This window comes from Actinomadura sp. NPDC047616, from assembly GCF_040642915.1.
In the GTDB taxonomy this organism is placed as follows: domain Bacteria; phylum Actinomycetota; class Actinomycetes; order Streptosporangiales; family Streptosporangiaceae; genus Spirillospora; species Spirillospora miaoliensis.
The window spans coordinates 1-113,008 of sequence record NZ_JBEYTB010000009.1; the positions used below are offsets into that span (position 1 = coordinate 1).

At 71.6% G+C, this 113,008-nt stretch carries 100 protein-coding genes and 1 pseudogene (1 of these 101 cut by a window edge); 46 read left to right on the forward strand and 55 right to left on the reverse strand.

Going from position 1 to position 113,008, the window contains the following annotated elements; genetic code table 11:
- Positions 1-93 precede the first annotated feature (93 nt).
- Complete coding sequence (locus ABZ801_RS21710; RefSeq protein WP_360700420.1) at positions 94-612, reverse strand: DUF523 domain-containing protein; 519 nt, start codon at positions 610-612, stop codon at positions 94-96.
- A gap of 95 nt (positions 613-707) precedes the next feature.
- Here ABZ801_RS21710 and ctaD point away from each other — a divergent pair, with 95 nt between their 5' ends.
- Positions 708-2,378, forward strand: coding sequence for a cytochrome c oxidase subunit I (ctaD, locus tag ABZ801_RS21715; RefSeq protein ID WP_360700423.1), 1,671 nt, complete (start codon positions 708-710; stop codon positions 2,376-2,378).
- 71 nt (positions 2,379-2,449) lie between these two features.
- Positions 2,450-3,139 carry a class I SAM-dependent methyltransferase gene (locus tag ABZ801_RS21720; protein ID WP_360700426.1) on the forward strand — a complete coding sequence of 230 codons (690 nt, stop codon included), beginning with the start codon at positions 2,450-2,452 and terminating at the stop codon, positions 3,137-3,139.
- A 441-nt stretch (positions 3,140-3,580) separates the two neighbouring features.
- Here the strand turns inward: ABZ801_RS21720 and ABZ801_RS21725 are convergent, their stop codons facing one another.
- Positions 3,581-4,369, reverse strand: coding sequence for an SDR family oxidoreductase (locus tag ABZ801_RS21725; protein ID WP_360700428.1), 789 nt, complete (start codon positions 4,367-4,369; stop codon positions 3,581-3,583).
- 52 nt (positions 4,370-4,421) lie between these two features.
- Entirely contained in the window at positions 4,422-4,784 is a 363-nt protein-coding gene (locus ABZ801_RS21730) for a nuclear transport factor 2 family protein (protein ID WP_360700430.1), read from the reverse strand.
- Between the two features lie 179 nt (positions 4,785-4,963).
- Between ABZ801_RS21730 and ABZ801_RS21735 the strand changes: the two genes are divergently transcribed.
- On the forward strand, positions 4,964-5,779 hold the full coding sequence (locus tag ABZ801_RS21735; protein ID WP_344958553.1) for a MerR family transcriptional regulator: 816 nt from the start codon (positions 4,964-4,966) through the stop codon (positions 5,777-5,779).
- Between the two features lie 415 nt (positions 5,780-6,194).
- On the opposite strand, the gene ABZ801_RS21740 is transcribed toward ABZ801_RS21735, so the two are convergent.
- The 3 genes from ABZ801_RS21740 to ABZ801_RS21750 form a co-directional block, all read right to left on the reverse strand.
- On the reverse strand, positions 6,195-7,007 hold the full coding sequence (locus ABZ801_RS21740; RefSeq protein ID WP_360700434.1) for an SDR family oxidoreductase: 813 nt from the start codon (positions 7,005-7,007) through the stop codon (positions 6,195-6,197).
- Between the two features lie 252 nt (positions 7,008-7,259).
- Positions 7,260-8,246 carry a diiron oxygenase gene (locus ABZ801_RS21745; protein WP_344958549.1) on the reverse strand — a complete coding sequence of 329 codons (987 nt, stop codon included), beginning with the start codon at positions 8,244-8,246 and terminating at the stop codon, positions 7,260-7,262.
- 34 nt (positions 8,247-8,280) lie between these two features.
- Entirely contained in the window at positions 8,281-8,988 is a 708-nt protein-coding gene (locus tag ABZ801_RS21750; RefSeq protein WP_360700437.1) for a TetR/AcrR family transcriptional regulator, read from the reverse strand.
- Between the two features lie 262 nt (positions 8,989-9,250).
- Between ABZ801_RS21750 and ABZ801_RS21755 the strand changes: the two genes are divergently transcribed.
- From ABZ801_RS21755 to ABZ801_RS21770, 4 genes are all read left to right on the forward strand, one after another.
- On the forward strand, positions 9,251-9,538 hold the full coding sequence (locus ABZ801_RS21755; RefSeq protein ID WP_360700440.1) for a helix-turn-helix domain-containing protein: 288 nt from the start codon (positions 9,251-9,253) through the stop codon (positions 9,536-9,538).
- Positions 9,539-9,668: 130 nt separating this feature from the next.
- The gene (locus ABZ801_RS21760) at positions 9,669-10,451 is read left to right on the forward strand and encodes an ABC transporter ATP-binding protein (RefSeq protein WP_360700443.1); all 783 of its coding nucleotides are present in this window, start codon (positions 9,669-9,671) and stop codon (positions 10,449-10,451) included.
- The gene (locus ABZ801_RS21765; protein WP_360700446.1) at positions 10,448-12,001 is read left to right on the forward strand and encodes an ABC transporter permease; all 1,554 of its coding nucleotides are present in this window, start codon (positions 10,448-10,450) and stop codon (positions 11,999-12,001) included. Before ABZ801_RS21760 ends, ABZ801_RS21765 begins: the two co-directional genes overlap by 4 nt.
- Positions 12,002-12,051: 50 nt before the next feature.
- Positions 12,052-13,278, forward strand: coding sequence for a pyridoxal phosphate-dependent aminotransferase (locus ABZ801_RS21770; protein ID WP_344947455.1), 1,227 nt, complete (start codon positions 12,052-12,054; stop codon positions 13,276-13,278).
- A 45-nt stretch (positions 13,279-13,323) separates the two neighbouring features.
- Here ABZ801_RS21770 and ABZ801_RS21775 read toward each other — a convergent pair whose 3' ends face one another.
- From ABZ801_RS21775 to ABZ801_RS21825, 11 genes are all read right to left on the reverse strand, one after another.
- Positions 13,324-14,469: a pyridoxal phosphate-dependent aminotransferase gene (locus ABZ801_RS21775; RefSeq protein WP_360700449.1), complete on the reverse strand. Its 1,146-nt coding sequence runs from the start codon at positions 14,467-14,469 to the stop codon at positions 13,324-13,326.
- Positions 14,469-15,407, reverse strand: a complete 939-nt coding sequence (locus tag ABZ801_RS21780) for an amidohydrolase family protein (protein ID WP_360700452.1) — start codon at positions 15,405-15,407, stop codon at positions 14,469-14,471. The genes ABZ801_RS21775 and ABZ801_RS21780 overlap by 1 nt, the downstream gene beginning before the upstream one ends.
- Positions 15,404-16,036 carry a bifunctional 4-hydroxy-2-oxoglutarate aldolase/2-dehydro-3-deoxy-phosphogluconate aldolase gene (locus tag ABZ801_RS21785; RefSeq protein ID WP_360700455.1) on the reverse strand — a complete coding sequence of 211 codons (633 nt, stop codon included), beginning with the start codon at positions 16,034-16,036 and terminating at the stop codon, positions 15,404-15,406. Before ABZ801_RS21785 ends, ABZ801_RS21780 begins: the two co-directional genes overlap by 4 nt.
- The gene (locus ABZ801_RS21790) at positions 16,033-17,052 is read right to left on the reverse strand and encodes a sugar kinase (RefSeq protein ID WP_360701195.1); all 1,020 of its coding nucleotides are present in this window, start codon (positions 17,050-17,052) and stop codon (positions 16,033-16,035) included. The genes ABZ801_RS21785 and ABZ801_RS21790 overlap by 4 nt, the downstream gene beginning before the upstream one ends.
- Before the next feature lies 1 nt (position 17,053).
- Positions 17,054-18,031, reverse strand: a complete 978-nt coding sequence (locus tag ABZ801_RS21795) for an ABC transporter permease (protein ID WP_360700458.1) — start codon at positions 18,029-18,031, stop codon at positions 17,054-17,056.
- A complete protein-coding gene (locus ABZ801_RS21800) occupies positions 18,028-19,533 on the reverse strand; it encodes a sugar ABC transporter ATP-binding protein (RefSeq protein WP_360700461.1) in 1,506 nt (501 codons plus the stop codon). The genes ABZ801_RS21795 and ABZ801_RS21800 overlap by 4 nt, the downstream gene beginning before the upstream one ends.
- A gap of 58 nt (positions 19,534-19,591) precedes the next feature.
- Positions 19,592-20,776 carry a substrate-binding domain-containing protein gene (locus tag ABZ801_RS21805; protein ID WP_360700464.1) on the reverse strand — a complete coding sequence of 395 codons (1,185 nt, stop codon included), beginning with the start codon at positions 20,774-20,776 and terminating at the stop codon, positions 19,592-19,594.
- 70 nt (positions 20,777-20,846) lie between these two features.
- Positions 20,847-21,809: an ABC transporter permease gene (locus tag ABZ801_RS21810; protein ID WP_360700466.1), complete on the reverse strand. Its 963-nt coding sequence runs from the start codon at positions 21,807-21,809 to the stop codon at positions 20,847-20,849.
- On the reverse strand, positions 21,806-23,032 hold the full coding sequence (locus ABZ801_RS21815; RefSeq protein WP_360700469.1) for a M20/M25/M40 family metallo-hydrolase: 1,227 nt from the start codon (positions 23,030-23,032) through the stop codon (positions 21,806-21,808). Before ABZ801_RS21815 ends, ABZ801_RS21810 begins: the two co-directional genes overlap by 4 nt.
- A complete protein-coding gene (locus ABZ801_RS21820; RefSeq protein ID WP_344947429.1) occupies positions 23,029-23,511 on the reverse strand; it encodes a pyridoxamine 5'-phosphate oxidase family protein in 483 nt (160 codons plus the stop codon). Before ABZ801_RS21820 ends, ABZ801_RS21815 begins: the two co-directional genes overlap by 4 nt.
- Positions 23,508-24,389 carry an IclR family transcriptional regulator gene (locus ABZ801_RS21825; RefSeq protein WP_360700473.1) on the reverse strand — a complete coding sequence of 294 codons (882 nt, stop codon included), beginning with the start codon at positions 24,387-24,389 and terminating at the stop codon, positions 23,508-23,510. Before ABZ801_RS21825 ends, ABZ801_RS21820 begins: the two co-directional genes overlap by 4 nt.
- 121 nt (positions 24,390-24,510) lie before the next feature.
- Here ABZ801_RS21825 and ABZ801_RS21830 point away from each other — a divergent pair, with 121 nt between their 5' ends.
- A complete protein-coding gene (locus ABZ801_RS21830) occupies positions 24,511-24,903 on the forward strand; it encodes a DoxX family protein (protein WP_360700476.1) in 393 nt (130 codons plus the stop codon).
- 173 nt (positions 24,904-25,076) lie between these two features.
- On the opposite strand, the gene ABZ801_RS21835 is transcribed toward ABZ801_RS21830, so the two are convergent.
- Positions 25,077-27,179 carry an ATP-dependent DNA helicase gene (locus ABZ801_RS21835; protein WP_360700478.1) on the reverse strand — a complete coding sequence of 701 codons (2,103 nt, stop codon included), beginning with the start codon at positions 27,177-27,179 and terminating at the stop codon, positions 25,077-25,079.
- 98 nt (positions 27,180-27,277) lie between these two features.
- Between ABZ801_RS21835 and ABZ801_RS21840 the strand changes: the two genes are divergently transcribed.
- The 3 genes from ABZ801_RS21840 (at position 27,278) to ABZ801_RS21850 (ending at position 29,572) form a co-directional block, all read left to right on the forward strand.
- The gene (locus tag ABZ801_RS21840) at positions 27,278-27,775 is read left to right on the forward strand and encodes a phosphoribosyltransferase (protein WP_360700481.1); all 498 of its coding nucleotides are present in this window, start codon (positions 27,278-27,280) and stop codon (positions 27,773-27,775) included.
- A 69-nt stretch (positions 27,776-27,844) separates the two neighbouring features.
- Positions 27,845-28,867, forward strand: coding sequence for a DUF4192 domain-containing protein (locus ABZ801_RS21845; RefSeq protein WP_360700484.1), 1,023 nt, complete (start codon positions 27,845-27,847; stop codon positions 28,865-28,867).
- A gap of 300 nt (positions 28,868-29,167) precedes the next feature.
- Positions 29,168-29,572, forward strand: coding sequence for a nuclear transport factor 2 family protein (locus tag ABZ801_RS21850; RefSeq protein WP_360700486.1), 405 nt, complete (start codon positions 29,168-29,170; stop codon positions 29,570-29,572).
- A 377-nt stretch (positions 29,573-29,949) separates the two neighbouring features.
- Here ABZ801_RS21850 and ABZ801_RS21855 read toward each other — a convergent pair whose 3' ends face one another.
- Complete coding sequence (locus ABZ801_RS21855; protein ID WP_360700489.1) at positions 29,950-30,780, reverse strand: helix-turn-helix transcriptional regulator; 831 nt, start codon at positions 30,778-30,780, stop codon at positions 29,950-29,952.
- Positions 30,781-30,882: 102 nt separating this feature from the next.
- On the opposite strand from ABZ801_RS21855, the gene ABZ801_RS21860 reads away from it, so the two are divergent.
- The 3 genes from ABZ801_RS21860 to ABZ801_RS21870 all read left to right on the forward strand — a co-directional run bounded on the left by ABZ801_RS21860 (position 30,883) and on the right by ABZ801_RS21870 (position 33,196).
- On the forward strand, positions 30,883-31,653 hold the full coding sequence (locus tag ABZ801_RS21860) for an SDR family oxidoreductase (RefSeq protein WP_360700491.1): 771 nt from the start codon (positions 30,883-30,885) through the stop codon (positions 31,651-31,653).
- A 26-nt stretch (positions 31,654-31,679) separates the two neighbouring features.
- A complete protein-coding gene (locus ABZ801_RS21865) occupies positions 31,680-32,459 on the forward strand; it encodes a glucose 1-dehydrogenase (RefSeq protein WP_360700493.1) in 780 nt (259 codons plus the stop codon).
- A gap of 455 nt (positions 32,460-32,914) precedes the next feature.
- The gene (locus ABZ801_RS21870) at positions 32,915-33,196 is read left to right on the forward strand and encodes a GlsB/YeaQ/YmgE family stress response membrane protein (protein WP_344947403.1); all 282 of its coding nucleotides are present in this window, start codon (positions 32,915-32,917) and stop codon (positions 33,194-33,196) included.
- Positions 33,197-34,039: 843 nt separating this feature from the next.
- Here the strand turns inward: ABZ801_RS21870 and ABZ801_RS21875 are convergent.
- Positions 34,040-34,897: a hypothetical protein gene (locus ABZ801_RS21875; RefSeq protein ID WP_360700496.1), complete on the reverse strand. Its 858-nt coding sequence runs from the start codon at positions 34,895-34,897 to the stop codon at positions 34,040-34,042.
- 130 nt (positions 34,898-35,027) lie between these two features.
- On the opposite strand from ABZ801_RS21875, the gene ABZ801_RS21880 reads away from it, so the two are divergent.
- Positions 35,028-35,321 carry a hypothetical protein gene (locus ABZ801_RS21880; RefSeq protein WP_360700498.1) on the forward strand — a complete coding sequence of 98 codons (294 nt, stop codon included), beginning with the start codon at positions 35,028-35,030 and terminating at the stop codon, positions 35,319-35,321.
- Here the strand turns inward: ABZ801_RS21880 and ABZ801_RS21885 are convergent.
- The 4 genes from ABZ801_RS21885 to ABZ801_RS21900 form a co-directional block, all read right to left on the reverse strand.
- Positions 35,305-35,715: a MerR family transcriptional regulator gene (locus tag ABZ801_RS21885; protein WP_360700501.1), complete on the reverse strand. Its 411-nt coding sequence runs from the start codon at positions 35,713-35,715 to the stop codon at positions 35,305-35,307. The two genes, ABZ801_RS21880 and ABZ801_RS21885, sit on opposite strands and share 17 nt — an antisense overlap.
- A gap of 74 nt (positions 35,716-35,789) precedes the next feature.
- Positions 35,790-36,206 (reverse strand): nitroreductase/quinone reductase family protein, encoded by a 417-nt coding sequence (locus ABZ801_RS21890; RefSeq protein WP_360700504.1) that lies wholly within the window; start codon positions 36,204-36,206, stop codon positions 35,790-35,792.
- Positions 36,203-37,459, reverse strand: coding sequence for an MFS transporter (locus ABZ801_RS21895; protein ID WP_360700507.1), 1,257 nt, complete (start codon positions 37,457-37,459; stop codon positions 36,203-36,205). Before ABZ801_RS21895 ends, ABZ801_RS21890 begins: the two co-directional genes overlap by 4 nt.
- A gap of 375 nt (positions 37,460-37,834) precedes the next feature.
- Positions 37,835-38,203 carry a hypothetical protein gene (locus ABZ801_RS21900; RefSeq protein ID WP_360700510.1) on the reverse strand — a complete coding sequence of 123 codons (369 nt, stop codon included), beginning with the start codon at positions 38,201-38,203 and terminating at the stop codon, positions 37,835-37,837.
- Positions 38,204-38,378: 175 nt separating this feature from the next.
- Between ABZ801_RS21900 and ABZ801_RS21905 the strand changes: the two genes are divergently transcribed.
- Both ABZ801_RS21905 and ABZ801_RS21910 read left to right on the forward strand, forming a co-directional pair.
- Positions 38,379-39,212 carry a polysaccharide deacetylase family protein gene (locus ABZ801_RS21905; protein WP_360700512.1) on the forward strand — a complete coding sequence of 278 codons (834 nt, stop codon included), beginning with the start codon at positions 38,379-38,381 and terminating at the stop codon, positions 39,210-39,212.
- 93 nt (positions 39,213-39,305) lie between these two features.
- Positions 39,306-39,818, forward strand: coding sequence for a DUF1707 and DUF4870 domain-containing protein (locus ABZ801_RS21910; RefSeq protein WP_360700515.1), 513 nt, complete (start codon positions 39,306-39,308; stop codon positions 39,816-39,818).
- On the opposite strand, the gene ABZ801_RS21915 is transcribed toward ABZ801_RS21910, so the two are convergent.
- Positions 39,811-40,371 carry a pyridoxamine 5'-phosphate oxidase family protein gene (locus ABZ801_RS21915; RefSeq protein WP_360700518.1) on the reverse strand — a complete coding sequence of 187 codons (561 nt, stop codon included), beginning with the start codon at positions 40,369-40,371 and terminating at the stop codon, positions 39,811-39,813. The genes ABZ801_RS21910 and ABZ801_RS21915 overlap by 8 nt on opposite strands.
- Positions 40,372-40,462: 91 nt before the next feature.
- Between ABZ801_RS21915 and ABZ801_RS21920 the strand changes: the two genes are divergently transcribed.
- The 5 genes from ABZ801_RS21920 (at position 40,463) to ABZ801_RS21940 (ending at position 47,728) form a co-directional block, all read left to right on the forward strand.
- Positions 40,463-41,830: an FAD-binding oxidoreductase gene (locus ABZ801_RS21920; protein WP_360700521.1), complete on the forward strand. Its 1,368-nt coding sequence runs from the start codon at positions 40,463-40,465 to the stop codon at positions 41,828-41,830.
- 75 nt (positions 41,831-41,905) lie between these two features.
- Positions 41,906-43,171, forward strand: coding sequence for a class I SAM-dependent methyltransferase (locus ABZ801_RS21925; RefSeq protein WP_344947382.1), 1,266 nt, complete (start codon positions 41,906-41,908; stop codon positions 43,169-43,171).
- A 187-nt stretch (positions 43,172-43,358) separates the two neighbouring features.
- Positions 43,359-44,276, forward strand: coding sequence for an alpha/beta hydrolase (locus ABZ801_RS21930; protein ID WP_360700524.1), 918 nt, complete (start codon positions 43,359-43,361; stop codon positions 44,274-44,276).
- 97 nt (positions 44,277-44,373) lie between these two features.
- On the forward strand, positions 44,374-45,621 hold the full coding sequence (locus tag ABZ801_RS21935; protein WP_360700527.1) for a cytochrome P450: 1,248 nt from the start codon (positions 44,374-44,376) through the stop codon (positions 45,619-45,621).
- Positions 45,622-45,736: 115 nt separating this feature from the next.
- Positions 45,737-47,728 carry a glycosyltransferase gene (locus tag ABZ801_RS21940; RefSeq protein WP_360700529.1) on the forward strand — a complete coding sequence of 664 codons (1,992 nt, stop codon included), beginning with the start codon at positions 45,737-45,739 and terminating at the stop codon, positions 47,726-47,728.
- Between the two features lie 151 nt (positions 47,729-47,879).
- Here ABZ801_RS21940 and ABZ801_RS21945 read toward each other — a convergent pair whose 3' ends face one another.
- Together ABZ801_RS21945 and ABZ801_RS21950 are read right to left on the reverse strand one after the other, a co-directional pair.
- Complete coding sequence (locus tag ABZ801_RS21945; protein ID WP_360700532.1) at positions 47,880-49,421, reverse strand: long-chain fatty acid--CoA ligase; 1,542 nt, start codon at positions 49,419-49,421, stop codon at positions 47,880-47,882.
- Positions 49,422-49,647: 226 nt separating this feature from the next.
- Positions 49,648-50,238 (reverse strand): lytic polysaccharide monooxygenase, encoded by a 591-nt coding sequence (locus tag ABZ801_RS21950; RefSeq protein ID WP_344947375.1) that lies wholly within the window; start codon positions 50,236-50,238, stop codon positions 49,648-49,650.
- 467 nt (positions 50,239-50,705) lie between these two features.
- Here ABZ801_RS21950 and leuS point away from each other — a divergent pair, with 467 nt between their 5' ends.
- On the forward strand, positions 50,706-53,168 hold the full coding sequence (gene leuS, locus ABZ801_RS21955) for a leucine--tRNA ligase (protein WP_344947479.1): 2,463 nt from the start codon (positions 50,706-50,708) through the stop codon (positions 53,166-53,168).
- The gene (locus ABZ801_RS21960; protein WP_344947374.1) at positions 53,165-53,506 is read left to right on the forward strand and encodes a YciI family protein; all 342 of its coding nucleotides are present in this window, start codon (positions 53,165-53,167) and stop codon (positions 53,504-53,506) included. Before leuS ends, ABZ801_RS21960 begins: the two co-directional genes overlap by 4 nt.
- Before the next feature lie 309 nt (positions 53,507-53,815).
- On the opposite strand, the gene lexA is transcribed toward ABZ801_RS21960, so the two are convergent.
- Entirely contained in the window at positions 53,816-54,517 is a 702-nt protein-coding gene (gene lexA, locus ABZ801_RS21965) for a transcriptional repressor LexA (RefSeq protein WP_344947372.1), read from the reverse strand.
- 185 nt (positions 54,518-54,702) lie between these two features.
- Here lexA and ABZ801_RS21970 point away from each other — a divergent pair, with 185 nt between their 5' ends.
- The 3 genes from ABZ801_RS21970 (at position 54,703) to ABZ801_RS21980 (ending at position 59,275) form a co-directional block, all read left to right on the forward strand.
- Positions 54,703-55,119, forward strand: a complete 417-nt coding sequence (locus ABZ801_RS21970) for a LysM peptidoglycan-binding domain-containing protein (RefSeq protein ID WP_344947370.1) — start codon at positions 54,703-54,705, stop codon at positions 55,117-55,119.
- A 750-nt stretch (positions 55,120-55,869) separates the two neighbouring features.
- On the forward strand, positions 55,870-56,346 hold the full coding sequence (gene nrdR, locus ABZ801_RS21975; protein ID WP_344947368.1) for a transcriptional regulator NrdR: 477 nt from the start codon (positions 55,870-55,872) through the stop codon (positions 56,344-56,346).
- A gap of 109 nt (positions 56,347-56,455) precedes the next feature.
- Positions 56,456-59,275 (forward strand): vitamin B12-dependent ribonucleotide reductase, encoded by a 2,820-nt coding sequence (locus tag ABZ801_RS21980; protein ID WP_360700539.1) that lies wholly within the window; start codon positions 56,456-56,458, stop codon positions 59,273-59,275.
- A gap of 154 nt (positions 59,276-59,429) precedes the next feature.
- Here the strand turns inward: ABZ801_RS21980 and ABZ801_RS21985 are convergent, their stop codons facing one another.
- Positions 59,430-60,143, reverse strand: a complete 714-nt coding sequence (locus ABZ801_RS21985) for a hypothetical protein (protein ID WP_360700542.1) — start codon at positions 60,141-60,143, stop codon at positions 59,430-59,432.
- A gap of 456 nt (positions 60,144-60,599) precedes the next feature.
- Here ABZ801_RS21985 and ABZ801_RS21990 point away from each other — a divergent pair, with 456 nt between their 5' ends.
- Positions 60,600-61,238 carry a hypothetical protein gene (locus ABZ801_RS21990; protein WP_360700545.1) on the forward strand — a complete coding sequence of 213 codons (639 nt, stop codon included), beginning with the start codon at positions 60,600-60,602 and terminating at the stop codon, positions 61,236-61,238.
- Positions 61,239-61,479: 241 nt separating this feature from the next.
- Here ABZ801_RS21990 and ABZ801_RS21995 read toward each other — a convergent pair whose 3' ends face one another.
- Entirely contained in the window at positions 61,480-61,833 is a 354-nt protein-coding gene (locus ABZ801_RS21995) for a hypothetical protein (RefSeq protein WP_360700548.1), read from the reverse strand.
- Positions 61,834-62,033: 200 nt separating this feature from the next.
- Between ABZ801_RS21995 and ABZ801_RS22000 the strand changes: the two are divergent.
- The 3 genes and pseudogenes from ABZ801_RS22000 to ABZ801_RS22010 all read left to right on the forward strand — a co-directional run.
- Positions 62,034-62,291: pseudogene (locus ABZ801_RS22000) on the forward strand (IS5/IS1182 family transposase); the annotation flags it as partial.
- A gap of 378 nt (positions 62,292-62,669) precedes the next feature.
- Positions 62,670-63,869, forward strand: a complete 1,200-nt coding sequence (locus ABZ801_RS22005; protein WP_360700551.1) for an aminoglycoside phosphotransferase family protein — start codon at positions 62,670-62,672, stop codon at positions 63,867-63,869.
- Positions 63,848-64,240 carry a VOC family protein gene (locus ABZ801_RS22010; RefSeq protein ID WP_360700553.1) on the forward strand — a complete coding sequence of 131 codons (393 nt, stop codon included), beginning with the start codon at positions 63,848-63,850 and terminating at the stop codon, positions 64,238-64,240. The genes ABZ801_RS22005 and ABZ801_RS22010 overlap by 22 nt, the downstream gene beginning before the upstream one ends.
- A gap of 465 nt (positions 64,241-64,705) precedes the next feature.
- On the opposite strand, the gene ABZ801_RS22015 is transcribed toward ABZ801_RS22010, so the two are convergent.
- Together ABZ801_RS22015 and ABZ801_RS22020 are read right to left on the reverse strand one after the other, a co-directional pair.
- Positions 64,706-65,098, reverse strand: coding sequence for a nuclear transport factor 2 family protein (locus tag ABZ801_RS22015; RefSeq protein WP_360700556.1), 393 nt, complete (start codon positions 65,096-65,098; stop codon positions 64,706-64,708).
- Between the two features lie 647 nt (positions 65,099-65,745).
- On the reverse strand, positions 65,746-66,879 hold the full coding sequence (locus tag ABZ801_RS22020) for a Gfo/Idh/MocA family oxidoreductase (RefSeq protein ID WP_360700559.1): 1,134 nt from the start codon (positions 66,877-66,879) through the stop codon (positions 65,746-65,748).
- A gap of 126 nt (positions 66,880-67,005) precedes the next feature.
- Here ABZ801_RS22020 and ABZ801_RS22025 point away from each other — a divergent pair, with 126 nt between their 5' ends.
- The 3 genes from ABZ801_RS22025 to ABZ801_RS22035 all read left to right on the forward strand — a co-directional run bounded on the left by ABZ801_RS22025 (position 67,006) and on the right by ABZ801_RS22035 (position 70,623).
- Entirely contained in the window at positions 67,006-67,623 is a 618-nt protein-coding gene (locus tag ABZ801_RS22025; RefSeq protein ID WP_360700560.1) for a TetR/AcrR family transcriptional regulator, read from the forward strand.
- An 82-nt stretch (positions 67,624-67,705) separates the two neighbouring features.
- Entirely contained in the window at positions 67,706-68,755 is a 1,050-nt protein-coding gene (locus ABZ801_RS22030; protein WP_344947476.1) for a biotin/lipoate A/B protein ligase family protein, read from the forward strand.
- Positions 68,756-69,357: 602 nt separating this feature from the next.
- Entirely contained in the window at positions 69,358-70,623 is a 1,266-nt protein-coding gene (locus tag ABZ801_RS22035; RefSeq protein ID WP_360700563.1) for a TerD family protein, read from the forward strand.
- 179 nt (positions 70,624-70,802) lie between these two features.
- Here ABZ801_RS22035 and ABZ801_RS22040 read toward each other — a convergent pair whose 3' ends face one another.
- Together ABZ801_RS22040 and ABZ801_RS22045 are read right to left on the reverse strand one after the other, a co-directional pair.
- A complete protein-coding gene (locus tag ABZ801_RS22040; RefSeq protein WP_360700566.1) occupies positions 70,803-71,441 on the reverse strand; it encodes an endonuclease in 639 nt (212 codons plus the stop codon).
- 173 nt (positions 71,442-71,614) lie between these two features.
- Positions 71,615-72,331: a ribonuclease HII gene (locus tag ABZ801_RS22045; protein WP_360701199.1), complete on the reverse strand. Its 717-nt coding sequence runs from the start codon at positions 72,329-72,331 to the stop codon at positions 71,615-71,617.
- 358 nt (positions 72,332-72,689) lie between these two features.
- On the opposite strand from ABZ801_RS22045, the gene ABZ801_RS22050 reads away from it, so the two are divergent.
- Both ABZ801_RS22050 and ABZ801_RS22055 read left to right on the forward strand, forming a co-directional pair.
- Positions 72,690-75,344 (forward strand): AAA family ATPase, encoded by a 2,655-nt coding sequence (locus tag ABZ801_RS22050; RefSeq protein WP_360700569.1) that lies wholly within the window; start codon positions 72,690-72,692, stop codon positions 75,342-75,344.
- Between the two features lie 41 nt (positions 75,345-75,385).
- Positions 75,386-76,468: a winged helix DNA-binding domain-containing protein gene (locus ABZ801_RS22055; protein WP_360700572.1), complete on the forward strand. Its 1,083-nt coding sequence runs from the start codon at positions 75,386-75,388 to the stop codon at positions 76,466-76,468.
- A 332-nt stretch (positions 76,469-76,800) separates the two neighbouring features.
- On the opposite strand, the gene ABZ801_RS22060 is transcribed toward ABZ801_RS22055, so the two are convergent.
- Entirely contained in the window at positions 76,801-77,388 is a 588-nt protein-coding gene (locus ABZ801_RS22060) for a TetR/AcrR family transcriptional regulator (protein ID WP_344947335.1), read from the reverse strand.
- An 83-nt stretch (positions 77,389-77,471) separates the two neighbouring features.
- Between ABZ801_RS22060 and ABZ801_RS22065 the strand changes: the two genes are divergently transcribed.
- Positions 77,472-78,212, forward strand: a complete 741-nt coding sequence (locus ABZ801_RS22065) for an SDR family oxidoreductase (protein WP_360700575.1) — start codon at positions 77,472-77,474, stop codon at positions 78,210-78,212.
- On the opposite strand, the gene ABZ801_RS22070 is transcribed toward ABZ801_RS22065, so the two are convergent.
- From ABZ801_RS22070 to ABZ801_RS22115, 10 genes are all read right to left on the reverse strand, one after another.
- Positions 78,200-79,060, reverse strand: a complete 861-nt coding sequence (locus ABZ801_RS22070; RefSeq protein ID WP_344947330.1) for a biotin-dependent carboxyltransferase family protein — start codon at positions 79,058-79,060, stop codon at positions 78,200-78,202. The genes ABZ801_RS22065 and ABZ801_RS22070 overlap by 13 nt on opposite strands.
- On the reverse strand, positions 79,057-79,674 hold the full coding sequence (pxpB, locus tag ABZ801_RS22075; RefSeq protein ID WP_344947327.1) for a 5-oxoprolinase subunit PxpB: 618 nt from the start codon (positions 79,672-79,674) through the stop codon (positions 79,057-79,059). The genes ABZ801_RS22070 and pxpB overlap by 4 nt, the downstream gene beginning before the upstream one ends.
- Positions 79,671-80,423, reverse strand: coding sequence for a 5-oxoprolinase subunit PxpA (locus tag ABZ801_RS22080; protein WP_360700579.1), 753 nt, complete (start codon positions 80,421-80,423; stop codon positions 79,671-79,673). Before ABZ801_RS22080 ends, pxpB begins: the two co-directional genes overlap by 4 nt.
- A 44-nt stretch (positions 80,424-80,467) precedes the next feature.
- Positions 80,468-80,836, reverse strand: coding sequence for a hypothetical protein (locus tag ABZ801_RS22085; RefSeq protein ID WP_360700582.1), 369 nt, complete (start codon positions 80,834-80,836; stop codon positions 80,468-80,470).
- Positions 80,833-82,419 carry an SseB family protein gene (locus tag ABZ801_RS22090; protein WP_360700585.1) on the reverse strand — a complete coding sequence of 529 codons (1,587 nt, stop codon included), beginning with the start codon at positions 82,417-82,419 and terminating at the stop codon, positions 80,833-80,835. Before ABZ801_RS22090 ends, ABZ801_RS22085 begins: the two co-directional genes overlap by 4 nt.
- Before the next feature lie 85 nt (positions 82,420-82,504).
- Positions 82,505-84,085, reverse strand: a complete 1,581-nt coding sequence (locus tag ABZ801_RS22095) for an SseB family protein (RefSeq protein ID WP_360700587.1) — start codon at positions 84,083-84,085, stop codon at positions 82,505-82,507.
- 147 nt (positions 84,086-84,232) lie between these two features.
- A complete protein-coding gene (locus tag ABZ801_RS22100) occupies positions 84,233-85,783 on the reverse strand; it encodes a hypothetical protein (protein ID WP_344947470.1) in 1,551 nt (516 codons plus the stop codon).
- Positions 85,784-86,021: 238 nt separating this feature from the next.
- Complete coding sequence (locus ABZ801_RS22105) at positions 86,022-86,294, reverse strand: hypothetical protein (protein WP_360700590.1); 273 nt, start codon at positions 86,292-86,294, stop codon at positions 86,022-86,024.
- Between the two features lie 175 nt (positions 86,295-86,469).
- Positions 86,470-87,180 (reverse strand): cytochrome b/b6 domain-containing protein, encoded by a 711-nt coding sequence (locus ABZ801_RS22110; RefSeq protein ID WP_360700593.1) that lies wholly within the window; start codon positions 87,178-87,180, stop codon positions 86,470-86,472.
- Complete coding sequence (locus ABZ801_RS22115; RefSeq protein WP_360700596.1) at positions 87,167-87,871, reverse strand: molybdopterin-dependent oxidoreductase; 705 nt, start codon at positions 87,869-87,871, stop codon at positions 87,167-87,169. The genes ABZ801_RS22110 and ABZ801_RS22115 overlap by 14 nt, the downstream gene beginning before the upstream one ends.
- A 118-nt stretch (positions 87,872-87,989) precedes the next feature.
- Here ABZ801_RS22115 and ABZ801_RS22120 point away from each other — a divergent pair, with 118 nt between their 5' ends.
- From ABZ801_RS22120 to ABZ801_RS22130, 3 genes are all read left to right on the forward strand, one after another.
- The gene (locus ABZ801_RS22120; RefSeq protein WP_360700598.1) at positions 87,990-88,565 is read left to right on the forward strand and encodes an HhH-GPD-type base excision DNA repair protein; all 576 of its coding nucleotides are present in this window, start codon (positions 87,990-87,992) and stop codon (positions 88,563-88,565) included.
- 467 nt (positions 88,566-89,032) lie between these two features.
- Positions 89,033-91,291, forward strand: a complete 2,259-nt coding sequence (locus ABZ801_RS22125) for a SpoIIE family protein phosphatase (protein ID WP_360700601.1) — start codon at positions 89,033-89,035, stop codon at positions 91,289-91,291.
- A 259-nt stretch (positions 91,292-91,550) separates the two neighbouring features.
- The gene (locus ABZ801_RS22130; RefSeq protein WP_360700604.1) at positions 91,551-93,233 is read left to right on the forward strand and encodes an RNA polymerase sigma factor; all 1,683 of its coding nucleotides are present in this window, start codon (positions 91,551-91,553) and stop codon (positions 93,231-93,233) included.
- Positions 93,234-93,335: 102 nt separating this feature from the next.
- Here ABZ801_RS22130 and yaaA read toward each other — a convergent pair whose 3' ends face one another.
- Both yaaA and ABZ801_RS22140 read right to left on the reverse strand, forming a co-directional pair.
- Positions 93,336-94,079: a peroxide stress protein YaaA gene (gene yaaA, locus ABZ801_RS22135; protein ID WP_360700607.1), complete on the reverse strand. Its 744-nt coding sequence runs from the start codon at positions 94,077-94,079 to the stop codon at positions 93,336-93,338.
- Between the two features lie 184 nt (positions 94,080-94,263).
- On the reverse strand, positions 94,264-94,494 hold the full coding sequence (locus tag ABZ801_RS22140) for a hypothetical protein (RefSeq protein WP_344947292.1): 231 nt from the start codon (positions 94,492-94,494) through the stop codon (positions 94,264-94,266).
- Positions 94,495-95,080: 586 nt separating this feature from the next.
- Between ABZ801_RS22140 and ABZ801_RS22145 the strand changes: the two genes are divergently transcribed.
- Positions 95,081-97,168, forward strand: a complete 2,088-nt coding sequence (locus ABZ801_RS22145; RefSeq protein WP_360700610.1) for a DNA topoisomerase IV subunit B — start codon at positions 95,081-95,083, stop codon at positions 97,166-97,168.
- A gap of 1,013 nt (positions 97,169-98,181) precedes the next feature.
- Positions 98,182-99,555: an APC family permease gene (locus ABZ801_RS22150; RefSeq protein WP_360700613.1), complete on the forward strand. Its 1,374-nt coding sequence runs from the start codon at positions 98,182-98,184 to the stop codon at positions 99,553-99,555.
- A 13-nt stretch (positions 99,556-99,568) separates the two neighbouring features.
- Here ABZ801_RS22150 and ABZ801_RS22155 read toward each other — a convergent pair whose 3' ends face one another.
- Positions 99,569-101,464: a CocE/NonD family hydrolase gene (locus tag ABZ801_RS22155; RefSeq protein WP_360700616.1), complete on the reverse strand. Its 1,896-nt coding sequence runs from the start codon at positions 101,462-101,464 to the stop codon at positions 99,569-99,571.
- Positions 101,465-101,626: 162 nt separating this feature from the next.
- On the opposite strand from ABZ801_RS22155, the gene ABZ801_RS22160 reads away from it, so the two are divergent.
- Positions 101,627-102,265, forward strand: coding sequence for a TetR/AcrR family transcriptional regulator (locus ABZ801_RS22160; RefSeq protein ID WP_360700619.1), 639 nt, complete (start codon positions 101,627-101,629; stop codon positions 102,263-102,265).
- Here the strand turns inward: ABZ801_RS22160 and ABZ801_RS22165 are convergent.
- From ABZ801_RS22165 to ABZ801_RS22175, 3 genes are all read right to left on the reverse strand, one after another.
- Positions 102,207-103,211 (reverse strand): acyl-CoA dehydrogenase family protein, encoded by a 1,005-nt coding sequence (locus ABZ801_RS22165; RefSeq protein WP_360700623.1) that lies wholly within the window; start codon positions 103,209-103,211, stop codon positions 102,207-102,209. The genes ABZ801_RS22160 and ABZ801_RS22165 overlap by 59 nt on opposite strands.
- Entirely contained in the window at positions 103,208-104,338 is a 1,131-nt protein-coding gene (locus tag ABZ801_RS22170; RefSeq protein ID WP_360700627.1) for an acyl-CoA dehydrogenase family protein, read from the reverse strand. Before ABZ801_RS22170 ends, ABZ801_RS22165 begins: the two co-directional genes overlap by 4 nt.
- Positions 104,339-104,456: 118 nt before the next feature.
- Positions 104,457-105,374 (reverse strand): alpha/beta hydrolase, encoded by a 918-nt coding sequence (locus tag ABZ801_RS22175; protein ID WP_360700630.1) that lies wholly within the window; start codon positions 105,372-105,374, stop codon positions 104,457-104,459.
- Positions 105,375-105,455: 81 nt separating this feature from the next.
- Between ABZ801_RS22175 and ABZ801_RS22180 the strand changes: the two genes are divergently transcribed.
- A complete protein-coding gene (locus ABZ801_RS22180) occupies positions 105,456-106,100 on the forward strand; it encodes a TetR/AcrR family transcriptional regulator (RefSeq protein WP_360700634.1) in 645 nt (214 codons plus the stop codon).
- 425 nt (positions 106,101-106,525) lie between these two features.
- Here ABZ801_RS22180 and ABZ801_RS22185 read toward each other — a convergent pair whose 3' ends face one another.
- The gene (locus tag ABZ801_RS22185; RefSeq protein ID WP_360700637.1) at positions 106,526-107,092 is read right to left on the reverse strand and encodes a thioredoxin family protein; all 567 of its coding nucleotides are present in this window, start codon (positions 107,090-107,092) and stop codon (positions 106,526-106,528) included.
- Positions 107,093-107,500: 408 nt separating this feature from the next.
- On the opposite strand from ABZ801_RS22185, the gene ABZ801_RS22190 reads away from it, so the two are divergent.
- Positions 107,501-109,507 carry a hypothetical protein gene (locus ABZ801_RS22190; protein WP_360700640.1) on the forward strand — a complete coding sequence of 669 codons (2,007 nt, stop codon included), beginning with the start codon at positions 107,501-107,503 and terminating at the stop codon, positions 109,505-109,507.
- Here the strand turns inward: ABZ801_RS22190 and ABZ801_RS22195 are convergent.
- Positions 109,504-109,983 (reverse strand): hypothetical protein, encoded by a 480-nt coding sequence (locus ABZ801_RS22195; protein WP_360700643.1) that lies wholly within the window; start codon positions 109,981-109,983, stop codon positions 109,504-109,506. The genes ABZ801_RS22190 and ABZ801_RS22195 overlap by 4 nt on opposite strands.
- A gap of 95 nt (positions 109,984-110,078) precedes the next feature.
- Between ABZ801_RS22195 and ABZ801_RS22200 the strand changes: the two genes are divergently transcribed.
- A complete protein-coding gene (locus ABZ801_RS22200) occupies positions 110,079-110,378 on the forward strand; it encodes a hypothetical protein (protein ID WP_360700645.1) in 300 nt (99 codons plus the stop codon).
- A 346-nt stretch (positions 110,379-110,724) separates the two neighbouring features.
- On the opposite strand, the gene ABZ801_RS22205 is transcribed toward ABZ801_RS22200, so the two are convergent.
- Both ABZ801_RS22205 and ABZ801_RS22210 read right to left on the reverse strand, forming a co-directional pair.
- Complete coding sequence (locus ABZ801_RS22205; RefSeq protein ID WP_360700648.1) at positions 110,725-111,735, reverse strand: hypothetical protein; 1,011 nt, start codon at positions 111,733-111,735, stop codon at positions 110,725-110,727.
- Positions 111,736-111,758: 23 nt separating this feature from the next.
- Positions 111,759-113,008 carry the 3' portion of a hypothetical protein gene (locus ABZ801_RS22210; protein WP_360700651.1) on the reverse strand. The gene runs 73 nt beyond the window's last position, so 1,250 of the gene's 1,323 nt are visible here — the last part of the coding sequence; its start codon lies off the right edge, out of view; its stop codon occupies positions 111,759-111,761.

Here is a 113,008-nt window from a genome sequence, read left to right on the forward strand (position 1 = left end):
GGTACTGCATGGGAGACTGTGTGGGAGAGTAGGACGCCGCCGGACATTCTCTTCTGGAAGGCCCCCGCCGTGACGGCGGGGGCCTTCCGCATTTCAGGGCTTCTGCCGGCGGCTCTCGAGCTCCTCCAGATAGGCGGCCGCCGACGGTAGTTCGTCTTCGTTGAAGACGCGGACGCCGGCCCGTTCGAGAAGTGCCGTCGTCACACCGACGCCCGGTGTCGTCGTCCCGGAGAACGTGCCGTCATAGATGCGGTGGCCGGCACACGACGGGCTGCCCTCCTTGAGGATCGCCAGACGGGCGCGGGAGCGTCGCGCCGCCTCCAGGGCCAGGCGGGCGCCGCGCACGAACGACTCGGTCACGTCCGTCCCCGCGTCGGTCACGACCTGGGCGGTGCCGTCGAGCACGGCCGTGCCGTCAGCCGACGGGCCGGATCCCACGATCTCGGCGGGCGGGCGCGGCACGGGCAGCCCGCCCGACACCTCCGGGCAGAACGACACCAGGCGGCCCTCGTCCCGCCACCGCTCCAGCAACCGGTCGTCCACCCGCTTGGCACCGCCGTCGTAGCGCACCCGGCTGCCGAGCAGACATGCGCTGACCAGGATTTTTTCCACGTACCTCAGCCTATTCGCGCCCCCGGCGAGGAGTGCCACGGCTCGGATCGGGCACTGACGGATGGTTGGCTGGATCCCGTTCCCAGGAGCTCGGCATGGTCCTCCTCGGCAAGCCGCTCGCGGAGGCGCCTCCCCGGCGGCGCCCACGCGGGTCGCTCGTGGTGTCCTGGCTCACCACCACGGACCACAAGGTGATCGGCTATCTGTACCTCATCACGTCCTTCACCTTCTTCCTGATGGCCGGGCTGATGGCCATGGTGATCAGGGCGGAACTGTTCTCCCCCGGCCTGCAGTTCGTGAGCAACGAGCAGTACAACCAGATGTTCACCATCCACGGCACGGTGATGCTGCTGCTGTTCGCCACGCCGCTGTTCGTGGGCTTCACCAACGTGGTCATGCCGCTGCAGATCGGTTCGCCGGACGTGGCGTTCCCGCGGCTCAACATGTTCAGCTACTGGCTGTTCCTGCTCGGCGGGCTGATGGTGTTCGCCTCGTTCATCTCGCCCGGCGGCGCGGCCAGCTTCGGATGGACGGGGTACACGCCGCTGTCCGACGCGGTCCGCTCGCCCGCCCTCGGCGGCGACATGTGGATCATGGGCCTGGTGGTGTCGGGGTTGGGCACCATCCTGAGCGGCGTCAACTTCATCGCCACGATCGTCGGGATGCGGGCGCCCGGGATGACGATGTTCCGGATGCCGATCTTCACCTGGAACGTGCTGCTGACCAGCCTGATGGTGCTGATCGCCTTCCCCGTCCTGGCCGCGGCGCTGCTGGCGCTGGAGGCCGACCGCAAGTTCGGCGCGCACGTCTACGACCCGGCGAACGGGGGCGCGCTGCTGTGGCAGCACCTGTTCTGGTTCTTCGGCCATCCCGAGGTCTACATCATCGCGATCCCGTTCTTCGGCATCATCACCGAGGTCATCCCGGTGTTCAGCCGTAAACCGCTGTTCGGCTACTTCGGCATGGTCGCCGCCACGATCTCCATCACCGGGTTGTCGATGACGGTGTGGGCGCACCACATGTTCACCACGGGCCGGGTGCTGCTGCCGTTCTTCTCCTTCATGACGTTCCTGATCGCGGTGCCGACCGGGGTGAAGTTCTTCAACTGGATCGGCACGATGTGGCGCGGGAAGCTGAGCTTCGAGAGCCCGATGCTGTTCGCCATCGGCTTCCTGGTGACGTTCCTGTTCGGCGGGCTGACCGGCGTCATCCTGGCCTCCCCGCCGCTGGACTTCCACGTCCAGGACTCCTACTTCGTGGTCGGCCACTTCCACTACGTGGTCTTCGGGACGGTGGCGTTCGCGATGTTCGCGGGCTTCTACTTCTGGTGGCCGAAGATGAGCGGGAAGATGCTGAACGACCGGCTCGGCAAACTTCACTTCTGGGGGCTGTTCATCGGCTTCCACACGACCTTCCTCATCCAGCACTGGCTGGGCGCGGAGGGGATGCCGCGGCGGTACGCCGACTATCCGAGCGAGTTCGTGGCGCTGAACCGCGTGTCCAGCGTCGGGGCGTTCATTCTCGGGGCGTCCACGCTGTTCTTCCTCTACAACGTCTACGTCACCGCGCGGCACGGCAAGCGGGTGGACGCCGACGACCCGTGGGGCTACGGCAACTCGCTGGAATGGGCGACGTCCTGCCCGCCGCCGCGGCACAACTTCACCGCCATTCCGCAGATCCGCTCCGAGCGTCCGGCATTCGACATGCACTATCCGCGGCTGCCGGGGCAGGCGGAGGCCAAGCACGTCGAGGGGCCCCAGGAGTAGCGGACGACCGAGATCGGTCAATCGACCGCCGTTTCAGACATGGGCGGGCGCGCCACCCTAGCGTGGCCCGCATGACGGAAGCGCAAGATCCGCCGGGGCGCGACTGGGCGGAGTGGCACAGGGGGTATGACGATCCCCGGTCGTCCCTGTCCCGGCGGCTGCGCACCGTGCGGCAGCGTGTCCGGCAGGCGCTCGACGTCGCGCCCGCGGGCCGCCTGCGCGCGGTGAGCCTCTGCGCCGGTCAGGGCCGCGACCTGATCGGCGCCCTGGCGGACCATCCACGGCGCGCCGACGTGACGGCGCGGCTGGTGGAATTGGACGAGGAGAACGTCCGGGCCGCTCGCGCCGCGGCGCGGCGGGCGGGGCTGTCCGGCGTGGAGGTGATCGCGGGCGATGCCTCGCACACCGACGCGTACGCCGGAGCGGTGCCCGCCGACCTGGTGCTGGTGTGCGGGGTGTTCGGCAACATCACCGACGCCGACATCGAACGGACCGTTTCGCTGCTGCCGCAGATGTGCGCCCGCGGCGCCCACGTCGTCTGGACCCGCAACCGGCGGCCCCCGGACATCACCGGCGACATCTGCCGCTGGTTCGAGAAGCACGGCTTCGAGAAACGCTGGCTGTCACCGCCGGAGGAGAAGTCGTTCGGCGTCGGCGTGCACCAGTTCCACGGCGACCCCGTCCCCCTGGAACGCGGCGTCCGCCTGTTCACCTTCGTCGGCTACGACGTCCTCCGCAAAGGCGCCCCCTGGCCGACCTAGCGCCGCGTCAACGTCGTCCGCCCCGGTCGGCCATGCACCCCAGCCGCCCTCCACGCTCGGTGCCGGCGCCGGACGCCACGCCGGGATATCGGGGCGTCACTTTCGAGGGCGCTCCTATGGAGCGAATCGATGGACATGACGCCCCGAAGACGGACGGGCGTCAATGCCTTAGGGGCATGGTGTCGACCGTGCGCAGGGCCGGACCTCCGGCGGCCATGGGCTGCGAGCACGTCGGCGTGCGCCCAGGACATTAGAAGGACTGCCACCGGAGACCCGGCTCTGCGTGATCTGCATCGGAATGGTGAACGACGGCAACGCGCGTCAGGCCGCTGACGCTCCTGGCCGTCGGTTGGCGCTCAAGCCCCGAGTGGCCGCCATCCGCTGCTCAGATGCGCGGTCGTGTCGGCACGGACAACGGGCGGTGATCACACGCGGACGGTGTCAGACGGTCGGGATGGTCCCGCCGTCGATGACGTGCTCCGCTCCGGTGATCGACGCGGCACGGTCCGAGACGAGGAACGCGACCAGCTCGGCCACCTCGGCGGGCTCGGCCGGTCGCCCGATGGGGATGCCGCCGAGCGAGTCCATCAGCTGCTGCAGGGCGGTGGCGCGGTCCGTCCCGGCGCCTTGCGCGAGCCGGTCGATGAGGCGGTCGGCGCTCTCGGTCCGGATGAATCCCGGGGCCACGCTGTTGACCCGTACCCCCTTCGGCCCGACCTCGTTGGCCAGCCCCTTGCTGTACGTCGTGAGCGCCGCCTTGGCCGCCGCGTACGCGAGCGTCGCCTCGTACAGGGGCTTGCGGCGCTGGATCGACGACACGTGGACGATCGCGCCGTGCCCGGCCTCGATCATGCCTGGCAGCAGGCCGCGGTCGATGCGCACCGCCGCCAGCAGGTTGCACGCCAGCTCCTTCTGCCACTGCTCGTCACCGAGCGCGGCGAAGCCGCCCGCCCCGGCGTCCGAGCCGCCCACCGTGTGGACGAGGATGTCGACGCCGCCGAGCCTGTCGCGCACGCGGTCGATCACGGCGCGCGTACCGTCGGTGGTCGTCACGTCCGCCGCCACGAACAGCCCGGGATCCGGGTGGTCGACGGGCATCGTCCGGGCGGTGGTCATGACGGTGGCGCCGGCCTCGGCCAGCCGCGCCGCGATCGCCGCACCGGTGCCCCTGGTCCCTCCGGTCACGAGCGCGCGCCGGCCGGCGAGCGACTCGCTGATGGTCACGGACACGGGTGAAGTCCTCCTCTCCGATTCCAGGACTGATCTGTGACCTGCCGGCGCGTCACGACCGCACGAACTCCTTCAGGATGATGATCAACCGCACGATCCGGCCGGCGCGGACGGTGAAGTACTGGGTGAGGATCACCGGGTCGGGCAGTCCCGTCTTGTCGAACTCGCCGTCGACGATCACATCGACGCCGACCTCGCCGTAGTGCTCCCGCACGTCGCCGACCTTCTTGGTCACCTTGGCGGCGATCAGTTCCGCGGCGAGCCGGCGCCTGATGGCGTCGATGCCATGGAACTCCCGGCGCGCGTCGTTGACCAGCGCGTCGGGCGCGAACGTCGCGATCAGGGTGTCGAGGTCGTGCGCGTTGGCGGCGGCGATGTAGTCCTCGACCGGCTTGGGCAGAGCCTGGGTGGTCATTCGCTGCTCCTTTCGTTCTAGCGGTCTCCACCGTCAGGGCTCCCCCAGGGGGAAGGTCAAAGCAACGCCGAGCGGGCACCGCGTCCCGTGTCCGGCGCGCCTGCGCACGCCCTTGGCCCAGGGCTGGGGCCTGCGAGGGCCGGTTTGACTGCGTGGTCGGTCAGAGCCAGAGTGCGGGCATGCGCAAGGGCCTCACGATCGGTGACTTCTCGCGGATCACGCACCTCAGCGTGAAGTCGCTGCGCCGGTACCACGAGGCGGGCCTGCTGGAACCCGAGGAGGTCGATCCGTACACCGGATACCGCTACTACTCCACCGCGCAGGTGCCGACGGCCCAGGTGATCCGCCGCTTCCGTGAGCTGGACATGCCGCTTCGCGAGATCCGCGAGGTGCTCGCGACCGCCGACCCGGACGCCCGCGCCACGCTGATCGGCCGCCATCTGGCCCGCCTGGAGGACGAACTCGACCGGACGCGGGCCGCGGTGACGTCGCTGCGCCGGCTGCTGGAGCCCGCGGTCCCGCCGATCGAGGTGGAGCTGCGCGTGGAACCGGCCACGACGGTCGCCGCCGTCCGGGCGACCATCGACCTCGACGACGCGAACGCCTGGTACGGGGACGCGATGAACGAGATCGACGGTGCCCTGCGCGCCGCGGGCCTGACCCCGGCCGGGCCCCCGGGAGGGCTGTACGACAACGAGCTGTTCACCCAGGAGCGCGGCGATGCGGTCGTGTTCGTGCCCGTCGCCGACCCGCCTGCCTCCGGCCGCGTCCACCCGTTCGTCATCCCGGCGGGGGAGCTGGCGGTGACCGTGCACCGCGGGCCGCACGACGACATCGACGTCTCATACGGGGCCCTGGGCACGTACGCCACCGAGCACGCCCTCGCCGTCGCCGGGCCGGTGCGGGAGAACTACCTGGTCGGCCCCAGGGACACCGATGACCCCAGCGCCTGGCGCACTGAGATCGGTTGGCCCGTCTTCCGCACCACCGCCTGAAAGGCGGCCCACCTCACACGGCCCGGCGTCCGGGAAGCAACGGTTGAAGAGCGCGGAGAACCCACGCCTCCAGTCGCTCAGGAGGGGGCAGCAGGAATCACTGCACAGCCGAGCGCATCATGGCGACGAACTCGGTGTCCAGGTCGCCGAAGGTCTCGTCGACAAAGTCATGGACCAGACGCCGACGGCGTCACGGGCCACGAACCGCGTCATCCGGCGGAGGATGATGTTGTCCGAATGTGAGAGCACGCTCGTGTCGGGCGAAGTGGGGTATGCAGCCCTTCTCTGTCAACGAGGCGTGTCGACGGGCATACGCTGCTTGGTCTGCTGATCGAGTGACATCCGCGGACGCGGTTTCGTCGCCTGCGAGATCACCTTGTGAGGAAGATGCCTGCGGGGCTTCGCCGTGCGGGGGTTACTTGGTGAGGCGGGCTGCGGCCCATTGGGCGACGCGGACGGCGCCGCCGGGGCTGAGGCGCATGCCTCGCCAGGCGGCGCGGCCGTGTGCGGGGGCGACGATGAGCGCGCGGTTGCGGTCGACGCCGCGCATGATGTCGCGGGCGAGCTTCTCGGCGGTGTAGAGGCGGGGGGACGCCTTCTTGATGTCGTCCCTGGCGTTGCCGCTCATCGCCGTCTCGGGAAGGCCCGGGTTGACGTTGGTGAGCAGAGGCGTGTCGACGAAGCTGGGGCAGACCACGCTGACCTTGACGCCGCGGGCGGCGGCCTCGGCGCGCAGGCCCAGGGACATGCCGACGACGGCGTGCTTGGTCGCGGTGTAGGGGATGCCGACCGGCATGGGGACGAGCCCGGCCAGCGAGGCGGTGTTGACGATGTGCCCGGAGCGCTGCTCGAGCATGATCGGGTACGCGGCGTGGACGCCGTGCACGACCCCTTTGAGGTTGATGTCGATGGCGCGGTTCCAGTGGTCGAGGGTGAGCTCCTCGGCCAGGCCGCCGATGGCGATGCCCGCGTTGTTGAACACCAGGTCCAGGCTGCCGTACTCGGCCTTGACGCCCTTGTAGACGTCGGTCACCGCGGCGGCGTCGGTGACGTCGAGGGCGGTGCAGGCGGCCCGGCCGCGGCCGAGGGTGTTCAGCCGGTCGGCGACCTTCTGGGCGCCTTCGACGTCGATGTCGGTGACGATCACCGTGTCGCCGCGCGCCACCAGGGCGGTGGCGATCGCCCGGCCGATGCCGGACGCGCCTCCGGTCACGATCGCAATGCTCATCGTGCGCTCCTGCTCGGAACGGATCGCGGGGCCGGAAGGCGCAGCGGTCGGGAGGCTCCGGCCCCGCGATCCTGTATTAGATGTGATGTCGAATTGAGGCCGTAGTCTACTGGCCGGTAAGGGAGAGGGGCAGCCGGGTGCTTCCGGCCGCGTGTCGGCGGCTGCCGTCACCCCGAGCCCTGTTCGGCAAGGGGGCGCCGGGACCGGCCCGGGGGGAGGGGGCCGGCCCCGGCGCCGCCCGCATCGAGGCGGTCAGGCGTTGGCGCGGACGCGCGGGGTGTCCCAGATGCCGAACGCCTTCCAGACCTGGCGGCTCACGGGAGTGATCAGGCCCAGCTCGGCCATGAGGTCGCGGACCTTGCCGACCGACTGCGAGATGTTGGCGCGGGCTTCGGGGGTGCGGTAGGCCTCGCGGACCACGTCGCGCGGGATGCCGAAGTGGCGCACCATCGGGCCGGGCGGGGAGAGCATGATCCGCGCCATGACGCCGAGGACGACGGGGGCGGCGACGCCCAGCACGCGGCGGCGCAGCCGGTTCATCTTCGGGACGCGGTGGCGCAGGTAGTGCCGGGCGAACGAGATGTGCCGGGCCTCCTCCGCGATGTGGATCTTCATGATCGTCTCCTCCAGGGGGTGCTTGATGTGCCCGCCCTTGAGGGACTTGCGCTGCACGTAGTCGATGGGGTCCTCGCCGCCGAGCACGAACACGAAGAACAGCTCGGTGCTGACCAGCGGGATCCACGGCGCGGCCTGGGCGACCAGGCTCAGCGCGCGCGGCATGCCGCGGATCGGCATCCCGGTGCGGTTGACGAACTCCTGGAACATCATCCCGTGGTGACATTCCTCGGTCGTCTCGTGGTAGACGTACCGGAACTCGGGGCGGCCGTTGGGCAGCCGGTAGGCGTAGTTGAGCAGCCCGCGCTTGAGCAGGTTCTCGAACTGCAGGCCGATCTTCATCGCGGTGGCGATCCGCCACAGGCCGATCTGCGCGCGGATCTCCTCGGGCTGCGTCTTGTACCACTCGGTGCGGCCGAGGGCGTCGACGGCGGGGTCGATGATCCAGCGGGGGTCGTTGGGGTCGACGGCGTACTTCGGGTCGTCCCACGGGATGTCGGCGTAGGCCTCCCAGTGCTTGTCGACCGACGCCTTGTTGAGCCGGTCGATGACCCCGAGGTAGGACTTGCGGTCCTTGACCTGTGCGCGGACTTCCTCGGCCAGTTCGGTGGGGGCTTTCGTCATGGCAGGGGCTCCCTTGCGGTGGTGCGCCGGCGGGTCAGGCCGGCCCGGGACGTGCCGCGGCGTCCGGGACAGGGCAGGTCGCGGCGCGCCCGGGGTCGTGGGGGTCGGGAATGATCATCCGGGCGATGGTCTTGACCTGTGTCAGCACGGCCTGCTGGTGGCCGCGATCGTCGTCGTCGAGGGCGTTCTGGACCGACAGTCCGATGAACATGGCGAACACGCCGCGCAGCATGGTCGGGACGACGTCGTCGGGCAGCTCGTTACGGGGGAAGAGCCGCTCGAAGACCTCCAGGATGACCTGCAGGATCCGCTCGTTGATGTCGCGGCACAGCACCCGCAGGTCGTCGTCGGTGCGGGCGGCCACCGCCAGTTCCAGCAGGGCCCTGGCAGGCCGGCCGCGGAACACCTCCCACAGCAGGTCCAGCGCGCCCTCGACGTTGCGCCGCTCCGGCGGCAGCACGGCGAAGGCCGACTCGTAGGCCAGCCGCTGCCGTTCCAGCAGGTGCTCCAGCGCGGCGGCGACGAGCACCATCTTGGTCGGGTAGTGGTGCTGCTGCGCGCCGCGGGACACGCCCGCCCGGCGCGCCACCTCCGTGGTGGAGGTGCCCGACCAACCGAGGTCGACCAGGCACTCCATGGTGGCGTCGAGCAGCAGCCGCTGGGTGCGGGTCCGCCGTTCCTCCTGGGTGCGGCGGCTCTCCCCGCGCCTGCGGGAGGGGCGTCGCCGTGCGCTTACTGACACACCTCGACGGTAGGAGCGCGACATACATGCAATCAAGCCTGCTTGTATGTTGCGCTGGTCACAATTGGACGCGCCGTCCGATTGGGCGTCCGCGAGCGTCCTTCGGGCGGCGGGTGAGGTGGCGGGTCCGGGCGCTGGACGGTTCGTCCGTCACGGGTGGGCCGATGGTGCGGACACGGGCGTGCGACCGGGGGACGGCGGCCGAAAGGGCGCCGATCAAGGGATGTTGACCTGCGCGATCAGCGGCGGGGACGATGGGACGGTGAGTCCTGCTCATCGGAACGAAGGCGAGATCTCCGCGGTGGGACGCGCCGCGGCGCTGCTGAAGGAGTTCCGCTCGGGGGACGGGACCCTGACGGCCGCGGCGCTGGTCCGGCGGACGGGCCTGCCGAAGTCGACGGTGCACCGGATGCTGCGTGAGCTGGTGCGGGTCGAGCTGCTCGAACAGGTCGGCGGGACGTACCGGCTCGGGCTGCTGGTGTTCGAGCTTGGCCGCAGGACACCCCGGGAGAGCGGGCTGCACGAGGCCGCCCTGGCGGTGAACCATTGATCGGGACGCGATCGTCTCCGCGTACACCTGGCGGCGTACGGGGCGGGGCGCGGCTGCTTCCACGGGTGCAGGCGCGATCACTCTCTCCGCACGACGACGCGGCGGTGGGCGCGCCGCCAGCATCGTCGGCATGGGGAACGCGGCAGAGGCGCGACGGTCGGTCCTGGAGGACCGGCGTGCGGGCGAGGGCGGGGCGCGGACGGTCGGGCTGACCAAGGTGTACGGGTCGGGGGACACGGCCGTGCGCGCGCTGGACGGCGTGACCGTGGAGTTCCCCGCGGAGCGGTTCACCGCGATCATGGGGCCGTCGGGGGCGGGCAAGTCGACGTTGATGCACTGCGTGGCGGGCCTGGACACCGCCACGTCCGGCAGGGTCTTCGTGGGCGGCACCGAGCTCGGCGGGCTGTCGGACCGGGCGCTGACCCGGCTGCGGCGCGAGCGCGTCGGGTTCGTGTTCCAGGCGTTCAACCTGATCCCGGCCCTGAGCGCGGCCGACAACATCACGCTGCCGCTCACGCTGGCGGGCAGGCGTCCCGACCGGGAGTGGCACGATCTGGTGGTCCGCGTGCTCGGCCTCGGGAACCGGCTGCGGCACCGGCCGGCGCAGCTGTCCGGCGGGCAGGCGCAGCGGGTGGCGCTGGCCCGCGCGCTGGTGACCCGCCCCGAGATCGTGTTCGCCGACGAGCCGACCGGCAACCTGGACTCCCGGACCGGCGCCGAGGTGCTGGCGTTCCTGCGCCGGGCCGTGGACGACCTCGGGCAGACCGTCGCCATGGTCACGCACGACCCCGTCGCCGCCGCCCGCGCGGACGCGGTGATCTTCCTGGCGGACGGGCGGGTCGCCGACGTCATGCGCCACCCCACCGCCGCGCGGGTGCTGGACCGCGTGCGCGACCTGGGCGGCCGGTCGTGATCCGGCTGGCGCTCGGCGTGGTGTGGGCGCGGCGCGGCGGGCCGGCGGGCTCGCTGGCGGCGGTGTTCCTCGGCGTGACGTTCCTGACCGGCACGCTGGTGCTCGAGGACACCTTCGAGGCGGGTACCGACGGCCGCCTCTCGCACGAGCTGCGGACCGCGCTGGAGGTGTTCGGCCTGGCGGCGGTGCTGCTGGCGGCGTTCACCATCCACAACGCGTTCGCCGTCACGGTGGCGCGGCGCGTACGGGAGTCGGCGCTGCTGCGGGCCGTCGGCGCGTCCCGCGCACAGGTGGGCGCGCTGGTGGCCGTCGAGGCGCTGGTGGTCGGCGGCGGCGGGACGCTCGCCGGGCTGGCGGGCGGCATCGGCTGTGCCGCGCTGCTGGAACGCGCCCTGGACCTGACCGCGCCGGGCATCGTGGTCACCGGCGGGACGATCGCGCTCGCCGTGCTGGTCGGGCTGTCGGCCACGCTCGTCGCGGCGCTGACGCCCGCGGTGCGGGTGGCGCCGCCGGCGGCGCTGCGCGGCGCCGACGCCGAGGGCGGCGTCTCGGAGGCCCGCGTGCTGGTCGGGGCGGCGAGCGGCGCCGTGGCCGTGGGCGCGGTCGTCTGGGGAGGGCTGGCCGCGACCCCGGCGATGGCGGGGGCGGGCGCGGTCATGCTGCTGGGCGTCATGGTGCTGCTCGGGCCGGTGGCGGCGCGTCCCGCCGTCGCGCTCGCGGGCGCTCTGGCGGTGCGGCTGCGCGGGGCGCCGGGGGTGCTCGCCCGCGACGGCGCGTCCCGCAGCCCGCACCGAACGGCCGGGGCCGCGACCGCGCTGATGGCCGGGATCGGCGTGGTGACTCTGCTGACGGTCTTCGCCGGGTCGCTGCGCGCGTCGCTGGAGGACGGCGCCGCGGGCGCGTTCCGCGGCGGGCTCGTGGTCGACGGCGGCGCCGGCGGGCTCGACCCGCGGCTGACCGCCGAGATCGCCGCGCTGCCGCAGGTGGAGGCGGTGGCGGAGGTCCGCACGCGGCGGGCTCTCGACAGCGTCGCGTTCGTGCGGCTGGCGCCGGGAACGGCGGTGGACGACGCCGAACGCGCCATCACCGCGCTGGCCCGCCCGTACGGCGCGCCGCCCGTCCGGGAACGCTCCGAATACGTCGCCGCCCAGACCGCCGACGTGGACGACTTCCTCGGCGTCGTCTACGCGATGCTCGCCCTGGCCATCGTGACCGCGCTGCCCGGGATCGCGGGCACCCTGGGGCTGGGCGTCCACGAACGGGCCCGCGAGATCGGGCTGCTGCGCGCCGTGGGGGCGACCCGGGCGCAGGTCCGGGCGATGGTGCGGTGGGAGGCGCTGATCGTCGCGTTGTTCGGCACGGCGGGCGGCGCCGGGCTCGGGCTGTTCGCCGGGTGGGCGCTGACCGGGGCGCTGGAGCAGCCGTTCGCCGTCCCGCCCGCGCGGCTGGCGGCGATCGCGCTGGCGGGCGCGGCGGCCCCCGTGGCGGCGGCGCTGCTCCCGGCGCGCCGCGCGTCCCGTCTCACCATCCGGGACGCGGTGTCCGGCTGACGGCAGGGCCGGGGCGCGGCGCGCTGATCAGGCGTCGCTACAGTGTGTCCATGCAGGTCAACCAGTCGGGAAAGCTCGCCAACGTCTGCTACGACATCCGGGGGCCGGTGCTCAAGCGCGCCAAGGAGCTGGAGGCCCAGGGGCATCGGGTGCTCAAGCTGCACATCGGCAACCCCGCCCCGTTCGGCTTCGAGGCCCCGCCCGAACTGCTGCAGGACATGATCCGCAACCTGCCCGAGGCGCACGGTTACAGCGACTCCAAGGGCATCCTGCCCGCCCGCCGCGCGGTGGTGCAGCGCTACCAGGAGCAGCACGGCATCGCCGGGCTGGACGTGGAGGACGTCTACCTCGGCAACGGCGTGTCCGAGCTGATCGTGATGACCCTGCAGGCGCTGCTCGACAACGGCGACCAGGTGCTGATCCCCGCGCCCGACTACCCGCTGTGGACGGCGGCGGTGTCGCTGTGCGGGGGCACTCCCGTGCACTACACCTGCGACGAGGCCGCCGGGTGGAACCCCGACCCCGACGACATCGAAGCGAAGATCACCGACCGGACCCGGGCGCTGGTGATCATCAACCCGAACAATCCGACCGGCGCCGTCTACTCCCGCGAGGTGCTGGAGCGCCTGGTCGAGATCGCCCGGCGGCACAACCTGCTGATCTTCGCCGACGAGATCTACGACCGGATCCTCTACGACGGGGCCGAGCACGTCTCGATCGCCTCGCTCGCGCCCGACCTGCTGTGCCTGACGTTCAGCGGCCTGTCCAAGAACTACCGGGTCGCGGGCTTCCGCTCCGGCTGGGTGGTGCTGTCGGGGCCCAAGCGGCACGCCGAGTCCTACATCGAGGGCCTGGACATCCTGGCCAACATGCGGCTGTGCCCGAACGTGCCCGCGCAGCACGCCATCCAGGCCGCGCTCGGCGGGTTCCAGAGCATCGACGAGCTGGTGCTGCCGACCGGCCGGCTCGGCGAGCAACGCGACCGCGCCTGGAAGCTGCTCAACGACCTGCCCGGGGTGACCTGCGTCCGGCCGCAGGGCGCGGTGTACGCGTTCCCCCGGCTGGACCCCGAGATGTACCCGATCGAGGACGACATGCGTTTCGCCCTCGAACTGCTGGAGCAGCAGAACCTGCTCATCGTGCAGGGCACCGGGTTCAACTGGCCCGCCACCGACCACTTCCGTGTCGTCACCCTCCAGTACGCCGACGACCTGGAGGAGGCGGTGGGCCGCATCGGGGAGTTCCTGGAGACCCGCCGCAAGACGACCCGCCGCTGACCCGGCCGCGTGTGCGGGCCCGGCCCCGGGCCCGCACACGCGGGATCAGAACCGCAGGATGCGGTCGATGCCTTCGAGGAGGTCGTCGTCGGCCGTGGCCAGCGACAGGCGGATCCAGCCGGCGCCGCCCGGCCCGAACGTGGTGCCCGGCGCGACGGCGACGTGCCGTTCGCGCAGCAGGCGCACCGCCCAGTCGGTGACGTCCTCGGAGCCGCACCGGTCCGACACGTCCACCCACAGGTAGAACGCGCCGTCGGGACGCAGGTACGGCACCCCCGCCTCGTCCAACAGCGCCGTGGCCTTGTCGCGGCGGGCGCCGTAGGTGCCGCGGGCGGCGGCCACCTGGTCCTGGGGGCCGGTGAGGGCGGCGAGCGCGCCGTACTGCGCGGGCGCGTTCACGCACGCCAGCAGCGGCTCCTGCAGCTTGGCGCACACGGCCGCCAGCGGCTCGGGCACCACGAGGTACCCGACGCGCATGCCCGTCATGGCGTAGGTCTTGGAGAAGCTGAAACAGCTCAGCACCCGGCCGCCGGTGTCCAGCGAGGCGGGGCTGACGTGCGGGGCGCCGAAGGTGATCTCCTCGTAGCACTCGTCGGAGATCAGCCACAGGTCGTGCTCGTCGGCGAACCGCACCAGCGCGCGCAGCCTCTCCTCCGGGAACACCGCGCCCAGCGGGTTGGACGGCGAGTTCACGATGATGGCGCGGGTGCGCGGGGTGACCAGCGGCGCCAGGTCGGCCACGTCGGGCTGGAACCCGTGCTCGGCGCGCAGCGCGTAGCGGACGGGCCGGGCCTGCAGCAGCTCGGTCAGCATGGCGAAGTTGGGCCAGCCCGGGTCGGGGATCAGCACCTCGTCGCCCGCGCGCAGCACCGCGGACGCCGCCAGGTGCAGCGCCTGCATGCCGCCCTGAGTGACGATGACCTGCGAGGTTTCGACGTGGATGCCGTTGCGGTCGGCGAGCTTGGCGACCAGGCGTTCGCGCAGCTCGGGGATTCCGGCGTTGGGCACGTACCGGGTTAGGCCCCGGGCGTAGGCGTCGCGGGCGGCGTCCAGGACGTGCGGCGGGGTGGCGAAGCTGGGCTCGCCGACGTGCAGGCCGATGACCGGGCCCGGCAGCTGCCACGCCAGGTCCATGATGGCGCGGATGCCGGAGCGGGGCATGCCCTCGGCGTGCGGGGCGATGGACGGCATCAGACCTCCTTGTACGGGGAGTCGACGTGCTGGGAGTCGACGTGCTGGGAGTCGACGTGCTGGGAGTCGACGGGACGCAGGTTCGGGAACAGGGTGCGGGCGGTGCCGCCGAGCAGGGCGGCGCGCTCGCCGGGCGACAGGCCGGGCAGCATGGCGTCGGGAAGCGCGAGCAGCTCGGCGTGGCCGGGCACGTCGCGGGTCCACGGATAGTCCGAGGCCCACAGCATGCGGCCGGGGCCGTAGGCGTCGGCGAGCGACCGCACGACGCCGGTGAGGTCGTCGTACGGAGGGGGCTGCGTCGAAAGGGCGTACTGCCCGGAGAACATCAGGTACACGTGCGGCGCCCGCGCCAGGCCGAGCACCGTCTCGACGACCGGCGCGGGGAACGGGTCGTCGAAGGCGGGACGGCCGTGCGCGTCGACCCGCATGTCGTGCGGGGCGAACCCCAGGTGGTTGAGGACGATCCGCAGGTCGCCCACCACGTCCGGCAGTTCACGCAGCAGCGGCAGCTGCTCGGGCGGCAGGTAACTCCACAGCGGCAGGCCGCGCGCGGCCAGCTCGCGCAGCACCGGCAGCATCGGCGACTCGGCCAGCGGGCGTCCCGGCTCGCCGAGCCACTGGGTGCGCAGGCCGCCGAAGCCGCGGCCGAGGCGTTCGCGCAGCGCCGCCACCGGGTCGGCGCCCGGCGTCCGGCCCTGGACGGCGGCGTCGGCGACGGCCACGGCGCCGAACCGTCCCGGGTGCGCGGTGAGCACCTCGGCGACGTAGTCGACCTCGGGGCCCAGCGGCACCAGCACCGCCCCGTCGATCCCGGCGGCCGCCATCACCGCCAGCAGGTCCTCGACGGGGGCGTCCCGTTCGGCGGGCGCCAGCGCGTCGACCGTCCGGGGGTGCACCGCGTGCGGCCGGAACACGTGGACGTGCGCGTCGACGATCACGAGGGCGTCCCCCGGCGGACGGCCGCGATCTGCGCCGCCACCCGCGCCGCCCGCGCCGCGATGCGGGAGAGGTCGTCCGGCACCGCGGGCACCAGGTCCGAGCCGAGGCCGACCGCCGCCGCCCCGGCCTCCAGCCACGTGCCCACGTCCTCGTGCCCGACCCCGCCGGTGGGGACGAACGCCGTCCCGCGGAACGGGCCGAGCAGCGCGCGCATGTACGGCACGCCCAGCGGCCCGGCCGGGAACAGCTTGACCAGCCGCGCCCCCGCGTCGAGCGCCGTCGCGACCTCGGTGGCCGTCCCGGCGCCCGGCAGCGGCTCCAGGCCCGCGTCCAGCACCGCCCTGATCAGCGCGGCGTCGGTGTGCGGGCTGACGCAGTAACGCGTCCCGCAGGCCGCGGCCTGCTCCACCTGCCGCGGCGTGCGGATCGTCCCGGCGCCGAGCAGCGCGTCGCCGGGCAGCGCGGCCCGCAGGCCGCGCAGCGTGCCGGGCGCGTCGGGATGGTCGAAGGTGACCTCCATGGCGCGCAGGCCCGCCTCGTACAGGGCCGTGCCGACCGCCACGCCGTCGCGGTGGTCGGTCATGCGCAGGATCGCGACCGCTCCGGCCGCGCGGATGGCGTCGATCATCGCAGGATCCTCCTCGCCGGGGCGCCCCGCCGCGTCAGGTCGGAGGGGCGGATCAGGCAGACGTCGCCGGGCAGGGTGTGCTGGAACGCGCCCGCCCACGCCGCCTTGTCGACGGTCGTCGCCGGGTCGTCGCCGGCCAGCCGGGACGCCAGCAGCACGCCGAGGGCGGCGTCGCCCGCGCCGAACGCGTCCACCACGTCGGCCTCGTAGGCGCGGCCGGCGTACTCCGCGTCCGCGGTCACCGCGGTCACGGCGGTGGCGACGCGGCGTCCCGGAAGCTGGGACGTCTCCCGCAGGATCACCGTCTCGTGCCCGTACACCTCGATCGCGCGGCGCGCCAGCGTCACCTGGTCGGCGCCGGGGTCGGCGCCGGGCACCAGCCGCAGCAGGTCGTCGCGGCCCGCCAGCAGCAGGTCGACGTGCGGCAGCACCGCGCGCAGCACCGGGACGGCCTGCTCCCACGACCACAGCTTCGCCCGGTGGTTGACGTCGAACACCGTCAGGGACCCCGCGTCGCGCGCCGCGCCGAAGAACGCCGTCACCGCCCGCGCCGGACCCTCGCCCAGCGCGCACGTGATGCCGGTGCTCACCGCCGCCGCGGAACCCGCCACCAGGTCCTTCCAGACGAACGTGTCGGGCGACAGCCGTGTCATCGCCGTGCCGGACCGGTCGTACAGCACCTCGGCCGGACGCGGCGGAACGCCGTGCTCGACGAAGTACAGCGGGGCGCGGGCGCCGGCGTCCCAGTCGACCTGGGGGCGAACCCCGTACGCGGCGGAGTGCGCGGCGATCCGGCGGCCCAGCGGGTTGTCGGCCAGCCGGGTCGCCCAGGTCGCCGGGACGCCCAGCGCGGCGGCGGCGATGAGCGTGTTCAGCTCCGCGCCGCCGACGTGCACGGCCAGGTCGGCCGTCTGTTCCAGGCGTTGGTGGCCGGGCGCGGACAGCCGCAGCAGCGACTCGCCGAGCCCGACGACGTGGCGGGCACCCAGGTCAGTAGGGGCGGGATGGGGGGAAATGTCAGTCTCCTGTGGACCTCGGGACGAACAGGGCCGCCGCGGCGAGGATCACCACGCCGCGGATCAGGTCGGAAGCGGTGGCGGGCAGCTGCAGCAGCGTGAACGAGCTCTCCACCAGCGCCAGCAGCGTCACACCGCCGAGGGTGCCGGCCAGGCTGGCGCGGCCGCCCAGCAGCGAGGCGCCGCCGACGACCACCACGGTGATCGCCGACAGCTCCAGCCCCTGGCCCGCCGTCGGCGACCCGATGGTGGCGCGGGCGGCCAGCATCACCCCGGCCGCCGCCGCCAGCGTGCCCGCGATGGTGAACGCCAGCGTGATCGTACGCCGGACCGGGACGCCCGCCGAGCGGGCCGCGGCCGCGTCGCCGCCGACCGCGTGCACGTGCCGGCCGAACCGGGTGCGGTGCAGCAGCACGCCGACGACCAGGACCGCCGCCGCCAGCACCGCCAGCGCCAGCGGGAACGGCCCGAACCGGCGCATCCCCACCGCCGCCAGCGCCCGCGTGACCTGGCCGGTCGGCGTGGTGCTGACCAGGAACGCCACGCCCTGGATCAGGTAGAACGTCGACAGCGTCACCACGAACGCCGGGATGCGGGTGCGGGAGACGATCAGCCCGTGCGCGGCGCCGATCGCCGCGCCCAGCGCCAGCATGGCGAGGATCGCCGGGATCGTCCGGATCGGATACCCGTCGATCAGCATGGCCGTCAGCAGCGCCGACAGCGTGGCGGTCGAGCCCACCGACAGGTCGATGCCGCCGGTCAGCACCACCACGTGCTGGCCGAGCGCCACCAGGCCGAGCACGACGGTCGCGGTCAGCACGTTGGCCAGGTTCGCCGCCGCCCAGAAGCCGCCCGGCTCGGCGACGGTCAGCGCGGCGACCAGCAGCGCCACGATCGCCCAGGCGGCCAGGCCGGTGCGGGCCGCGGCCGACAGCGCGCCGGTGAGGTTCGGCCGCGCGGGCGCGGTGACGGCCGTCATGAGGCGGCCCTTCTCGTGCCGAGGGCCAGGTGCATGATGCGCTCCTCGTCGATCTCGTCTCCGGTCAGTTCGCCGCACACCCCGCCGTCCCGGCACACCAGCACGCGGTGCGCCAGGCCGGTCACCTCCGGCAGCTCGCTGGAGGCGAACACCACCGCCAGGCCCTCGGCGGCCAGCCCGGCGACCAGCCGGTAGATCTCCGCCTTGGCGCCCACGTCGATGCCGCGGGTCGGCTCGTCCAGCAGCAGCACCCGCGGCCGGGTGCGCAGCCACTTGGCCAGCACGATCTTCTGCTGGTTGCCGCCGGACAGCTGCCCGGCCCGCTGGTCGGGGCCCGACACCCGGATGCCGAACCGCTCGCGTTCCTCCTCGAACGCCGCCCGTTCGCGCGCCGCCGACAGCCAGCCGCCCGGCGCCACCGTCCGCAGGCTCGACAGCGTGGCGTTGGCGCGCACGGGCAGGTCCAGCACGAGCCCCTCGGTCTTGCGCTCCTCGGGCACCAGCACCATCCCGGCGGACACGGCGGCGTGCAGCGACGGACGCACCGCACGGCCGTCCACCTCCACCGTTCCCGCCGCGCGCGGCCGCACCCCCGCCAGCGTTCGCAGCAGACGGGACCGGCCCGACCCCAGCAGCCCGGCGATGCCGACGATCTCCCCGGCCCGGACGGTCAGGTCGAGCGCGGCGCCGCCCCCGGCGGGCACCAGGCCGCGCACGCGCAGCACCTCCGGCGCGCCGGCGGCCGGCACGGGAATGTCGGGGAACACCGCCTCGACGTCGCGTCCCACCATCTCCCGGACGATCCGGTCGACCGGGTAGTCGCCCACGGGCCCGCTGGACACCAGCGTCCCGTCCCGCAGGATCGTGACGTCGTCGGCCAGCGCCGCGACCTCCTCCAGGCGGTGGGTGATGTAGATGACCGCGACGCCCTCGGCGGTCAGCTCCCGCACCACCGTGTGCAGGGCGTCCAGGCCCTCGCCCGCCAGCAGCGCGGACGGCTCGTCCAGCAGCAGCACCCGGCTGCCGCGCACCAGCGCCCGCGCGATCTCCACCAGCTGCCGCGTCGCCGCCGACAGCGTCTCCGCGCGGGTGCGCGGGTCCAGGTCGCCCAGCCCGGCGCGGCGCAGCGCCGCGCGGGCGGCCGCCTGCTGCCGGTCGCGGCTGAGCAGGCCGCGCCGCGTGTGCTCCTGCCCGAGCATGACGTTGTCCAGCACCGACATGTCGGGCAGGACGGTCAGCTCCTGGTACACGGCGGTGACGCCGTGCGCCAGGGCCCGCCTCGGATCGTCGAACCGCACCGGGCGGCCGTCGATCCGCAGCTCGCCCTCGTCGGGGAGCTGGTTGCCGGTCAGGATGCGCACCAGGGTCGACTTGCCCGCCCCGTTCTCGCCGAGCAGCGCGTGCACCCGGCCCGCGCGGCACACCAGGTCCACCCCGGACAGGGCCGTCACCCCCGGGAACCGCTTGACCAGGCCGCGGGCCTCCAGCGCCGGTGCCGTCATCGCCTCTCCTCCCTGTACGCCGGCCGCCTGTACGCCGGCCGCCTGTACTCCGGCCGCGTCAGCACAGCTTGAGCCGCTTGAGCAGGTCCGCCGGGAGGGCGGACGGGACGGCCAGGTCGTCGCTGCACTCGGGCCGCGCGTACTGGTCGATCCGCCGGTCGGTGAACACGGCCGAGTCGACGTTGACCTGGCTGGGCACCGGCCTACCCGCCAGCGCGTCCAGCGCCACGTCCAGGCAGCGCATGCTCTGCTCGGGCGGGAACGCGCTCAGCGCGAACGGCACGTTCTCGCCGCGCACCGCCTTGAGGAACGCGTTGGTGACGTCGCCGGTCACCGGCGGCACCGGCCGGCCCGCCTGGCTGTAGGCCTCGTACACGCCCAGATCCGTGATCGCCGAGTCCGACCAGATCGCCTTCAGGTCGGGGTGGCGGGCCAGCAGCTGCGCCGCCACGGTCTTGGACTTGGTGGCCGACCAGTCGGTGTTCTGCTTGGCGACGACCTGGATGCCCGGGTACTTGGTCGCGAAGATCTTCTCGGCCTGCGCCTTGGGCAGCTCGGCGGTCGGCACCCCGGCGATGCCGGACAGCATCGCGATCTTGCCCTGGCCGCCGATGCGCCGGGCGATCCACTCCGCCCACAGCGTGCCCTGCAGCTCGTAGTCGCGGGTCACCGTGCTCACCGCGCCCGAGCCCTCGCCCAGGCGGCCCGCGCACACCACGACCGGGATGCCCTGGCCGGCCGCCGCCCGCACCTGCCCGGTGATCGCGTCGCCCATCGGCACCACGACCAGCGCGTCCGGACGCTGCGCCACGAGCTGCTGGACGTTGTCGACCTGCCGGTTGACGTCGCCGTTGGCCGAGGCGTACAGCACCTTGGCGCCGCGCTGCCGGGCCCGGTACTTGAACGCCTCCTCGTTGGTCAGCGCCCAGGCGTTGGTCGGCCCCTGCGCGGCGAACGCGATGCGGTAGCCGCCGCCGGGCCGCTTCTTGGCGAACCGGGCGGTGTCGATCTCGCACACCTGCGACCGCCTGGGGGACAGGCCCTGCAGGCCGATCGCCTCACCGGCCTTGCGCCAGGTGTCGGCGTACTGCCGCCGCAGCGCCTGCGCCTGCGGGCCGTCGCAGTCGGCGGCGGCGCCCAGGCCGGTGCCCGGCGACTCGCGTTCGGTGCTGCACGCGGTCGCCGCGCCCAGTGTCAACGCACCGGCGGCGGTCACCGCGAGAAAGCGTCTGGTGAAATGCACGGCTCCTGCCTTCCTCGTCCACGCGCCCACGGATCACCCGAGTCGCCTGTGGGGAACCCACACCCCGGGCTCAGTTGTCAGGGCCGCGTTGCCGCAGCCAGGTCGCCAGCAGGATCGCCGCGCCCTGCACGGCCAGCTGCCCGCCCGTCCCCGCGCCGAGCTGGATCATCCAGACGGTCAGCACGGCCAGCAGCGCCACACCGACCACCGTGTGGCCGACGTGACCGCGTCCGCCCGTCAGGGCGACGCCACCGATCACGGACGCGGCCAGGGAGTTCAGGTCCAGGCTGCGCGACAGCTGCGCGTCCACGTGCCCGGCGTACCCGGCGCTGATCAGCCCGGCCAGCACCGCCAGCAACGCGCTGACCAGGTAGCCCGCCGCCAGCACCCGTCCGGTGCGGATGCCCGACAGGCGGGCCGCGCGCGGATTGGACCCGGTCGCGTACAGCCGCCGCCCGGCGCTCGTGCGCGCCAGCACGACCGCCGCCACGGCCGCGATCGCCGCGAACAGCCACAGCGGCACCGGCACGCCCAGCCACCGGCCCGAACCCAGCGGCTGCAGCGCCTTCGGGATGTCCCCGGCGGCGGCACCCCGCGTCCACGCCGTGATCGCGCCCTGGACGAGCACGAACACCGCGAACGTCGCGACGAACGGCGGCACCCCGCGCAGCACGACCAGCCCCGCGTTCACCGCGCCGATCACCAGCCCGGCCACCACCGCCAGCGCGATCGCGCCGGGCAGGCGGCCGCCGTCCCCGTCGGCGTTCAGCGCGACGATCACGGTCGTCAGGCCCATCACCGCGCCCACCGACAGGTCGATGCCGCGTCCCAGCAGCACCACCGTCTGGCCCACCGCCGTGACACCGATCAGCCCCGCCTGGAACAGCACCAGCCGCAGGTTGGCCTCGGAGTAGAAGCCGGGGGTCGCCACGGCCGCCGCGACCAGCACCAGCAGCAGGCCGCTCAGCGGCATCAGCGTCGCGGCCATCGCCATCGGCCGCGCCCGCCCGGCCGTGATCGTCTCGCTCGTCATGGGCGCACCTCCACGGGTGTCGTGCAGAAGGCGGCGGCGATGCCCGCGTACAGGTCGACGGCCTGCCGCAGCGCGGTCACCGAGACCCACTCGTCGGCGGCGTGCGCGCGCCGGAGCAGACCGGGTCCGAACGCGGGCAGCACCGGAACGTTCCACGCCGGTTGCAGGAAGCTGGCGTCGGTCGTCCCCGGGAACATCGCGTCCGGCGGAACGTGTCCCAGCACCGCGCGGGCGGCCTCGCGGACTGCGGCGGGCAGCGGCCCGGACGGGTCCGCCACCGTGCCCGGCAGGAAGCCCTGCTCGTCGAACTCCACCCGCAGGTCGGCGCCGGTGCGCTCGGCCACGTCGGCGGCCAGCGCCTCGATCGGCCCGCGGACGTCGTCGCGTTCCATGCCCGGCAGCAGCCGCACCTCGGTGTCCACGCCCATCTGCCCGGGCAGCACGCCGTAGCCCACGCCGCCGCGGAAGGCCAGGCCGGTGTTGACCGTGGTCGTCCAGCCCTGGATGCCGTGCGGGTCCGGGGGAGAGGGCAGCGTCAGCCGCTCGGCCAGGGCGAGCGCGGCGTGCGCGGCGTCCACCCCCGCGTTGCGCGTTCCGGCCCGGCCGGACAGGCTCGAATGCCCCTGGCGGGCGTACGCGGTGACGCGCAGGCGGGCGATGCCCCGGCTGCCCAGATGCAGCAGGTCGTAGTCGGACTCCAGCCCGCCCGGCTCGCCGATCAGCACCGCGTCGGCCGGGGCGTGCCCACCATCTCCTTGCAGGGCTTCGGCCAGGTACTGCGCGCCGTACCGGGCGCCGTCCTCCTCGTCGGCGGTGAACAGCAGCGACAGCCGGCCGGCCGCCGGGGCGCCGTCCCTGACCAGCCGGCCGGCCGCCACGATCATCGCGGCCAGGGCGCCCTTCATGTCCGCCGACCCCAGCCCGTACAGGCGGTCGCCGTCCAGGTCGGCGCCCAGCGGGTCCACCGACCACACCGCGTCCCCGACGGGCTTGGTGTCCATGTGGCCGCACAGCGCCAGATGCCGCCCGCCCGGGCCGAAGTCCAGCGTGAACAGCAGGTTGGGACGCCGCGGGTCGCGCGCCAGGACGCGCGGCGCGGGCAGTCCGTGCTCGGCCGCGAGCTCGGTGACCCTCTCGGCGACCCCGCCCTCGCCGCCCGGCGGGTTGGGGCTGGGCACCCGGATCAGCTCGCGGGCCAGCGCGACGACGTCCCCGCCGTTCACTTGTAGCGCTCCGCCCAGTCGTTGCCCTGCCAGGTCGTGATGGTCACCGGCTCCAGCCGGAACAGCCAGCGCCGCTTGTCCAGCGTCGGCTTCAGGTAGCGGGGGCCGTTCTCGCCCAGGTAACGCACGCTCATCCGCTCGGCGATCGGCAGCCAGCGGCCGTCCAGGCACGGCTCCTCCACCAGCTCCGCCCGGCACTGCGCGATGACCTTGCGCTGCGTGCCCGCCTCGTCCACGGTGATCGCGCACCGGCCGTCGCGTGCCAGGTGCCGCGCCCACGCCGACCGCTCGCGCGGCACCACCCAGAACGCCGAGCCGTCCCACTCGTGCCAGCACGGCACCACGTACGGCCAGCCGTTCTCGTCCAGGCACGCCAGCCGTGCGATGTGCCCCTCGGCCAGGAACGCGCTCACCTCGTCCTCGCCGAGCCTGCCGACCTTGCCGCGCCAGGCCTCTTCTCCGGGGTTCGGCTCGCTCATGAGATCTCCTCTGTCTGCTGCGGAGCCCGGTGTCCCAGCCGGGCCGAGAGCGTCGCGGCGGCGGCCAGCAGCCGCCGCGCCACGCCGGGCATCTCCTCGCGCGGGAACCGGTAGGCCGGCGCCGACACCGACAGCGCCGCCACCACCCTCCCGCCGTGGTCGCGGACGGGGGCGGCCACGCACCGCACCCCCTCCTCGTTCTCGATCTCGTCGATCGCGTAGCCGCGTTCGCGCACTTCCGCCAGCTCGGCGGCCAGCGCCTGCGCATCGGTGATCGTGTTGGGGGTGCGGCGCTCCAGCGGCCCCGCCAGGTAGTCCCGGACGACCTCCTCGTCGGAGTGCGCGAGCAGCGCCTTCCCTATTCCGGTGCAGTGCAGCGGGTTCACGCTGCCCTCCACCGCCGCGGGCCGCACCGCCTGCGGGCTGTCGGTCTTGGCGATGTAGAGCACCTGCGCGCCGCGGCGCACGCCCAGGAAGCAGGTCTCCCGCGTCTGCTCGGTCAGCTCGCGCATCAGGTCCGCGGCCTGGGCGCGCACGTCCAGGCGGCCGAGGAAGCCCTGCCCCCACACCGCCAGCTGCGGGCCGAGGTCGTAGCGGCCGGACGCGTCGGCGCGCAGCACCTCGTGCGCCACCAGCACCTCCAGCAGCCGCACCACGGTGCCGCGCGGCACCCCCGTCGCCGTCACCAGGTCGGTGAGCCGGCGCGGCCCGCCGGTCGCGATCAGGTCGACCAGGGCCAGCCCCTTGACCAGAGCCTTGGCCGTCCCGGTCGCCTCGCGCGGCGTCCCGGCCGCCCCCGCCGGCGCGGCCGTGCCGGCGTGCGCGGGAAGCGCCTCGGAGACGGGTTTGGACGCCACGTCCATTTCAGGTCTGGACATGGCGTCCATTCCTACCAGAGCCGTTTTGACCTGCACAAGAGGCAGATTTGGGGTGGGCATGTCACGCCCGCCGGGCGGCGCCCGTCTTCAGTGACGGCCGAAGCGACGGAAAGGAGAGATCGTGAACGTCGCGCTGTGGACCGCCCAGATCCTGCTGGCGGCCGTGTTCCTCGTCTCCGGCATCGTGAAGTCCATCTGGAGCAAGCCGCGCCTGATCGCCTCCGGCCAGACCGGCGTGGCCCCGTTCCCGCTGCCGGTGGTCCGCCTCACCGCGATCGCCGAACTGCTCGCCGTGGTCGGCCTGATCGCCCCTCGCGCGACCGGGATCGCGCCCGTCCTCACCCCGGCCGCCGCCGGCGGCCTGGCCATCATCATGATCGGCGCGGCGGCGAGCCACACCCGCCTGCTGCGCGCCGACCGCCGCGCGGGCCGTCCCTCCCGCGAGGCCCGCAACGTCGCCGTCAACCTCATCATCCCGGCGACCTGCGTGTTCGTGGCGGTCGGCCGGCTGTGACCACGGGTCAGGCGCGGGCCTGGCCGAAGCGGGCGCGCGCGGCGCGGATGCCGGCCTCCTGCTCGACCGCCCACAGGCGACCGCGACCAGGTGCGGGCGCAGGGAGCGGCCCGACGTCCGGGGGCGGGCGGGGCCGCCCGCCCACTGGACGGGCTTCCTGGCCGCGAACCGGGTCAGGCGCTGGTCACGGCGGCGTCCAGGCGCCGCAGGGCGTTGCGGACGACGTCCGGATCGGTCGTGGGCCAGAACGGCGGCAGCGACGCCTTGAGGAAGGTCCCGTAACGGGCCGTCGCCAGCCGCGGGTCGAGGATCGCCACCACCCCGCGGTCGCTCATCGACCGCAGCAGACGGCCCGCGCCCTGGGCGAGCAGCAGCGCGGCGTGCGTGGCGGCCACGGCCATGAACCCGTTGCCGCCCCGCGCCGCCACCGCCCGCTGCCGCGCCGACGTCACCGGGTCGTCCGGCCGGGGGAACGGGATCCGGTCCATGATCACCAGTTGCAGGGAGGGGCCGGGGACGTCCACGCCCTGCCACAGCGACAGGGTGCCGAACAGGCACGTCCGCTCGTCCTCGGCGAACCGCTTGACCAGCAGGGACGTGGAGTCCTCCCCCTGGCACAGCAGCGGGTGCGACAGATGGTCCTTCAGCTCGTCGGCGGCCTGCCGGGCGGCCCGCATGGACGAGAACAGCCCGAGCGTCCGCCCGCCCGCCGCCTCGATCAGCTCGGTGATCTCCGTCAGGTACGCGTCGGTCAGCCCGTCGCGTCCCGGCTGGGGCAGGTGGCGCGCCACGTAGAGGATCCCGGCCTTGGCGTGATCGAACGGCGACCCCGCGTCCAGCCCGGACCAGGCCATCTTGTCGTCGTCCTTCGCGGCCTCGGCGCCCTTCCCGGCGTCGCCGCCGGCCGGGAGGGGCGCGTCCTTCTCCTCGCCGCCGAGCGGAGGCAGCCCCCACTGCCGGGCCAGCGGCTCGAACGAACCGCCCAGCGTGAGCGTCGCCGACGTCAGGATCGCGGTGCGCCGGTCGAACAGCGTGGTGCGCAGCAGCCCGCCCACCCCGATCGGCGCCACGTGCAGGGAAGGCGGACGCCGCGGCCGCCCCTCCTGCGCGAACGGCTTGTCCAGCCACACCACGTCGAACCGCGCCGCGATCTCGGGGGTGAACGCGTCCAGCAGCCGTACGGCCGTGTCGTGCAGGTCTTCCAGGGACGAACGCGCGGCCTTGCGCGTCGCCATGTCCCCGGGGTCGTTCTCCTTGCGCTCGGGGCCCAGCGCCGTGAGGCAGGCGTGCGCGGCGTCCCGTACCGCGACCAGGGTGTTGCCCAGCGCCGGTGACGGGACGTCCATGCGGCCCGGCGGCATCTCCTCCAGCAGCAGGCCGAGCCCTTCGCCCGCCTCCTTGAGCCGGTCGGCGACGCCCTCCTCGACCAGCCGGCCGCAGCGCCGCGCCGCGACCTCGACGGCCGTCGCGCTCAGGTCGTCGGTGGCCACGGAGGTGACCCGGTCCACCAGCTCGTGCGCCTCGTCGACGATCACCACGTCGTGCTCGGGCAGGACCTGGAAGTCCTCCAGCGCGTCGATCGCCAGCAGCGCGTGGTTGGTCACCACGATGTGCGCCTCGCCCGCCTCGGCCCGCGCCTGCTCGGCGAAGCACTCGGTGCCCTGCGGGCAGCGCTGCGCCCCCAGGCACTCGCGCGCGGTCACCGACACCTGGCGCCACGCCTGCTCGCTCACGCCCGGCACCAGCTCGTCGCGGTCACCGGTCGTCGTCTCGTCCGCCCACTCGTTCAGCCGCTTGACCTGGCGTCCCAGCACCGACAGCTGCTGCGGGTCGAACAGCCCGCCCTCCTCCGGCTCCTCGGGCGCGCCGGTCTGCACCCGGTGCAGGCACAGGTAGTTGCGCCGCCCCTTGAGGATCGCGAACTTGGGCTCCACGCCGAGCAGCGGCGTCAGCGCCTCCGCCAGCCGCGGCAGATCCCGGTCGACGAGCTGGCGCTGCAGCGCGATCGTCGCCGTGGACACCACCACCGTCGTGTCCTTGTCGACCGCGTGGCGGATCGCCGGAACCAGGTAGGCCAGCGACTTTCCGGTACCGGTGCCCGCCTGCGCCGCCAGGTGCTCCCCGGACGCGATGGCCTTCTCCACCGCCTCGGCCATCCGCACCTGCCCCGGCCGCTCCGCCCCGCCGACGGCCTCCACGGCCGCGGCCAGGAGCGTGGCGACGTCCGGGAGCGGAGCGTCTCTGAGGGCGTCGGACAGCAGATCAGGGGCAGGCACGTCGCCCAACGCTACCGTTCCCGGCGCCCCCTCGGGAGCGGGACGCTCAACGCCCCTGGGTGCACGAGCAGCCGTGGGCATCGGCCAAGATAGGGGTCGTGTCTGCTGAAAGAGAAGTCCTGACCTGGGAGTTGTTCGGGCAGGCGAGCCGTGAGCTGGCGCAGGCGGTCGCCGACAGCGGCTACCGGCCCGACCTGATCCTGTCGATCGCCCGGGGCGGCCTGTTCGTCGCGGGGTCCCTCGGTTACGCGCTGGACGTCAAGAACCTGCACGTCATGAACGTGGAGTTCTACACCGGCGTCGACCAGCGCCTCGACATGCCGGTGATGCTGCCCCCGGTGCCCAACGCCGTCGACCTGTCGGGCGCCCGCGTCCTGGTCGCCGACGACGTCGCCGACACCGGCGCCACCCTCAAGCTGGTCCGGGACTTCTGCGCCGACCACGTGGCCGACGTCCGCTGCGCCGTGATCTACGAGAAGCCCCGCACCATGGTCGAGTGCGAGTACGTGTGGCGCCGGACCGACCGCTGGATCAACTTCCCGTGGTCCACGCTGCCGCCGGTGGTCCAGCACGAACACCAGGTGCTCGACGCCTGACGCGCGGAGTTATCCACAATCGGTGACGGGTCTGTCGCGAGGGGTGAGCGGGCTGCGAACCTCGATGGCATGACGGACACAACGACGGGGCCGCTGGTCATCCGGTCGCCCCAGGACGCCATCGCCGCCGTTCCCTACCTGCTCGGATTCCACCCCGCCGACAGCCTCGTGGTGGTCGGCTTCGACGGCCCGCACAACACGTGCGCCCTGCGGCTGGACTTACCGACCAGCCGCACGGGCTGCGAACGCACCGCCGGCGTCCTGGCCCGCAACGACTTCCGCCGCGCCCTGGTGCTCGGCTACGGCCCCGCCGACCCGGTCGCCCCCGCGGTCGCGGACGTCTGGGAGACGCTGACCGCCAAGGGCGTGGAGGTCGTCGAGGCGCTGCGCGTCGCCGAAGGGCGCTGGTGGTCCATGACCTGCGTCGACCAGCGCTGCTGCCCGCCCGAAGGCCGCCCCTACGACATCACCGCCAGCGCGGTCGCGGCCCAGGCCACCCTCGCCGGGCACGTCGCCCTCCCGGACCGGGACGAACTCGCCCGCTCGGTCGCCCCGCTGGACGGCCCCGTCCGCGCCGCGATGCGCCAGGCCACCGACCGCGCCGAACGCCGCTTCCTCGCCTGGGCCCGCGAGGGCCTGTCTCCGGCCCGCATCCGCTCCCGCATGGCCGAGGAAGGCGTCGCCCTGCTCGCCGACCTTCCGTCCCGCGACGCCCCTCCCAGCGACGACGACGTCGCCTGGCTCGGCGTCCTGCTGACCAGCATGCGCGTCCGCGACGAGGCCTGGGTCCGCATCGACGAGGACGCGCCGGGGGCCGACATCGACTTCTGGCGGTACGTGCTGCGCCGCGTCGAGGAACCCTACGTACCCGGCCCCGCCTGCCTGCTGGCCTTCGCCGCCTTCACCGTCGGCGACGGCGGCCTGGCCAACGTCTCCCTCGACCGCGCCGCCCGCGCCGACCCCGACTACTCCATGGCCGCCCTGCTCCGCGACATCATCGCCGCGGGCATCCCACCCTCCAAGGCCCGCCTGGGCATGACCCCCGAAGAACTGGCCAGAGCCTACGCCGACCACGACACCCCCGACCCCTGACGCGATGATCGCCCGCGCCCCCGGCGGCCGAGGCCTCTCCGCCCGAATCCGCACGACCTCCGGACCCCTCTGTCCGGCGATTCCCCGCGACACGCCCACCACGGCGCCCGTCACGAGGACCCGCCGATCGGCGACCAGTCCGCGGCTCGCGAGGTCGCAGGCGCACCCGCCGGCGCCTGCGGCCTCGCGGCAACAGCATCGCCACGGCCTTCGGTGAACGTTCGGGGTGCCGGAACCCTACGGGGGTGTAGTACGTTGGCCGAATCGTAAGCGTATGACGTACTCCTAAAAGGCGGCTTCATGGGCATCAGCTCCGAACACGACCTCGCCGACTTCCTGGTCACCTACACCCGGGACATGGCCGTCTCCGACGAGGACCCCGGCACGATCCTCGACCGCTACTTCGTCCCGGACTTCGAGTACCGCAACGACGGACTGGTGATCGACCGGCAACGGATGATCGACCACGTCCGCCCCGTACGCAGGAACGTCGACGCGGCGCACATGGCATCCGGCGACCGGCCGGCCGTCGAGATCCACGAGGCGTTGCTCTCGGGCGACCGCATAGCCGCGCGGTGGACCCTTCGCACCAGGCTGCGCAAGGGCAAGACCTTCGCCGCGGAGATCTACATGTTCGGCCACCTGGCCCCCGACGGCCGGATCCAGCGCATCGACCAGATCACCAGAGAACTCACCGAAGACTGACCCACTCCGCCGACCACCGGCCCCCGGCCTCTCCACCACTCCCGCCTGAACACCGGCATCAAGCCGACCAGCCAGAGTTCGCGAACCCGCGGCCGCGGTCGGCCGCCCGAGACTCGCCGTCACGCTCCCGCCCAGCGCCCAGCCGAGCCGAGGACATCGCGGTTTCAACCGCGCATGCCAAGACGCGACATGACCAACAACCTGGGGCCTGCGACTGGACTTGACCGACCTCGGCTTCGCGAGCGCGGAGCCCGGCGTGGGCGGCGGGCTGCCGGGCACGGCCTCGGCGATGCGCACGGCTCGTGAGGGATGCCTCCAGCGATGGGCGGAGCCTCGCCGAACCGCGTGGCCCCGGATCGACGGGGAGCCGCCGAAGACTAGGTCTGCTGGCGTGAGGTGGCGGCGAGCGAGCCGAGGAGGATGAGGGCCTCACTGCTCGCCGAGGTCGGCTCCGCGTGGTAGACGACGAGTTCCTGGCCGGGGCTCGACCGGACGGCGAAGCTCTGCATGGTCAACGTCAACGCGCCGACATGGCGGTGGTGGAAACGCTTGCGTTCGAGGGCCTTGCCGCGAGCGTCGTGACGGGCCCAGAGGTCGGCGAACTCGGGGCTCCGTTCGAGCAGCTCGGTGAGCACCTGCCGCACCCGCGGGTCGTCGGGCGCCTCGCCGTAGCCGAGGCGGAAGCCGCCCACGGAGTTGCGGGCGACGTCATGCCAGTCCCGGTAGAAGGCCCGCGCGGCCGGGTCGGTGAACACGATGTGCATGAGGTTGCGCGAGTGCGACCAGTCGGCGAAGAGCGCGTCGGCGATGGCGTTGGACGCGAGGACGTCGTAGGCACGGTTGTAGACGATGGCCGGGTTGTGCGGCCAGGCGTCCATGAGCTGAAGGAGGCTCGGGTCGACGCGGTCGCTGGCGGGGGCGGTCCGGGCGCGCGGGCTGAGCCCGGCCAGGCGGAACAAATGCTGGCGGCCGTCCTCTCCCAGGCGCAGGGCCGCCGCCAGAGCGTCGATCACCTGCGCCGACGGTGAGCGTTCACGGCCCTGTTCCAGGCGGATGTAGTAGTCGACGCTGACCCCGGCCAGCGACGCCACCTCCTCGCGCCGCAGCCCCGGCACCCGCCGGTACCCGGTGCTGGGGAGGCCCGCCTCGTCCGGGGTGACCTGTGCCCGCCGGGCCCGCAGGTAGGCGCCGAGATCGGAGCGTGTCATGCTCGCCATGGTAGGTCGCGGGACGCCCGGCTTCCTGGGTGCGCCACTCCCACGAGGACGGCGCCCTCCCATACGCCGCACGACTCCGCCAACGTCGTGGCCATGGCCACGAACCAACCGACAACACCCGACCCGTCCGACCACAAGGTCGTCCTCATCACCGGGGCCAGCAGCGGCATCGGCGAGGCCGTCGCCGCCCGGCTCGTACGCGAGGGGCACCATGTGGTCGCGGGCGCGCGACGGACCGCCCGTCTGCGGGAACTCGCCGAACGTACGGCGGACGCCGCCGCCCGCTCCGGCGGCGGCCTGCACCCGGTGCGGCTCGACGTGACGGACCGCGAGGACTTCGCCGCCTTCGTGGAGTTCGCCAAAGAGCGTTTCGGACGGGTCGACGTCCTGGTCGGCAACGCCGGGGTCATGCCGCTGTCGCGGCTCGACTCCCTGCTGGTCGACGAGTGGAACCGGATGATCGACGTGAACGTCCGCGGGCTGCTGCACGGCATCGCCGCGACCCTGCCCGTCTTCATCGCACAGGGCGGAGGGCACTTCGTCACGATCGCGAGCATCGGCGCACACGAGGTCGTGCCCACCAGCGCCGTCTACTCCGGCACCAAGTTCGCCGCCTGGGCGATCACCGAGGGCCTGCGCCAGGAGTCCGACCCCTCGATCCGGGTCACGACCGTCTCGCCCGGGGTGGTCACCTCCGAACTCGCGGACTCCATCACCGAGCCCGGCGCCGCAGAGGCCATGCGCACCTACCGCGCGCATGCCATCGAACCAGACGCCATCGCCAGGGCCGTCTCCTATGCCCTCGCGCAGCCGGCCGACGTCGACGTCAACGAGATCGTCGTCCGGCCGGTCCGCCAACGCTGACCGCATCCACCACTGATAAGGATTCCATGACCATCCCCCAGAACCGCACGCCCCATCCCGCCTCCTGGGACCTGACCGGACGGGTCGCGGTCGTCACCGGCGCCGCGCGCGGCATCGGCCACGCCACGGCCGTTCTGCTGCGCGACCGCGGCGCCCGGCTGGTCGTCACCGACCGCTCCGAGGCCGTCGAGGAACTCGCCGCCGCCGATCCCGGCAACGTGGCCGCGCTCGTCGGGGACGTCGCCGACGAGGAGGTCGCGCGATCGACCATGCGGCTGGCCACCGACCGGTTCGGCCGGCTCGACATCCTGGTCAACAACGCGGGCCGCACGCTCAACAAGCCGATCACCCAGACCACCGTCGAGGACTTCGAGGGCATCCTGCGTGTCAACGCCCGCGGCAACTTCGTCCAGGCACGCGAGGCCTTCCGCGTCATGGAGGCCGGAGGCGGCGGCGCGATCGTCTCGATCGCCTCCGTCTCCTCGGTGGTCGCCTTCGAGACGCAGACCGCGTACGCCGCGTCCAAGGGCGCCCTGGCCCAGATCACGCGCGTGCTGGCCGTCGAGGGCGGCCCCAAGGGCATCCGCTCGAACGCCGTGCTCCCCGGGGTGATCGACACCGACATCATGGAGGGCGTCGTCGAGAACGGCCGCGAGATGCTCGCCTCGTTCGGCCCGGCTCACCCGATCGGCCGGATCGGCCGCCCCGAGGAGATCGCCGAGACCGTTGCCTTCCTGGCGTCCGACGCCGCCAGCTTCGTCACCGGCGCCCTCGTCGCCGTCGACGGCGGCTGGACCGCCCAGTGACCAGATCTCTTCCGTCGCCCAAGCGCCCCCGCCCCTTATTGCCGCTGCCTCCCATGTGAGGCCGACCGTTAGCCGGCGGGTCCCGCCTCAGGGCAACCCGCAATTCCTCATCTCGACGAGGCAACCGACGCGCGGCGCGCCTGCCAAGGCGCCTGCACCCCGTCGCCCCACGGGCAAAGCCACCTGCCGCAGCACCGGCCCCAGCGTCAGGGGTGGTGCAGCTGCGGTGCTCGGTCCACCACACGAAGGTCCTGGTGCGAGGCCCCGAGGCTCTCGGCCACACCTCCGCGTCGGCGACTCGAGCGTGCGCCGAAGGCCCGGCAGGAGGCGGGACGCAGTCCACCGGGCGGAGGTCCAAACCGAGGCCAAGGCGAGCCATTCGGGGCCGCGAATGTGTAAAGCGACAGAGTGGGGCATAGAGGGAGCAGCGATCCCGAATTAAAGGAGGCTGGACTGTGACCGTCACCGGAATCATCACGGCCATTGTGATCGGCGCCATCATCGGTGCGCTCGGTCGACTCGTGCTGCCCGGCCGGCAGCCCATCGGCATGCTGATGACCATCGTCGTGGGAATCGTGGCCGCCCTGGTGGGCACCGCGATCGCCCGTGGCGTCGGCGTGGCCACCACGGCCGGCGTCGACTGGATCGAATTGGTCTTCCAGGTCGGTCTGGCCGTCATCGGTGTCGCCGCCGTCGCCGCCTTCCAGCGGCGAGGCCAGCGCGGCGTCCGTCGCTGACCCGCCGACAAGCGGTCTGTGGAAGCACCCCGGCAACGGTTCGCCGTTTTCACCGCCGACGAACTGAAGATCGAGTGAGATTCGACTCCTTCCGCGAGCAGGTCATGTCGCCTCGTCCCGCCCGTACACCCCAGCCGAGTACGCGGCCACACGGGAACCACGCGACCTGACGCTCGCCGCCGGGAGCCCTGGACGCGGCCACGTTCACCGTGGCCGCGTCCAGCCGTGTCGCGGGAACTGGTGCAGCCCGAAGGGGACGGCGTGTCAGCGCCCCAGCTCGGCACCGCCTACCTGCGCGGCTACATACGCAGCCCCGTGACCACGAGACACCGCAGCGGCACGCTCGCCCCGAACGAGCGGTGCGCGGACTCCAGAGACGCGCACCAAGACCGATGCGACGCCCCCTCTATGCGCTCGAGCCCGCCGTCTCCCGGCGGCGCGTGAGGTTGAGCTGAAATCCGCCAGGCACGCAGCAGCCCCGCCGTCAGCCAGAACGTGATCTCGCGGGGTGGGGATGCTCTACGGCCGTAACGCTCGAAGAAGTCCTGGTAGCCGCAGGGACGGGCAGAACCGCCCGGCTCAACCCGTTCAGGCTTCTCTGGCTTCTACAGACTGCCACCCACACCAGACGATTGGACCGCGCGCTCTACGCAAGAGGTCACGCCCCTGGTGTCGAAAAGCGTCAACGACCGCGCCCCGAACGCTCCCCACATCGGAGGAAGGCCCCGCCGTAGGTTGCTCAGCAGTGCCGCATGCAGGGTGGACTGTGCAGCAGGCCGCCGATTCGGGGCGGCTGCAACATCCGGTGGACGAAGGGGACCTTCGCGGAGCGTGGGGGAGCCGTCAGGCGAGGAGCTCTTCGGCGGTGTCGACGATAGCGGCGCGCTGTACCCAGCGTTCGAGCTGGTCCAGGTCGCTGCAGTTGGTGACGCGGTCGCGGATGTGGTCCGGAACGGCGATGCCGCGGGCCTCCAGCACGAGCAGCACCGACCTGGCCTCGCCCTCGGCCCGACCCTCAGCCCGGTGGGTGATGGCGAACTCCGACTTCCACTCGTAGTTGTCGAGCTTCACAGTCTCCTCCAGGAGCTTGCGGGCGGCGTCAGAGAACCGCGACATCACGTAGTCATGGTACAACGCACCGGTGTCACCGGTGAGGGCGTCGAGGGCGGCGGAGAGGCTGCTGACGACGGCTCTGGCGTGCGGGCCGTCGGCATGGGCGGGGGCGCTGAGCACGGCGAGTTCGGGGAGGCGGCAGGCCGTGGCCGGGTCGGTGATGGGCGGCAGGATCTCGGGATAGACGGTCAGGGGCTTGAGCACCCAATCGGGGTGGCCCATATCGATCGGGGCGGCGCAGCTTCGCGCGGTGGCCTGGTCGGGGCAGAACACCAGCAGCGTCACCGGGCATCTGCGGCGCAGGCGCAACAGGGCCAGGTAGGCGGGCCAGCTGAAGGTCTTCTCCTCCCGGGCCCGCAGCTGTGACTCCACCACGACGCCGAGACTGGGCGTGTCGGGGTCGTTCAGCAGGACGGTGGCGTCGCAGCGCAGCTCGGCCGGATGAGTGTCGGCATAGGTCTCCGACGTCAGGGTGGCCTGGACGTCGCCGGGCACATCGAGGCCGAAGACGCTGCGCAGAAGTTCGGGGACGAGCTGCGGCCGGTTACGGACCATCTCCAACGGCAGCTCGTGATCTGAAGTCGGCACGCGCCGCAAACTATCAGTAATCAAGCAATCACGATGAGTTCATATCGCATTCGGTGGCTTGGAGAACGAGCAACCGGACGAAGAAGAGCCACCCGAAGGAGCAGGCCAGTGACGAGGCGGCATCTGGGCAATGCCGGCACCGCCACGCTGGTCAACCTGGCGGTCCGCCGTCATCGGGCTGGACGAGGCCACCGGGGAGTTCAGCATGCTGTACGCCTACGGCGTCTGGAGGATGTGGCATGCCGCCCCCGGTTTCCACCAGCGCTTCACCGGCGAACTGAACCCGGGCGCCGACACCGTCCACGCCCGCTGCGAGTCCTCCGAGGACGGCACGACCTGGACGCCCGACTTCGCCCACCCGCACCAGCACCGACCACTGACGGACGGAACCGTGCGGGGCGGTGCGGTCAGGCGGCGCGGGTGACGGCGGCGCGCCGGGGCACCGCGGAGTTGCCCGGAGTCTCGCGCAGCTCGGCCAGACGCCGGGCGAGCCGGTCCTGGACGGCGGTCAGTTCGGCGATGCGCCGCTGCAGCAGGGCGAGGCGCTGTTCGAAAACCTCGATCTTGGGGGTGGGGTCGGTGCAAGCGTGGTCGCCGAACATCTCGTCCCTCAGGCATCCGTCGATCAGACGGAGGTCCTCCGTGGTCAGGCCCGCGGCCAGCAGCAGCCGGATGTTGGCCACAACGCGTACGGCGTCGTCGCCGTAGGTGCGGTACCCGTTGGCCGAGCGCTCGGGCCGCAGCAGACCCTGCTCCTCGTAGTAGCGCAGCGCGCGCGTGGTGGTCCCGGTGGCGCGGGCGAGTTCCCCGATCAGCATGTCGCTCCTCCCCGGACGGTCTCCGACACCGAGGCGTCCGGGAGGGAGCATAAACATTGCCGTTGACGTCAAGGTCAAGCGCGTTCGCACCAGGTCAGCGCCACGACCGGGATCAGCCGCGCGGTGCGGGCCTGGAAGGCGGCGAACTCGGGGTCGGCGGCCACCTGCCGCGCCCACAGGCGGTCCCGTTCCGGTCCGGTGACCTCGGCGGCGCGCGCCCGGAGCACCCTCGCACCGATCTCGACGGTGACCTCGGGACGGACGGTCAGGTTGCGGTACCACGCCGGAGCGGCCGCCGCACCGCCGTTGGAGGCGAACACGACCACCCGATCCGGGCCGTCGGGCAGGTAGATCAGCGGCGTGGTGCGCGGCAGCCCGGACCGGTGCCCGACGGTGGTCAGCAGCAGCAGCGGCCGACCGGCGAAGACCCCGCCGACCTGGCCGTGGCCGGCGCGGAACTCGGCGATGACGCGCCGGTTGACGGCGTTCACGCGGTCACCTCCCGCATCGCGTCTCGGTCCTCGGCCGCCCGGACCGCCTGGGCCGGGGCGATGCGGCGGTGCCGGCCGTGGTGTTCGGCCAGGGCGACCGCCAGCGCGAGGAGGGCCACCAGGCCGCCGGTCACCGGGACCCAGCGCAGCGCGGCACCGGCGGCGATCACCTGGCCGCCCAGCCAGCCGCCCACCGCGATCCCCAGGTTGAACGCCGAGCTCTGCACGGTGAGCGCCAGTGTCCAGGCCCGGTCGGAGGCCACCGCCACCATGCGGGTGTTCACCGCCGGGATCACCGCGTAGTAGGCCCCGCCGAACACCAACAGCACGATCACCGCCAGCGGCCTGCTCGCCGTGGACGCGCCCAGCGCCAGCAGGGCGGTCGCCAGCACGGCCACTCCCGCGCACACCGCCCGCGTAACCGACCGGTCCGCCAGCCGTCCGCCGAGCAGGTTGCCCAGCGTGCCGCCGATGCCGAACAGCAGCAACAGCGCCGTCACCGTCGAGGTGCCGAAGCCGACGCCGTCCGTCAACAGCGGAGTGATGTAGGTGTAGGCGGTGAACGCCGCCGCGGCGCTCAGCACCGTGACCGCGACCACGCTCTGCACCCGGCGGTCGCCAAGGACCCGCAGCTCGGCCGTCCGTCCGCCCGGGACCGGAGCGGCGGCGCGCCCGGCGACCCGCAGCAGCGGCCACGTCGCCGCGCAGGCCAGCAGCGCCACCGCGCAGAACGCCGCCCGCCATGACAGCCGGTGGCCGACCGCGGTGCCCAGTGGCAGCCCGACGATCATCGCCAGGCTCAGGCCGAGCGACACCCGCGCGACCGCGGTGCCCCGCCGGTGTTCAGGCACCACGTCGACGGCCAGCGCCACCAGCAGCGGCATCAGGGCCGAGTGCGCCAGTGCCGCCGCCACCCGCGCTCCCATCAGCACGGCGAACGAGGAGGTCAGGGCCGCCCCCGCGTTTCCGGCCACGAACAGTGCCAGAAATACAGCCAGCAGCCGCCGCCGCCCCACCGTGCCGGTGGTCAACGCCAGTACCGGGCCGCCGAGCACCACGGTGGCGGCGAACACGCTGACCAGCAGCCCCGCGGTGGACAGCCGCACGCCGGCGGCGGCCGCGATGTCCGGCAGCAAGCCGGCGATCATGATTTCGCCGGTCCCCAGCGTGAACGCCCCCAGGGTCAACACCGTCAGCGCCCACCGGCCGCCCCGCGGCTCCTGCTCCGCGCCAGTCGTCGTCGATGTGTCCATGCACGCCACCCTCGGCCTTGCCGCCGGGGTGAAGGTCAAACGACGTCGGGGGCGTGTGGCCGAGTTCACCGGGTGAGCGGGAGAGCCGTCATGACAGCGGAGCCGACGGGCGGACGCCCGGCCGGGGGCTCGCCGTCGAGGCCAGGGGCCTGTCGGTGCGCGGGCAAGGCCCTAGGAACTTCGACGCACTCGCCGTCGTTGCTCGCGTTGCCTTGTCCCAGGTCTCTTCGGCGCCCTTTCTCCGGGTGGAGCCGGTTGATGCCGTGAAGGTTGGAAGCAGCGCGTTCGGGCGGGGCCGTCACTGGTGGGGGCGGTGCGCGTTTGTTGGAGGCAGGTGGGGCGAGGAGAGGTCGAAAGACCGCGGTCAGGAGGCGGTCAGGAGACGGCTTGGCCGGGGGTGCCGGGGTCTATGCGGCGGTCGCGGTTGCGTTCGTTCCAGGCGCGCATGCGGTTGGGGTAGCCGACGATCTGGACGTCGTAGACGGGGAGCTTGAGGTCGCGGGCCACCTTGGCGATCACCTTGGGGGAGCCGACGCGGCGGCGGGTCCACTCGCCGTCGTGGGCGACGGCGACCGCGGTGGTGTCGGTGGCGAACGTCTCGGGCTCCACGTAGAACTCCACGCCCCGGCGACTGCGCGCGAAGGCGATCAGTGCCTCGATGTCGGCGTCGGTGGCCTCGCGGTCCAGCTTGGTGACCGATGCGCCGCGGTTTTTGCGAAGCCCGAAGCGGTCGCGGAACCTCATCGCCGTTCCCGTCGTCTGGTGTCGCCCCGGAACGGTTCCGGGACGCATACGCGTAAGACGATAACGCCCCTCCCATCGAACGGGTTCCCGACACAGGCACGTATGTCCGCCTGTGGTGCGGGGACACCGGCTTACACTGCTGGCCCGGGCAGAAGATCATTTACAGGGGGGTGCGGTGACCGGTCGGCGCTGGACGGCCATGATCCAGAAGTCGGCCGCGGCGGTCGCCGTGCTGGCGTCGTTCGGGTGGCTGAGCACGCTCGCCCCGGCGGGCACGGGGCCGTCCACCCCCGTCGCGGTCCCGGAGCCGAAGCCCACGCCCAGCCCGACCCCCACGCCGCAACCGCCGCCTCCGGTGGACTGCGCGCGGGCCAAGTGCGTGGCGTTGACGTTCGACGACGGGCCGATGCCCAGTACCGGGAAGCTGCTGGACATCCTGGCCCAGCAGCGCGTGAAGGTCACGTTCTTCCTCATCGGCAGGAACGCCGCCACCTATCCCGACCTGGTGCGGCGGGAGGCGGCCGAGGGGCACGAGCTGGCCAACCACAGCTGGTCGCACGTCGACCTGGGGCGTTCCTCCAGCGCGAAGGTGGAGAGCGAGCTGTCGCGCACGCAGGACGCGATCCGCAAGGCGAGCGGGGTGACGCCCCTGCTGATGCGTCCGCCCTACGGGTCCACGGACACCACGGTCGCGGGCGTCGCCAAGCGGATGAAGCTGGCGCAGGTGCTGTGGGCCGTCGATCCGCTCGACTGGCAGGTGCGGAACACCGGAACGGTCGAGCGCAGGGTGCTCAAGGGGGTGCGGCCGGGGATGATTGTGCTGATGCACGACATCCATTCGACGACGGTGAAGGCCGTGCCGCGCATCATTGAGCGGCTCCGGGCTGATGGATACACGTTCGTGACGGTGTCCCAGCTGTTCGGAAAGCCGATGACGCCCGGTAAGGAGTACACCGAGCTGGAGCAAGAGACGCCGGAGCAGCCGGGGCAGGTCTCCGACCGGAGGTGACGCCCGTCCCCCTTACGGAGGGGGAGGGAATCAGGGGCGGCTCAGGGGTGTCCCCGATTCCGGGCGAGCGGCGGGGCGCCGACGATGAAGGGCATGGAGAGCACTTACGCCACCGGGCACCTGCGGGTGTCGGACGCGGAGCGGGAGCCGGTCATCGCGCGCCTGCAGGACGCCTACGCCGAAGGGCGCCTGGAGCACGCCGAGTTCGACATGCGCATACACCTGGCCATGACGGCCAAGACCCGGAGCGATCTGGCGGCGGTGACGCGCGACCTGACGCCGGGTCCGGCGCTGCCGGCGGCGGAGGGGGAGCCGACGGGCGAGGAGCGGCTCGCGGCGGCGCTCGCGCACTTCGGCGGGTACCTGACGCTGTTCGTGGCGCCGCTGGTGCTGATGCTGGTGTACGGCAGGAAGTCGCAGTACGTGCGGCGGCACGCGGCCGAGGCGGTGAACTTCCAGCTCACCGTGCTGGCGGTGACGATCCTGACGTTCGGCGTCGGGGCGCTGCTCTACACGATCACCTGGGTGGTGGCGGGCGTCGCGGCCGTCCACGCGCTGGTGGGGCAGCCGTTCCGCTACCCGTGGATCCTGCGGCCCGTCAAGTGACCTCGTCCAGGCCGTCCAGCGCGGGCAGGCCGTCGATGCTCGTGGCGTTCTTGTCTGCCTGGTAGGCGCTCAGCTTCTCGGGGGTCTTGCGCGCCGCCCAGTCCTTGAGCATGTCGCGGTCGCCGGCCGGTTCCATGTAGGGGACGCCGTAGCCGCAGGAGTCGGCGATCCGGTCGACGGTGACGACGATGATGGCGCGGCTGCCCGGGGTGTCGACGGGGAAGTGGCGGGCCAGATCCGGCCACTGCGGGGAGCCGGGCGTCACGACGCGTCCGGTGCCGTACAGCCGCAGGACGTTGGGCGTGCGGCCGAACGAGCAGAACATGACCGTGATGCGGCCGTTCTCGCGCAGGTGCGCGATGGTCTCCGCGCCCGAGCCGGTCAGGTCGAGGTATCCGACGGTGCGGTCGTCGAGCACGGCGAAGGTGTCGGCGTAGCCCTTGGGCGAGACGTTCACATGGCCGTCCGCGGGGGCGGTGGCCACGAAGAACATCGGCTGGGCGACGATGAAGGCGCGCAACCGCTCGTCGATGCGGTCGTAGATCTTTCCCATCGTCTCCTCCCTCCTTGTGACGACGCTAACCCCACGGATATGTGGACGATACATGGGATGATCGATTTACTGTGTGCGTGGGGGAGGACTGATGACCGAGCTAGCGATCAGAGACGATCACCAGCGTGCGGTGGAGGCGCTGCGCCGGTCGTACGACGCCATTCCGGCGGGGACGCCGGTGCGGCTGGCGAAGAAGACCTCGAACCTGTTCCGCTGGCGGGACCCGTCGGACGCGCCCGGGCTGGACGTGTCGGGGTTCGACAAGGTGCTGAGCGTCGACCCGGAGGCGCGCACCGCCGACGTGCAGGGCATGACCACCTATGAGGACCTGGTGGACGCGACCCTGCCGTACGGGCTGATGCCCACGGTGGTGCCGCAGCTGAAGACCATCACGCTCGGCGGCGCGGTGACCGGCCTCGGCATCGAGTCGACGTCATTCCGGCTCGGCCTGCCGCACGAGGCGGTGCTGGAGATGCAGGTGCTGACCGGGGACGGCCAGATCGTCACCGCCACCCGCGACAACGAGCACTCCGACCTGTTCTTCGGGTTCCCCAACTCCTACGGGACGCTCGGCTACTCGCTGCGGTTGAAGGTCGAGCTGATCCCCGTCAAGCCGTACGTGCGGCTGCGGCACCTGCGGTACGGCTCGGCGGAGGCGTGCGCGAAGGCGATCGCCGAGCTGAGCGAGGCGAAGGAGTACGAGGGCGAGCCGATCGACTTCCTCGACGGCACGGTGTTCGGGCCGGGCGAGGCGTACCTGACGGTCGGGTCGTTCGCCGACAGCGCGCCCTACACCTCCGACTACACCGGCCAGAAGATTTACTACCGGTCCATCCAGGAGCGGTCGGTCGACTTCCTGACGGTGCGCGACTACATCTGGCGCTGGGACACCGACTGGTTCTGGTGCTCGCGGGCGTTCGGCGTCCAGCATCCGCTGGTGCGCCGGGTGTGGCCGGACAAGGCCAAGCGGTCGGACGTCTACCGCAAGCTGGTGGCCTACGACCGGCGGTTCCATGTCGTCGCCCGGATCGACCGGTGGCGGGGGGAGCGTCCCCGCGAGGACGTCATCCAGGACATCGAGGTTCCGGTGGAGCGGCTGCCGGAGTTCCTCGACTTCTTCCACGACAAGGTGGGCATGAGCCCGGTGTGGCTGTGCCCGCTGCGCGCGCGCGACCGCTGGCCGCTGTACCCGCTGGAGCCGGGCCGCACGTACGTCAACGTCGGTTTCTGGGGGACGGTCAGGCTGCCTCCGGGGAAGATACCCGAGTACCACAACCGGCTCATCGAACGTAAGGTCGCCGCGCTTGACGGGCATAAGTCCCTCTACTCGACTGCTTTTTACAGCCGTGACGAGTTCTGGCGGCACTACGACGGGGAGACCTACCGACGGCTCAAGGAGACGTACGACCCCGACAAGCGCCTGCTGGACCTCTACGACAAGTGTGTGCGCGGGCGCTGAGCCGCGCCACCGGGGGGATGCCCCGGCGGAGCCGGGGCTCGGCCCGGCTCGGGGCGGAGAGACAGGAGGAAGAACATGACGCTGGCCAGGGTCTTCGAGGAGCTCGTCGGGCCTGACGCGCCAGTGGAGTTCGTCGCGTACGACGGGTCGCGGGCGGGCAGTCCGGGGGCCGACATCCGCTTCGAGGTGCGTTCCCCGTACGCGGTGTCCTACCTGGTGCACTCGCCGGGTTCTCTTGGGCTGGCTCGGGCGTACGTCAGCGGGCACCTCGACGTGCACGGCGACATGTACACCGCGCTGTCGACGATGCAGCAGGCGCTGGGTGACGTGTCGTGGGGGGACAAGGCCAGGATCCTCGGAGAGGTGGTGCGCAACCCGCTGCTGCGCGCGGCGGTGAGCCGCCGTCTGCCGCCGCCGCCCCAGGAGGCGCCGTTCAGCCGGGTGCCGTCCTGGCTGCGCCACTCCAAGCGGCGCGACGCCAAGGCTATCTCGCATCACTACGACGTGTCCAACACCTTCTACGAGTGGGTGCTGGGGCCGTCGATGGCCTACACGTGCGCGTGCTTCCCCCGGGAGGACGCCACCCTGGAGGAGGCGCAGTTCCACAAGCACGACCTGGTCGCCAAGAAGCTCGGCCTGCGGCCGGGCATGCGGCTGCTGGACGTTGGCTGCGGCTGGGGCGGCATGGTGATGCACGCCGCCAAGGAGTACGGGGTGAAGGCGCTGGGCGTCACCCTGTCCAAGCAGCAGGCCGAGTGGGCGCAGAAGGCCATCGCCGACCGCGGCCTGTCGGAGCTGGCCGAGGTGCGGCACCTGGACTACCGGGACGTGGAGGAGACCGGGTTCGACGCGGTCAGCTCGATCGGCCTGACCGAGCACATCGGCAAGGCCAACCTGCCGTCGTACTTCTCCTTCCTGTACGACAAGCTCGTGCCGGGCGGCCGGATGCTGAACCACACCATCACCCGGCCCGACAACCTGGCGCCGGCGATGAAGCCGGGCGGGTTCATCAACCGGTACGTGTTCCCCGACGGTGAGCTGGAGGGCCCGGGGTACATCCAGTCGAAGATGAACGACGCGGGCTTCGAGATCCGCCACCAGGAGAACCTGCGCGAGCACTACGCCCGCACCCTCGCGGGCTGGTGCCGCAACCTGGACGCGCGCTGGGACGACGCCGTCGCCGAGGTCGGCGAGGGCACCGCCCGGGTGTGGCGGGTGTACATGGCCGGCTGCATCATCGGTTTCGAGCGCAACTGGATCCAGCTGCACCAGACGCTGGGCGTCAAGCTCGACGCCAAGGGCAACTCGCACATGCCGCTGCGTCCCGACTGGGGCGTGTGACCCGCACGGGCGTAGAGCCGTCGCAACGGGCGAACAACGGGCTTCCGCGGGCGCGACCCGTGGAAGCCCGTTTCCGTTGCGGCCCGAACAGCCGCTCGGTGTGAGTAGGCCGAGGTCAGATCCTCGGCGGAGGCGACGGACGCCACGGCCTGGGCGCCGGTCGGTCGCTGGGGTAACGTCGCGCTCGGTGGGCGAGGGAGGAGCCGAGGTGGACGACGTGCGCGCGGGAACCGTCACGGCGAACGGGGTGCAGTTCGGCTATCTGGAGGCGGGCCCGGACGGCGGGCCGCTCGCGCTGTGCCTGCACGGCTTCCCCGACTCCGCCCGCACGTGGCGGCACCTGCTGCCCGAACTGGCCGCCGCCGGTTACCACGCCGTCGCCCCGTTCATGCGGGGCTACGCGCCCACGGCGGTGCCGGACGACGGCGCGTACCAGACCGGCGCGCTCGTCGCCGACGCCGTGGCGCTGCACGAGGCGTTCGGCGGCGGCTCCGACGCGGTGCTCGTCGGGCACGACTGGGGTGCGTTCGCCACCTATGGCGCCGTCGCCCACGCGCCCGAGCGGTGGCGCCGCGCCGTGACGCTCGCGGTGCCGCCGATGGCGTCGATGATGAGCTCGTTCTTCCAGTACGAGCAGCTCAAGCGGTCGTTCTACATCTTCCTGTTCCAGACGCCCCTGGCCGAGGCCGCGGTGAACGGCGCGTTCGTTGCCGGGCTGTGGCGCGACTGGTCGCCGGGCTACGACGCGACGGACGACGTCGCCCACGTCATGGACTGCCTGGCCGAACCCGCCAACCTCGCCGCCGCCCTCGGCTACTACCGGGCCATGTTCGATCCGTCCCGCCACGTCGACCGGTACGCGGCGCAGCAGGAGGCGGTGTCCGCTCCCGCCGAGCGGCCGCTGCTCTACCTGCACGGAGCCGACGACGGGTGCCTTGGCGCGGACGCGTTCGCTCCGGGCGGGGACGTCTCGGCCGTGCTGGCCCACCTGCCGCCCGGCTCGCGCGCCGAACTCGTCCCCGGCACGGGCCACTTCCTGCACCTGGAACGTCCCGCCGAGGTCAACCGGCTGATCCTGGACTGGCTCACCGCCGCCCAGGGGTGACTGTGACGCTTGTCACGCGGGAGAGACTCCCGCGCCGGCGGTTTACTTTGCGAGGCTGTTTGTAAACCGAATGGCGTTCTGAAACTCGGGTGGCGCGATGCTCAAGGTCGAGGACATCAACCTGACGGACAGGGACTTCTGGCGGCGTCCGCTGGAACACCGGCACGAGGCGTTCAAGGCGCTGCGCTGGGAGCCCCGCCTGGTCCGCTTCGAGGAGCCGGACGTGCGGATCGTCCCTCGCGGGCCCGGCTACCTCGCCCTCACCCGGCACGCCGAGGTGCTGGAGGCGTCCCGGCGGCCCCAGGACTTCTGCTCCGGACACGGCGCCACCAACATCCCCGACATGCCGGGCGACCTGCACGAGTACTTCGGCTCCATGATCAACATGGACGATCCGCGGCACGCCCGGCTGCGCCGCATCGTGTCCCGCGCGTTCTCCCCGCGCATGATCCAGCGGTTCGAGGACCGGGTGCAGCACGTCGCCGCCGACCTGGCGGCGCGGGTGGCGGCCGGCCGCGGCACCGGCGACTTCGTGGCCGACGTCGCCGCCCGGCTCCCGCTGACGATCATCTGCGACATGATGGGCATCGCGCCCGAGCACCACGACACCGTCCTGGACGCCACCAACGTGATCCTGGCGGGCAACGACCCCGAGTTCCTGCCCTCCGACGACCCCGAGGAGGCCGCGCTGGCGCTGATGGGCGCGGGCCAGACGCTCAAGGAGATCGTGGAGGACCTGGCCCGGCGCCGCCGCGCCGAACCCACCGACGACCTGACCTCCGCGCTGGTGAACGCCAACATCGACGGGGAGTCGCTCACCGACCAGGAGCTGGGTTCGTTCTTCATCCTGCTCGTGGTGGCGGGCAACGAGACGACCCGCAACGCCATCGCGCACGGCCTGGACCTGCTGACCCGGCACCCCGACCAGCGCGCCCTGCTCGTCGCCGACTTCGAGGGACGCGTCGGCGGCGCCGTCGAGGAGATCGTCCGGTACGTGTCGCCGGTGGTGTGGATGCGGCGCACCGCCACCCGCGACACCACCCTCCTCGACCACGAGATCAAGGCGGGCGACAAGCTGCTGCTCTACTACTGGTCGGCCAACCGGGACGAGACCGTCTTCACCGACCCCGAACGCTTCGACATCCTGCGCGACCCCAACCCGCACGTGGGGTTCGGCGGCCCCGGCCCGCACTTCTGCCTGGGCGCCCACCTGGCCCGCCGTGAGATCACCGTGATGTTCCGCGAGCTGCTGCGGAGCCTGCCCGGCATCCGGTCCGACGGTGAGCCCGACCGCCTGGACTCCAGCTTCATCAACGGCATCAAGCGGCTGGCGTACACGTTCTGAACGCCTACGCCTGCTGAACGTTCGAGGAACGCCCGGTGACGCCGCCCGGTGGGACGATGCGGGCGGCCTAGCGTGGACGGGTTGACCTTAGGGACGTCGACCCCGGGAGTGGCCCGTGACGCAGGCCGGCAAGTTCGGCGACGACGCCGCGACGCAACGGGAACGCGCCGACCGGCTGGCCGCGGAGAACGCGGCCGTGCGGGCGCGGCTGGACGAGGTCGAGCACGAAAGGCGCGACCGCGACCGGCACGTCGAGCTGCTCAGGCGGCGGCTGGCCGAGGTCGTCCGGGAGCTCGGCGACGCGGGGCGGCGCGCCGCCGAACAGGCGCACCGCGCCGAGCAGGCCGAATGGCAGGCCGAGGCGATGCGGCGGCGGCGCCGGTGGCGGCTGGGCGAGGCGCTGACGACGGTGCGGCGGCGCCCGCTGGCCGCCGCGTCCTACCGGCGGGTCGCCGGGGCGCTGCGCGGCCGCGCGCTGCCCGCGGCACCGCCCGACGCGCCGAAGCGGACCCGGCGCCCGGAGATCCGCGTCGCCGACACCGAGCCGCTCGACGCGCCCGCCGCGGCGATCCCCGACGGGCCGGTCAACCGTCCCGGCGTGACCGCCGCCGTCGTCGCGTCCCCGGCCGTCGCGCTCGCGCTGCGGTACGAGTGGCGGCAGCTGGACGGCTTCCGCCCCGGTACCGACGACTGGCGCGACGTCTTCGAGGCCGAACGCCCCGACCTGCTGCTCGTCGCGTCGGCCGCGTCCGGGCTGCCGATCGAGGAGATGGCCGCGTGGTGCCGCGAGCACCGCGTGCCCACCGTGTACTGGGACACCGGCGACGGCCCGCACGAGCACGCCGCCCTCTTCGACCACGTCTTCGCCGTCGACCAGGCCACCGCCGCGCGGCACACCAACGGCGCCCGCCTCCTGCCCTTCGCGGCGCAGCCGCGGCTGCACAACCCGATCCGCGTCCCCGGCCAGGGGCGGTACCCGCTGCTGTACGAGGGCGACTACGACGAGGAAGACGAGCCGCTCCTCGCCCCCGCCCCCAAGCTCGGCGCGCACTTCCGCGGGCACGGCTTCCCCCACAAGTACCGGCAGCGCGTCGTCGCGCCCCTGCCGTACGAGAAGTCGCTGACGGCGCGCAAGCACTACCAGGTGCTCCTGGCCGCGGACGGCCGACAGCCCTACGAGGCGGCGGCTGCAGGCGTCCCGGTCGTGCTGCGACGGTCGACACCCGGGTTCGGGCCCGTGGTCGCGGACGCCGACGAGGGACGGACCGTGCTGCGCGCGCTGCTCGCCGCTCCCGAACTGCGCGACCGGCAGGCCCATCTGGCGTGGCGCGACGTCCACGCCGCGCACACCTACCGGCACCGCGTCGGCACCCTCCTGGAAGCGGTCGGCCTGCGCGACCCCGCCCCCATCGTGCCGCCGCCCGTCTCGCTGGTGCTGTCGACGAACCGTCCCGGCCGGATCGACCACGCCATCGCCCAGACCGCGCGGCAGACCTGGCGTCCCCTGCAGCTGGTCATCGTGCTGCACGGCCTCGACGTGGAGACCGCGGCCGTCGAGAAGCGGGCCCGCGAGGCCGGGCTCGACGACGTCGTGGTGCTGGCCGCCGACCGGTCACTGCCGCTCGGCGCCTGCCTGAACCTCGGCCTGGACGCGGCCGGCGGCGCCTACGTCGGCAAGATGGACGACGACGAGCTGTACGGCCCGCACTACGTCGCCGACCTGGTCGCCGCGTTCTCCTACGCCGACGCGGGGGTGGTCGGCAAGCTCGCTCACTACGCCTACCTGGAGTCGGTGGGCGCGACGGTGCTGCGCTGGCCCGACCACGAGCACCGCCACGTCGACCACCTGCGCGGCGGCGCCCTGCTGGCCGAGGCGGACCTGCTGAAGACCTACCGGTTCGCCGACCTGCCGCGCGGCGAGGACACCGACCTGTTCCGGCGGCTGCGCGGTGACGGCGTCCGGTTGTACGCGGCCGACCGGTACTCGTTCGTCACCGTCCGGCACGCCGACCCGTCCAAGCACACCTGGCAGCCCGACGACCGGCGCCTGCTGGCCAACGGCCGCGTCGCCTTCTACGGCTTCGCCGAGGAGCACGTCCTGTTCTAGAACGGGACCGTCGTCCTCTGCGCCGCAGCGCCCGGCACCTCCTCGGACGAGGCGTTCGCGCTGCCGCGCGTCGTCGTCCCGCCGGGAATGCGGCCCACCCACCGCCCCTGTCGGCGGCGCGGCCGGGGGCGGTGGGCGGACTCGGCGGGGGTCAGCGCAGCTCGCGCTTGAGGATCTTGCCGGTGGCGGTCATCGGCAGCTCGTCGCGGAACTCCACGATCCGCGGGTACTTGTAGGCGGCGAACTGCTCCCTGCCCCAGGCGACCAGCTCCTCCTCGGTGATCGTGGCGTCCGGGGTGCGGATCACGTACGCCTTGATCTCCTCGCCGTGGCTGTCGTGCGGCACGCCCACCACCGCGGCCAGCGAGACCTGCGGGTGGGTCATGAGGACCTCCTCGATCTCCCGCGGGTACACGTTGAAGCCACCGCGGATGATCATGTCCTTGGAGCGGTCGACGATGAAGTAGAAGCCGTCCTCGTCGCGGCGGGCGATGTCGCCGGTGCGGAACCAGCCGTCCCGGATCACCTCCTCGGTCGCCTCGGGACGGCCGTGGTAGCCCTTCATGACGTTGTGGCCGCGCACCGCGATCTCGCCCGGCCCCTCGCCCTCGATCGTCTTCCACTCGCCGTCGATCAGCTTCATCTCCACGCCCCAGATGGGGGTGCCGATCGAGCCGGGCTTCAGGCCGACGTCCGCCTGGTTGAACGAGGCCACCGGCGAGGTCTCCGACAGCCCGTACCCTTCGAGGACCTTGACGCCGAACTTGGCCTCGAAGCCCTTGAGCACCTCCAGCGGCAGGGACGCCCCGCCCGACACGCAGGTGTGCAGGTGCCGCGTCACGTCCTCGGTCGGCACCGTGCCCTGGTCGGACAGCAGCGCCCAGTACATCGTCGGGACGCCCGCGAAGATGGTGACCTTCTCCCTGGCCATCAGCCGCAGCGCCTCGGCGGGCTCGAACCGGGGCTGCAGCACCAGCGTGGCGCGGCGCCGGATGCCCACGTTCATCACGCAGGACTGCCCGAAGGCGTGGAACATCGGCAGGGTCATCAGCGACACGTCGTGGTCGGTGCGGTGGAACATGGCGTCCGACACGAACGCGTTCATCAGCATGTTCATGTGCGACAGCTCGGCGCCCTTGGGCTGCCCGGTGGTGCCGCTGGTGTAGAGGATCACCGCGGTGTCCTCGGCGGACGTCTGCGCGGGCTCGCAGGTGCCCGGCTGCGCCCCGACCGCGGGCCAGAACAGCTCGGCGTCCTCGTACGGCGACTCGGCGGCCCCCGGGTCGGCCGTCATGAGGAACAGGTGCTCGCACCCGGCGGCCTGCTGGAACCCGGCGCGCCCCATCTCACCGAGCGGCAGCTCGGGGGTGCCCTCGAACGCGAACAGCGCCCTGGCGCCGGAGTCGTCCAGGTGGTAGGCGATCTCGCGCGGCTTGAGGAGCACGTTCAGGGGGACGACCGCCGCGCCCGCCTTGAGGATCCCGAAGTACACCATCGGGAAGTACGGCACGTTGGGACACGACAGCGCGACCTTGTCCCCCGGTCCGATCCCGCGTGCGCGCAGCAGGTTCGCCACCTGGTTGGCGATGGTGTCGATCGTCGCGTACGACAGCCGCATGTCGCCGAACACGACGGCGTCACGGTCGGGCGACTTGCGAGCGGCGTCCTCCAGCAGGACCGAGAGGTTGAGCATGGCACTCCTCAGCGCGGGGCGTCACCGAGCGGTTGTTACCGGCGAGTCTACGAACGGTTGCGCCCATCCTGCTGGATGGCGCCCCGTCCGCGCACCCCTGTGACGAGCCCTTTTCGCGCGCCCCGGCAAATGTGACCGGGCGGTTATCCAACCGGGCCGGCGGGTGCGCGGCGGCGGCCTGCCGGGGAGGGGACGGCAGGCCGCCGCGGGGAGGAGGCCGGTCGGATCAGCCGAAGTTGACGTCGGCGCACTGGTAGAAGGCGTTGCCCGTGTCGGCGATGTCCCAGACGGCCAGGATGACGTGGCGGCCGGACTTGGCGGGCAGGGTGCCGGTGTGCGACACGTTCGACGGGGGCTGCTTGCCGCCGTAGTTCTGCTGCAGGAACGGCGCCGGGTCCAGGGCGGACCGGGTGAGCCGCTGGGTCGGGTTCCAGCCGTTGCGGGTGATGAAGTAGCGGAACGAGGTGGTGGCGTGCGCGGCGGTGAGGTTCCAGCTGAAGGTGAACGACTGGCCGGACCTGACCTGCGTGGCGGGCCACTGGCCGCCGCGCGGGTCGTCCAGCGGTGCCCAGCGGCTGTCGCCGCCGGCGCAGATCATGCCGTCCGCGGGCCCGGACTGGGGGAAGCCCTTGGGGCCCTCGACGCTCTGCGGCTCCCACTGGATGGGGCCGCAGTTCTGGACGGTGCCCTGCTTGCAGTGCAGGGCACGGCTCACGGGGGAGGTGGTGTAGCCGTGCGCGAACGCGGGCGCGGCGCTGACCAGGGGCAGGCCGACGGCGACGGCCGCGGCGACGGCGAGGGAGCTCTTGCGGGGCATGCGCGTTCCTCCTGGCGGGGGTGGGAGACCGGCGCGGCTTCTAATAGGAAACCTTCCTATCGATTTCCGAGATTAGCGGCCGCCGCCGCGCCGTCAAGACCCAATTCCGCCGCGCCCGGGCCTTCCGGCCACGCGCCTCCCCCGGGACGTGTGTCCGGGTGCGTCCCCGCCCCGCCTTGCTTCTGCGCTAGTCTTGGTATATGCGGACAGGAAGGCTGCTTCTCAGCCGGCCGCGCTGACGGACGAACCAGTCGGCGCGGCGACCCCTCCATTGGCGAGGGGTCGTTTCGTGTTTGTCCTTCGGCGGGGCCGCCGGGGGCCGGGGATCGTCTCCCGGAACCGGCAGCGCACCAGCCGAGGCCCCGCAGCCAGAGCCGTTCGGTACCAAGAGGACCAGTGGAGTAGCGACCGTGAGCAGCGACGACACCTCCCGCGCCACGCAGGGAGGTTCAGGGGGGCCCGCCTCCCTGAACGACGGGTACGACCCCCGGGCCATTCAGCAGAAGTGGCAGGCCCGCTGGGCGGAGCTCGACCCGTTCAAGGTGGTCGAGGAGGACGACGGCCGCGAGCGCCGCTACGCGCTGGACATGTTCCCCTACCCCTCGGGCGACCTGCACATGGGGCACGCCGAGGCCTACGCCATCGGCGACGTGGCCGCCCGCTACTGGACGCAGCGCGGCTACAACGTCCTGCACCCCATGGGCTGGGACTCCTTCGGCCTGCCCGCCGAGAACGCCGCGATCAAGCACAACGCGGACCCGGTGCGGTGGACCTACGACAACATCGCGACCCAGGAGGCGTCGTTCCGGCGGTACGCCCCGTCCTTCGACTGGTCGCGGCGGTTGCACACCTCCGACCCCGAGTACTACCGGTGGACGCAGTGGCTGTTCCTGCGCTTCTACGAGCGCGGGCTGGCCTACCGGCGCGGCGGCCGGGTCAACTGGTGTCCCAAGGACCAGACCGTGCTGGCCAACGAGCAGGTCATCGGCGGCCACTGCGAGCGCTGCGGCACGCTGGTCGAGCGGCGCGTGCTGACCCAGTGGTACTTCAAGATCACCGATTACGCGGACCGGCTGCTGGACGACATGGCCGCCCTGGAGGGCAAGTGGCCCGACCGGGTGCTGCTGATGCAGCGCAACTGGATCGGCCGCTCCACCGGCGCCGACGTCGACTTCGTCATCGAGGGTCGCGACCAGCCGGTCACCGTCTACACCACCCGCCCCGACACCCTGCACGGGGCCACCTTCATGGTGGTGGCCGCCGACGCCGAGCTGGCCGAGGAGATCTGCGCCCCCGAGCAGCGCGCCGCGTTCGAGGCCTACCGCGAGCAGGTCTCCCACGAGAGCGAGATCGAGCGGCTGTCCACCGAGCGCGAGAAGACCGGCGTGTTCCTGGGCCGGTACGCGATCAACCCGGTCAACGGCGAGCGCATCCCGATCTGGGCGTCCGACTACGTGCTGGCCGAGTACGGCCACGGCGCGATCATGGCCGTTCCCGCGCACGACCAGCGCGACCTGGACTTCGCGCTGAAGTTCGGGCTGCCGGTGCGCGTGGTGGTCGAGACCGGCCAGCCCGACCCGGCCGAGACCGGCGTGGCCACCACGGGCGACGGGCGCATCGTCAACTCCGGCCCCATCGACGGGCTGAACAAGGCCGACGCGATCACCCGGATCATCGAGATCCTGGAGGAGAAGGGCCTGGGCAAGGCCGCGGTCAACTTCCGGCTGCGCGACTGGCTGGTGTCCCGGCAGCGGTTCTGGGGCTGCCCGATCCCGATCGTGCACTGCCCGTCCTGCGGCGAGGTCCCGGTGCCGGACGACCAGCTGCCGGTGCGGCTGCCCGACGACCTGCGCGGCGCCGACCTGAGGCCCAAGGGCACCTCGCCGCTGGCCGCCGCCGAGAACTGGGTCAACGTCGAGTGCCCCAAGTGCGGCGGCGCGGCCAAGCGCGACAGCGACACCATGGACACCTTCGTCGACTCGTCCTGGTACTACTTCCGGTACTGCTCGCCGACGTACGAGGACGGGCCGTTCGACGTCGAGCAGGTCCGCAAGTGGATGCCGGTCGACCAGTACACCGGCGGCGTCGAGCACGCCATCCTGCACCTGCTGTACAGCCGGTTCTTCACCAAGGTGCTGTACGACCTGGGCATGATCGACTTCACCGAGCCGTTCACCCGCCTGGTCAACCAGGGCCAGGTGATCCTGAACGGCAAGGCGATGTCCAAGTCGCTGGGCAACATGGTCGACCTGGGCGAGCAGATCGAGCAGTGGGGCGTCGACGTGGTGCGCCTGGCGATGCTGTTCTCCGGGCCGCCCGAGGACGACATCGACTGGGCCGACGTGTCGCAGCCCGGCATGGCCAAGTTCCTGACGCGCGTGCACCGCATCGCCACCGACGTGACGTCCGCACCCGGCACCGACCCCGCGGCCGGCTCGGTCGACCTGCGGCGCGTCACCCACCGCACCATCGACGAGGCCACGACGCTGATCGAGCAGCACCGCTACAACGTGGCGATCGCCCGGCTGATGACGCTGGTCAGCGCCACCCGCCGCGCCATCGACGAGGGCCCCGGCCCCGCCGACCCGGCCGTCCGGGAGGCCGCCGAGACGATCGCGGTGCTGTTGTCGCTGTTCGCCCCCTACACCGCCGAGGAGGCGTGGGAGCGGCTGGGCCGCGAGCCGTCGGTGGCGACCGCGGGCTGGCCGGCGGCCGACCCGTCCCTGCTGGTGCGCGAGTCGGTGACCTGCGTGGTCCAGGTCGCGGGCAAGGTCCGCGACCGCCTGGAGGTGCCGCCCGACATCGCCGAGGACGAGCTGGAGCGGCTGGCGCTGGCCTCCGCCAAGGTCAACGAGGCTCTGGCCGGCGCACGGATCCAGCGCGTCATCGTCCGTCCGCCCAAGATCGTGAACATCGTGCCCGCCAAATGAGCACGCTGCACCTCCTGCTGCTGCGCTACCGCGGCACCGAGGACGAGGTCGAGCCGCACGTGCCCGCCCACGTGGCGTACCTGGAACGCCACCACCGGGCGGGCACGTTCCTGGCCTCGGGCCAGACGGTGCCGTCCGAGCACGGCGGCGCGATCATCGCGCGCGGGACCGACCGCGCCGAGATCGAAAAGATCGCCGAGAATGACCCGTTCGTCTGCGCGGGCGTGGCCGAGTACGAGATCATTACAGTCGATGTGGGCCGGGTCCATCCGGCCCTGGCGGGACTGGCCGGCGTCGGCCCGTCCCGCGTCCGCGCCCCGGGAGAGCCGCCCGGCTGACGCGGCGCATCGGCCGCGCAGCCCGCGGTCCAGGCACCGGCGGGCCCGAATCCGAGCCTGACGGCCGCGAGCGGAGAACCACCGCCGCGGCCGTGTCTCGGCCTGGCCTGGCAGGCGCGCCTGGGCGCGGGCGCCGAGCGGCGCTCGTGGACGAGCTGGAACTGGAATGGGTGGAGACGAGTGCGTCCGCACGCGGTTGTCGAGATGACGCCTCCTGCGCACAGCGCGGGGCGCATGCGAACGCCCGCCACCGCCCTGGGGGCCGGTGACGGGCGCGCGGGAGTGACCTGGCCGCGCCGGGCCGGGACGTCACATCTTGCGCAGGACGGCGACGACGCGGCCCAGGATGGACGCCTCGTCGCCGGGGATCGGCTCGTAGGCCGGGTTCTGGGGGACCAGCCAGATGTGACCGTCGCGGCGCTTGAAGGTCTTGACGGTGGCCTCGCCGTCGATCATCGCGGCGACGATGTCGCCCTGCTCGGCCACCGGCTGCTGGCGCACCACGACCCAGTCGCCGTCGGCGATCGCCGCGTCGATCATCGAGTCGCCGGTGACCTTCAGCAGGAAGTGGGTGCCCTCGCCGACGAGCTGCTTGGGCAGGGTGAACACGTCCTCGACGGCCTCCTCGGCCAGGATCGGCCCACCGGCGGCGATCCGTCCTACCAGCGGCACGTAGGCGGGGGCGGGACGCGGCGCGGTGTCCTGGCCGGCGCCGGGCGCGTCGAAGTTCTCGGTGTCGGTGCGCACCGGCGTGGCGCCCGGGACCCGCACCTCGACGGCGCGCGGCCGGTTGGGGTCGCGGCGCAGGTATCCCTTGCGCTGCAGCGCGCGCAGCTGGTGCGACACGCTGGAGGTGCTGGTCAGGCCGACGGCCTCGCCGATCTCGCGCATCGAGGGCGGGTAGCCGCGACGCTGCACCGAGTCGCGGATCACCTCCAGCACCATGCGCTGCCGCTGGGTCAGGCCCGCCTCGTCCATGGGGCCGTCGGGCAGCTCCCGGACCTTGGTCATCGCTCGTCGCCTCCCGACGCTCGCTCCGTCACTCCTTGCCGAACGTTATCGCGTCCGGCTGCAATGATCAAACAATTGTTCGAAGAATGTACTCGCGTTTCTCGGGGGGCTGCGGTACAACATCGTACAGACGTTCGATCGAATATGCATTCGAAGATCGGCTGTCGGTCACGAAGGGGACCGAGATGGCGGGTTCGCTCCACCCACACTGCATAACGGCCGAAGCTCCGGCCCTCACCACACACATCCAGCACGCACCGCCGCCCCTGGGGGCTCCGGCGGAGGGCGCGTGGGACGATCTGCGGCTGACGCGGCGCGGCCGCATCGTGATGATCGGCCTGCTGGCGGTGCCGCTCCTGGTCGCGTTGTGGCTGACCGCGACGGCCCGCGCGGGCGCCGGCGGCCCCGACGCGTCCGACCCGGGCGTGCGCCCGGGCAAGACGGTCGTCGTCGGCAACGGCGACTCCCTGTGGACGATCGCCCGGCGCGAACGCCCCCGCGACGACACCCACCTGCTGGTCCGCCGCATCATGGATCTCAACAACCTGTCCACCACAATCGTCCGCCCGGGCCAGCGCCTGCGCCTCCCCGCCAACGACTAACCCCCGCATTCACGCCGTAACAGCTGTCGCGCTCTTGCGGCGGCAGCCGCCTCACTCTCCCCACCAAGCCGGAGCGGTACGCCCTGCTCTGCCGACGGGGCGCGAGGCGAACACCAATGGCTCGGCCCCACCAGCCAAAGGGGCCGAGCCGCTGCTGCCCAGACCCGGGCGGCGTAGTGCGCGCGGTCACGGCCATGGCAGCCGCCGCCCGCCGGGTCTGGGCCAGGGCGTCGGCCCGCCTCGCGCGGCGTCACGCTGGGCACGGCCAGATCTGCCGCCGCCGTGCGCGTTGGTGCACCGCCTTCGCGGTCGCCTCCATCCATCCGTATCCGCCGCTCGCACCCGCTCCGCTGGAGTACGGTCGCTCCCGGCCCGCCGTCACCCATCGCGGCGGGCCGGCTGTAGTGATGTGGCGATTTTTGGGGACTTGTGGGTTGGCCTCACCGTGCGAGGCGACCTCCCGTCCGAAGGCTTCGGCGGGGGACGCGAGAAGCCTTACGGCAAAGGGGGTTTGGGTGGTTTGTGGGGGTTCTTGGGGTCCGGTGGAAGCGACACGCCGAGACGGGGTCGGTGGGCCCGGTGTGACGAGGGTCTACTGACGGGGGTCGTGATCCAGGTTGCGTTGCCCCTCCGGGCGTCCTACGGTTGACCACAACATCTAGTAGTTACACGGGTGTCATTAGCCACAAGTTGTGTCTTGTGGGGGACGATTTCTCGTGTGGCTTGATCTGTCAGGGGAGGAGGGAACGCGTGCACTGCCCGTTCTGCCGCAACCCTGACACCAAGGTGATCGACAGCCGCTCCACCGACGACGGATCGGCCATCCGGCGCCGCCGGTCGTGCCCGGAATGCGGCAAGCGGTTCACCACACAGGAGAACGTGCTCCTCATGGTGGCCAAGCGCAGCGGCGTCACCGAGCCGTTCTCCCGGGAGAAGATCATCGCCGGCGTGCGCCGCGCCTGCCAGGGCCGTCCCGTCGACGAGGACGCGCTGGCCAAGCTCGGGCAGCGGGTGGAGGAGGCGATCCGGGCGACGGGGGTGGCAGAGATCCCCTCGCACGAGATCGGACTGGCCATCCTCGGCCCGCTCGGCGAGCTCGACGAGGTCGCCTACCTGCGGTTCGCCTCGGTGTACCGGGGTTTCGAGACGCTGGACGACTTCGCCAGAGAGATCGAGTCACTGCGTACCAAGGCCGGTTCCTCGGGGGAGCCTGGCCGGCCCCTGTGAGGGGCGGGCTTCACGACTGTTGAGAGCGCCCGCGGCCGGGAGCAAACGGCCGGCGGGCGGGGTTATTCCTGGACAGGGCCCGGCGGGAGGGCCCGAGAGGGGGAAGGTCATGACGGAGACGGTGAGCGGCTCGGCGGCCCGGCGCGGCAGGGGGAGCCGCAAGGGGCTCAAGGTCGAGCGGATCTTCACCACGCCCGGCGTGCATCCGTACGACACGATCCGCTGGGAACGTCGTGACGTGGTCATGACCAACTGGCGGGACGGCTCCGTCAACTTCGAGCAGCGCGGGGTGGAGTTCCCCGACTTCTGGTCGGTGAACGCCGTCAACATCGTGACGTCGAAGTACTTCCGCGGCGCCCTCGGCACCCCCCAGCGCGAGCACAGTCTCAAGCAACTGGTCGACCGGGTGGTCAAGGTGTACGTTGACACCGGCCTGGCCGAGGGCTACTTCGCCTCGGAGGAGGACGCCCAGATCTTCGACCACGAGCTGAAGCACGCCCTGGTCCACCAGATGTTCAGCTTCAACTCCCCCGTCTGGTTCAACGTCGGCACCAAGTCCCCGCAGCAGGTCAGCGCCTGTTTCATCCTCTCGGTGGACGACTCGATGGAGTCGATCCTGGACTGGTACAAGGAAGAGGGGATCATCTTCAAGGGCGGCTCCGGCGCCGGTGTCAACCTCTCCCGCATCCGCTCCAGCAAGGAACTGCTGTCGTCCGGCGGCACCGCCAGCGGACCGGTGTCGTTCATGCGCGGCGCCGACGCGTCCGCCGGGACGATCAAGTCGGGCGGCGCCACCCGCCGGGCCGCCAAGATGGTCGTGCTGGACGTCGACCACCCCGACATCGCCGAGTTCATCGAGACCAAGGCCCGCGAGGAGAACAAGATCCGGGCCCTGCGCGACGCCGGGTTCGACATGGACCTGGGCGGCAAGGACATCGTCAGCGTCCAGTACCAGAACGCCAACAACTCGGTGCGCGTGTCGGACGAGTTCATGCGCGCCGTGGAGAGCGACGGCGAGTTCGCGCTGCGCGCCCGCCTGAACGGCGAGGTCGTGGACACCGTCAAGGCCCGCGACCTGTTCCGGCAGATGGCCAAGGCCGCCTGGGAGTGCGCCGACCCGGGCATCCAGTACGACGACACGATCAACGACTGGCACACCAACCCCGAGTCGGGCCGCATCACCGCCAGCAACCCGTGCTCGGAGTACATGAGCCTGGACAACTCCTCCTGCAACCTCGCCAGCATCAACCTGCTGAAGTTCCTGCGCCAGGACGACACCTTCGACGTCGAGAGCTTCGTCAAGCTCACCGAGCTGATCATCACGGCGATGGACATCTCCATCACCTTCGCCGACTTCCCGACCGAGAAGATCGCCGAGACCACCCGCGACTACCGCCAGCTCGGCATCGGCTACGCCAACCTCGGCGCCCTGCTGATGGCCACCGGGCACGCCTACGACTCCGAGGGCGGCCGCTCGCTCGCCGCCGCGATCACCTCGCTGATGACCGGCGTCGCCTACCGCCGCTCCGCCGAACTGGCCGGGGTGGTCGGCCCGTACGTCGGATACGCCCGCAACGCCGAGGCGCACAAGCGGGTGATGCGCAAGCACGCCGCCGCCAACGACGAGATCCGCACGCTGGACGAGATCGACCGCGCCGTCCACGCCGCCGCGACCAAGCAGTGGCAGCAGTGCCTGAAGACCGGTGAGAAGAACGGCTACCGCAACGCCCAGGCGTCGCTGCTTGCCCCCACCGGCACCATCGGCCTGATGATGGACTGCGACACCACCGGCATCGAGCCCGACCTCGCGCTGATGAAGTTCAAGAAGCTGGTCGGCGGCGGCTCGATGCAGATCGTCAACCACACCGTCCCGCGCGCCCTGAAGAAGCTGGGCTACCAGCAGGAGCAGATCGAGGCGGTCGTCGAGTACATCGCCGAGCACGGCCACGTCGTGGACGCGCCGGGCCTGCGTCCCGAGCACTACGAGGTGTTCGACTGCGCGATGGGCGAGCGGGCGATCAGCCCGATGGGCCACGTGCGGATGATGGCCGCCGTCCAGCCGTTCCTGTCCGGGGCGATCTCCAAGACCGTCAACATGCCCGAGCAGGCCACCGTCGAGGACATCGAGAAGGTCTACTTCGAGGGCTGGCGGCTCGGCCTGAAGGCCCTGGCGATCTACCGCGACAACTGCAAGGTCGGGCAGCCGCTGTCGGCGGCCAAGAAGACCGAGCAGGCCGAGGAGGCCCCGGCGCCGGTGGAGGTCGCGCGTCCGGTCCGCAAGCGGCTGCCCAAGCAGCGCCCCGCGACCGTCACCCGCTTCTCCGTCGCCGGCGCCGAGGGCTACATGACCGCCTCGTCCTACCCCGACGACGGCCTCGGCGAGGTGTTCCTCAAGCTCGGCAAGCAGGGCTCCACCCTGGCCGGCGTGATGGACGCGTTCTCCATGGCGATCTCCATCAGCCTCCAGTACGGGGTGCCGCTGGAGACCTGGGTGGAGAAGTTCACCAACATGCGGTTCGAGCCCGCCGGCATGACCGACGACCCCGACATCCGCATGGCGACCTCGGTGATGGACTACATCTTCCGCCGCCTGGCGCTGGACCACCTGCCCTACGAGACCCGCGCCGAACTGGGCATCCTCACCGCCGAGGAAAGGGCGATGCAGGCCAACGGCGAGGACCCGGCCACCCTGCACGCCGAGACCGAGGTCGACCGCGAGATCCTGGCCCAGTCCGCCGAGATCACCAAGCCCGCCGAGCCGCGCCGCCCGGCCGTCGAGTCCGAGCCGCACTCCTCGATGGAGGTCATCGAAAGCCGCCAGGGCCGCACCGCCGACGCGCCCCTGTGCCTGACCTGCGGCACCAAGATGCGCCCGGCCGGCAGCTGCTACGTCTGCGAGGGCTGCGGCTCCACCAGCGGCTGCAGCTGACAACGGGACGCGAGCGCTCTTGAAGCGGCGTCCGACCTGATCGGCCACGATTGAAGTCGCGGGGGAACCGGCCAGCGCCGGTTCCCCCGCAGACGTTTTCGGCCGGGGCGGCTACGGCACGAGCGTCTTCTCAGGAGTCGGTGGGCGGTTCTCCTCAGGTCTCCAAGGCGGATATGACGGAGAAGACCGCGCCACAGCTGCCGCATTCCGCGTCGCCGAACACGTGCCTCAAGCCCCAGGCGAGCCTCGGCTGCTCGTCTCGCACCGCTTCCTGGTGCAGTCGGCCCTCGACGCCCTGCAGGTCATCCGGGGCGGCCGGGCGCAGTGGGATGGGGTGCACGTCACCGAGGTCCCAGTCGCGAATCGACGAGTAGCGGCCGAAGTCTCCGATCACGATGCTGACCTTGTCGGAACATCGGGGGCAGAGAACTTCGGTGCAGAAGTCGAGGAAGTCGTCGAGGATGTCGCTCAGCACTGGGAAGCCGTCCAACGCGAGCTTCGCTCGGAAGTAAGTCCGGTAGTCGGCCGGCCGTTCCGACAGCCGTCCGTCGGCGGAGGCGCTGAGCATGGCCAGCGGCTGCCGGAGCTCCTTCATCTCGTCCAGAGGCCTGCCCTCACGAAGAGCAGCCCCGACGATCTCGCCCGCAAGCTCGATCGCAGGGAACTTCACCGCTCGGTTCGTGTGCTGGGCGAGGGAGGCCAGTGCCGGCAAGGCCGCGATGCCCGCTTCGCAGGTGCTCTCCTGGTGCCAGAGCTGGGTCCACAACTCGTCCCAGGCGTCCTTGGCGCCGGTCTCCGCCGCCTGAAGAGCGGAGGGGACGGTGTGCGCCGGCCCGTACACACCCTGCAAACGCGCCCAGTCGATCACAGCCTGAGTCAAGCACGGCCGCTGGGGGCTCGGCGATGTCCGCAGGGAATACCGCACCCTCCGAACAAATGCTCTGCCCAGTACCACGAGGACGCGCCCGTGACGCGTCGTCCGACCTGATCGGCTGAGACCTAAGCGTCGGGCCGAAGGGGAACCGACTCCAGTCGGATTCCCCCTTCGGCGCATCAGGCGCCTTCGCTCCCGGACCTGAAACGCCGCCGGCATCTCCAACGCGACACCAGCGTTCCGCCAGATGCCAGAACGGCCAACGCGCTGATCGCCTACCTGCCGCCGAATCGCCGCTTGCGCCGCGGTGCTCGCCGGCGCCGTGCTGAGTTGACCAGGACGACGCCTTGCAGCGAGGGCCGGCTCCCCACGGCGAATTCGGAAATCCCCGATCCCACAAATCTTTCTTTAGACTCAGTCTGCCCGTTTTGTCCCTCTAGGGAGGCCTGCGTGGGACTCGCTCGTTCCGCCCTGTTGCGTGGCGGCCTCCTGCTCGGCGGAACGCTGCTGGGTCTGGTGCTGTCCTCCGCCGTTCATCTGTGGTGGGGGACGACGGGCTCGGTGCTCCTGACCGTGATCGGGATGATCGGTAACGCCACGGCGCTGGGGTTCCTCTACGCGAGCGGGCGATCGTTCCGGTTCGCGAACGTGCCGCTCATCTGCGGCATGCTGGCGTTGTTCCTCCTGTACATGGTCGGCGCCATCGCCGTGCGGGACATCGCGCTGACCCTGGTCGGAGCCGATGCCGAAGCGGTCGTGGACCGGACCTGGACGACGAGTCACCGTGGTTCCGAAACACAGCACTGCACGCTGCGCCACACCGACGGCACCCCGATCAGGCGCGAGCTGGAGAGCAACTGCGAGGGCCACGAGCGCGGCGACGTCATCCCGGTCGTGCTCGATCCGGAGGAAAGGTTCGCTCCGGTGGCAGGTCCGAAGTCGGACCTGTCCGCGCTGGGAGAGCTCCAGGCGATAGCGGGTGCCGGTCTCGTGCTTCTGGTGTCGGTCACGATCGGCAGCGTGCCCGCCCGGCACGCGCCCGCGCCCAGGACCTCGAACCGTGGTGCGCCCACCTCTGGGGCGCCGTGACCGGCGAACACTCCATGAGCAGGCGAAACGGGCGGTTCATAGGGAACGGCGAGCGGCGCGTCTTGGGCGGCGGGTCGGCACGAGAGCCGGGCACCCAGCGCACAGCCGGCCTGAAATAATGATCAGCGTTGAGGCCCACCCGCGGCCGGGTGGACGGCCTGGCGCCCGCCCCGTAGGGCCTCCTCGCGTGATCACGCTACGCAGCGCCCCGGCTCCACGCCAACGTCATGACCTCAAACAGCTAGCGCAGCCACCGCAGAGCCGCGTCGGCGCTGTCCTCGGGGCTGCTGTTGAAGGCGATGGCTGCGTCGGGCGCGTGCTGCCGAACCAGGTTGACCACCTTCTCGAAGAATTCGAGCAACGGCTCGTGCTTGCGGATGCCGCCCCCGATCACGACGCAGATGTAGTCATTGCGAGTCAGCGCCTCCACGATCGTTTCTTCAGGGTTCTCGTCGAGTGCCACCAGGCACAAGTCGGCCTGGATGCCATAATCGTCGAAACGGGCCTGACCGCGTGCTACCGCTGCCTGGACCGGCTCCGGGTCCCAACCCTGGATCTTGGCGGGATCGAGACCGATCACCAGTACTCGCGCCATTGTCACGCGTCCTCCTTAGCGCGGAAGGTTTCCACGCCAGCGCGGTGGTCGAAGGTGGTACTTGGGACCATCAACAGTATCGATCTCCTCCGCGGGGCGCCACGTTACCTCGATTTTGCCCACGCGCGAGAACACGCCGCTCAGAGGTGACCTCATTTGGTGGCTAGGCGGTAGCGTGCGCTTGTGGCGATGGTCGAAGTTTGGTGCCGGACGAGTTTTGGGGAATTGCTCCACGTGTTGTTCCGCCCGCCCCGACGCGGCCGCAGGACGGTGACCGGCGACGGTATGGGGGAGTGAAGTACTGGCGGGGCTCATCTTCATGGAAGCGGCTGCCGCCGGTGTTCGGCCCGTCCAGCCCCACCGCGCACCGCCGCTCCACCGGGTGGACCCGGGCCCGGCTTCAGGCCAAACTGCACCGGCTGATCCTGGACGAACTCGGCCCGCGTGGAGAGCCGGACTTACGCCTGCCGAACCCAACGACCGAGCCTCGTCCCCTTCGGGGCCCCCTCGCCTAGTGCCCGTCAAAGAACCTTCGCCTCGCTGTGACTGAGCACTTCATTTGGCGAGTGAGAGCACGTCCCGGTGTCCACCATCGCCTTCGGCGCCCCTACGGCACCGTCGATATCAGCTCAGCGCTTGCGGGCCTGGGCGGCACAGCCAGCGTCTGCGGAGAGCCTCCAGGCGCACGCGCTGCCGTAAGGAGGGGTCCAAGGGGCGGCCGCTGGTCGTCTGGACATCGGCGCGTATGAGTTTCCAAGGTCGCCGCCACCTCGGGTTGGGAGGACGATCCGCAGAGGTGAGACCCCCAGCGTCTCGGTCAACAAGGAGACCCGCGCATGCTCGCCGAGGCCGAGGGCAAGGCCTACGAGGCCACCGACGCCGACCAGCTCTCCGAGGTTGACGCCGCCGACGCCTCCGCACGCGGCTGGCTTGTGCATGAAGCCGCCGGCCGTGTCGGGATCCCTCTCGCGCGCCACCGGCGTAAACGCCATCTGGTCGGCGGGATCAGCTTTCCCTTGGTCTCGGCAGGGATGCGGAATGAGCACGCGTCCGGGAGACTGGGGGCGATGCGCGATGACGAAGGCATGCCCCTCGTCGGGGACGGGGTGACACCGGGCATTGTTCGCATCGGTGACACGGTACGGCGCCCCGTCCGGCCGTTCACCGCCACGATCCAGGCTTTCCTCGCCCATCTCCATTCCGCCGGATTCACCGCCGCACCGACGCCCCTGGGGGTGGACGAGCAGGGCCGTGAAGTGCTGAGCTTCGTACCCGGAGACGTCCCGCGCGAGCCGCTGCCCGCCGAGGCCACGAGCGAGGCCGTTCTCGTCGCGCTGGCCCGTCTCGTGCGCCGGCTTCACGACGCGGCGCAGGGCTGGATCCCTCCCTCGGACGCGGTGTGGGCGGAACTGCCGGGCACGGCGGGCATCCCCTATGTCGACGACGACGGGGAACTCGTCTCGCATCGTGACTACTGCCCGGGCAATGTGGTCTTCCGTGACGGGCTGCCCGCGGCGCTCATCGACTTCGACCTGGCGAGGCCGACCACCCGGCTGTACGACATCGCCAACGCGCTCTACTGGTGGGCGCCACTGCTGCATCCCGCGGACCGCACGCCCGCCCTCACCGACGCCGACATTCCTCATCGGATCGCGGTCTTCGCCGACGCCTATGGAATGACGCCGCGTCAGCGTGAAGACCTGATGCCTCTCGCTCGGCGCATGCTCCATCGCTTTCACCGCACCGCCCGTGCCGCCGCCCAGGTCGATCCCGTCTTCCGCCGATTCTGGGACGAGGGAGTCAAAGACCGCCTGCCACGGGCCGAAGCCTGGTTGGTTCAGCAGGCCCCCGCCATCGCGGCCGCAATCAGCAGCGGCGCGTCCGTTTCCTACAAGAGGTCCGAGGGACCCGCGGCCCAGCATGACCACCACGCCGGTTCCTCGACGGGCCGGCCGTCACCTGATCCCCCGCGCCGCGTCCATCCTCGGGCGCGCCTTCTGGAGGAGACACTGACATGCGAGCTCGATTCGACATGATCGGCCTGGTCGTTGAGGACATGGCCCGTTCCCTGGCCTTCTACCGTCGTCTCGGCCTGGACATTCCCGCCGAGGCCGACGCGCAGCCGCATGTGGAGGCCGAACTGCCCGGCGGCGTGCGGCTGGCCTGGGACACCGTGGAGATAATCCGCTCTTTCGACCCCGACTGGCGACCTCCGGTGGGAGGGCACCGGATCGCCCTGGCGTTCCGCTTGGCGACCCCGTCCGACGTCGACGCGGCCTACGACGAACTCGTCGCGGAAGGGCACAAGGGCCACAAGGCACCGTGGGACGCGCCCTGGGGCCAGCGGTACGCCATCGTCCACGACCCGGACGGCAACGCCGTCGACCTGTTCAGCCCAAACTCCTGAGCCAGAACGCAGCTCACCAAGGGCATGCTCCGCTCGGCCTACGAGGCGATCACCAACTCCCGCTTCGGCGTCTTCGACGTCCGCGAGGGCCCGCCCACCCACCCCCCTCGGATGGCGCCGAATCGCCGACGACGCCCTCGTCATGGCGCCCGTCCGCGTCACGTCGGTCTCCGAGGACGACCTCTACCTGTCCGGGAGCCGAAGTCTGCTTGGCCGCGGGGTTTACTGGCACCACGCCAGGGGCGCCGACAACAGTCTTCGGCCCTTCCGTCACGGAGCCCCCGACTTGCTCCTGACCATCGCAACACCGCCTCCTCGGGCGAAGGCAGAAGGAACGGACAAGGCGTCTCGCCATCGATCACGGCGACCGCGCGAGCATGAGGGGGCGGTGGACGTCCGAAAGGCGGCGGCGTCTTGGTGCGCGCCGCAGTGTCGGACAAACACGCAGCGCCCCCGCCATCGACGTCAGAACATGCCGTTCGGCGTCTCGTCGGGATGAGGGACGGGCTGGAGAACGTCCCAGTGTTCGGCGATCAGCCCGTCCTCGATCCGGCAGATGTCGACGACCGCGATGCCGCGTTCGTTGCCGGGAGGAACCATGTGGTAGTGCACGACCACGTGTTCCTCGTCCGCGATCACACGCTTCAGTTCCAGCTTCGAGCTTGCCAGCGGGGCCTTGGCGATGAACTCCACGAACGCGTCACGGCCGGAGGGGTTGCCCGGGCTGTGCTCGATGAAGTCCTCTCGCAGAACCGTGCGGAAGATGTCGATGTTGCCCTTGGCGACCTCCGTGAAGGTGTGCTCCAAGAGTCGACGGTTGGCCTCGGCGCATGGCATTTCAGTGGTCTTTTCCGTCATGCCTCAGATGTTCACATTCTGCGGTCCGCCACGTCGATTACCTGTCTCGTAAAGCGGATTGGCCATTCCTGAGCCGGCGACAGGTCGTAGTGGTGCTGTGGCGTAGTGGTACGCGTCGGTGTTGAAGCCTCCAGTGGGGCTGCGGGCAAATGGTCCGCCGCGGAAGAGCTCCGATCCACTGCCTCCGGACATACGCCGAGACGCCCAGATCGAGTGACATGTCAGGGCGACGGTGCGCACGCCGACCGTGTGCGGCATCTGGTTCGGGGGAGTGACCGGGACCGGGAGTGGTGCCTTGGTGGGGCGTTGGGATTGGCGGTGTTCGTGTGTGGTTGGCGGTGTGTTTGTGCTGGGGGTGCGGTTTTGGGGCGAGGCTTCGACTTGTTTGGCCGGTTGGGGAGCGGCGTGTGTTGGGGCAGTGGGGTGCGTGAGTTGCGGGCCGTGTTCGGGTCGGGCGGCGCAGGGTGGTGGCGTCGGCGCTGTTCCTGGTCGAGGTGCGCATCTCTGCTCTGCGCGATGATGTCAGCGCGAATCGGTAGGGGAGCGGGCGTCTATTTGCTTTCCCCACTCCGGGCAGAGACTGGCGACTGTTGGGAGTGGTTTTGTTGGGGCAGGGGTTCTGGTCATCGGTGTCCTTGGCGCTTGGGTCATCGGGGTTGGGAAGGGGTGACCGGTTGTCGTGTGCCGGTGTCGGCGGACAGTCGTATGGCGTCGAGTAGGCGGTGCAGGCGGACGGCATGGTCGAAACCGGGCACGGTGCGACGGTCTTCGATGATGTCCTCGGCGAGCCGTGCGTACAGTTGGGCGACGTTGAGCACGGCCAAGTCGGGGATGGCGGCATCGACAACGCGGTGACGGGCGGGTACGGGAAGCTCCTGCCAGGAGCCGTGGCCGCGGGCGGCCAGAACACGGGGCGTGCCGATCTGGATCTGGGAGGCCTGCGGATGGTCGGTGCCGTCGGTGCTGACGACCAGGTCGCCTTCGGTCCCCGCGAACTCCAGGCGGGTGCGGGAGTTGGTGACCTTGGCGTCGTGCAGGTGGACGGACGCGACCGCGCCGGTCGCCAGGACGGCGTTGAGCAGGACGTGATCGGGACTGGTCGCCTCGACGGTCTGGCCGGTCTCGGCGACGGTGTACCGCGAGTGCCGCAGGGACAGCTGCCCCGCGACTTCGGTGATCTCTCCGGCGAGATGTTCCAGGATGTCGAGGGTGTGGCCGCCGGCGACCTCGAACACCCCTGCACCGTTGGCGCGATCGGCCGTGTAGGCGTGCTCGGCGCTGATGCGGCCGCCCGCGCCCTTGGGGCGGGCCGCGTACACGTTCACCGAGGTGACCTGACCTATATATCCGTCGGCCAGAAGTTCGCGGGCGTAGGCGATGGCGGGGGACTGCCTGGCCTGCAGGCCGATCGCGTGGTGCACGCTGGCCCGATCGGTCTCCTTGGCCAGTGATTCGGCCTCGGCGGTGGTCAGTGCCAGCGGCCATTCGCTGAGCACGTGCTTGCCCGCGTCCAGGGCCGCCCGGATCAGTTCTGCGTGGTGCGGCACCTTGACGGTGACGGCCACCATGTCGACGTCCGGATGAGCGGCCAGTTCGCGGGGGTCGGTGAACGCATGCGGAGCGCCGAACAGCCGGGCCGCCTCACGGGCGCTCTCCTCGCGGGTGGTGCCCACCGCGCTGATCTCGTACTGCGGCAGCGCGCGCAGAGCGGGCACATGGGCCGTGCGCGCCCAGCCGCGTTCCGGGTTGGCGCCGATGACGCCGACCTTGATCGTCTTCATGCTCCCTCGCCTCTCTCGACGGCTAAGTGGACGTATGGCGTCCGGTTGTGCGACCATAGCTCAACCGGACGCCAGTTGTCCACTTAAACCGGAGGGGGGAGGTCCGGTTATTGGTAGAATCGCTGTATGAGCGCGGTGGACCGGCTGTTGGACGACGGATCCGGGCGGCGGCCCCGGGCCGACGCGCGGCGCAACGTGGAGCGGCTGGTGGCCGCCGCCCGGGAGGCCGTCCGTGAGATCGGCGGCGAGGTCACCGCGCACGAGATCGCTCGTCGCGCGGGCGTGGGCATCGGCACGTTCTATCGCCGTGTCGGCTCCCTGGAAGCGCTGCTGGAGGCGGTCCTGGAGGAGGTGCTCGGCGAGATCGTGGCACGGGCCGACCAGGCGCTCGCCCATCCCGACCCCTGGACGGGCTTCCGTGAGTTCGCGCAGGGCTACATCCATCTGCGCAACGAATTGTGCGACATCAACGACGCGCTGGGCGGATCCCTCGACCACGCCCGCGCGGACCTGCGCGAACGGTTGCGCCTCCTGGTCGAGCGCGTCCAGCGGGCCGGCGTGGTGCGGCCGGACGTCACCTGGCCCGACGTGGCGTTCCTGCTCGTGTCGGTCTCCACCGGCGACCACACCCTCGGTGTGCGCGCGGGCGGCCACCAGTGGGAACGCAACCTGCAGATCGTCCTGGACGGGCTGCGCACCACCCGCCCCGAGGAGCTGCCGGGCCCACCGCCCTCCGTGCCGTGAACCGCCATTCACGCCGAGGTGGCCGGCGACCTTCGGCGGAACCCGGAATCCACGCCGAGACGCCGGGGTTGGTACGTACGTGATGCACGGTGAGTACAAGGCGCCCGGCGGCAAGCTCGTCGTCGTGGATCTGGACGTGACGGACGGCAGGCTGCGCGACGTACGGGTGAGCGGCGACTTCTTCCTGGAACCCGACGAGGCCCTGGAAGAGATCAACAGGGCGATCGACGGTCTGCCCGCGGCCGCCGAGGCTCGCGACATCGCCGCCCGTGTCCAGGCGCGGCTGCCCGAGGGCACGGTGATGCTGGGGCTGTCCGCCGAGGCGGTGGCCATCGCCGTACGGCGCGCCCTCACCAATGCGTCCGACTGGCACGACCACGACTGGCGACTGGTCCACGAGGGCCCGCAGGAACCCGCGCTGCACATGGCGCTCGACGAGGTGCTGGCCATGGAGGTCGGCGCCGGACGGCGTCCGCCGACGCTGCGTGTCTGGGAGTGGGCCTCGCCCGCAGTGATCATCGGCAGCTTCCAGTCGCTGCGCAACGAGGTGGACGCCGCCGCGGCCGAACGCTACGGCGTCACGGTGGTGCGCCGCATCAGCGGCGGTGGTGCGATGTTCGTCGAGCCGGGCAACACCATCACCTACTCGCTGTACGCGCCCGAGTCGCTGGTGGCGGGCATGTCGTTCGCCGAGAGCTACGCCTTCCTCGACGACTGGGTACTGGGCGCGCTCGGTGAACTGGGCGTCGGGGCGTGGTACCAGCCGCTCAACGACATCGCCTCCGACCAGGGAAAGATCGGCGGAGCGGCGCAGAAACGCCTGGTGGCCGGCGCGGTCCTGCACCACGTGACCATGGCCTACGACATCGACGCCGACAAGCTCACCCGGGTGCTGCGCATCGGCCGCGAGAAGATCTCCGACAAGGGCATCGCCAGCGCGAACAAGCGCGTCGACCCACTACGGCGGCAGACCGGTCTGCCCCGCGAGCAGATCATCGAACGGATGATCGCCCACTTCCGAGGCCGCTACGGGCTGACCGACGACCGGCTCACCGAAGAAGAACTGCGCATGGCCGAAAAACTGGCGGCGGAAAAGTTCACCGACCCGGCCTGGACCGCCCGCGTCCCCTGACCCGCACACTCCCGCAGCACCGCCGTACCGCCCGCCCACGCGCTTCCAGTTCACCAAGCACGCCCACACACCCGTACGAACCAACACCGCACCGAACCGGCGCACCTGGCAGCAGCCGGGCCATGCCGCGTGCGGTGCCGCCGCCGGCCTCGAACAGCTCCCGGGTGGCGCTGCGGGCCCACGGGCTTATGCGCAGCCGGGGCACGATTGCCGCGGCGAACCGATGAGGGGGTTGCAGTCGCTTGCGGCCAGGGCGGGGTGTGGGCGCCCGCCACCTGGGCGGCGGAGGCCCACTTCCATCCGGCGGTGACCGAGGCGAACCCGTCGGCTGCTTCGTCGTCTGACTGTTCCGCGCGCCGTGGCGTGCTGGGCTGGATGACCACGCGTCATGCCTCGTCGGGGACGGGACGGGCATGGCGGCCGTCACGGACGCCGTGGTGCCATGGGGGCGTCGGGGCTCTTTGGTGTGGGGGGCGCGGTGGTGTTGAGGTCGCCTGGGGACGGGGCTTGGCCGTAGGTTGGACGGCGGGCGGGCTTTGGCGTGCTGCCTGGGCGGGACCAGCTTCAGGACCGGCGGGCCAGTGGAACCGGGAGGAGCGTTCATGACGTTGCAGAAGGGTGCCAACACGCCGGTGCCTGTTCCATCCGTACGTGTCGAACTGGGCTGGCAGGGCGGACCCGGAGTGCCCGATGCCGACGCGTCGGCGTTGCTGCTCACGGATGCCGGCAAGGTGCGTTCGGACGACGACTTCGTCTTCTACAACCAGCCGTCCCACGGGTCGGGGGCGGTTCGGCATGAGGGCAAGCAGCAGGGGCCGACAGTACGTGACGTGCTGAGCGTCGATCTGGGGCGGGTCGAGCCGGACGTCCAGCGCATCGTGATCGCGGCGTCGGCGGACGGTGGGACGTTCGGTCAGTTCCAGGGGTTGTACGTGCGGCTGCTGGACGCGGCGTCCGGTTCCGAGGTGACTCGGTTCGACAACCCCGGCGCGTCCACCGAGACCGCGTTCGTCCTGGGTGAGCTCTACCGGCGGCAGGGTGCCTGGAAGTTCCGGGCGGTCGGGCAGGGATACGACACCGGACTCGCCGGGCTGGCCACCGATTTCGGGATCACCGTGGACGACCCGGGGCAGGGTGCTACGCCGCCTCCGGCGCCGCCGGCGCCACCCGTGCAGTCCGCACCGCCTCCGCAGGCGGCGCCCGCGCCCCAGCAGGCGGCGCCCGCGCCCCAGCAGGGCGGCGTGATCTCGTTGACCAAGAGCGCGCCGTCGGTGTCGCTGACCAAGCACGGCGCCACGTCCGGCCACATGCGGGTCAACCTCAACTGGTCCGCGCGGCCGGGCGCGGCCCGAGGGCTGCTGGGCAAGCTCCGTCGCGGCGTGGACCTGGACCTCGACCTGTGCGCGCTGTGGGAACTGAAGGACGGCCGCAAGGGGATCGTGCACGCCGTCGGCGACTTCGGTGCGCTGGACCGGCCCCCGTACATCCAGCTCGACCGCGACGACCGGGCCGGCACCGTGGAGACGGGCGAGAACCTGACCATCAATCTGGACCACACCGCCGACTTCAGAAGGATCTTGGTGTTCGCCGAGATCTACGACGGCGCCGACGACTTCCGGGGGCTGGACGCGGTCGCCACCCTCTATCCGCGCGGTGCCGCGCCCATCGAGATGCGCACGGACGACTGCGTCGACGCTTCCCGCGACGTTGTGCTCGCCCTCATCGAGAACGTGGGCGGCGAACTGGTGGTACGCCGTGAGGGACGGTACGTCCTGCCGCCGCCCGGTCGTCCGCGCTGGGGGAAGATGGCCGTCGACCAGGCGTACGGCTGGAACCTGGAGTGGGTCGCCTCACGCGGCAAGGACTGAACGGCCTCGCGGACGAGCGGCACTCGCCGTGCTCGGCGGCCGCTTGGTGCCCGCGGGGCGCATAAGGACCACTGCACATCCGGCTGCTGGGGCCGGCGTCTGGGATTGCACTGGCCGGCCCCCTCTGCGACGGGTGTGCCCAGGGGCGCGCTGGGGCCCGCCCACTGTGGCGGCGGGAGTTACGTGCCGTTCTTGGTGATGGAGTCGGCCAAGTCCTTGTCGCGGGCCACGCGGACGAGGGCGGCGGCGAAGCGGGCCAGGTCCTTCTCGGGGACTTCGTCGGCGAGGCGCTTGGGGTCCTTGGGCAGGCCCAGGCGTTCGGCGCCCTTGAGGGTCTGCTCGTCGAAGTAGGGGCGCAGCCAGGGCCACATGGCCTGGGCCTCGCGGCAGAAGATGTCGACGCCTGTCGGGCCGATGCCGGGGAACTCGCGGAGCAGCTGGCCGGCGCGTTCCCTGTCGCGTTCCGACTCGATCGCCAGCCGCCGCAGGTCGCCGTTGTACTTGTCCTGGACGATGTCGGCCATGTCGCCCAGGCGGCCGGCGGTGCTCTCGTCGTAGCGGACGTAGTGGCCGCGGCCGAGCGCGTCCACCCGCTGCTGCCAGGTCAGCCGGGCCATGCCGCGTGCGGTGCCGCCGCCGGCCTCGAACAGCTCCCGGGCGGCCGCCATCGCGATCTCGGAGGAGATCCGGGCGCTGAGGAGGGTGGACAGGACCAGCAGCTTCCACAGGGCGGCGGGTTGGTCCTTGAGCGGGACACCGGCCTCCTCGGCGTAGGTCTCGCCCGCCTCGCGCAGCAGCCTCTTCACGACAGCGTCCATGACACGCACCTCCCGTCACTCGGCGCTCTACCCAGGCAGGCGCGGATGACTCCCGCGGGCGCGGCGCCGGACGCGGCCACACGCCCGGATATATGCGATATGTCAGATATGTCGGTTTGGAGCGTTCGCATCGCAGCACGCGGCCCGGCGTCGGCCGCAAGTCCAAGAGACGGTCACAGGAGGGTCAGCTGACCCTCGCCCGCCAGCGGGTCGCGGTGCTTCTTCAGGTGCCGCCAGCGGGGCAGATCGTCCAGGTAGGACCAGGACAGCCGGTGGTGCGGCGTCGGGCCGGACTCCTCGAGGGTCTTCTGGTGGGCGGGGGACGGGTACCCGGCGCTGTCCGCGAAACCGTACCCGGGGAACTGCTCGTCGAGGGCGGCCATGAGCCGGTCGCGGTGCACCTTGGCCAGCACCGACGCCGCCGCCACCGTCACCGAACGCTGGTCGGCCTTGACCTCGCAGCGGATCCGCCGGCGGCGCCCTCCGGAACCCGGGCCGATGTAGTCGTGCTTGCCGTCCAGGATGACGGCGTCGGGCGGCTCCGGCAGCCCCTCCAGGGCCCGGACGGCGGCCCGGCGCAGCGCCTCCGTCATGCCGACCTCGTCGATCTCCTCCGGGGCCGACGCGCCGAACGCGTACGCGGTCAGCCAGCCGGGCAGCACCTCGGCGAACGCTTCACGGTGCGCCTGCGACAGCAGCTTGGAGTCGGTCAGCCGGATCGTGCGGCCGCCCCGTCCCGGCAGCTCGGGCGGCGGGGAAAGGTCGGTGACCGCCGCGCACACCACGACGGGCCCGGCCCACGCGCCGCGTCCCACCTCGTCCACCCCGGCGATGCGCTGCGCGCCGAGGGCCGCGTGCAGCTCGTGCTCGATCTCGTACCCGGCCGACAGAGGCGCCGCCTCCGGTTCGGCCGACGGCTCCAGGCCCGGCAGCGCGTCGGTGGCGTCCGTCACATGGTCTCCCGTACGAAGGTGCTGATCCGAGCGGACGGGGCGTCCGCGGCCGTTCGATCGTAGAGGCGCCGCCCCCTTCGCGGGCGTGCATGCCACGGGCGACCGCGAGGACGATCTCAGCGGCGGGCGGCGCACGCCCTTGACCCGCTGCCATGACCACCGGAGAACGCGCTGGTCAGCGGCCCGGATGCGGAGGTGGGGCCGGCCGTTGCGAGGGCACGTCCGCCTTGACACGGCGCAACGAACCGCGTCCAGATGGTGCCGATCCGGGGGGTCCTGCGCTTTACTCGCCTTGATGGCATTGTTCGGCAGGCCCCGCTCCCGCCCGCCGCTGGGCACCGCGGCGCGGGATCTTTTCGAGCGCCTGCGCGTGCGTTACTTCCAGATCCTGCCCGGCCTGAGGTTCCTGGGCGCGGTGCTGGGGGTCGCGGTGGTGGTGTCGGTCGCGGTGGTCCTGAACGGGCCGGTGCTCAGCGCCGCCGTGTTCACGGCCATCCTGATGGTCGTGGTGCACCTGACGCTGCGGTCGCCGGCGGGCATGGCCGTCGTGTCGGTGATCATGGGGTGGCTGGCGGTGTCGGTGCCGCTGGGACGGCTGTTCCCCGAACGCGCGGACGACCCGTACCTGAACGCCCCGCTCCTGCTGGGGCTGCTGGCACTGCCGGTGGCGTTCGTCGCGTTGCGGCTGCGCGGGTACGCCCCCTGGCGCACCGCACTGCTCGCACTGGGGGCGGCCGGGCTCATCGCCGCCGCGACCGTACATCCGCTGCCGGGCCTGCACGTGGCACCCGCCTGGCTTGCCGCATTGGCCGTGCTCGCCTACCGCTGGGACCAGGCGCGCCGGGCCATGGCGGCGGAAGCGTACGACACGGGCTGGGTGCAGGAGCAGGCCAGCACGGCCGGGGGCGGCGAACCGCCGCCGCGTGCGTCCGGCGAGGGCGCTCCCAGGCCGCCCTTCGAGGGCGGGCCGACACCGCGCAAGCGCCCCTCGGGAAAGCGCTCCGGTGCCAGTGCCGGACACGGCGACGGTGGGGGCGAGGCAGGCGACACCGAGGGGTTCCCCGCGGGGGTGCCCGCGGCCACACAAGCGGCCTACGAGCAACGCGCCGCCGCCCACGCCCAGGCCGCCACCACGGCCCAGGAACAGACCCAGGCGGCCGTCGCCGCGATGTCCGCCCCGGTGGCCGAACCGGACGGGCGGGGCGCGGGCGGGCAGCCGGAGATCTCGGTCGACGAGGCGCTGGCCGAGCTGGAGGCGATGGTCGGCCTGGAGCCCGTCAAACGGCAGGTCCGGGCGATCGCCGCGTCCATCGAGGCCGCGCATCTGCGCGCCGCCGCCGGGGTGCCCACCGAGAAGCCGCTGCTGCACCTGGTGTTCGTCGGCCCGTCCGGCACCGGCAAGACCACCGTCGCCCGCGTCCTGGCCAAGATCTTCTACGCGTTCGGGCTGCTGCCCACGCCGAACGTGGTGGAGGCGCACCGCGCCGACCTGGTGGGGGAGTACCTCGGCGCCACCGCGATCAAGACCAACCGGCTCGTCGACTCGGCGCTGGGCGGCGTGCTGTTCGTGGACGAGGCGTACGGGCTGGTCAACGCCGCCGAGGGACAGGTCGACCGGTTCGGCAACGAGGCCGTCCAGACGCTGCTGAAACGGGCCGAGGACGACCGCGACAACCTGGTGATCATCCTGGCCGGGTACGAGCCGCAGATGACCGAGTTCCTGGCGTCCAACCCGGGGCTGGCCTCGCGGTTCGGCACCCGCGTGCACTTCCCCACCTACCGGCCCGCCGAGCTGCTGCGCATCGCCGAGTACCACACCGGGCTGCGCGACGACCGGCTGGACGAGCCCGCGCGGCGCCGCCTGCGCGCCCGCTTCGAGGAGGTGGAGCGGCGCGGGATCGTCGACGAGCTGGGCAACGGCCGGTTCGTCCGGTCGCTCACCGAGGCCGCCGCCCGCGCCCGCGACGTGCGGGTCGTGGACGCGGCCGCCGAGCAGGGACGGCGGCCCAGCGCCGAGGAGCTGGTGACCCTGCGCGCCGAGGACGTCGACACCGCGTTCGCCGAGATCACCGAGCGGTACCGCGGCTACGTCGAGACCCCGACCCTGGACGAGGCGCTCGGCTCGCTGGACGCCATGATCGGGCTGGCCCCGGTGAAACGGCAGGTCCGGGAGATCGCCGCGCAGCTGCAGGTCGCCAAGATGCGCGAGGAGCAGGGCCTGGTCACCCGCCCGCCGACCCGGCACTTCGTGTTCACCGGCCCGCCCGGCACCGGCAAGACCACGGTGGCGCGGGTGCTCGGCCGGGTGTTCGCCGCGCTCGGCCTGCTGGCCCGTCCCGAGGTGGTGGAGGCGCAGCGGGCCGATCTGGTCGGCGACCACCTCGGCGGCACCGCCATCAAGACCAACAAGGTGATCGACTCGGCGCTGGGCGGGGTGCTGTTCGTCGACGAGGCCTACGCGCTGAGCAACCCCGGCTACAACGGCGGCGACGCGTTCGGCGCCGAGGCCGTGCAGACGCTGCTGAAACGCGCCGAGGACGACCGCGACCGCCTGGTGATCGTGCTGGCCGGCTACGAAGGCGACATGGAGCGTTTCCTGGCGTCCAACCCGGGCCTGGCCTCGCGTTTCGACGTCCGCGTCGACTTCCCCTCCTACGGCCCCGACGAGCTGCTGCAGATCGCGCAGCTGATCGCCGAGGAGAACGGGGACCGGTGGGAGGAGCGCGCGTTGGACGACCTTGCCCTGGTGTTCCAGCGCGCGTGCGGGCTCGGCCGCGTGGACGAGCTGGGCAACGGCCGTTTCGCCCGCTCCGTCTATGAGAAGGCGTGCGCGTCACGAGCCCTGCGCGCCGCCGAACTCGGCGCGGCCGCGACCCCCGCCGACCTCACGGTCCTCACGGCCGAGGACGTCCACGCCGCCCTGGCCGAACTCGCCCACCGGCTCGGCTGACCTCGTCCTGGCCTGTCGGTGGGGCGCGGTTTAATCGGCGCATGACGGTTTCGTGGGGGCAGGTGCTGGCCTGGCGGATGCGGCGGCAGTTCGTCGAGCCGCCGGGGGACGGGTCGGCCGTCGGCATCGCGCGTCGGCTGGCCGGGGTGCAGGCCCAGGTCGCCTCGGCGGCCGAGCTGGCCGTGGCGGTGCGGCAGGCCCGTCCCGTCCCGGGGGACGTGCCGAGGGCGCTGTGGGAGGAGCGGGCGCTCGTCAAGACCTGGGTGATGCGCGGCACCCTGCATCTGCTGCCCGTGGAGGAGGCCGGCGCCTACCTCGCCCTGTGCGGCACGCTCCGCCACTGGGAGAAACCCAGCTGGCAACGGACCTTCGGCGCCACGCCCGCCGACCTGGAGGCGATCGCGGCCGTGGCGGTCGACGCGCTGGCCGGTGGGAAGGCGCTCACCCGTCAGGAGCTCACCACCGCGATCGTCGACAAGACCGGTTCCGGCCATCTGGCCGAGGTGCTCGGATCCGGCTGGGGCACGGTGCTGAAACCGCTGGCGTGGTGGGGCGTGCTGTGCCACGGGCCCTCCCAGGGCGCCCGCGTGACGTTCAGGTCGCCGGAGAACCTGCCCGGCTGGCGCGGCCTGCCGCCGGTGGAGGACGCCGCCCGCACCGTCATCCGGGCCTTCCTGGGCGCGTACGGCCCCGCGACGCCGCAGACGTTCGACAACTGGCTGACCCGCGGCGGCAGCCGCAAGAAGGACCTCAAGGGCTGGTTCGCGGCGCTCGACGGCGAGCTCGCGACCGTCGAGGTCGACGGGGAGCCGATGTACGCGCTGGCCGAGCACGCCGACGAGCTGGCGGACACCGAGCCGTCGCGGTCGGTGCGCCTGCTCGGGGGCTTCGACCCGTACGTGCTCGGCGCCGGGACGAACGCCACGTACCTCATCCCCGCCGAGCGGCGTTCCGAGGTCAGCCGCACCGCAGGCTGGATCTCCCCGGTGGTCCTGCACGAGGGCCGCGTCGCCGGAACCTGGGAGGCCAGGGACGGCGAGGTGACGGTAACTCCCTTCGAAGACGTCCCGGCCGGCCTTCTCGAGGCCGAGGTCGCCCGCGTACGGTCCCTTCTGACCGCCTGACCGGACACCCGGCGGGCGCTACGGCCAGGGCATGGGTATTCCGCGCCTCGGCCGGCAACGCGCACGTCCGGAGGTAAGCGGCCGCCCGCCTCCGACCAGACGACCGCCAGAACGGCCACCCGGGGCGCGCCATCCGCCTCCCGGGCCGCGCCATCCACAATCAGGGCCGTGCCACCTGCCGCCCGGAGCCGCCGTTTGCCGCCCGGCGGTGCGCCGCCCGCCGCCTGGGGCCGCGTCATCCGCCACCAGGGCCGTGCCGCCGGGCGGCGGGGCGTCTGCCGCTGGGGGGCGTGGTCTTTCGCGGTGGTGGGTGCGGCGGATGCCTGTGAGGGTTAGGAGGGCCAGTTGCTGAGGGCCAGGTCGGCGACCCGGTCGAGGTCTTCGCGCGTGGCGCCGCCCGCGGCCTGGACGGCCAGGCCGTAGGAGGTGGTCCACAGGTAGCGGGCCAGGTCGGCGGGGTCGGCGTCGGGTGGGAGGTCGCCTTCGGCCCGGGCGCGTTCCATGCGCTCGCGCAGAGCCGTCTGGGCGGTGCGGCGGTGCGCGAGGATCTCCTGGCGGATGGGGGCGGCGTCGTCTCCGGTGGCGATGGCGGCCTGGACGATCAGGCAGCCGCGGGGGCGGCCCTCGGCCGTGGTGGCCCGGATGGCGCCGCGGAGCAGTTCCTCGGCGACGGCGCGGGCCGTGGGGGCCAGGAGGGCCCGCCGGAGGTAGCCGCCGGGGCCGTCCAGGTAGCGGTCCAGAACCTTGCGGAACAGCGCCTCCTTGTTGCCGTAGGCGGCGTAGAGGCTGGGCCGGTTGATGCCCATCGCGGCGGTCAGGTCGGACAGGGCGGTGCCCTCGTAGCCCTGCCGCCAGAACACCTCCAGCGCGCGGTCCAGGGCCTCGTCGACGTCGAAGGCGCGCGGTCGGCCCGCTCCCATGTGCCCCTCCCCATTTTTTTCGTACCGCTCGGTATAGTACTCTCCCTAAATAAGTACCGATCGGTATGAAAATGGAGGACGGCATGCTGGACGGCAAGGTGGCGCTGGTGACGGGCGGATCGCGGGGCATCGGCGCGGCGACCGCGCGGGCGCTGGCCGACGCGGGCGCCGACGTGGCGATCGGCTACGCGGCGGCGGAGGACAAGGCGCTGGCGGTCGTGGACGACATCAAGGGCCGGGGCCGCCGCGCCGCCGCGCACCGCGCAGACCAGGGCGACCCCGCGCAGGTCGAACGGCTGGTCAGGACGGTCGCCGAGGAGTTCGGACGGCTGGACATCCTGGTCAACAACGCGGGTGTCATCACGCGGGCGCGTGCGGACGATGCGGACGCCGACCTCGCGGCGCTGGAACGCATGTACGCGGTGAACGTGGGCGGCGTGGTGACGGCGATCCGGGCCGCGGCCCAGGTGATCGAGGACGACGGGCGGATCATCACGATCGGCTCCAACCTGTCCGCCCGGACCGCCAACCCCGGCGTCGCCGACTACGCGGCGACCAAGGCGGCGATCATCGGCTACAGCCGGGGCGCGGCCCGCGACCTGGCGCCGCGCGGCGTCACGGTGAACGTCATCCAGTCCGGCTCGGTGGCGACCGACATGAACCCGCCGGACGGCCCGAGCTCCGACGCCCAGCGCGCGATGAACGCGATGGGCCGGTACGGGCGCCCGGAGGAGATCGCCGCGGGAGTGGTGTTCCTGGCCAGCCCCGGCGCCTCGTTCATCACCGGTGCCCTGCTGCCGATCGACGGCGGCTACCTGGCCTGACCCGGCCGGAAACGCAGGCGTTGGCCCGGACGGAGCTGGGCGGCGAGCGGGACGTCGTCCGACACCAGGACCGCCACGACCGGGTAGCCCCCGGTCGTCGGGTGGTCGGTGAGGAAGATGATGGGCAGCCCGCTGGGCGGTACCTGGATCGCCCCGGTGACCATGCCCTCGCTGCCCAGCTCGCCGTGCCGGGCACGGGTCAGGGGGGCGCCGTCCAGGCGGACGCCCACGCGGTTGCTGTCCGGGGTGACCTCGTACGGCGTGGACGTGAGCGTGGTGAGCGCGTCGTCGGTGAACCAGTCGTCGCGGGGGCCGGGCAGGATCCGCAGTTCGGGCACGTCGGGCAACGCCGGGCCGGGCGCGATGTCCACATGGATGTCGGCGTGGCCGCCGACGGGGCCCACCGGCAGGCGGGCGCCCGCCGACAAAGGCGCTGGCCCCAGCCCGGACAGCAGGTCGGTGGAACGGCTCCCCAGCACCTCGTCGACGGCCACACCGCCCCGTACCGCGACGTAGCTGCGCAGCCCGGTGAGCGGCGTGCCGAACTCGACGGTGGCGTCCGCCGGTACGTGGCAGGGGGCGTTCATTCCATGGGGGCGGCCGTCGATCCGCAACGGCAGGGGCGCGCCCGTCACGGCGATCCAGGCGCGGGCGTGGAAGCGCAACGCGGCGCCGCCGAGGGTGAGTTCCACTCCGGCCGCGCCCTCCGGGTTGCCGACGAGTCGGTTGGCCAGCCGCAGCGCGCGCTCGTCGGCCGCCCCGGACCGGGGGACGCCCAGGTGCGCGTGCCCAGGCCTGCCCAGGTCCTGCACCGTCGCCAGCGGACCGGGCCGCACGACCTCGATCACGGCGTCTCCTTCGGCACGAACCGCACACGGGTTCCCGGCTGCAGCAGGGACGGCGGGTCGCGCCGCACGTCCCACAGGGGCAGGTCGCTGCGGCCGAGCAGCCGCCAGCCCCCGGGCGACTGCGACGGGTACACCGCGCTGTACGGCCCGGCGATGGCCACCGAGCCCGCCGGCACGGCCGTGCGGGGCGACTCGCGGCGCGGGACGTGCAACGCCGGGTCCAGACCGGTCAGGTACCCGAAGCCGGGGGAGAAGCCGAGGTAGGCGACGGTGTAGGACACGGCGGCGTGCCGCTGGACGACCTCGGCCCGCGACAGCCCGGTCAGTTCGGCGACCTCGTCCAGGTCCGCCCCGTCGTACACCACCGGGATCTCCACCGGCGGCGTGTCGCCGGACGCCGAGGCGGGCAGCGGCAGCCCGGGCAGCCGGGCGGCCAGGCGGCCGAGGTCGCAGCGCGCCGGGTCGGCGACCACCAGCACCGTGCGCTCGCCCGGTACCACGTCGACCACGCCCGGCAGCGCGGCGGCGCGGACGGCCGCGTTCAGCCGGTGCGCGGTCGCCAGGTCGTCCGTCTCGACCAGCAGCGCCGTGTCGCCCGCCCTGCGGACCCTCATGCGAACGGCTCCGCCCGCACCCCGGCCTCGGTCAGCGCGGCCCGCACGGACCGCGCCAGCTCCACCGCGCCGGGAGTGTCGCCGTGGACGCAGATGGAACGCGCGTTCAGCGTCACCTCGGTGCCGTCCACGGCCACGACGGTGCCGTCGACCGCCATCCGCACGGCCCGCTGCACCACGGCGTCGCGGTCGTGGATGACCGCCCCCGCCTCGCGGCGCGACACCAGGGCCCCCTTCGGGGTGTAGGCGCGGTCGGCGAAGCACTCGGCCACCACGGTCAGGCCGTCGGCGGCCTCGTACACCGACGACCCCGGCAGCGTCAGGACGGGCAGCGACGCGTCGTAGGCGCGCACCGCGTCCGTGACCGCGCGCGCTTGGACCGGGTCGCGGGCGATGCGGTTGTAGAGCGCGCCGTGCGGCTTGACGTAGGAGACGCGGCCGCCTTCGGCACGGGCGATGCCGTCCAGCGCCGCGATCTGGTAGAGCACCTCGGCGGTCAGCTCCGCCGGGGCCACGTCCATCTCGCGGCGCCCGAACCCCGCCAGGTCGCGGTACGACACCTGCGCGCCGATCCGCACCCCGCGCTCCACCGCGGCCGCGCACACCCGGCGCATGATCAGCGGATCACCCGCGTGGAACCCGCACGCCACGTTCGCGCTGGTGATCACGTCGAGCAGCGCGACGTCGTCGCCCAGCGTCCAGATGCCGAACCCCTCGCCGAGGTCGGCGTTGATGTCGATGACCGCCATGCCCCCAGATCTATCACCGTCGCGGCCCGCCGGGCTGCCGCGGCCTACACGGTCTCCTCGCGCACGTCCTGCACCTCACCGCGCGGCGCCCACGCCTGGTACACGCCCCGGTCGAACGGCTCCAGACCGAGCCGCTCCGCGACCGGCGCCTTGCCCCCCGTGTACTCCACGCGCAGCCACTCCCCGTGTTCGCCGAGCACCACGAACGGCTCGCCGCGCCAACTGCACCGCGTCCGGACGTAGGACAGGTGGTCGACCTCGGCGGCCGGCACCACCCGCACGTACCGGTCCGGGGCGGCCTGCGTGAACCCGTCCGCGGGACGCGACAGGTACAGCCGGACGCCGTCGCCGTCCGGGCTCGCCTCGTAGTCGGTGCCGCGCCAGCCCGCGTAGTACCCGTGCCGGATGGTCATTCCCGTCCTCTCGCCCGCTCCCGTGGGTACCGCCCAGGGGCCGCGTCGTCGTCGCGCCGCGTCCAACGGCGTTGGTCGGCGTCGTAGGCGGCCACCAGCGTCTCCCCTCCGGAACGGCCGAGACGCCATATCTCGGCGCCGTGCGGAAGGCGCAGGCTGTCGACCTTGAACTCGGGGATGGCCGGGCCGTCCCCGGACGCGTACCCGGAACCGTGGAACGGCGCCTTCTCGATGACCCAGCCCCCCGGGATGATGCTCATGCTCCACTCGTCGATGCCGCCCAGCGGCCTGCGGTAGAGGGCGGGGCGGACGGCCTGCCAGCGGATGACGTGAATCTCCTCGTCCCCGGCGGAGAACGGCGACCCGTCCCACGCCAGCCCGAGCCCGTGCACGAGCCGCGACGGGGTGTTCAGCTCACGCACGTCCTGCAGCCGGTGCACGTACCCGGCGACCAGGTCGTAGCCGCCCTCCACGTAGTGCGCGACATGGTCGGGACGCACGACCTTCTGCATCACGGTCGTGTCGGTGGCCTTCTCGTGCTTCGGAGTCCGCGCGGCCTCGCCGCCGTTGGCCGCGGACTGCACGGCGGCCTTGCGGGCAGTGGGGGCGTCACCTTGCCCGGCACCTTGCCCGGCGCCTTGTTCGGCGCCTTGCCCGGCGCCTTGTTCGGCATCCCCTGGACGCTGGGGGAGCAGCGCCGGAGCGTCCAGGTAGGCGGCGCTGGGGAGGCCGGGGTTGACCGCCAGCTGCCAGTCCGGATGCGGCCAGTGCCGGGCCAGCTCCGCCAGGGAGCTCGTCCGATGGTGGACGGCCTGGCCGCGCAGCGACGTGTCCATGGCCTCGGGAGAGGTGAACGCCAGCACGAACGTCCCCTCCCCGAACCGCGCGGTCGCGTAGTGCCGTCCGTCGCCGCCCCCGGGGGCCTCGGACCTGCCAGGGTCCGGAAGATACAGGGTGGCCCCGGAAAGCAGACGCAGGTACGCGTCCTGGTCGCCGCGCTCGCGGGCGTCGGCGAGCGCCTTGTCCACATCGGCGGACGCCCCGCCGCCGGCGGGCGAGGGCTCGACGGCGACGGGCGCCGCCGCCTCGCCGCCCTCGACGGGCGCCGGAGGGATGCCCAGCTCCGGCAACGTCAGGACGCCGCCGTCCGGCCCGCTGCGCGCGGCCTGGTACACCAGCCCGCGGGGGCCGGACAGGCCGTGGACCTCCCGGAAGGCGCCGACCATCATCCCGGCCAGGATCGCGCAGTCCTCGGCGAACCGCTTGTCGTCGCGCGACGACCCGTCGCTCTCGTCGAAGCGGTGCCACCAGTTGCGCCGCTCCTCGCCGTCGGCGCCGTCCCCGTCGCCACGGCCGTGCTCGTCGGGACGCTGCCAGCCGAGCGCGGCGAGACGGCGCTCCTGCCCGGGCGACAGCGGCCGCGGCAGGAAGGCACTGCTGACCGCCTCGGCCTGCAGGCTCTCCTCCGTCCGCATCGCCTGCGTGTACGGCAGGCCGCCCGGCGCCTCCACGATCAGGAACGCCCGGACCGGCAGTCGCAGCAGCTCGATGGTCAGCCGTTTGGCGAAGTCGTTCCAGTCCAATCGGGCCCCACTCCCGCGTCCGTGGTGATGTGCCGTACTCGACGGTAGCCTTCCGGCCGCCCGCGCGCGGGCGCGGCGCGGAAGATCATTCGGTATGGGGAGCGGGGAGCGCGCCGGTGCCGTCGGCGCCGGTGCCGTGGCCGGATCGCACGGGGGTCCAGACGCCGCCGATCGCGTCGTACACCGCCACCGGGCTCTCCTCGCCCTCGCCGGCCCAATGCCACAGCCGTGCGCCGTGCTGCGGCCGCAGCACGATCGGGCCGGGACCGGGAGGCGGCGGGGCGGACGGCTCGGCGGCGTCTGCGGGGGTGACGTCGGGAGCGGGTGCCGGTGCGGGGGTGGGGGCGGGGGCGGGGGCCGCCGGGGGCGCCACGGGGCCCTGAGACGGCGCGGGAGCGGACGGCGCGTCCGGCGGCGGGCCCTCGAGCGCCGACGCGGGCACAGGCGCCGACGGCGGCGCCTGCGGCGTCTCGGCGGGCGGCTCGGGCATCACGGGACGCGGGGCGTTGTGCCGTCCCAGGGCGCGCTGCTGGGCGTCCAGGCGGGCGACGGCGGCCGCGTCCAAGTGCACCTCGCTGGGCAGCCCGGGATTGACGGCAAGCTGCCAGGACGGGTCGGGCCACTCGGTGGCGAGCTGGGCGAAGGAGGTCTGGCGGTACAGGCTGGACGGCGGATCGCCGGGACGCCCGATCGACCGGGCCAGCGACTGCGGCGAGGTGAACACCGTGATGTAGGTGCGCGTGCCGATCGTCGTCGTGGGGAACCCGGCGGCGCGCGGGTGGGCCGCCTGCCCCGTCGACACGGGCAGCACCAGGTCGGCCGACAGGAGCAGCTCGAAGTAGGTGGTGTGGTCGCCGCGCTGCTTGGCGTCGGCGAGCCGGGACTCCAGCTCGTCGGGGCCGGCGGTCGGCCACGGCGGCGTCCGTCCCGCGGCGGCGCCCGGCTCGGGGCCGGGGACCGGGGCGCCCAGCGGCAGCGAGCCGATCCGCTGCGCCAGATCGACCCCGCCCCCGGCGGCCGCCGACGGCCCCGCGGCGCCCGACAGCGGCGGCGTCGGCCCCTCCGGGCCGGTCAGCCCTTTCGGCTCGGTCGGCGGCACGGCGACGTCCCGGTCCACCAGCGGGTCCAGCGGCTCGCGCGGCGCCGGCGCGCGCCCCTGCCCGAACCCGCCCGCCGGGCCGCCCTGCGCGAGCGCCTCCGCCGAGCTGCGGCGGCGGGTCAGCTGGCCGGGATTGGCCGCGTCGATGCCGAAGTCCGGCAGCTCGATCTGACCCGTGCCGAGCCGGTGGAACGACTCGTACACCAGGTCGGAGGGCCGCCGCACGCCCTGCACGTCGCGCAGCGCGGTGACCATCATGTCCGACAGGCGGGCGTGGTCGTCGAGGGCGGCGAACGCGGGCAGTTCCGTCCACCAGTTGCGGGGGGCGGGGTCCTCGGGGGGACGCCACCCGGCCTCGCTGAGCACCTCCTCGTCGGCGAGGGTCAGCAGCAGCGGGCCGTCCAGGAAGTTGTTGCTGACCGCCTCGGCGTACAGCCGGTCCGGCTCGCGCATCGCCTGGACGTAGTGGCGGCTCTCGTCGCGCTCACGCACGATGAGGATGGTGTCCCGTTCGAGCACCGCCAGTTCGCGTCCCAGACGCCGGGCGAACTCGGACCACTCCAACAAGATCACTCCCTATGGCCGGGGCACGCGACCCCCGGGCCCGCCGACCCTCACCGGCCGACCCGGCCGATCCTCCCGCGGGACCGCCGGCCGAGACGATGCCGAGATCCCGATGATTGTCGTCCCGGACGCCTCTGGCAAACCGGGAGTTCACTCCGGTGGTGCTTCGTGACGCAGCACACGCAGCGCGCGGCGCAGCCCCTGCGGGTCGTCGTGGTAGACGTCCAGCAGGTCGATCAGCTTGTGCAGGATCGCGTGCCGCTCGTAGCCCACGTCCAGCAGCGCCTGCGCCGTCTCCCACAGCTGCGGCGGGTCGCCGTCCCACAGCCGCGCCACCAGCCGCTCGTGCGCCGCCACGTGCTCCGGCGCCGCCCCCGGATGCTCGAACTCGATCATGACGCGCCGGTCGTGCGGGTCGGCCGGGTCCAGGGAGGCCAGGTCGATCACGCGGTCCGGCAGCCGGTGCGTGCCCGACAGGAACGGCAGCGCGAACGCGCGCCGGGGCAGCGCCTCCATGTCCCCGTCCGGCAGCAGCCGGTCGACCAGCTCGCGGCCCAGCCCGAACGCCGACGGGTCGCGGTAGGCCGCGGCGAACTTGGCGGTGGCGTCCCAGACCGCGTCCAGGGTGGCGCGGATGCCCTCCTCGGGAAGCCCGGTGCGGCGGCCCGCCCACCGCACCCACGCCGCCAGCACGTGCGGCACCGCCTCCTGCTCGGTGGGCGACAGCAGCACCTTGCGCGGCAGCCAGTCCAGCAGGAACCGCTCGCACTTGGTCGGGCTGACCCGCAGCGGACGGCCGAAGTCGTGGGTGCAGCCGTAGTCGATGATGCGGTCGACGCAGCGGAGGGCGGCCGACCGGTCGGACAGCTCCTCGGCCTCGTCGGACGCCAGGAACTCCACGCCGATCTTGGCGCGCAGGTCGCTGCCGTAGACCGGCGGCTGCGGCACCCGCCCGCCCGGCGGCAGCGCGCGCACGCGGGCCCGCACGAACGCGTGGTAGGCGCCGAAGTTCTCGCCGACCGGCGGGTCGTCGGTCTCGCCGGTCAGCCGCAGCGCCGCGTCCAGCATCGCCCGTGTCTGCCGCGGGTCCAGCTCCTCGAAGCGCACCAGCGGATTGTCGCGGCCCTCCCGGCGGCAGTGCTCCAGCAGCCGGTCGACCTGGGACGACACCCACGCGTCGCGGACCATCCCGGCCGCCACCACACGACCGCCGTCACCGGCGGCCCGGCCGCCGGGCGCGCCGCCGGAGGGCGGGGACGCGGGCCGCAGCGTGCCCGGCCTGGTGCGGTCGACCAGCACCACCAGGGCGTGCCGCTCCGCGCCGCCATAGGTGTAGAGGCACACCACCGAATCCTGGTCGCCGTACACGTCGCGGGACACGTAGCACGCCTCGGGCGCCACCATGCCCACCCGGTCGGCCCAGCCGGGACGCGGCACGCCGCGGTCCATCAGCTCCAGGGCCCCCCGCTCCGCCTTGATCGCCTGCCGGGTCGTCCCCAGGTAGGCCATGCCGGTCAGCAGCGCCAGCGCCGCCGGGGTGCCCGCGCGGACGGCGTGGTCGACCAGCCCCTCGCCGATGACCTCCTCGACGTCACCGCCCTCGACGCGGTGCCCCCACCAGGAGCCGAGGATCTCGCTGACGATCAGCTCGGCGTCCAGCGGGCTGCGCACCGCCAGCAGTTCGCGGGCGTGCCGGAGCATGCCGTCGTAGATCGCGGAGACCTCGTCCGAGGGCTGCGGGCCGTTGCGCGCTGGATCCCCGGAGGAACGGCGGCGGCTCTGGGGACTCACGCCCCCTAGCTTCTCAGATTCGGGGCCGCGCATCGCCCAGGACATAGGGGTCCGCCGAAAAGGGACGTGCCGGAATTCGGGCGCCCGTGCGCCCCGGCCATCCGAACCCCTGCCGGGCCCCCGGACGCCGCCGTTCGGACGGGACGGTTCAGCCGTCCACGAGTCCTGAGGGCCGGGTGCCGGACGGCGTGTCGCCGCGTCCGGACGGCGGCCGGGACTTGACCATCCCGACCAGGTGCTCGCGGGCCATCCGTTCGACGAGCTCGGGCGTGGCGTCGAGCCCGAGATGGGTGACGCACGCCTGGACGTCGGCCACGCAGCGCGCCACGGTGGCCGGACTGAACCCGGCGAACTCGGCCGCCAGCCGCCGCGCCAGCAGCTCACGGGTCCGGCTCCGGTGGTCGGCAAGTGCAGGAGGCATCAATGCTCACCCTCCGCGCCCGGGGTCCGGCGGTACGGGGCGACCGCCGGGCGAGACGAAGCCTAACCGGGGACGGCGTCCGGCGAGAGGCCACCGCCCCGACCTCGCCTCGATGTCCCATTCCAACGTCTCCGCCGGGAGAGTCAAGGCCCAGCCGATTCCGGAAACAGAAGCTTTACTCACGTATCACCGACGTGTCTTTTTCATTTTCGGCAGGCGCGGGCGGCGTGGGGCGCGCGCCGTCGAGAACGTCCAGCCAGGCGGGGTGATGGCGCGCCGCCCACGCCCGGTCGACGTGCCCGGTGAGCATGCCGGTGAGGGCTCCCCGGTCGCGCAGCGCGTACCAGAGATGCCCCGCGGTCACCAAGGCGACGGCCAGGAACAGCCAGTCGTGGACGAAAGTTGCGCCGGTCCGCCAGTGGACGGGCCAGGGCCCGGGGAAGGCCAGCATCGCGCCGCTGCCCAGCATCACCAGGATCGCCCCCGCGGTGAACGCGGCGTTCAGCTTCTGCCCGGCGTTGAACTTGCCCACCGGCACCACCCCGCGGTCCAGGCCGCCGACGCGGCGCACCGCCCGCCGGTCGGCGCGGCGCAGCCACTCCCGGTCGTGCGGGCCGAATCGGTCCAGCCGCCGCAGGTCCGCGCGGAACGCCCGCGACACCAGGCCGAGCAGGACCGGAACGGGCAGCGCGAACCCGCACCACACGTGCAGCGGCCTGATCAGGTCGCGGCGGCCCACGGCGGCCGACAGCCCCGGCACGTACAGCAGCAGGGCCGTTACCAGGCAGACCAGCATCAGCAGCGCGGTCGCGTGGTGCACCCACCGCTCCGCCCGCGTGAACCGGGGCAGCCGGTCATCGCTGTGCCCGGGATCAGGTCGGCGCATCGTCACGTCCGTTCGACCGGCCCACCCACGCGTCCACGTCGTAGCCGCGGCGCTCCCAGTAACCCGGGACCACCCGGTCGGTGACCTCGATACCGCCCAGCCACTTCAGCGACTTGTACCCGTACATCGGCGCCACGAGGAGGCGCGTGGGCCCGCCGTGGTCGTGCGTGACGGGCGCCCCCTGCATCTGGGTGGCGACCAGCACGTCCCGGCGCCGCGCCTGCTCCAGTGTGAGCGACTCGGTGTAGGCGCCGTCGAACGACTCGAACCGCACGGCCTTGGCCTGGGGGGACACGCCGACCGCGTCCAGCAGATCGGGCAGTGCCACACCCGCCCACGCCACGTCCCGTACGCGCCAACCCGTCACGCACTGGAAGTCGCGGGTGAGCCGGGTCTGCGGAAGCGCCGCGAGATCGGCCATCCCGAACGAGCGGGGCCGCGTCACCAGCCCGCCGACCGTGATCCGGTGGCCGTCCGCGTCGGGCCTGGGCACCTCGTCGACCACCGAGTAGTAGCGGAAGCCGCCTGCGGCGGGCAGCACGTCCTGGATGGGGGCGCCGATCGGGGACAGCGTGCGGCTCACACGGTCCTGTACGGACGCGCCCACCGCGATCCCGGCCGCGCCCAACCCGAGCATGCCGAGCACGATGCGCCGTCCCACCGGCGCGCCCGATGGTTCCGTATCGTCCACGTCCACGCCTTTCGCTCGGACCCTCTGCCCCGGTATTCGAGCACCCCCGCGCACGGTCCGCCATGGCGCGCGGGCCGTCGTAAGGAATTCGTCAGACACCAGGTCCTAAGCTGGCCGCATGGCCACCAAGGTTCACCTCAGCCAGCAGCCGGAGGCCGACGAGCTGCTGGGACGCAGCCCGCTGGCCCTGCTGACGGGCATGCTGCTCGACCAGCAGATCCCCATGGAATGGGCGTTCTCCGGGCCCTACACCATCGCGCGCCGGATGGGCGCCGACGACCTGGACGCGCACGAGATCGCCGCCTGCGACCCGGAGCGCTTCGCCGCGCTGCTGTCGGAGAAGCCCGCCGTGCACCGGTACCCGGGCTCGATGGCCAAGCGCGTCCAGCAGCTGTGCCAGTACCTGGTGGAGCACTACGACGGCGACGCCGAGGCGATCTGGCGGGACGTGGACACGGGCAAGGAGCTGTTCAAGCGGCTCAACGCCCTGCCCGGCTACGGCAAGCAGAAGGCGCAGATCTTCGTGGCGCTGCTGGGCAAGCGCTTCGGCGTGCGGCCGGAGGGCTGGCGCGAGGCGGCCGGGGCGTACGGCGAGGAGGGCTCGTACCGGTCCGTCGCCGACATCACCGGCCCCGAGTCGCTGGTCAAGGTCCGCGAGTTCAAGCAGCAGATGAAGGCGGCGGCCAAGAAGTAGCCGGCCGCCGCCGGGCCGTCCGGGTCGGTGGGGTTCGGGGGTGTTCGGGCGCAGGCGACGCGCCCGGCGCCGGTAATCTTTGCCCTCTTTTTGCATGACCTGACGGGCGGGATACGGACGAACCGTCAAGATGAGTGCGGCGCGACCGGAACTCGCCGAGGGTGGGGACTTCGCCGCCCCGCGGGCCCTGGACGTCGTACCATCGGCTACTCACCGTCCGTGCGGCCGATCCGGGTGCGTCCCGCAAGTCGCCACGCCCGGGCGGCGCACATTTCCGAGGTTGCGGTGGCGGGTGTATGACAGGGATGTCCCTCGGGACTTCCGTCCACCCCTCGCCATCGGGATGATGAATACCTGACTCCGACCGGTGTTGTGATGGAGGCGGGAGCGCTAGCCTGCTCCCATTCACGCATAGTGATGACGAATTGCCGCGCGGTACGGGACCCTCTGGGGCGGAGGTGTTGTCCATGAGCACCGATACGTCCGTTCCGCATCCCCGGCTCTCGGGGCCGGAGGGCCAGCCCATGGACGCGTCCGACTCCGCCCTGTACGCCACGTTGATGCGGGAGGCGCCCGCCGGTTTCGCGTTCTTCGACACCGACCTGCGCTGCCGCCGCGCCAGCGACGCCCTGGCCGGGATGCTCGGCGTCCCGGTGTCCCGGCTGCACCACAAGACCCCGGCCGAGGTGCTGCCCGACGAGCTGGCCGCGGCGTTCGAACGCGCGCTGCGCCGCGTGCTGGCCGACGACCGGCCGCTGTCGGAGCAGGACCTGACCGTCCGGCTGTCCCGGCAGGAGGACGACCCGCACGAGCCGCACGACCCGCCGCCCGCGGCCGGCACCGACGAGGCGACGGCCCCGGAGGCCGGCCGGGACGCGGACGCCTCGTCCGTGCCGGCGCCCGCGATGCCCCCGGCCAGCGCCATCCCGCCGGCCGTCACGGTGCCCGGGCCCGGCGCCGACGAGCGCATCCTGGCCTGCTCCTGGCTGCCCTCCCACGGCGCCGACGGCAAGCAGCTCGGGGTCGTGCTGACCGCCCTGGACGTCACCGAGCGGCGCCGCGCCGAAGAGGTCATCCGCCGCAAGGAGCAGCGCTACCGCTCCCTGGTGGAGGCCAGCTCCCAGGTCGTGTGGGTGGCCGCCCCCGAGGGCGGCGTGATCGACGACGCGCCCGAATGGCGGGCGATCACCGGCCAGACCCCCGAGGACTACGCCCTGGGCGGCTGGCTGGCCGTCGTGCACCCCGAGGACCGCGCCCGCATCGAGGCGCACTGGCGCGAGTGCGTCGACGACAACCGGGTCTTCGAGACCGCCTACCGCATTCGCACCAAGACCGGCACCTACCGGCACTTCGACGTGCGCGCCGTGCCGATCTGGCGGGGCGACCGGGTGATCGAGTGGGTGGGCGCCAACACCGACGTCACCGGCCAGCGCGAGGCCGAGGAGATGCGCGGCCGCCTCACCGAGCAGCTGTCGGCCGCCGCGCTGCGCACCGCCCGGCTGCAGCAGGCCACCTCGATGCTGGCCGAGGCGCTCACCGTCAGCCAGGTCGTCCAGGTGATCACCGAGGTGGGCCGGTCGGCGATCGGCGCCGACTACTCCGCCGTGGCGCTGCTGGACGACGACAAGCTGCGGCTGTCGGTGGTGTCCCCGCCCGGCGACGGCCGCGGCGGCGAGGGCCGCGCGGTCCGCGAGGAGATCAAGGTCTCCGACCAGACGGTCATGTCGGTGGCGGTGCGCGAGAGCCGCCCGTTCCTGGCCGAGCACCCCGACAGCCTGCGGCTGCAGCTCGGCCGCGATGAGGCGGGCCTGTTCCTGCAGCACACCGAGGAACGCGCCTGGGTGGGCCTGCCGCTGCTGGCGGCCGGGGCGCCGATCGGCGCGCTGCGGTTCTCCTTCACCCGGCCGCGCGAGATCACCGAGGAGGAGCGGGTCTTCCTGGAGGCCCTGGCCGGCCAGTGCGCGCTGGCCGTGGAGCGGGCGCTGCTGTTCGAACGCGAGCACCGCACCGCCGAGGAGCTGCAGCGCAGCCTGCTGCCCAGCGACCTGCCGCGGCTGCCCGGCATGCAGCTGGCCGCCCGCTACGACCCCGCGACCCGGCACGTGCAGGTGGGCGGCGACTGGTACGACGTGTTCCGGCTGCCCGACGACCGGCTCGCCGTGGCCGTCGGCGACGTCATGGGCAAGGGCGTGCTCGCCGCGGCCGGAATGGGCCGCGTCCGCAACGCGCTGCGGGCGCTGGCCCTCAACGACCCCCGGCCCGCCGCCGTGCTGGCCGGGCTGGACCGGCTCTTCAGCGCCACCGAGGACGAGGAGCAGTTCACCACCGTCGCCTACGCGGTCATCGACCCCGAGACCGGCCGCGGCGCGTTCAGCAACGCGGGCCACCCCCCGCTCCTGCTGATCTCCGGTGACGGCGCCGCCGCGCTCAGCTCCCGCGAGCCCGGGACCCCGCTGGGCTGGCCGTCGCAGCGACAGCAGGCGAGTTTTTCCATCGAGACCGGCAACACTGTGGTCTTCTATTCCGATGGACTTGTGGAGAACCGTAGGCGTGGGGTGGACGCCGGGCTGGACGAACTGGTCGCGGCCGCGTCGGACGCCCCACCTGAAGTGGTAGGAGATCCCGAGAGACTCGTCGACTTCCTGGTCGATCGGATGCTTGCCGGGTATGAGCAAGTGGACGATGTGACCGTACTCGCCCTGCACGTCCCGCCCAAGACCGGGTAGAAACGCCCTCTGGAGCCGCGTGGAGCGGGCTCGGTCCGTACGAAGGACCGCTCGACGCCCTCTAAGGTGGTGTGTTACCGGGCAGACATCAGAGAAGCGGAATGCGCAGCCGTGCCAGAATGCTTGACCCTTGTAAGAGCGGGTACGCTGCGGTCCCGCACAGGGTGGCCCCGCCCGGTGTGTGGTCCCACCCCGTGTGAGGCCGAGCCCGTCAGGGCACTTGGGTCAACCAACCCACACGTTCGTTCGAGAGGTATTTGTGTCGCCTGCTAGCTCGACCTCGAAAGCGTCGGAACTGCACGAGCACGTGATCGCGCAGCTGATCGAGCGTGGACGGTCCCAGGGTTACCTCGAAGCCGACGACGTACGCCGTACGTTCGAAGAGGCCGACATCCCCGTGTCGATGGCCTCCAGGATTCTGCGGAGCCTCAGCGAGAAGGGTGTGACCGTCATGGTCAGCGCTGCCGACTCTGCGGCGCCGAAGCGTTCGCGCAAGCGGGCGACCACGCCGCGCAGAGCCAAGACCGCCGCTGCCGCCAAGGAGCAGCCCGACACGGTGACCGCCGTCGTGACCGAACGGTCCGGCGAATCCGCGAGCGCGGGGGAGGCGGCCGCCCGGCCCGCCCCGGCCCGCAAGCCCGGCAAGGCCGCGGCCAAGCCGGCCGCCAAGAAGCAGGCCAGGAAGAGCGGCGAGGGCGCCGCCAAGAAGGCCGCCCCCGCGGGCAAGGGCGCGACCAAGAAGGCCGGCCCCGCCACCGCCAAGGTGGGCGAGGGCCGTCCGGGCGACGAGCCCGACCTCGAGGACGACGTCGATGTGACCGACCTGGAGGACACCGACCTCAGCGATCTCGAGGCCGACCTGGCCGACGACGGCGCGGTCGTCGACGACCAGGCCGACGTCGAGGACGAGGAGGAGGCCCCGGCCAAGCCGACCGGCAAGGAGGGCCCCGCCGGCGAGAACGAGGAGGAGGCGTTCGTTCTCGGCGACGACGACGAGGACGCCCCCGCCCAGCAGATCGCTGCCGCCGGCGCCACCGCCGACCCGGTCAAGGACTACCTCAAGCAGATCGGCAAGGTCCCCCTGCTGAACGCCGAGCAGGAGGTCGAGCTGGCCAAGCGCATCGAGGCGGGCCTGTTCGCCGAGGAGCGGCTGGCCAAGGACGGCCACCTGATGTCCGACGAGGACCGGCTCGACTACGAGTGGATCGCCGAGGACGGCCGCCGCGCCAAGAACCACCTGCTGGAGGCCAACCTGCGGCTGGTGGTCTCGCTGGCCAAGCGCTACACCGGCCGCGGCATGCTGTTCCTGGACCTGATCCAGGAGGGCAACCTCGGCCTGATCCGCGCGGTGGAGAAGTTCGACTACACCAAGGGTTACAAGTTCTCCACCTACGCCACCTGGTGGATCCGGCAGGCGATCACCCGCGCCATGGCCGACCAGGCCCGCACCATCCGCATCCCGGTGCACATGGTCGAAGTGATCAACAAGCTTGCCCGGGTGCAGCGGCAGATGCTCCAGGACCTGGGCCGCGAGCCCACCCCGGAGGAGCTGGCCAAGGAGCTCGACATGACCCCCGAGAAGGTCGTCGAGGTCCAGAAGTACGGCCGCGAGCCGATCTCCCTGCACACCCCGCTGGGCGAGGACGGCGACAGCGAGTTCGGCGACCTGATCGAGGACTCCGAGGCGATCGTCCCGGCCGACGCGGTCAGCTTCACGCTGCTGCAGGAGCAGCTGCACTCGGTGCTCGACACGCTGAGCGAGCGCGAGGCGGGCGTGGTGTCCATGCGTTTCGGCCTGACCGACGGCCAGCCCAAGACCCTGGACGAGATCGGCAAGGTCTACGGGGTGACCCGCGAGCGCATCCGGCAGATCGAGTCCAAGACCATGTCCAAGCTGCGCCACCCGTCCCGGTCCCAGGTCCTGCGCGACTACCTGGACTGAGCCTCTTCACGCGCGCCCGCCCCCTTCCCCGCGAAGGCGGCGGGCGGCCGCGTCCCTCGACCGCCACCGTCCGCACCCCGCGGGGGCGCGGCGTGGGCGGCGTCAGGAATGCAGGATGACGTCGAGGTTCGTTCCGTTCAGTTCGACGGTGTGGCCGAGGTCGGCGGCGACCTTGGCCAGTTCCTCGGGGGTCTCCGGCGCCGCTCCGGCCTTGATCAGGTCGTGGGCGAGGGCGCCGCGGGTCGCCTTGGCCATGTGACTGACCACGGTGCGTTTCGGCGTGCCGTCCACCACCTGCTCGCGGAAGACCCGTACCGCCACGGCAGGGCCCGGGCCCGGCTTCCAGGCGGCGGCGTACGGGCCCGAACGCATGTCGACGATCAGGCCGTCCAGCCGCAGCGCCCGCTTCAGCGCGGGCCGCCATACGGCCGCCACCCCGCCGATCCGTGGCAGGGACACGTTCATCGCCAGCCGATACGGCGGGACGCGGTCGGTCAGCCGCAGCGCTCCCCAGAGCCCGGAGAACACGATGATCTGCTCGGCGGCCCGGTCGGGGTCGAGGCCGGGCAGGTCGAGATTGTCGTAGAGCACGCCGGTGTACAGGCGCGCGGCCGGCAGCGCGGGCGCCTCGGCCAGGGCCCGGTTGCGGGCGAGCGCCTCCTCGGCCTGCCCGGCCGGCAGCCCGAGGACGTCCGCCGCGTCGCGGCGGCGGGACGCCTGGCGCAGCGCGGCCAGCACCCTCTTCCGTGTCGGCGTGAGCGCGGGAAGGCTCAGCGCCGCCAGGTCGAGCGGCGGACCGTCGCCGCCGGACGCCTTGCGCTCCGACGGCGGCAGCAGAATATGCACTGTCCTCCTCGATTTCGCCATACGCACGGTGACCGGCCGAGATGCATCACGCGGCGGCGAAGCGCCGCCATGGTGTCACAATTCGCATTCGCTTGACTGCGGTGTGTGCTCTCCGGATGTGCTCGGGAATGCGAAACGGCGGTCACCATCTGGTGACCGCCGCCGCGACCTTCTATGGGGGCGGCTACCGCTCCTCATCGGGAGCGACGGCCGGGGTTGCGTTCAGCCTGTCGGTCTCGTCCTGGATGTCGGCCCCGGTGGCACGGAGCGCCTCTGCGTACTTGCGCCCGTGGTGGGCGCAGAACAGAAGGTCGCCGCCGCCCACAAGGACCGCACGGACATAAGCCTGAGCGCCGCAACGGTCGCAACGGTCTGCGACGGACAGCGGCTTGGTCGGGGCAAGGGCTCCAGTCACGGCACCTTCCTCATGCTCGGGGTCGGTACTTAGGACAACATCTAACCCGACCTCGACGTTCCCAACCTGTTTCTTAGTACGCCCACAGCAGAATGCCCGTATAAGTGACCGAGGTCACACCATTCCTGGGTGGTTCGTGGTGTTTTCTCGATGGGCCTCCGGAACGCCGTGGGTGACCGCCTGTATGCCGTCCGTATGATGCCCGAGGTGAGCGGCGTCACTCGTCCCGTGATGGCCGGTCGTGCCGCCCGCCCGGCGGCCGCCCGTCGGCCGATTGCGGAGGTTCACTTCGAACCGGACAGGTCAGACGCGTTCTCTCGTCGCGGGACAGATCCCCCGCACGGCTGATCGAAAGTACGTTCTCCCAGGCCACGGCCCGTCCGCCGTGGTTACATGGAGACGACGCGGGAATCGGGTGGCCGCGCGACGGCCGTCCGCGGACGCGGACCCCGCTCCGTCCGCCGCCCGGGCGGCGCGGACGCGGCGGCGCGCCTGTGAAAGGACTGTCGGCGGCCGGGGGTAACCTTCTGCCGAACTCGACTGATTCGACCACCCGAGCCTGCCTCATCCCCGAGGAGCGCACCAGTTGACCGCCGCGACCGCTGAAGCGACCACCGACGACCCGCACGGCTACTCCGCCCGGCACCTCACGGTGCTGGAAGGCCTGGAGGCCGTACGGAAGCGACCTGGCATGTACATCGGGTCCACCGACGGACGCGGGCTCGCGCACTGCCTGTGGGAGATCGTCGACAACTGCGTCGACGAGGCCCTGGCCGGGTACTGCACGCACATCTCCGTCACCATGCACGCCGACGGCTCGTTCGAGGTCGCCGACAACGGGCGCGGCATCCCGGTCGACATCGAGCCCAAGACGAAGCTGTCCGGCGTCGAGCTGGTCATGACCCGGCTGCACGCGGGCGGCAAGTTCGGCGGGGTGGCCTACACCGCCTCCGGCGGCCTGCACGGCGTGGGCGCCTCGGTCGTCAACGCGCTGTCGGCCCGCCTGGACGTCGAGGTCGACAGCAACGGGCACACCCACGCCATCAGCTTCCGCCGCGGCCTGCCCGGCGAGTTCGACGGCGAGGGCCCGGCCGCCAAGTTCAAGAAGAAGTCCGGGGTGCGCCAGGTGCGCCGGGTCGCCAAGAAGACCACCGGCACCCGGGTGCGCTTCTGGCCGGACAAGCGGATCTTCCTCAAGGGCGCCACGGTCGAGACGCCGCAGGTCATGGACCGGATGCGGCAGACCGCCTTCCTCATCCCCGGCCTGACCATCGACGTGCGCGACGAGCGCGGCGAGGAGGTCGTCGAGGAGACCTTCCGCTTCGACGGCGGCATCAGCGAGTTCTGCTCCTTCCTGGCCCAGGACGCCCCCGTGGTGGACGTGCTCCGGCTGCAGGGCCGGGGCCACTTCACCGAGACCGTCCCGGTGCTGGACGACCAGGGCCACCTCATCCCGCAGGACGTCGAACGCGACCTGGAGGTCGACGTGGCGCTGCGCTGGGGCACCGGCTACGACACCGTCTGCAAGTCGTTCGTCAACGTGATCGCCACGCCCAAGCACGGCACCCACGTCAAGGGCTTCGACCGGGCGCTGGTCAAGGTCATCAACGACCAGCTGCGCGCCACCCGGCTGCTGAAGAACAGCGACGAGGACGTGATCAAGGACGACGTCCTCGAGGGCCTGACCGCCGTGGTCACCGTCCGGCTGCCCGAGCCGCAGTTCGAGGGGCAGACCAAGGAGGTCCTCGGCACCTCGGCGGCGACCCGGATCGTCCAGCAGGTCGTCACCCGCGAGCTCAAGGCGATCTTCGACAACCCGTCGCGCGGGCAGAAGCAGCAGCTGCGCATGGTGCTGGAGAAGGTGGTCGGCGCGGCCAAGACCCGCATCGCCGCCCGCACCCAGCGCGACAACCAGCGCCGCAAGACCGCCCTGGAGAACTCGGCGCTGCCCGCCAAGCTGGTCGACTGCCGCACCGCCGACGACCGCAGCGAGCTGTTCATCGTCGAGGGCGACTCGGCCCTCGGCACCGCCAAGCTCGCCCGCAACTCCGAGTTCCAGGCGCTGCTGCCGATCCGCGGCAAGATCCTCAACGTGCAGAAGGCGTCCGTCGCCGACATGCTCAAGAACGCCGAGTGCGCCGCGATCATCCAGGTGGTCGGCGCGGGCTCGGGCCGTTCGTTCGACCTGGACTCCGCCCGCTACGGCCGCATCATCCTGATGGCCGACGCCGACGTCGACGGTTCGCACATCCGCTGCCTGCTGCTCACCCTGCTCTACCGCTACATGCGCCCCATGCTGGAGGCGGGCCGCGTCTTCACCGCCGTGCCGCCGCTGCACCGCATCGAGCTGCTGAAGCCGAAGAAGAACCAGGACAAGTACGTCTACTGCTACAGCGACGCCGAGCTGCGCAAGAAGCTGGTGGAGTTCGAGCGCAAGGGCCAGCGCTGGAAGGAGCCCGTCCAGCGCTACAAGGGCCTCGGCGAGATGGACGCCGACCAGCTGGCCGAGACCACCATGGACCCGCGCCACCGCATCCTGCGCCGCATCCGCATCGAGGACGCCGAAGAGGCCGCCCGCATCTTCGACCTCCTCATGGGCAGCGACGTGGCCCCCCGCCGCGAGTTCATCGCCGCCGGCGCCTCCGAACTGGACACCGAACGCATCGACGTCTGACCCAAACCACACCAACCCACCCCACCCGCTCGGCGGCACCGCCGGCCCGGTGCGCCGCTGGTCCGGTGCGTGCCGCCTGCCCGGCGTGTGTCGCCGGTTCGGTGCGTCTCGCCGATTCCGGCACGTGCCGATGGAATGGTGCGTGCACACGTTCGATGCAGCTCCCGGGCGACCGCGTCGGCGGTGATGGTGTCCAACGCCTCGGCCGGCTCGTCCAGCACCAGCACCGGCGGACCGGCCACAGGCCCAGGGCGTCCAGGACGTCCTTAAACCGCCACCTGTCGGTGATGACCTGCCCCAAGCGGCGGCGTGAGGGGCGGGGCGGGGTGTCGCGGTGACGGGAACGTGTGGCGGCGGGCTCGTCGCGTGTCGACCGTTCGGCTGTGCTGACCGTCCAGTGTGTGTCTTGTGCGCCGTGAGGCTTGCGTGCCACGGGTGTATGCCCGCACGTGTCTTGGTGCCGACAACACGTCATGCTCGCCTGCCATGCATGCTCCGCGTGCCGTGCGTGCCGTCCGTGTGATGTGTTGCGCTTGATGTGGTGCTTGCTGCGCCTGCGGTTCGTGCCGCGCGTGTGCATGTCGCGCGGCCGCGGCGTGGCGCACGCTCGCCCGCCATGCTTGCCGTGTGCCGTGCATCAGGTGGCGAGTCGGCGGCGGTGAGTCAGTGCGCATGCACACGCTCTGCGGCGCGCAGGGGGCCGCGGCTTGCGCCCCGCGTCAAGGGAGAGTCGAAATCGCCGGTGTTTGGGGCTGGGTGGGGGTGGTAGGGGCGTGTCGCGTTGGTGGTCGCTTTGCAGGCGGATGGGCGTGCTGGCTTTGGTCAGGGCGGCCGTTGAGCGAGGCGGGTTCCGTGCCTTTCGTCCTGGCGTTGGGTAGGCGCGGTCTGACGTTCCTTTAGTTCGGCCTGCTTGTGTCCCGGCAGCGTCCCCGTTCACGGCCGCGACCTGATCGGCGATAAGTGGGCGATCCGGGGGTACTGGAGGGGCGGGAGTGGCACGGTGAGGAGTGTTCATGGCGGAGGCTACGGTCGATGCGCGGGTGGTGGACGGCGGGCTGCGGCGCGTCATCGGGCGCAAGGTGCTGCTGCTGTTCGTGGTGGGGGACATCCTCGGCGCGGGGATCTACGCGCTGGTCGGGCAGGTCGCGGGTGAGGTCGGCGGGGCGGTGTGGTTGCCGTTCCTGGTGGCGTTCGTGCTGGCCGCGCTGACCGCGACCGCCTACGCCGAGCTGGTCGGCAAGTATCCGCAGGCGGCAGGGGCGGCGCTGTACGCGCACAAGGCGTTCGGGGTGCCGTTCGTGACGTTCATCGTGGGGTTCGCGGTGCTGATGAGCGGTATCACGTCGGCGAGCACGGCGGCGCGGGCGTTCGGCGGGGAGTACCTGGCCGAGTTCGTGTCGCTGCCGACGCTGGTGGGCGCGCTGGGCTTCCTGGCGCTGGTGACGCTGGTCAATCTGGCGGGGATCTCCGAGTCCATCAAGGTCAACGTGGTGCTCACGCTGATCGAGGCGTTCGGGCTGGTCGTGATCATGGCGATCGGCGTCGTGGCGCTGCTGGCCGGGGACGGCGACCCGGCACGGGCGCTGGAGTTCCATCCGGCGGGCGGCGCGTTCATGGGCGTGCTCGGTGGGACGGCCCTGGCGTTCTACGCGCTGCTGGGCTTCGAGGACTCGGTCAACCTGGCGGAGGAGGCACGCGAGCCGCGTCGCGACTTCCCGATGGCGCTGTTCGGCGGGCTGGCGGTCACCGTGGTGATCTACACGGCGGTGGCGTTCACCGCGACCATGCTGGTGGACGCGCGCACGCTGGAGGCGTCGACCGGGCCGCTGCTGGAGGTGGTCGACGCGGCCGGGCTGAGCTTCCCGCCCAAGCTGTTCGCGCTGATCGCGCTGCTGGCCGTCGGCAACACCGCGCTGATCAACATGATCATGGCGTCCCGGCTGGTGTACGGGATGGCGCGGCAGGGCGTCGTGCCGCGCGTGTTCGGGATGGTGCATCCGACCCGGGCGACCCCGTGGGTGGCGATCCTCTTCACGGTGGGCGTCGCGGCGGTGCTGGTGAGCACGGGTGACGTGGGCGGGCTGGCCGACACCACCGTGCTGCTGCTTCTCGTGGTGTTCGCGCTGGTCAACGTGTGCGTGCTGGTGCTGCGGCGGGAGCGGGTCGAGCACGACCACTTCCGCGCGCCGACCTGGATGCCGGTGCTCGGCGCGGCCAGCTGCCTGTTCCTGGCCCTGCCGGTCACCGGCCGGGACGGCGAGGTCTACCTGCGCGCCGCCATGCTGCTGGGGATCGGCAAGGGGGTGTGGGTGCTCAACCGGCTGCTGGCGAGGCGCCGTCGTGGCACCGGGCGGCAGGTCGAGGCCGGCGCCGACCAAGGCACATGACCGGCGGCGCGGCTCAGGGGGACACGGGCAGGGCCACCCACGACGGATGGGACGGGTCGTGCCAGATCTTGAGGCCCTTGCCGATCGAGTCGCCGAGCTGGGGGAGCGGCGGGAACAGGTGCGGGAAGTCGGCGGTCTGGATCGACACGCGCAGGCGGTGGCCGGGCTTGATCTCGGCGGCGATCGGGAAGACCTCAACGTCGACCGCGACCGGCGTGTGCCTGGGCATGGCCTTGGCCGACGCCTTGGTGTACGGGTGGTACGGCTGGACGATCATGCCGTCGCGCCGGACGGTCCTGGCGTCGTCCAGCGCCCGCAGGGACAGCACCTGCCAGCCGCTGGTGAGCTGGGTGGCCTTCCCGTCCGGGGCGACGTCCTCGACCCGCACGGTGAGCTGGCCGTCGCGGGCGGCGCTGGACACGACCAGGTGCGCGTTGATCGGCCCGGTGAGCCGCAGCGGCGCGCGGACGGGCAGGTCGTAGGCGACGCCGAGATCGTCGTTCTGGCTGTTGTCGTGCTCGCAGGACAGGCCGAGGTACTTCAGGAACCCCGCGCCCGCCCACTGGATCGTGGATCGGCTGCACAACCCGGCGAACGGGTTCCACGGGACGTGGTCGGGTCCGCCGGTGCCCTGACCGGTGGTCAGGCTGCCGGGGCGTCCTGGAACGGCCCGTCCGGAGAGCCGGAACGCCTGGTAGCGGGTTCCGGCGGGCGGCCACTGGGCGGTCTTCACCCAGCGTCCCGAGCCGTTCTCGAAGTAGGTGACCGGCGGCACGTCCTTGTCGAGGCCGGGGTCGGGAATCTCGCGTACGTAGCGGTCGAACCAGCGGAGCATGAGGTCCTGCAGCGACGGGCCGGGCGGTACGGGGGTGCCGGGGATGGTGACGCCGAGCGCGGGCGAGGCGCCGTCGATGTGGTACCACGGCCCGTAGACGAACCTGGCGGGGACGCGGCGCGCCAGCCGCTGGTACAGCATCGGCTCGCTGCGCTGGAAGATGTCGAACTCGCCGCCGACGACGAACGTCGGCACGTTCACCTTGTCGACGACCTCCAGCGGCGAGCGCGTCCGGTAGAACGGGCCGTCGAACGCCCTCTCGCCGCCGGTGAGCGCTTCGAGGAGCATGGCGATCTGGAAGTCGCCGATGTTGCCGAAGTGCTCGCGCAGCACCTCGGCGGCCCGTGCGGGGTCGGCGCCCGAGTAGGTGGGCGGCAGCACGCTGGTCAGGGTGACGGCGGCGAGCCACATCGGCACGAAGCCGAGGCCGAGCTGTCCGCCGGTGCCGATCACGTCGCGGTACGCGTCGCCCATCGGCACCACGGGGAACAGCGCCTTCAGCCCCTTGGGCCGCTGGGCGGCGGTGAACAGCTGGTTGATTCCGCCGTAGGAGGCCCCGACCATGCCCACCCGGCCGTCGCTCCAGGGGCGTTCGCGGGACGCGGCCCATTCGACGACCTCGGCGCCGTCGCGCTGCTCGCGGGCGCTGAACGCCTCCCATTTGCCGTGTGAGCCGCCGGTGCCGCGCACGTCCACGATCACCTGCACGTAGCCGCGCTGGACGAGCCGGTCGCTGGCCATGTTCGCGCCGGGCAGCGTCTTGTTGTACGGCGTCATGGTGACGATCACGGGGAAGCGGCCGGGCGCGGGACGGCCGTCGCGGGCGGGGCGGCGGACGTCGGCGACCAGCCGGACACCGTCGCTCATGGTCAGCGTGACGTCCTTCTCAGTCGTCACCTGGTAGGCGGCGGGACGGGGCGTCCAGCCGCTGGGCGCCCATGCCGTGGGCGACGCGGTGGTCGTGCGCGCGGCGAGTGTGGTCTGCACGGACGGTGCGGCGTGGACGGGGGCGGCGGTGCCGAGCGAGAGCGCGGCGATGGCGAGGGGTGCGGTCCAGCGGGTGACGCGGCGCATCGGTGGCGACCTCCAGGCGCAGGTTTCCCGCCGGTAACGTAACGATCTACTTACTCCAGGACAAGTATTGACAGGCCGTCCAGTAACGGCTACGGCGCGCGCCGGCCGAGGGTCAATATGCTGGGGCGGCGGTTGGCCGGGCGGTGACGGAGAGGTGGCGCGTTGGGGGTTCGCAAGCAGAAGGCGGCCGAGACGGAACGGGCGCTGAAGGACGCCGCCCGCAGGCTGTTCGTCGAACGGGGCTATCTCGACACCAAGATCACCGATATCACCCGTGCGGCGGGCCGGGCCACCGGCTCCTTCTACGACCACTTCACGAGCAAGGAGGATCTGCTCTCCGCGCTGCTGCGCGACATGGACCTGGACGCCGACGTCGAAATGGAGTCCAAGGGGCATCCCCGCGAGCACGACCTGACCGATCCCGCGCAACTGCGCGCGCACATCGAGGTCTCCTGGAAAATGCTCCACGAGCACCTTCCGGTGGTGGCCGCGCAGTTCCAGGCGATGATCGCCGCACCGCCCGCGTCAGGCCGGGCCTGGCGCACCCTGGCCGGCGAGACGGCCGTCATCCGCGAGCACCTGGACTATCTGCGGGAGCAGGGGCACGAGCTTCCCGGCGACCCCACGCTGATCGCCGCCGCCATGGGCGCGATGCTCTCGACGCTCGGATACGCCCTGCTCACCGCCGGAGAGGACGCCCCCGACCTCACCGGCGACCAGATCGTCGACGCCCTCACCTCCCTCATGCTGAACGGCCTGGCAGGCCCTCATCCGTCGCCGGACGTCGAAGAGACCTCATGACGCGGGCACGGTGGTCGGCCGGCGCACCCCACGCCGCATAGAGGGCTCGGGCCTTGCGAATCCACAGCGACGGCGCGTACTCGTCGGTGTAGCCGATCGCGCCGTGCACCTGCAGGGCGATTTTCGCGGTGGCATAGGACGCCTCTGCCGCCGCGACCTTGGCCGCCGAGACGTCACGGGGAAAGTCCTCCGTCCCGTAGGACAGCGCGGCGCCGTGGACGAGCGGGCGGGCGAACTCCAGTCCGACGAGCGCGTCCGCAAGATGGTGCTTGACCGCCTGGAACTCACCGATGGCGCGGCCGAACTGCCGTCGCGTCCTGGCGTACTTCACCGACACGTCCAGCAGGGCGCGTCCGACGCCCAGCTGCTGGGACGCGCACAGCAGAGTGGCGAGGTCGACGGCTCGGGCGGTGGCGTCCGTCCCGGCGCCGAGGGGCGCGTCCAGGACGACCTCGAACAACCGCCGCGCCGGGTCGATGCCCGGACGCCTCGTCGCGGGACGGGCGGTCCGCGGCGGCGCGTCGTCGGCGACGGTCACCACGAGATCGGCGACGTCGGCGTCCAGCGCGTACGGCCGGGCCAGGGAGATCATCGCCTCCCCGGCCGCGACGCGCGGCAGCCACCGCGCGGCCGGTTCGCCGTCGCCGAGGCCGTCGATCAGCACCGCCGCGGCGAGCGTCTCGACGAACGGCCCGGGAACCGCGTGACGTCCCAGCTCGTACGCCGCCGTGACCAGCTCCACCGGCAGCACCCCGGCCCCGTCGTACGCCTCGGGCACCGCCAGCGCGAAGACCCCCGTCTCGGCCACCGACCGCCACAGCGCACGCCCGGGCACGGAGTCGCCGGCGCCCCACGCGCGGATCGCGGACGGGGTGTCGGCCTCGGCGAGCAGCTTGTGCAGGGTCTCGCCGAACAGCCGCTGCTCGGCGTCCAGGACGAACTTCACCGCGTCCCCCTCGGCAGGCCGAGCACCCGCTCGGCGACGACGTCGCGCTGGATCTCGTTGGTGCCCGCGTAGATCGGCCCGGCCAGGGAGAACACGTAGCCCTCGAGCCAGTCCCCGGCGAGCTCGCCGTCGGCGCCCAGCAGGTCGAGCGCGGTCTCGTGCAGCGCCACGTCGAACTCCGACCAGAAGATCTTGTTGATGCTGGACTCGGCGCCGATGTCGTCGGTCCGCGAGACCGTCTCGAAGCCCTTCAACCGGTACGCGCGGGCCTTGATCCACGCGTCCGCCACCCGGTCGCGCATCGCCGTGTCGGACGGGTCGGCCCGCTCACGCCACAGCGCGACGAGCCGCTCGGCCGCGGCGGTGAAACGCCCGGGGGAGCGCAGGGTGAGGCCGCGTTCGTTGCCCGCGGTGCTCATCGCCACCCGCCAGCCGTCGCCGGGCGCGCCGATCACGTCCTCGTCGGGGACGAACACGTCGTCCAGGAACAGCTCGGCGAACGCGGGCTTGCCGTCCAGCCGCCCGATGGGACGCACGGTCACGCCGTCGGCGTCCAGCGGGAACATCAGGTACGTCAGCCCGCGATGGCGTCCGGCGTCGGGATCGGAACGGAACAGGCCGAACCCCCGGTCGGCGAACGCCGCCCGCGAACTCCACGTCTTCTGCCCGTTCAGCCGCCACCCGCCGTCGACCCGCCGCGCCGTGGCGCGCAGGGACGCCAGGTCGCTTCCCGCGCCCGGCTCCGACCACGCCTGCGCCCAGATCACCTCACCGCGCGCCATGGGCGGCAGGACGGTCGCGAGCTGCTCGGGCGTGCCGTGCTCGAAGAGTGTGGGGGCGAGCAGGTTGATGCCGTTCTGGCTGACGCGTCCCGGGGCGCCGGCCGCGTAGTACTCCTCCTCGAAGATCAGCCATCGCAGCGTCGACGCGCCCCGCCCGCCGTACTCCTCGGGCCACGACACCACCGACAGCCGGGCGGCGCCCAGCTCCCGCTCCCACTCCCGGTGCGCCGCGAAGCCCTCCTCGGTCTCCAGCGACGGCAGCGGCTGCGGGGGAACGTGCGCGCGCAGCCACGCCCGTACCTCGTCCCGGAACGCCTCGTCGGCCGCACCGAACTCAAGATCCATCCTGGCTCGCCCCTGTCGGGTTACCTAACAATCGCTTGGTAGATTAACTCATGCGATCCGCCCCGCGCAGCAGCCGGGCGGCGCCCTGGAACGACGTCCGATCGGACCTGCCGTCTCGTCACCACGACGCACCGCCGGATCGGCGTTCTGTTTCGGCGGCGAACTCCCGCAGGGCGCGGGCCATCTGGCCCAGGCCCGGCTCCTCGACCGGCATGTGGCCGCAGCCCTCCAGCATGACCAGGCGCTTGTCCACGCCGAGTCGTTCGAAGAACGGCATGCTCAACTCGACGGGCGTCCAGCGGTCCTCGGCCGGGTGGACCATCAGCACCGGGCAGGCGGTGAAGTCCTCGGGCTCCACCTCCGGCGCCGAGGTCAGGTAGGTGCGCAGGAACCGCCACGAGACCCGCCCGCCGCCGCCCAGCCGGTCACCCGCCACCGCCGCGTTCAACTCCGGCTGGTTCGACATCGCCGACATCCGGGCCATCCAGCGGATCGGAACCCGCACCCCGTCGAGCACGCGCAGCGCGTTCATCACCGGCCCCGCCACCCTGCCCATCGGCCCGAACCGCGCGCCGGCCGCCCGCGTCTCCGCCCGCCGCACATCCAGCAGGCACGTCACGGCGAGCCCGTCGGCGCCGGCCCGAGCCACCGCACTGTAGGCGAGCAACCCGCCCACGCTGGCGCCCAGCACCAGCACCGGCCGCTCGTCACGGGTGCGTTCCGCCCTGATCAGATCCGCGGCCAGGTCCACCCATGTCGCATAGTCCACCGGCTGCCCGTCGCAGCGCGTCTGCCCGTACCCCGGCATGTCCGGCGCCACCACCTCCACCGGCCCCATGAGCCGCGCATACGGCAGCAGCATCCGCCCGTACCCGCCGGCCCCATGCAGGATCACCAGCTTCACCGGCGCGTCCGGGACGGTCACGCGCTCCAGATGCACCTGCATCCTGCGCCACGGCCACCACTGTGAGGTGGCCCGCGGGCCGTCCTCCGTCCGTGCCCACTGGGGAAAGAACTGCAGATAGTCGACGGACATGCTCGCTCCTTGCGCCGCTTGCTCGACGACCGCGACAATAGTGAGCAATTACTCGCTTTTCTACTCGCGTTAGGCCCCGCGATGCCCGGTATCCCAAAGCCGCTCCGGCCCCGTAAAACCCCACGTCAGCAGCGGTCTGCCGCCACCCGCGAGCAGATCCTGCGGGCGGCTGCTCACGTTTTCGTCGAGCACGGCTACGCCGCGGGGACCACCAACCGCATCGCCGAGGCCGCCGGCCTGTCGATCGGATCGCTGTACCAGTACTTCCCCAACAAGGACGCCATCCTGGTGCAACTCGCCCAGCGGCACCTCGCCGAAGGCCGCCAGGCCCTCACCGCCGCCATCGAACGCGGCCTGCCCGCCACCTGGCCCGAACGCATCACGGTCCTGGTCGACGCGGCACTGCACGCCCACTCCGGTGACCCGCGCCTGCACCAGGTGCTGTTCGAGGAGTCACCCCGCCCGCCAGCCCTGCTGGCCGACCTGCGCGCCCTCCAGAACACCATGGTCGATCTCGTCGCCGACCTACTGCGCGAGGACCCCGCCGTCGACGCACCGGACCCGCGCCTGACCGCCTGGTTCCTGGTCGCCACCACCGAGTCCCTCGTGCACCGCTACCTGGCCGACCGGCCCACCAGCGACGTCGCGGTCTTCCGGCAGCAACTGATCGCCGTGCTCACCGGCATGCTCGGCACGCACAGCGCCGCCACCCAGCCTCCTGGGTAGCGGCAACTGCGCACACCCCAAGACCAGAGCAGGCGAACCCACCCTGCCGACGTCACCAATCAAGCCCACAAGCCGCCCATGCACTCCCCGCACGGCGGCATGTGGGCAAAGGGGAAGCTGTGTGCCGTCCCTTGCCCACGGCGACGCCGACGCGGGCACCCGTGGCGGCGTGCACTCGGCGGACATGTGGTGCCGCCACGGCGATCCCCACGCAGGTCGCGGGCCGGGCGGCCAGTGAGCAGCGGGTCGCACCGACACGCGGCGGACACCCGGTCACGGATCGGCCCCATCGCCGTATCGGGGTTTGGGACGGGAGGGGCTGCCCCTGTCCGGACGGCAACGTTCGCCGCGACATCGGGGGAGGGCCCGCCGATGCCGGGAGGTCGCTCGCCTTGTGCCCAGCCCCCCAGCGAGCGCGTCATGGCTTACACGGGCTCGTTGCCCGGCTTCCACTTGATGCCGCAGCCCAGGCTGGGCGTGTGCGGCTCGGGCACGGCCTCGCCTGCCAGGACGCGGTCGATCGCCGCGCGCAGGGACGCCCCGTCCACGGGCGCGTCGTTCTTGGGACGGGCGGCGTCGAACTCACCCCGGTACGCCAGCCGCCGGTCGGCGTTGTAAAGGAAGAAGTCGGGCGTGCAGGCGGCCCGGTACGCCTTGGCGACGTCCTGCGACTCGTCGACCAGATAGGGGAAGGTGAACCCGGCGCGCTTGGACTGCTCACGCAGGTGGTCGGCGCCATCGTCGGGATACCTGTCGACGTCGTTGCTGCAGATCGCCACGGCGGCCAACCCCTTGTCGCGGTACTCGGCCGTCACCGCGCCGATGCCGTCCTCGATCCGGCGCACGTAGAGGCAGTGGTTCGACAGGAACACCACCAGCAACGCGGAGCCGCCCGCGAAGTCCGCGAGCGAGACCGTGCCGCCCTCGATCGACGGAAGCGCGAAGTCGGGTGCGGGCGTGCCCAGGGGAACCATGAAGGATGCGATCGCCATGCCCCCATTCTGACCCGCCGCCCGTGCCCATCACGCCCGGCACCCTTGATGGCACTCAAGATCCGATATGCCTTGATCAACGTTTTGATGCCGTTCTGGACCTGTCCAAAGTGGGGGCGCACCGGGCATCACCGACACCGAACGAGGACCGGAACCCTTGCCCCGCCGCCCCGGCGCCCCGGAAACGGCTGGCCAAGCCACCGGCTGATGTCTGATTTATTCCTTCGTTGAACGAGCCGTAGCGCTCCAGCGTTTTCGCGCTCGGTTGACGCTCTGTCCCCGTGTGCGCTATCTGTGACGCGGGGGGAGCACGGCATTCGCGCGACGGGGACCACGCGACGGGGACGAACGGCGGGCTCAATGGGCACTCCCTTTCCACCAGGATTCAGCGGCATCGACCCTGACCTGATGACGGACATGATCAAAGAGTTCCGGCGCGGCCGCGCCGACATCACGGGCGCGCTGGCGTCCTACCGGTCCCGGCTGCCCGCGCTGGGCGTGGACGTCTCCCCACTCTCGAGCGTCGACCGCGTGTGCGCGTGGATCGACGAGCAGCTGCCCATGCTCACCCGCCGTAAGGATCTCGCCGTCGCGCTGGACGACAGTTCCGAACGGGGCTTCGCCTCGATCGACGAGTCGCTCATCCTCTCCCCGGCCGACGCCCGCCGCCAGGGCGCCGCCCTCGCCGCCCGCTTCAAGGGAATCCGACCGGGCGACGGTGCCTACCACGACGCTCTCAACGAACTCGGCATGCACCGTTTCGACGCCGACTACGCCGCCGCCTTCTTCGCCGCCCTCGGGCCGGAACTGACCCGACGCCTTCCCTCACTCATCAAGGAACACGGCCGGAAAGAACACACGACCCGTCAACTACAGGAGACCAGCCAGGCGTTCGGCAGTGCCGTCTCCGGTGGTATGGACGTCCCGGGATTCAACACCGTCGCCAAGGCGATGTTCGATCCCAAGCTCTCTCCGGAAGAGAGGAAAGGTGTTGCCTCCCTGGCAGCCTACGGCACCTTCCCGCCCGAATGGCTGGCCTCCCTCGCCCGGCTCCACGCGCTCGACCCCGCTTACCGCCAGTTGTCCTCGGGGCTCGCGGCCCGGAGCGACCTCACCGGCACCGACTGGGAGACCATCCGGGAAATGCTACGGGCACTGAGCAACAACCCCGCCGCCGCCCGCCTCGCCTTTCAGGGCACGGCCGAGGCCCACCCGCGCCAGTCCGACAAGCCGCCACAGGAGCGGCCGTACCTGCTGCCCTCCAAGCCCGAGCCGAATCTCGGACATGTCATCTCCACGTTCACCCGGCTTTCGGTTTTCGATTCCCAGGCCTTCGAGCAGTTCGGCCTGGCACTCGCGGCGGGATCCGGCGTGTACGACGAGAAGGACGGCGCCCACTCTCCGGAGGCCGGACGCTTCGCGTTCACCGTGATGACCACGCTCCAGGACAAGGTGCCCAACGGCCTGCAGATCCGCATGTCACAGATCGCCGGCTCGTACGCCATCGAGATCGCCGAGGGTGCCAACATGGCCGACCGAAACCAGGACACCGCCTTCGGAAAGGTGAAGACGTATACGCCCGGGCTGAAACCGATGTTCAGCCTCAGCCCTCAGGACACGTACGCCTTCATCAAGACCTTCGCTGATTCCCCAGAGCACATGAGGCCCTTCGAGCAGGGCATGGGCGCCCTCACCCGCAGGCTGGGCGCCGAGGGCCTGCGCATCGAGACCGCAAAGGCCAAGGGGCGGATCCGCCATGACGCGCCCGGGTTCGAACGCGTTATGCAGGCCCTCGGTTACGTGGCGGGTCTCCAGTCGCAGGCTCAGCGGACGGTCCAAGGCGATCTCGACGAGCAGGATGCCAAGAGGCGCGAACACCTGCGCATGATGATGGATACCAGCGTCGACGTCGGTTCGTTCTTCATCCCCTCGGCCTCCGTGGCCGATGAGATCGTCTGGGAAGCCCTCACCAAACTCGCCGGTCGGGGAGCGGACGCGTCCATGGCGGCCGCAGACAAGAAGACCCGGTTGAAACGCCTGGAGAACAAGGAACTCCAGATGTCCCTCGGTCTCCAATACGCCATGGTCCAACGCCTGATCGAGGGCGGCTACCCGATGAAGGTCACCCAGTGGCAGGCCGACCACCCGAACCCCGGCTACCTGTTCTACAACAACGAGAACGGCCGCCTACTCCCATGGAAGGAGATCAAGAGCGACCTCCGGCTCCTGGACAACTACACCGCCTGGCTCCGGGCCAACGGCCTTGGCGGCGACAGTGAGACTGCCTTCGGTCAGGTCGCCGAGAATGCGACCGGAGATTTCGGTGGAATGATGAAGAAGGCCACTGATCACGCGGCTAGTTGGGAGAAGGATCGCGACGAAGCGGAGAAGAAACAAGGAGCTGCGTCTGACTAACCGCTTGGGAGACAGTCGGTCGAGCCGTAGATTTCCACAACACGCTCTCCGTGTGCCCTTATAGTGATGTTCGTATGAGTCGCGCTGTTGCGGGTTTTGGTGATCGCGCCATCTCTGTCTGGATCTACAACGTCATATTCGCCTACATTGGCGATCAGATTTGCGAACATGTGATTCGCTAGATCCGTGGAGTTGAAACTCAGATCATCTTTTTTGGGATCGTTCTTGTCGCCGCTTACGGCGTAGGTGCGCTTGGCCTTATCTTTGCCGCAGGGTATGTTGCGACCACCGGGATCGATCACCTTCACGTGACGGACGTTGCCCACACCCGTACCGACAAGCTTGTTGATGTGGGCTTTGAGGGTTTGCTCGGCCTCGATGACGGTGGGACCCTCGGGTTCCTTGTCGCCGCAGGAGGATGTGACGAGTGCGGCTGTCAGTACCAGGCCGGTGACGTGGTGCCAACGTCTGAGCATGCCGCTCCTCCGTATCCTATGCTATGCGCCACAGCACCTTCCGCCCTTAGAATGCCGTTGTTTGCTGGTCTCCGCCACCGTGCAGGAGGAAGATCATGGCTCCGGGTATGGTCCCGAATCCGAAGTATCGGGAGCTGGAGGAACTTCTGCGCAAGTTGCGGCGTGACGCCGACGTGGTGGAACGCGCACTCGACAAGCCGATCAAGCGGATGGCGAGCCGTCATGTGTGGGTCAGCGGCAAGGGCGGAGCGGCTGCCGCCTTCGAGCGCGAACTGATCGACCAGCGCAGACGACTGCGATCCGCCATGCGCAACTTGATCGCGTCGGTCGAGGACGCCCTCCGCCGCACCCCCAAGGAAGTGACCCCCATGGAAGCGACCTTCGGCGGGAAATAAGGCCGTCCGCAAATCCGGTATGGCTGACCTGAAACGTCACGTCTATGGGGCGGTCGTGAACAGGATACGGAGACACAGGAGCATCTCCTGGCCTCTGAACGTTTGAGGCGCGCCTGACGTGAGCTCACGCGGAGATAAGGAGACTGAGAGGTTCCGACGTCTGGCAGCGGGAGCCGACGCTGGTAGGCCTATGCGCCGGCCATCAGCCGTGACGGGGAGGGGTTCGCTCATGCGGATGATCAACGGCCGCGGCCGCGCGGGAAAGCTGGGGCGCGGTCAGTGAGGGAACTGATGCGCCTGCTCCGGTGCGGATGGGGTCCTGGCGTCGGGCGTCCGAGCCTTGCGATCAGAGTTGGGAGAGCGTCGCGTGCGGCGCAGTGGCGGCGAGTGTGGCGCGGAGGTCTTGGACTGCGGGGCGGTCGCGTTGGTCGAGTGGCACCATGCGGAGGACCATCCTCCCGACTTCGCTGATCATCGCGCTGCGATGTGTCGATGGCAGGCTGCCGAGTAGAGCGGTGGCTTGCTGGGCGCCTTGGTCGATGCCGCCGTTCACCACGGTGCAGACGGCCTCGTGGAGGCGCCCGTTGACGTCGTGCGTGTAGTTGGGGTTGTGGGCCAGCAGCCGACCACGTGCTTCGTCAGCCTTGGCTTCGTCTCCCGCGCCCGCGTAGACCCAGCTTTCGGCGAAGTGCTGCTGGCCGAAGTTCCAGCGGATTGGGATGATGCGTGCGCGCCAGTCGTCGCCGTCGTAGTCCACGAAGGTGGCTAGTTCTCGTTGGGCCTCATCGTGTCGGCCGAGCAGCGTGAGCGCCTTGGCCCGTGTGCCTGCAAGGTCTGCATACCAGAAGGAAGATTTGTCCGGCCCCAGCTCCTGAGCGTCGTCCAGGAGCCTGAGGACTGTTGGGATGCCGTGCTGTCCGTAGAGGCCGCAGCCTGCTTCCTCGGAGCGAACCATGAGTCGTACGTGGAGGTCCCCGGACGCATCGGCGGCAGCCTTGGCCGTATGCCACCAGTGGATTGCCGTCGAATGGTCACCGAGGCGCGTCAGTGCGTTCGCCATCATGAACGACTGCACAGCTGCGACTCGGCTCAGGTCGGGGATGTTCTTGGCGGCGGTGTTCTTCAGTTGACGCTGAAGCGCCAGAAGATCAACCAGGAGACCATCACGGACCTGGACGGGGGGCTGTCTTTGCAGCGCGTGCATGTGATTGACACACGCCACTTCCCAATCCTCGACGGAGCGATCTTCGCTCTGAAGGGCGAGGTCGAGGAGCTGCCGGAGCGGTTCGCCGGATGAGACCAGGGGGCCGGCCCCCAGGCTCAGACCGAGCAGTTTCAGCAGGCGACGACGCTCCATGTCAAACCACTCTCTGAGCCTGGTCAAAGCAGGGGAGCCGCGTGCGGGGTGGTGGCGGCGAGAGCGGTGCGGAGATCTTGGACTGCGGGGCGGTGTTGCTGGTCGAGTGGCACCATGCGCAGGAGGATCTTCCCGGTCTCGGTGATCATGGCGCTGTGATGGGCTGTTGGGAGGGCGTCGAGTATGGCCGTGGCTTGCCGGGCGCCTTGGTCGATGCCGCCGTTCACGACGGTGCAGATCGCCTCGTGTAGGCGCACGTTGGCGGTGTACTGGTAGTCACCGTTGTATGCGAGCACGTGGGAACGTGCTTCGTCTGCCCTCGCCTCATCTCCAATCGTCGAGTAGACCCAGCTCTCGGCGAAATGTGCCTGGTCGGGGCACCAGAGTGTCGGGATGACGGTGGCAGGCCCGTCGTGTCCGGAGTAGCCGACGAACGTGTTCAGCTCTCGTTTGGCCTCGTCGTGTCGGCCGAGAAGGGTGAGCGCCTTGGCCCGTGTGCCTGCGAGGTCGGCGTACCAGAAGGAGGACGGGCCCGGCGCGAGATCCCGCGCCTTGTCAACCAGCGTGAGTACCGTTGGGATGTCACGTTGCCCGTAGAGGGCGCAACCTGCTTCTCTACAGCGAATCAGAAGTCGAACATTGAGATCGCCGGACGCGTCGGCGGCGGTCTTCGCTGTGCGCCACCAGTGGATCGCGGCCGCGTGGTTGCCTATGCGCGTCAGCGCGTTGGCCATGATGAGGGACAACGCTGCGGCAGACCGGTTCAGGTCGGGCTGGTCCTTGGTGTCAGCCTTCTTCAATTGACGTTGGAGTGCCAGGAGATCGATGAGGAGCCCGTCCCGGACCTGGATCGCGGGCCTGGTCCGAAGTGCGTGTAGATGATCAATGCACGACAGTTCCCAGTCCTCGGTGGAGCGGTCTTCGCTCAGAAGAGTGAGGTCGAGGAGTTGACGGATCGGTTCTCCGGATGAGGCCAGGGCACCGGTTCCCAGGCTCAGCACGAGCAGTTCCAGTAGGCGGCGACGCTCCATGTCGTACCAATCGTCGGAGGTGGCGCTGTCCTCCACGGTACCCGCGAGGTCCACGGCCCGCTGTGTGGGATCCGGTACCCCGAACAGCTTCTCGACGGTGGTGTCGAACGCGGTGGCATAGGCCCTCGCCCAGTCGCGCGGGAAGTGCTTGCCCTTTTCCCAGTCGTAGATCTGCCGCGCGAGGTTGACGACGTTTCCGTAGGAGAGGTCGGCCGCTCGCATCAGTTGCCTAGCCATCTCGT

What these genes read in the sequence shown, in the direction of transcription:
- ABZ801_RS22200 (WP_360700645.1), top strand. Translation starts at nt 110,079, where the DNA reads ATGGCTCCGGGTATGGTCCCGAATCCGAAGTATCGGGAGCTGGAGGAA.
- ABZ801_RS21800 (WP_360700461.1), bottom strand. Translation starts at nt 19,533, where the DNA reads ATGACGGCACCGGCGCTGGAGGCCCGCGGCCTGGTCAAGCGGTTCCCG.
- ABZ801_RS21760 (WP_360700443.1), top strand. Translation starts at nt 9,669, where the DNA reads ATGGGGAACGCGGCAGAGGCGCGACGGTCGGTCCTGGAGGACCGGCGT.
- ABZ801_RS21795 (WP_360700458.1), bottom strand. Translation starts at nt 18,031, where the DNA reads ATGACGGCCGTCACCGCGCCCGCGCGGCCGAACCTCACCGGCGCGCTG.
- ABZ801_RS21825 (WP_360700473.1), bottom strand. Translation starts at nt 24,389, where the DNA reads ATGTCCAGACCTGAAATGGACGTGGCGTCCAAACCCGTCTCCGAGGCG.
- ABZ801_RS22195 (WP_360700643.1), bottom strand. Translation starts at nt 109,983, where the DNA reads ATGCTCAGACGTTGGCACCACGTCACCGGCCTGGTACTGACAGCCGCA.
- ABZ801_RS21860 (WP_360700491.1), top strand. Translation starts at nt 30,883, where the DNA reads ATGGCCACGAACCAACCGACAACACCCGACCCGTCCGACCACAAGGTC.
- ABZ801_RS21945 (WP_360700532.1), bottom strand. Translation starts at nt 49,421, where the DNA reads ATGCTCAACCTCTCGGTCCTGCTGGAGGACGCCGCTCGCAAGTCGCCC.
- ABZ801_RS21865 (WP_360700493.1), top strand. Translation starts at nt 31,680, where the DNA reads ATGACCATCCCCCAGAACCGCACGCCCCATCCCGCCTCCTGGGACCTG.
- ABZ801_RS22015 (WP_360700556.1), bottom strand. Translation starts at nt 65,098, where the DNA reads ATGACGGAAAAGACCACTGAAATGCCATGCGCCGAGGCCAACCGTCGA.
- ABZ801_RS21855 (WP_360700489.1), bottom strand. Translation starts at nt 30,780, where the DNA reads ATGACACGCTCCGATCTCGGCGCCTACCTGCGGGCCCGGCGGGCACAG.
- ABZ801_RS22150 (WP_360700613.1), top strand. Translation starts at nt 98,182, where the DNA reads ATGGCGGAGGCTACGGTCGATGCGCGGGTGGTGGACGGCGGGCTGCGG.
- ABZ801_RS22010 (WP_360700553.1), top strand. Translation starts at nt 63,848, where the DNA reads ATGCGAGCTCGATTCGACATGATCGGCCTGGTCGTTGAGGACATGGCC.
- ABZ801_RS22020 (WP_360700559.1), bottom strand. Translation starts at nt 66,879, where the DNA reads ATGAAGACGATCAAGGTCGGCGTCATCGGCGCCAACCCGGAACGCGGC.
- ABZ801_RS22190 (WP_360700640.1), top strand. Translation starts at nt 107,501, where the DNA reads ATGACGGACATGATCAAAGAGTTCCGGCGCGGCCGCGCCGACATCACG.
- ABZ801_RS22005 (WP_360700551.1), top strand. Translation starts at nt 62,670, where the DNA reads ATGCTCGCCGAGGCCGAGGGCAAGGCCTACGAGGCCACCGACGCCGAC.
- ABZ801_RS22055 (WP_360700572.1), top strand. Translation starts at nt 75,386, where the DNA reads ATGACGGTTTCGTGGGGGCAGGTGCTGGCCTGGCGGATGCGGCGGCAG.
- ABZ801_RS21915 (WP_360700518.1), bottom strand. Translation starts at nt 40,371, where the DNA reads ATGGGAAAGATCTACGACCGCATCGACGAGCGGTTGCGCGCCTTCATC.
- pxpB (WP_344947327.1), bottom strand. Translation starts at nt 79,674, where the DNA reads ATGAGGGTCCGCAGGGCGGGCGACACGGCGCTGCTGGTCGAGACGGAC.
- ABZ801_RS21935 (WP_360700527.1), top strand. Translation starts at nt 44,374, where the DNA reads ATGCTCAAGGTCGAGGACATCAACCTGACGGACAGGGACTTCTGGCGG.
- ABZ801_RS22085 (WP_360700582.1), bottom strand. Translation starts at nt 80,836, where the DNA reads ATGACCATCCGGCACGGGTACTACGCGGGCTGGCGCGGCACCGACTAC.
- ABZ801_RS21920 (WP_360700521.1), top strand. Translation starts at nt 40,463, where the DNA reads ATGACCGAGCTAGCGATCAGAGACGATCACCAGCGTGCGGTGGAGGCG.
- ABZ801_RS22060 (WP_344947335.1), bottom strand. Translation starts at nt 77,388, where the DNA reads ATGGGAGCGGGCCGACCGCGCGCCTTCGACGTCGACGAGGCCCTGGAC.
- ABZ801_RS22040 (WP_360700566.1), bottom strand. Translation starts at nt 71,441, where the DNA reads ATGGACGCTGTCGTGAAGAGGCTGCTGCGCGAGGCGGGCGAGACCTAC.
- ABZ801_RS22030 (WP_344947476.1), top strand. Translation starts at nt 67,706, where the DNA reads ATGCACGGTGAGTACAAGGCGCCCGGCGGCAAGCTCGTCGTCGTGGAT.
- ABZ801_RS21850 (WP_360700486.1), top strand. Translation starts at nt 29,168, where the DNA reads ATGGGCATCAGCTCCGAACACGACCTCGCCGACTTCCTGGTCACCTAC.
- ABZ801_RS21775 (WP_360700449.1), bottom strand. Translation starts at nt 14,469, where the DNA reads ATGCCGTCCATCGCCCCGCACGCCGAGGGCATGCCCCGCTCCGGCATC.
- ABZ801_RS22180 (WP_360700634.1), top strand. Translation starts at nt 105,456, where the DNA reads ATGCCCGGTATCCCAAAGCCGCTCCGGCCCCGTAAAACCCCACGTCAG.
- ABZ801_RS22080 (WP_360700579.1), bottom strand. Translation starts at nt 80,423, where the DNA reads ATGGCGGTCATCGACATCAACGCCGACCTCGGCGAGGGGTTCGGCATC.
- ABZ801_RS21745 (WP_344958549.1), bottom strand. Translation starts at nt 8,246, where the DNA reads ATGACGAAAGCCCCCACCGAACTGGCCGAGGAAGTCCGCGCACAGGTC.
- ABZ801_RS21810 (WP_360700466.1), bottom strand. Translation starts at nt 21,809, where the DNA reads ATGACGAGCGAGACGATCACGGCCGGGCGGGCGCGGCCGATGGCGATG.
- ABZ801_RS21970 (WP_344947370.1), top strand. Translation starts at nt 54,703, where the DNA reads ATGGCGGGTTCGCTCCACCCACACTGCATAACGGCCGAAGCTCCGGCC.
- ABZ801_RS21770 (WP_344947455.1), top strand. Translation starts at nt 12,052, where the DNA reads ATGCAGGTCAACCAGTCGGGAAAGCTCGCCAACGTCTGCTACGACATC.
- ABZ801_RS21735 (WP_344958553.1), top strand. Translation starts at nt 4,964, where the DNA reads ATGCGCAAGGGCCTCACGATCGGTGACTTCTCGCGGATCACGCACCTC.
- ABZ801_RS22125 (WP_360700601.1), top strand. Translation starts at nt 89,033, where the DNA reads ATGAGCACCGATACGTCCGTTCCGCATCCCCGGCTCTCGGGGCCGGAG.
- ABZ801_RS22035 (WP_360700563.1), top strand. Translation starts at nt 69,358, where the DNA reads ATGACGTTGCAGAAGGGTGCCAACACGCCGGTGCCTGTTCCATCCGTA.
- lexA (WP_344947372.1), bottom strand. Translation starts at nt 54,517, where the DNA reads ATGACCAAGGTCCGGGAGCTGCCCGACGGCCCCATGGACGAGGCGGGC.
- ABZ801_RS22100 (WP_344947470.1), bottom strand. Translation starts at nt 85,783, where the DNA reads ATGCTCCGGCACGCCCGCGAACTGCTGGCGGTGCGCAGCCCGCTGGAC.
- ABZ801_RS21895 (WP_360700507.1), bottom strand. Translation starts at nt 37,459, where the DNA reads ATGGACACATCGACGACGACTGGCGCGGAGCAGGAGCCGCGGGGCGGC.
- ABZ801_RS22170 (WP_360700627.1), bottom strand. Translation starts at nt 104,338, where the DNA reads ATGGATCTTGAGTTCGGTGCGGCCGACGAGGCGTTCCGGGACGAGGTA.
- ABZ801_RS22185 (WP_360700637.1), bottom strand. Translation starts at nt 107,092, where the DNA reads ATGGCGATCGCATCCTTCATGGTTCCCCTGGGCACGCCCGCACCCGAC.
- ABZ801_RS21910 (WP_360700515.1), top strand. Translation starts at nt 39,306, where the DNA reads ATGGAGAGCACTTACGCCACCGGGCACCTGCGGGTGTCGGACGCGGAG.
- ABZ801_RS21785 (WP_360700455.1), bottom strand. Translation starts at nt 16,036, where the DNA reads ATGATCGACGCCATCCGCGCGGCCGGAGCGGTCGCGATCCTGCGCATG.
- ctaD (WP_360700423.1), top strand. Translation starts at nt 708, where the DNA reads ATGGTCCTCCTCGGCAAGCCGCTCGCGGAGGCGCCTCCCCGGCGGCGC.
- ABZ801_RS21740 (WP_360700434.1), bottom strand. Translation starts at nt 7,007, where the DNA reads ATGAGCATTGCGATCGTGACCGGAGGCGCGTCCGGCATCGGCCGGGCG.
- ABZ801_RS21925 (WP_344947382.1), top strand. Translation starts at nt 41,906, where the DNA reads ATGACGCTGGCCAGGGTCTTCGAGGAGCTCGTCGGGCCTGACGCGCCA.
- ABZ801_RS22120 (WP_360700598.1), top strand. Translation starts at nt 87,990, where the DNA reads ATGGCCACCAAGGTTCACCTCAGCCAGCAGCCGGAGGCCGACGAGCTG.
- ABZ801_RS21995 (WP_360700548.1), bottom strand. Translation starts at nt 61,833, where the DNA reads ATGGCGCGAGTACTGGTGATCGGTCTCGATCCCGCCAAGATCCAGGGT.
- ABZ801_RS21820 (WP_344947429.1), bottom strand. Translation starts at nt 23,511, where the DNA reads ATGAGCGAGCCGAACCCCGGAGAAGAGGCCTGGCGCGGCAAGGTCGGC.
- ABZ801_RS22065 (WP_360700575.1), top strand. Translation starts at nt 77,472, where the DNA reads ATGCTGGACGGCAAGGTGGCGCTGGTGACGGGCGGATCGCGGGGCATC.
- ABZ801_RS21845 (WP_360700484.1), top strand. Translation starts at nt 27,845, where the DNA reads ATGACGGACACAACGACGGGGCCGCTGGTCATCCGGTCGCCCCAGGAC.
- ABZ801_RS21885 (WP_360700501.1), bottom strand. Translation starts at nt 35,715, where the DNA reads ATGCTGATCGGGGAACTCGCCCGCGCCACCGGGACCACCACGCGCGCG.
- ABZ801_RS21880 (WP_360700498.1), top strand. Translation starts at nt 35,028, where the DNA reads ATGCCGGCACCGCCACGCTGGTCAACCTGGCGGTCCGCCGTCATCGGG.
- ABZ801_RS22110 (WP_360700593.1), bottom strand. Translation starts at nt 87,180, where the DNA reads ATGCGCCGACCTGATCCCGGGCACAGCGATGACCGGCTGCCCCGGTTC.
- ABZ801_RS22175 (WP_360700630.1), bottom strand. Translation starts at nt 105,374, where the DNA reads ATGTCCGTCGACTATCTGCAGTTCTTTCCCCAGTGGGCACGGACGGAG.
- ABZ801_RS22105 (WP_360700590.1), bottom strand. Translation starts at nt 86,294, where the DNA reads ATGCCTCCTGCACTTGCCGACCACCGGAGCCGGACCCGTGAGCTGCTG.
- ABZ801_RS21960 (WP_344947374.1), top strand. Translation starts at nt 53,165, where the DNA reads ATGAGCACGCTGCACCTCCTGCTGCTGCGCTACCGCGGCACCGAGGAC.
- ABZ801_RS21730 (WP_360700430.1), bottom strand. Translation starts at nt 4,784, where the DNA reads ATGACCACCCAGGCTCTGCCCAAGCCGGTCGAGGACTACATCGCCGCC.
- ABZ801_RS22205 (WP_360700648.1), bottom strand. Translation starts at nt 111,735, where the DNA reads ATGGAGCGTCGTCGCCTGCTGAAACTGCTCGGTCTGAGCCTGGGGGCC.
- ABZ801_RS22050 (WP_360700569.1), top strand. Translation starts at nt 72,690, where the DNA reads ATGGCATTGTTCGGCAGGCCCCGCTCCCGCCCGCCGCTGGGCACCGCG.
- ABZ801_RS21950 (WP_344947375.1), bottom strand. Translation starts at nt 50,238, where the DNA reads ATGCCCCGCAAGAGCTCCCTCGCCGTCGCCGCGGCCGTCGCCGTCGGC.
- ABZ801_RS21900 (WP_360700510.1), bottom strand. Translation starts at nt 38,203, where the DNA reads ATGAGGTTCCGCGACCGCTTCGGGCTTCGCAAAAACCGCGGCGCATCG.
- ABZ801_RS21720 (WP_360700426.1), top strand. Translation starts at nt 2,450, where the DNA reads ATGACGGAAGCGCAAGATCCGCCGGGGCGCGACTGGGCGGAGTGGCAC.
- ABZ801_RS21980 (WP_360700539.1), top strand. Translation starts at nt 56,456, where the DNA reads ATGACGGAGACGGTGAGCGGCTCGGCGGCCCGGCGCGGCAGGGGGAGC.
- ABZ801_RS22155 (WP_360700616.1), bottom strand. Translation starts at nt 101,464, where the DNA reads ATGCGCCGCGTCACCCGCTGGACCGCACCCCTCGCCATCGCCGCGCTC.
- ABZ801_RS22025 (WP_360700560.1), top strand. Translation starts at nt 67,006, where the DNA reads ATGAGCGCGGTGGACCGGCTGTTGGACGACGGATCCGGGCGGCGGCCC.